The 114,017-nt window shown below is 73.0% G+C and carries 107 protein-coding genes, 4 tRNA genes and 1 pseudogene (1 of these 112 running past the window's edge); 53 read left to right on the top strand and 59 right to left on the bottom strand.

The annotated features are described in order from the left end of the window. Positions 1-225: 225 nt before the first annotated feature. The 4 genes from RM555_RS13740 (at position 226) to RM555_RS13755 (ending at position 3,914) form a co-directional block, all read left to right on the top strand. On the top strand, positions 226-1,158 hold the full coding sequence (locus tag RM555_RS13740) for a type IV toxin-antitoxin system AbiEi family antitoxin domain-containing protein (RefSeq protein WP_311412098.1): 933 nt from the start codon (positions 226-228) through the stop codon (positions 1,156-1,158). Between the two features lie 89 nt (positions 1,159-1,247). Next, the gene (gene purD, locus RM555_RS13745) at positions 1,248-2,495 is read left to right on the top strand and encodes a phosphoribosylamine--glycine ligase (protein WP_311412099.1); all 1,248 of its coding nucleotides are present in this window, start codon (positions 1,248-1,250) and stop codon (positions 2,493-2,495) included. A gap of 59 nt (positions 2,496-2,554) precedes the next feature. Further along, on the top strand, positions 2,555-3,073 hold the full coding sequence (locus RM555_RS13750; protein WP_311412100.1) for a SigE family RNA polymerase sigma factor: 519 nt from the start codon (positions 2,555-2,557) through the stop codon (positions 3,071-3,073). Next, the gene (locus RM555_RS13755) at positions 3,066-3,914 is read left to right on the top strand and encodes a hypothetical protein (RefSeq protein ID WP_311412101.1); all 849 of its coding nucleotides are present in this window, start codon (positions 3,066-3,068) and stop codon (positions 3,912-3,914) included. The genes RM555_RS13750 and RM555_RS13755 overlap by 8 nt, the downstream gene beginning before the upstream one ends. A 9-nt stretch (positions 3,915-3,923) precedes the next feature. Here the strand turns inward: RM555_RS13755 and RM555_RS13760 are convergent, their stop codons facing one another. From RM555_RS13760 to RM555_RS13775, 4 genes are all read right to left on the bottom strand, one after another. Then, positions 3,924-5,360 carry an MFS transporter gene (locus RM555_RS13760; RefSeq protein WP_311412102.1) on the bottom strand — a complete coding sequence of 479 codons (1,437 nt, stop codon included), beginning with the start codon at positions 5,358-5,360 and terminating at the stop codon, positions 3,924-3,926. 55 nt (positions 5,361-5,415) lie between these two features. Continuing rightward, entirely contained in the window at positions 5,416-6,978 is a 1,563-nt protein-coding gene (locus RM555_RS13765; protein WP_311412103.1) for an AMP-binding protein, read from the bottom strand. Positions 6,979-7,123: 145 nt separating this feature from the next. Then, complete coding sequence (locus tag RM555_RS13770) at positions 7,124-8,338, bottom strand: acyl-CoA dehydrogenase family protein (protein WP_311412104.1); 1,215 nt, start codon at positions 8,336-8,338, stop codon at positions 7,124-7,126. A gap of 1 nt (position 8,339) precedes the next feature. Further along, entirely contained in the window at positions 8,340-8,792 is a 453-nt protein-coding gene (locus RM555_RS13775; protein ID WP_132235180.1) for an SCP2 sterol-binding domain-containing protein, read from the bottom strand. Between the two features lie 67 nt (positions 8,793-8,859). On the opposite strand from RM555_RS13775, the gene RM555_RS13780 reads away from it, so the two are divergent. Continuing rightward, positions 8,860-9,504, top strand: a complete 645-nt coding sequence (locus tag RM555_RS13780; RefSeq protein WP_151455556.1) for a TetR/AcrR family transcriptional regulator — start codon at positions 8,860-8,862, stop codon at positions 9,502-9,504. Positions 9,505-9,530: 26 nt separating this feature from the next. Here RM555_RS13780 and RM555_RS13785 read toward each other — a convergent pair whose 3' ends face one another. The 7 genes from RM555_RS13785 to RM555_RS13815 all read right to left on the bottom strand — a co-directional run bounded on the left by RM555_RS13785 (position 9,531) and on the right by RM555_RS13815 (position 16,826). After that, positions 9,531-10,145, bottom strand: a complete 615-nt coding sequence (locus tag RM555_RS13785) for a DedA family protein (RefSeq protein WP_311412105.1) — start codon at positions 10,143-10,145, stop codon at positions 9,531-9,533. Positions 10,146-10,227: 82 nt separating this feature from the next. Next, complete coding sequence (locus RM555_RS13790; RefSeq protein ID WP_311412106.1) at positions 10,228-11,517, bottom strand: adenylosuccinate synthetase; 1,290 nt, start codon at positions 11,515-11,517, stop codon at positions 10,228-10,230. Positions 11,518-11,599: 82 nt separating this feature from the next. Then, positions 11,600-12,559, bottom strand: a complete 960-nt coding sequence (locus RM555_RS13795; RefSeq protein WP_311412107.1) for a hypothetical protein — start codon at positions 12,557-12,559, stop codon at positions 11,600-11,602. Between the two features lie 9 nt (positions 12,560-12,568). Continuing rightward, positions 12,569-13,543, bottom strand: coding sequence for a J domain-containing protein (locus RM555_RS13800; protein ID WP_311412108.1), 975 nt, complete (start codon positions 13,541-13,543; stop codon positions 12,569-12,571). Further along, the gene (locus RM555_RS13805) at positions 13,540-14,295 is read right to left on the bottom strand and encodes an NUDIX hydrolase (RefSeq protein ID WP_311412109.1); all 756 of its coding nucleotides are present in this window, start codon (positions 14,293-14,295) and stop codon (positions 13,540-13,542) included. Before RM555_RS13805 ends, RM555_RS13800 begins: the two co-directional genes overlap by 4 nt. Before the next feature lie 105 nt (positions 14,296-14,400). Further along, positions 14,401-15,225 carry a MaoC/PaaZ C-terminal domain-containing protein gene (locus tag RM555_RS13810; RefSeq protein ID WP_311412232.1) on the bottom strand — a complete coding sequence of 275 codons (825 nt, stop codon included), beginning with the start codon at positions 15,223-15,225 and terminating at the stop codon, positions 14,401-14,403. A 245-nt stretch (positions 15,226-15,470) separates the two neighbouring features. Further along, a complete protein-coding gene (locus tag RM555_RS13815) occupies positions 15,471-16,826 on the bottom strand; it encodes a 3-oxoacyl-ACP reductase (protein WP_311412110.1) in 1,356 nt (451 codons plus the stop codon). 55 nt (positions 16,827-16,881) lie between these two features. Here RM555_RS13815 and RM555_RS13820 point away from each other — a divergent pair, with 55 nt between their 5' ends. Then, positions 16,882-18,174, top strand: a complete 1,293-nt coding sequence (locus RM555_RS13820) for an acetyl-CoA C-acetyltransferase (RefSeq protein WP_311412111.1) — start codon at positions 16,882-16,884, stop codon at positions 18,172-18,174. Between the two features lie 67 nt (positions 18,175-18,241). Here the strand turns inward: RM555_RS13820 and RM555_RS13825 are convergent, their stop codons facing one another. After that, positions 18,242-18,982 carry an SDR family NAD(P)-dependent oxidoreductase gene (locus tag RM555_RS13825; RefSeq protein ID WP_311412112.1) on the bottom strand — a complete coding sequence of 247 codons (741 nt, stop codon included), beginning with the start codon at positions 18,980-18,982 and terminating at the stop codon, positions 18,242-18,244. Positions 18,983-19,080: 98 nt separating this feature from the next. Here RM555_RS13825 and purB point away from each other — a divergent pair, with 98 nt between their 5' ends. Continuing rightward, positions 19,081-20,505, top strand: a complete 1,425-nt coding sequence (gene purB / locus RM555_RS13830; RefSeq protein ID WP_311412113.1) for an adenylosuccinate lyase — start codon at positions 19,081-19,083, stop codon at positions 20,503-20,505. Between the two features lie 145 nt (positions 20,506-20,650). Here purB and RM555_RS13835 read toward each other — a convergent pair whose 3' ends face one another. Continuing rightward, complete coding sequence (locus RM555_RS13835) at positions 20,651-21,214, bottom strand: YbjQ family protein (RefSeq protein WP_311412114.1); 564 nt, start codon at positions 21,212-21,214, stop codon at positions 20,651-20,653. A gap of 24 nt (positions 21,215-21,238) precedes the next feature. Next, on the bottom strand, positions 21,239-21,922 hold the full coding sequence (locus tag RM555_RS13840) for a S1 family peptidase (RefSeq protein WP_311412115.1): 684 nt from the start codon (positions 21,920-21,922) through the stop codon (positions 21,239-21,241). Positions 21,923-22,324: 402 nt separating this feature from the next. Between RM555_RS13840 and purS the strand changes: the two genes are divergently transcribed. The 4 genes from purS (at position 22,325) to RM555_RS13860 (ending at position 26,843) form a co-directional block, all read left to right on the top strand. Continuing rightward, positions 22,325-22,588 (top strand): phosphoribosylformylglycinamidine synthase subunit PurS, encoded by a 264-nt coding sequence (gene purS, locus RM555_RS13845; protein WP_121397234.1) that lies wholly within the window; start codon positions 22,325-22,327, stop codon positions 22,586-22,588. Next, the gene (purQ, locus tag RM555_RS13850; RefSeq protein WP_311412116.1) at positions 22,585-23,268 is read left to right on the top strand and encodes a phosphoribosylformylglycinamidine synthase subunit PurQ; all 684 of its coding nucleotides are present in this window, start codon (positions 22,585-22,587) and stop codon (positions 23,266-23,268) included. The genes purS and purQ overlap by 4 nt, the downstream gene beginning before the upstream one ends. A gap of 67 nt (positions 23,269-23,335) precedes the next feature. Next, positions 23,336-26,083, top strand: coding sequence for a phosphoribosylformylglycinamidine synthase subunit PurL (purL, locus tag RM555_RS13855; protein WP_311412117.1), 2,748 nt, complete (start codon positions 23,336-23,338; stop codon positions 26,081-26,083). A 4-nt stretch (positions 26,084-26,087) separates the two neighbouring features. Further along, positions 26,088-26,843 (top strand): 2-phosphosulfolactate phosphatase, encoded by a 756-nt coding sequence (locus RM555_RS13860; RefSeq protein WP_311412118.1) that lies wholly within the window; start codon positions 26,088-26,090, stop codon positions 26,841-26,843. A gap of 119 nt (positions 26,844-26,962) precedes the next feature. On the opposite strand, the gene RM555_RS13865 is transcribed toward RM555_RS13860, so the two are convergent. Beyond that, positions 26,963-28,918, bottom strand: a complete 1,956-nt coding sequence (locus RM555_RS13865) for a hypothetical protein (protein ID WP_311412119.1) — start codon at positions 28,916-28,918, stop codon at positions 26,963-26,965. A gap of 160 nt (positions 28,919-29,078) precedes the next feature. Here RM555_RS13865 and RM555_RS13870 point away from each other — a divergent pair, with 160 nt between their 5' ends. The 5 genes from RM555_RS13870 (at position 29,079) to amcA (ending at position 33,830) form a co-directional block, all read left to right on the top strand. Then, a complete protein-coding gene (locus RM555_RS13870) occupies positions 29,079-29,432 on the top strand; it encodes a sterol carrier family protein (RefSeq protein WP_311412120.1) in 354 nt (117 codons plus the stop codon). Positions 29,433-29,602: 170 nt separating this feature from the next. Further along, on the top strand, positions 29,603-31,141 hold the full coding sequence (purF, locus tag RM555_RS13875; RefSeq protein WP_132235148.1) for an amidophosphoribosyltransferase: 1,539 nt from the start codon (positions 29,603-29,605) through the stop codon (positions 31,139-31,141). Between the two features lie 58 nt (positions 31,142-31,199). Continuing rightward, the gene (purM, locus tag RM555_RS13880) at positions 31,200-32,354 is read left to right on the top strand and encodes a phosphoribosylformylglycinamidine cyclo-ligase (protein ID WP_132235146.1); all 1,155 of its coding nucleotides are present in this window, start codon (positions 31,200-31,202) and stop codon (positions 32,352-32,354) included. Between the two features lie 170 nt (positions 32,355-32,524). After that, positions 32,525-33,628: a cyclophane-forming radical SAM peptide maturase AmcB gene (amcB, locus tag RM555_RS13885; RefSeq protein WP_311412233.1), complete on the top strand. Its 1,104-nt coding sequence runs from the start codon at positions 32,525-32,527 to the stop codon at positions 33,626-33,628. Further along, the gene (amcA, locus tag RM555_RS13890; RefSeq protein ID WP_151455707.1) at positions 33,597-33,830 is read left to right on the top strand and encodes a multiple cyclophane-containing RiPP AmcA; all 234 of its coding nucleotides are present in this window, start codon (positions 33,597-33,599) and stop codon (positions 33,828-33,830) included. Before amcB ends, amcA begins: the two co-directional genes overlap by 32 nt. A 143-nt stretch (positions 33,831-33,973) precedes the next feature. Here the strand turns inward: amcA and RM555_RS13895 are convergent, their stop codons facing one another. Both RM555_RS13895 and RM555_RS13900 read right to left on the bottom strand, forming a co-directional pair. Further along, the gene (locus RM555_RS13895; RefSeq protein ID WP_089002617.1) at positions 33,974-34,189 is read right to left on the bottom strand and encodes a DUF3073 domain-containing protein; all 216 of its coding nucleotides are present in this window, start codon (positions 34,187-34,189) and stop codon (positions 33,974-33,976) included. Positions 34,190-34,474: 285 nt separating this feature from the next. After that, entirely contained in the window at positions 34,475-35,557 is a 1,083-nt protein-coding gene (locus RM555_RS13900) for a Glu/Leu/Phe/Val family dehydrogenase (RefSeq protein ID WP_132235140.1), read from the bottom strand. Between the two features lie 172 nt (positions 35,558-35,729). On the opposite strand from RM555_RS13900, the gene RM555_RS13905 reads away from it, so the two are divergent. Next, a complete protein-coding gene (locus RM555_RS13905) occupies positions 35,730-36,569 on the top strand; it encodes a CBS domain-containing protein (RefSeq protein WP_311412121.1) in 840 nt (279 codons plus the stop codon). Between the two features lie 251 nt (positions 36,570-36,820). Next, complete coding sequence (locus RM555_RS13910) at positions 36,821-37,030, top strand: BldC family transcriptional regulator (protein WP_007073996.1); 210 nt, start codon at positions 36,821-36,823, stop codon at positions 37,028-37,030. Positions 37,031-37,131: 101 nt separating this feature from the next. Here RM555_RS13910 and RM555_RS13915 read toward each other — a convergent pair whose 3' ends face one another. Continuing rightward, a complete protein-coding gene (locus RM555_RS13915) occupies positions 37,132-37,530 on the bottom strand; it encodes a PPOX class F420-dependent oxidoreductase (RefSeq protein WP_311412122.1) in 399 nt (132 codons plus the stop codon). 54 nt (positions 37,531-37,584) lie between these two features. Here RM555_RS13915 and RM555_RS13920 point away from each other — a divergent pair, with 54 nt between their 5' ends. Next, complete coding sequence (locus tag RM555_RS13920) at positions 37,585-38,364, top strand: class I SAM-dependent methyltransferase (protein WP_311412123.1); 780 nt, start codon at positions 37,585-37,587, stop codon at positions 38,362-38,364. A 136-nt stretch (positions 38,365-38,500) separates the two neighbouring features. On the opposite strand, the gene RM555_RS13925 is transcribed toward RM555_RS13920, so the two are convergent. After that, positions 38,501-38,797: a hypothetical protein gene (locus RM555_RS13925; protein WP_132235132.1), complete on the bottom strand. Its 297-nt coding sequence runs from the start codon at positions 38,795-38,797 to the stop codon at positions 38,501-38,503. Between the two features lie 162 nt (positions 38,798-38,959). On the opposite strand from RM555_RS13925, the gene RM555_RS13930 reads away from it, so the two are divergent. Together RM555_RS13930 and RM555_RS13935 are read left to right on the top strand one after the other, a co-directional pair. Next, a complete protein-coding gene (locus RM555_RS13930; protein WP_311412124.1) occupies positions 38,960-39,817 on the top strand; it encodes a 3-hydroxyacyl-CoA dehydrogenase family protein in 858 nt (285 codons plus the stop codon). Next, complete coding sequence (locus RM555_RS13935; protein ID WP_311412125.1) at positions 39,814-40,557, top strand: enoyl-CoA hydratase/isomerase family protein; 744 nt, start codon at positions 39,814-39,816, stop codon at positions 40,555-40,557. The genes RM555_RS13930 and RM555_RS13935 overlap by 4 nt, the downstream gene beginning before the upstream one ends. An 82-nt stretch (positions 40,558-40,639) precedes the next feature. Here the strand turns inward: RM555_RS13935 and RM555_RS13940 are convergent, their stop codons facing one another. Then, positions 40,640-41,989: an ABC transporter substrate-binding protein gene (locus RM555_RS13940; RefSeq protein WP_311412126.1), complete on the bottom strand. Its 1,350-nt coding sequence runs from the start codon at positions 41,987-41,989 to the stop codon at positions 40,640-40,642. A 155-nt stretch (positions 41,990-42,144) separates the two neighbouring features. On the opposite strand from RM555_RS13940, the gene RM555_RS13945 reads away from it, so the two are divergent. Beyond that, positions 42,145-42,534, top strand: coding sequence for a hypothetical protein (locus tag RM555_RS13945; RefSeq protein WP_311412127.1), 390 nt, complete (start codon positions 42,145-42,147; stop codon positions 42,532-42,534). Positions 42,535-42,691: 157 nt separating this feature from the next. Further along, positions 42,692-43,399, top strand: a complete 708-nt coding sequence (locus RM555_RS13950) for a DUF2786 domain-containing protein (RefSeq protein WP_311412128.1) — start codon at positions 42,692-42,694, stop codon at positions 43,397-43,399. Between the two features lie 127 nt (positions 43,400-43,526). Here the strand turns inward: RM555_RS13950 and RM555_RS13955 are convergent, their stop codons facing one another. Next, a complete protein-coding gene (locus RM555_RS13955) occupies positions 43,527-44,045 on the bottom strand; it encodes an SRPBCC family protein (RefSeq protein WP_311412129.1) in 519 nt (172 codons plus the stop codon). A gap of 202 nt (positions 44,046-44,247) precedes the next feature. Between RM555_RS13955 and RM555_RS13960 the strand changes: the two genes are divergently transcribed. Beyond that, positions 44,248-45,678 carry a hypothetical protein gene (locus RM555_RS13960; protein ID WP_311412130.1) on the top strand — a complete coding sequence of 477 codons (1,431 nt, stop codon included), beginning with the start codon at positions 44,248-44,250 and terminating at the stop codon, positions 45,676-45,678. 135 nt (positions 45,679-45,813) lie between these two features. On the opposite strand, the gene RM555_RS13965 is transcribed toward RM555_RS13960, so the two are convergent. The 3 genes from RM555_RS13965 to RM555_RS13975 form a co-directional block, all read right to left on the bottom strand. Continuing rightward, a complete protein-coding gene (locus tag RM555_RS13965; RefSeq protein WP_311412131.1) occupies positions 45,814-46,581 on the bottom strand; it encodes a Stf0 family sulfotransferase in 768 nt (255 codons plus the stop codon). 92 nt (positions 46,582-46,673) lie between these two features. Continuing rightward, positions 46,674-47,162: a hypothetical protein gene (locus tag RM555_RS13970; protein ID WP_311412132.1), complete on the bottom strand. Its 489-nt coding sequence runs from the start codon at positions 47,160-47,162 to the stop codon at positions 46,674-46,676. A gap of 136 nt (positions 47,163-47,298) precedes the next feature. Continuing rightward, a complete protein-coding gene (locus RM555_RS13975; RefSeq protein WP_311412133.1) occupies positions 47,299-47,733 on the bottom strand; it encodes a VOC family protein in 435 nt (144 codons plus the stop codon). Between the two features lie 102 nt (positions 47,734-47,835). On the opposite strand from RM555_RS13975, the gene RM555_RS13980 reads away from it, so the two are divergent. Continuing rightward, positions 47,836-48,162 (top strand): hypothetical protein, encoded by a 327-nt coding sequence (locus RM555_RS13980; RefSeq protein WP_311412134.1) that lies wholly within the window; start codon positions 47,836-47,838, stop codon positions 48,160-48,162. Positions 48,163-48,278: 116 nt separating this feature from the next. Here RM555_RS13980 and RM555_RS13985 read toward each other — a convergent pair whose 3' ends face one another. The 9 genes from RM555_RS13985 to RM555_RS14025 form a co-directional block, all read right to left on the bottom strand. After that, on the bottom strand, positions 48,279-48,857 hold the full coding sequence (locus tag RM555_RS13985; RefSeq protein WP_311412135.1) for a DUF4303 domain-containing protein: 579 nt from the start codon (positions 48,855-48,857) through the stop codon (positions 48,279-48,281). A 180-nt stretch (positions 48,858-49,037) separates the two neighbouring features. Then, a tRNA-Phe gene (locus RM555_RS13990) sits at positions 49,038-49,111 on the bottom strand. Between the two features lie 98 nt (positions 49,112-49,209). After that, positions 49,210-49,286, bottom strand: a tRNA-Asp gene (locus RM555_RS13995). 32 nt (positions 49,287-49,318) lie between these two features. Beyond that, positions 49,319-49,391, bottom strand: a tRNA-Glu gene (locus RM555_RS14000). Positions 49,392-49,544: 153 nt separating this feature from the next. Further along, the gene (locus RM555_RS14005) at positions 49,545-50,339 is read right to left on the bottom strand and encodes a polysaccharide deacetylase family protein (RefSeq protein WP_311412136.1); all 795 of its coding nucleotides are present in this window, start codon (positions 50,337-50,339) and stop codon (positions 49,545-49,547) included. A 76-nt stretch (positions 50,340-50,415) separates the two neighbouring features. Then, positions 50,416-51,366, bottom strand: a complete 951-nt coding sequence (locus RM555_RS14010; RefSeq protein WP_311412137.1) for a MerR family transcriptional regulator — start codon at positions 51,364-51,366, stop codon at positions 50,416-50,418. Further along, positions 51,356-51,976, bottom strand: coding sequence for an isopentenyl-diphosphate Delta-isomerase (gene idi, locus RM555_RS14015; RefSeq protein WP_311412138.1), 621 nt, complete (start codon positions 51,974-51,976; stop codon positions 51,356-51,358). The genes RM555_RS14010 and idi overlap by 11 nt, the downstream gene beginning before the upstream one ends. 34 nt (positions 51,977-52,010) lie before the next feature. Further along, positions 52,011-53,519: a phytoene desaturase family protein gene (crtI, locus tag RM555_RS14020; protein WP_311412139.1), complete on the bottom strand. Its 1,509-nt coding sequence runs from the start codon at positions 53,517-53,519 to the stop codon at positions 52,011-52,013. Then, the gene (locus tag RM555_RS14025; protein WP_311412140.1) at positions 53,519-54,673 is read right to left on the bottom strand and encodes a polyprenyl synthetase family protein; all 1,155 of its coding nucleotides are present in this window, start codon (positions 54,671-54,673) and stop codon (positions 53,519-53,521) included. Before RM555_RS14025 ends, crtI begins: the two co-directional genes overlap by 1 nt. A gap of 65 nt (positions 54,674-54,738) precedes the next feature. Here RM555_RS14025 and RM555_RS14030 point away from each other — a divergent pair, with 65 nt between their 5' ends. Further along, a complete protein-coding gene (locus RM555_RS14030) occupies positions 54,739-55,677 on the top strand; it encodes a phytoene/squalene synthase family protein (RefSeq protein WP_311412141.1) in 939 nt (312 codons plus the stop codon). A 147-nt stretch (positions 55,678-55,824) separates the two neighbouring features. On the opposite strand, the gene RM555_RS14035 is transcribed toward RM555_RS14030, so the two are convergent. Further along, a complete protein-coding gene (locus RM555_RS14035) occupies positions 55,825-56,889 on the bottom strand; it encodes a serine hydrolase domain-containing protein (RefSeq protein ID WP_311412142.1) in 1,065 nt (354 codons plus the stop codon). A gap of 92 nt (positions 56,890-56,981) precedes the next feature. On the opposite strand from RM555_RS14035, the gene RM555_RS14040 reads away from it, so the two are divergent. The 8 genes from RM555_RS14040 (at position 56,982) to RM555_RS14075 (ending at position 71,871) form a co-directional block, all read left to right on the top strand. Continuing rightward, complete coding sequence (locus tag RM555_RS14040; protein ID WP_311412143.1) at positions 56,982-58,439, top strand: dihydrolipoyl dehydrogenase family protein; 1,458 nt, start codon at positions 56,982-56,984, stop codon at positions 58,437-58,439. A 112-nt stretch (positions 58,440-58,551) separates the two neighbouring features. Continuing rightward, complete coding sequence (locus tag RM555_RS14045; RefSeq protein ID WP_311412144.1) at positions 58,552-59,553, top strand: LacI family DNA-binding transcriptional regulator; 1,002 nt, start codon at positions 58,552-58,554, stop codon at positions 59,551-59,553. Positions 59,554-59,926: 373 nt separating this feature from the next. Beyond that, complete coding sequence (locus RM555_RS14050) at positions 59,927-61,306, top strand: ABC transporter substrate-binding protein (RefSeq protein WP_311412145.1); 1,380 nt, start codon at positions 59,927-59,929, stop codon at positions 61,304-61,306. A 78-nt stretch (positions 61,307-61,384) separates the two neighbouring features. Next, a complete protein-coding gene (locus tag RM555_RS14055; RefSeq protein WP_311412146.1) occupies positions 61,385-62,341 on the top strand; it encodes a carbohydrate ABC transporter permease in 957 nt (318 codons plus the stop codon). Between the two features lie 12 nt (positions 62,342-62,353). Then, positions 62,354-63,241, top strand: a complete 888-nt coding sequence (locus RM555_RS14060; RefSeq protein ID WP_311412147.1) for a carbohydrate ABC transporter permease — start codon at positions 62,354-62,356, stop codon at positions 63,239-63,241. Between the two features lie 138 nt (positions 63,242-63,379). Continuing rightward, positions 63,380-64,963 carry a glycoside hydrolase family 13 protein gene (locus tag RM555_RS14065; protein WP_311412148.1) on the top strand — a complete coding sequence of 528 codons (1,584 nt, stop codon included), beginning with the start codon at positions 63,380-63,382 and terminating at the stop codon, positions 64,961-64,963. A gap of 149 nt (positions 64,964-65,112) precedes the next feature. After that, complete coding sequence (locus RM555_RS14070; RefSeq protein WP_311412149.1) at positions 65,113-68,001, top strand: galactose-binding domain-containing protein; 2,889 nt, start codon at positions 65,113-65,115, stop codon at positions 67,999-68,001. Positions 68,002-68,178: 177 nt separating this feature from the next. Next, positions 68,179-71,871, top strand: a complete 3,693-nt coding sequence (locus RM555_RS14075) for a discoidin domain-containing protein (protein WP_311412150.1) — start codon at positions 68,179-68,181, stop codon at positions 71,869-71,871. 60 nt (positions 71,872-71,931) lie between these two features. Here RM555_RS14075 and RM555_RS14080 read toward each other — a convergent pair whose 3' ends face one another. Both RM555_RS14080 and RM555_RS14085 read right to left on the bottom strand, forming a co-directional pair. Continuing rightward, complete coding sequence (locus RM555_RS14080) at positions 71,932-72,675, bottom strand: crotonase/enoyl-CoA hydratase family protein (protein ID WP_311412151.1); 744 nt, start codon at positions 72,673-72,675, stop codon at positions 71,932-71,934. A 40-nt stretch (positions 72,676-72,715) separates the two neighbouring features. Further along, positions 72,716-73,636: an EamA family transporter gene (locus tag RM555_RS14085; protein ID WP_311412152.1), complete on the bottom strand. Its 921-nt coding sequence runs from the start codon at positions 73,634-73,636 to the stop codon at positions 72,716-72,718. Between the two features lie 167 nt (positions 73,637-73,803). Between RM555_RS14085 and RM555_RS14090 the strand changes: the two genes are divergently transcribed. Continuing rightward, entirely contained in the window at positions 73,804-74,655 is an 852-nt protein-coding gene (locus RM555_RS14090) for a Rieske 2Fe-2S domain-containing protein (RefSeq protein ID WP_311412153.1), read from the top strand. Positions 74,656-74,686: 31 nt separating this feature from the next. Here RM555_RS14090 and RM555_RS14095 read toward each other — a convergent pair whose 3' ends face one another. The 12 genes and pseudogenes from RM555_RS14095 to RM555_RS14150 form a co-directional block, all read right to left on the bottom strand. Further along, positions 74,687-75,991 (bottom strand): LysM peptidoglycan-binding domain-containing protein, encoded by a 1,305-nt coding sequence (locus RM555_RS14095; RefSeq protein ID WP_311412154.1) that lies wholly within the window; start codon positions 75,989-75,991, stop codon positions 74,687-74,689. Positions 75,992-76,006: 15 nt separating this feature from the next. Then, positions 76,007-76,438 carry a pilus assembly protein TadG-related protein gene (locus RM555_RS14100; protein ID WP_311412155.1) on the bottom strand — a complete coding sequence of 144 codons (432 nt, stop codon included), beginning with the start codon at positions 76,436-76,438 and terminating at the stop codon, positions 76,007-76,009. After that, positions 76,435-76,914: a TadE/TadG family type IV pilus assembly protein gene (locus RM555_RS14105; RefSeq protein WP_311412156.1), complete on the bottom strand. Its 480-nt coding sequence runs from the start codon at positions 76,912-76,914 to the stop codon at positions 76,435-76,437. Before RM555_RS14105 ends, RM555_RS14100 begins: the two co-directional genes overlap by 4 nt. Further along, positions 76,899-77,363, bottom strand: coding sequence for a TadE/TadG family type IV pilus assembly protein (locus tag RM555_RS14110; RefSeq protein WP_396888770.1), 465 nt, complete (start codon positions 77,361-77,363; stop codon positions 76,899-76,901). The genes RM555_RS14105 and RM555_RS14110 overlap by 16 nt, the downstream gene beginning before the upstream one ends. Positions 77,364-77,372: 9 nt before the next feature. After that, a complete protein-coding gene (locus RM555_RS14115; protein WP_151456965.1) occupies positions 77,373-77,582 on the bottom strand; it encodes a hypothetical protein in 210 nt (69 codons plus the stop codon). A 26-nt stretch (positions 77,583-77,608) separates the two neighbouring features. Beyond that, positions 77,609-78,490 carry a type II secretion system F family protein gene (locus tag RM555_RS14120; protein WP_311412157.1) on the bottom strand — a complete coding sequence of 294 codons (882 nt, stop codon included), beginning with the start codon at positions 78,488-78,490 and terminating at the stop codon, positions 77,609-77,611. 108 nt (positions 78,491-78,598) lie between these two features. Continuing rightward, a pseudogene (locus RM555_RS14125) lies at positions 78,599-79,544 on the bottom strand (type II secretion system F family protein). Further along, complete coding sequence (locus tag RM555_RS14130) at positions 79,505-81,031, bottom strand: CpaF family protein (protein WP_311412159.1); 1,527 nt, start codon at positions 81,029-81,031, stop codon at positions 79,505-79,507. Before RM555_RS14130 ends, RM555_RS14125 begins: the two are co-directional and overlap by 40 nt. Then, positions 81,021-81,821, bottom strand: a complete 801-nt coding sequence (locus RM555_RS14135; RefSeq protein ID WP_311412160.1) for a ParA family protein — start codon at positions 81,819-81,821, stop codon at positions 81,021-81,023. The genes RM555_RS14130 and RM555_RS14135 overlap by 11 nt, the downstream gene beginning before the upstream one ends. Before the next feature lie 2 nt (positions 81,822-81,823). Next, on the bottom strand, positions 81,824-82,483 hold the full coding sequence (locus RM555_RS14140; protein ID WP_311412161.1) for an SAF domain-containing protein: 660 nt from the start codon (positions 82,481-82,483) through the stop codon (positions 81,824-81,826). 55 nt (positions 82,484-82,538) lie between these two features. Beyond that, a complete protein-coding gene (locus RM555_RS14145) occupies positions 82,539-83,423 on the bottom strand; it encodes a hypothetical protein (RefSeq protein ID WP_396888778.1) in 885 nt (294 codons plus the stop codon). Positions 83,424-83,542: 119 nt separating this feature from the next. Further along, positions 83,543-84,109 carry a hypothetical protein gene (locus RM555_RS14150; protein ID WP_396888772.1) on the bottom strand — a complete coding sequence of 189 codons (567 nt, stop codon included), beginning with the start codon at positions 84,107-84,109 and terminating at the stop codon, positions 83,543-83,545. A 602-nt stretch (positions 84,110-84,711) separates the two neighbouring features. Between RM555_RS14150 and RM555_RS14155 the strand changes: the two genes are divergently transcribed. After that, entirely contained in the window at positions 84,712-85,464 is a 753-nt protein-coding gene (locus RM555_RS14155) for an A24 family peptidase (protein ID WP_311412237.1), read from the top strand. Between the two features lie 133 nt (positions 85,465-85,597). Here the strand turns inward: RM555_RS14155 and RM555_RS14160 are convergent, their stop codons facing one another. Then, the gene (locus RM555_RS14160; RefSeq protein WP_311412162.1) at positions 85,598-86,236 is read right to left on the bottom strand and encodes a phosphatase PAP2 family protein; all 639 of its coding nucleotides are present in this window, start codon (positions 86,234-86,236) and stop codon (positions 85,598-85,600) included. Between the two features lie 262 nt (positions 86,237-86,498). Between RM555_RS14160 and RM555_RS14165 the strand changes: the two genes are divergently transcribed. Beyond that, positions 86,499-88,799: a glycoside hydrolase family 65 protein gene (locus RM555_RS14165; RefSeq protein ID WP_311412238.1), complete on the top strand. Its 2,301-nt coding sequence runs from the start codon at positions 86,499-86,501 to the stop codon at positions 88,797-88,799. Positions 88,800-88,875: 76 nt separating this feature from the next. Continuing rightward, positions 88,876-89,367: a GNAT family N-acetyltransferase gene (locus tag RM555_RS14170; protein ID WP_311412163.1), complete on the top strand. Its 492-nt coding sequence runs from the start codon at positions 88,876-88,878 to the stop codon at positions 89,365-89,367. On the opposite strand, the gene RM555_RS14175 is transcribed toward RM555_RS14170, so the two are convergent. Both RM555_RS14175 and RM555_RS14180 read right to left on the bottom strand, forming a co-directional pair. After that, entirely contained in the window at positions 89,311-89,817 is a 507-nt protein-coding gene (locus RM555_RS14175; RefSeq protein WP_132232336.1) for a hypothetical protein, read from the bottom strand. The genes RM555_RS14170 and RM555_RS14175 overlap by 57 nt on opposite strands. 111 nt (positions 89,818-89,928) lie before the next feature. After that, on the bottom strand, positions 89,929-90,546 hold the full coding sequence (locus RM555_RS14180; RefSeq protein WP_311412164.1) for a TetR/AcrR family transcriptional regulator: 618 nt from the start codon (positions 90,544-90,546) through the stop codon (positions 89,929-89,931). A 119-nt stretch (positions 90,547-90,665) separates the two neighbouring features. On the opposite strand from RM555_RS14180, the gene RM555_RS14185 reads away from it, so the two are divergent. The 4 genes from RM555_RS14185 to RM555_RS14200 all read left to right on the top strand — a co-directional run bounded on the left by RM555_RS14185 (position 90,666) and on the right by RM555_RS14200 (position 94,596). Continuing rightward, entirely contained in the window at positions 90,666-91,532 is an 867-nt protein-coding gene (locus RM555_RS14185; protein WP_311412165.1) for an SDR family oxidoreductase, read from the top strand. 223 nt (positions 91,533-91,755) lie between these two features. Beyond that, positions 91,756-93,255 (top strand): SulP family inorganic anion transporter, encoded by a 1,500-nt coding sequence (locus RM555_RS14190; RefSeq protein WP_311412166.1) that lies wholly within the window; start codon positions 91,756-91,758, stop codon positions 93,253-93,255. Continuing rightward, a complete protein-coding gene (locus tag RM555_RS14195; protein WP_396888773.1) occupies positions 93,255-93,752 on the top strand; it encodes a MerR family transcriptional regulator in 498 nt (165 codons plus the stop codon). Before RM555_RS14190 ends, RM555_RS14195 begins: the two co-directional genes overlap by 1 nt. Before the next feature lie 166 nt (positions 93,753-93,918). Then, the gene (locus tag RM555_RS14200) at positions 93,919-94,596 is read left to right on the top strand and encodes a hypothetical protein (RefSeq protein ID WP_311412168.1); all 678 of its coding nucleotides are present in this window, start codon (positions 93,919-93,921) and stop codon (positions 94,594-94,596) included. 58 nt (positions 94,597-94,654) lie between these two features. Here the strand turns inward: RM555_RS14200 and RM555_RS14205 are convergent, their stop codons facing one another. Together RM555_RS14205 and RM555_RS14210 are read right to left on the bottom strand one after the other, a co-directional pair. Then, on the bottom strand, positions 94,655-95,677 hold the full coding sequence (locus RM555_RS14205) for a zinc-dependent alcohol dehydrogenase family protein (RefSeq protein ID WP_311412169.1): 1,023 nt from the start codon (positions 95,675-95,677) through the stop codon (positions 94,655-94,657). 119 nt (positions 95,678-95,796) lie between these two features. Beyond that, entirely contained in the window at positions 95,797-96,516 is a 720-nt protein-coding gene (locus RM555_RS14210) for a TetR/AcrR family transcriptional regulator (protein ID WP_311412170.1), read from the bottom strand. Positions 96,517-96,620: 104 nt separating this feature from the next. Between RM555_RS14210 and RM555_RS14215 the strand changes: the two genes are divergently transcribed. Beyond that, complete coding sequence (locus tag RM555_RS14215) at positions 96,621-97,604, top strand: NAD(P)-dependent alcohol dehydrogenase (RefSeq protein WP_311412171.1); 984 nt, start codon at positions 96,621-96,623, stop codon at positions 97,602-97,604. A gap of 172 nt (positions 97,605-97,776) precedes the next feature. Beyond that, positions 97,777-99,042 (top strand): hypothetical protein, encoded by a 1,266-nt coding sequence (locus tag RM555_RS14220; RefSeq protein ID WP_311412172.1) that lies wholly within the window; start codon positions 97,777-97,779, stop codon positions 99,040-99,042. Between the two features lie 66 nt (positions 99,043-99,108). On the opposite strand, the gene argS is transcribed toward RM555_RS14220, so the two are convergent. From argS to RM555_RS14245, 5 genes are all read right to left on the bottom strand, one after another. Continuing rightward, positions 99,109-100,827, bottom strand: a complete 1,719-nt coding sequence (argS, locus tag RM555_RS14225) for an arginine--tRNA ligase (RefSeq protein WP_311412173.1) — start codon at positions 100,825-100,827, stop codon at positions 99,109-99,111. A gap of 887 nt (positions 100,828-101,714) precedes the next feature. Beyond that, positions 101,715-102,131 (bottom strand): type II toxin-antitoxin system VapC family toxin, encoded by a 417-nt coding sequence (locus tag RM555_RS14230; protein ID WP_311412174.1) that lies wholly within the window; start codon positions 102,129-102,131, stop codon positions 101,715-101,717. Continuing rightward, entirely contained in the window at positions 102,113-102,367 is a 255-nt protein-coding gene (locus RM555_RS14235; protein WP_088644445.1) for a FitA-like ribbon-helix-helix domain-containing protein, read from the bottom strand. Before RM555_RS14235 ends, RM555_RS14230 begins: the two co-directional genes overlap by 19 nt. A gap of 262 nt (positions 102,368-102,629) precedes the next feature. Beyond that, on the bottom strand, positions 102,630-102,803 hold the full coding sequence (locus tag RM555_RS14240; RefSeq protein WP_311412175.1) for a hypothetical protein: 174 nt from the start codon (positions 102,801-102,803) through the stop codon (positions 102,630-102,632). Continuing rightward, positions 102,800-103,018 (bottom strand): flavin reductase, encoded by a 219-nt coding sequence (locus tag RM555_RS14245; protein ID WP_311412176.1) that lies wholly within the window; start codon positions 103,016-103,018, stop codon positions 102,800-102,802. Before RM555_RS14245 ends, RM555_RS14240 begins: the two co-directional genes overlap by 4 nt. Positions 103,019-103,394: 376 nt before the next feature. Between RM555_RS14245 and RM555_RS14250 the strand changes: the two genes are divergently transcribed. The 4 genes from RM555_RS14250 to RM555_RS14265 all read left to right on the top strand — a co-directional run bounded on the left by RM555_RS14250 (position 103,395) and on the right by RM555_RS14265 (position 107,054). Continuing rightward, positions 103,395-103,796: a GntR family transcriptional regulator gene (locus tag RM555_RS14250; RefSeq protein WP_069088172.1), complete on the top strand. Its 402-nt coding sequence runs from the start codon at positions 103,395-103,397 to the stop codon at positions 103,794-103,796. Positions 103,797-104,292: 496 nt separating this feature from the next. Next, on the top strand, positions 104,293-104,640 hold the full coding sequence (locus RM555_RS14255; protein WP_311412177.1) for a hypothetical protein: 348 nt from the start codon (positions 104,293-104,295) through the stop codon (positions 104,638-104,640). Positions 104,641-105,636: 996 nt separating this feature from the next. After that, a complete protein-coding gene (locus RM555_RS14260) occupies positions 105,637-105,834 on the top strand; it encodes an excisionase family DNA-binding protein (RefSeq protein ID WP_113973362.1) in 198 nt (65 codons plus the stop codon). Continuing rightward, positions 105,834-107,054: a tyrosine-type recombinase/integrase gene (locus tag RM555_RS14265; protein WP_311412178.1), complete on the top strand. Its 1,221-nt coding sequence runs from the start codon at positions 105,834-105,836 to the stop codon at positions 107,052-107,054. Before RM555_RS14260 ends, RM555_RS14265 begins: the two co-directional genes overlap by 1 nt. Positions 107,055-107,140: 86 nt before the next feature. On the opposite strand, the gene RM555_RS14270 is transcribed toward RM555_RS14265, so the two are convergent. Next, a tRNA-Lys gene (locus tag RM555_RS14270) sits at positions 107,141-107,212 on the bottom strand. 520 nt (positions 107,213-107,732) lie between these two features. On the opposite strand from RM555_RS14270, the gene RM555_RS14275 reads away from it, so the two are divergent. From RM555_RS14275 to RM555_RS14295, 5 genes are all read left to right on the top strand, one after another. Continuing rightward, positions 107,733-108,878 (top strand): ROK family transcriptional regulator, encoded by a 1,146-nt coding sequence (locus RM555_RS14275; RefSeq protein ID WP_311412179.1) that lies wholly within the window; start codon positions 107,733-107,735, stop codon positions 108,876-108,878. Positions 108,879-108,951: 73 nt separating this feature from the next. Continuing rightward, entirely contained in the window at positions 108,952-110,472 is a 1,521-nt protein-coding gene (locus RM555_RS14280; RefSeq protein WP_311412180.1) for an ABC transporter substrate-binding protein, read from the top strand. Positions 110,473-110,553: 81 nt separating this feature from the next. Further along, positions 110,554-111,495 (top strand): ABC transporter permease, encoded by a 942-nt coding sequence (locus RM555_RS14285; RefSeq protein ID WP_151452571.1) that lies wholly within the window; start codon positions 110,554-110,556, stop codon positions 111,493-111,495. Beyond that, complete coding sequence (locus tag RM555_RS14290; RefSeq protein WP_311412181.1) at positions 111,492-113,273, top strand: dipeptide/oligopeptide/nickel ABC transporter permease/ATP-binding protein; 1,782 nt, start codon at positions 111,492-111,494, stop codon at positions 113,271-113,273. The genes RM555_RS14285 and RM555_RS14290 overlap by 4 nt, the downstream gene beginning before the upstream one ends. Next, positions 113,270-114,017 carry the 5' portion of an ATP-binding cassette domain-containing protein gene (locus tag RM555_RS14295; RefSeq protein WP_311412182.1) on the top strand. Its footprint extends 95 nt past the window's final position, so only the first 748 of its 843 coding nucleotides appear in the window; it begins with the start codon at positions 113,270-113,272; its stop codon lies beyond the right edge, outside the window. The genes RM555_RS14290 and RM555_RS14295 overlap by 4 nt, the downstream gene beginning before the upstream one ends.

The raw sequence follows: 114,017 nt of genomic DNA on the forward strand, positions 1-114,017 counted from the left end.
CACCCGGGCCCTGCCCGCCCGCCCCCGCCCCGTTGATCATGAAGTTGTTGTCTTCGGCACCGGCGTGTCGCACCAATAACTTCATGATCAACGGGGTTGTAGGCCTGGGCGGAGGCTGGGCTGGGCGGGGCGGGGTGGGGGAGGGCGTGGGGTTGTCCACAGGGAGTGGGTGGGTTATCCACAGGGGGTTTCGTCGGTCTTCGGCTGGCGGGACAGTCGTTCGGTGTGGAGACGAGTCCGCTGGCGGTCGTACGGTCGATGGCTGGTGCGCGCGACGGCATCGTGACGTTGGCGCAGGCACGTGCGGCCGGGCTCACCGTGCACGACGTACACCGGCTCTGTCGATCCGGTCGCTGGCGTGCGGTGATCCGGGGCGGCTACCTCGTCGATGCCGACCGCTATGACGGCATCCCGCGGCGGGCGCGGATCAGGGCGGCTGTCGCATCCTTCGGTACGCGTGCCGCCGCCGTCCTGACAACGGCCGCCGAACTGCACGGCATCGCAGGCCCTCGGGCGACGGAGGTGATCCACCTGTCGATGCCTGGTCCGGCCGCGAAGCCCGCCCGGCTGGCCAATCCCGAGGTGGTGGTGCACCAGTTGACGGTCGCGCCGGGGCAACTGGTCCGGGTCGACGGCATCGCCGTCACCTCACCGTTGCGGACCGTCGCCGACCTGGTCCTCCGGGAGGACCGCTACGCGGCGGTCTGCGTGCTGGACTCCGCGCTGAACCGTGGGCTCGTCACCGACGATGATCTGCTTGCCGTACCGCGTCTGATCAGGCGCCGGCGCGGCGCGGTGGCGGCGCGCTCCCACCTGGCGGAGGCGGACGGTCGGGCGCAGTCCCCGCTGGAGACCCGGACGAGGCTGCGTTGCGTCGACGGCCGGGTGCCACCGGACGCCCTCCAACTCGAGGTGCGCGACGACGACGGGTACCTGCTCGGGATCGGGGATCTCGGGTGGCGGGGCCCGAGGGTGATCGCCGAAGCCGACGGACGGGGCCCGCACGGCACCCCCGAGGCCGTCCACGCCGACCGCCGCCGGCAGAACCGTCTGGTCAACGCCGGCTGGACCGTGCTCCGCTTCACCTGGGCCGACACCCTGAACCCCGCCTACATCCCCCACACGGTCCGCCAGGCCATCGCCGCCCGGTCCCGTTGATCATGAAGTTGTTGCCGTCCGCGTCGGTGTGTCGCGACAACAACTTCATGATCAACGGGGTGGGGGGTGGGGGTCAGTAGGATGCCGGTGTGCGGGTTCTTCTTCTTGGTGGTGGGGGGCGGGAGCATGCGCTCGCGCTCGGGTTGGCCGCGGATCCGTCCGTCGAGCAGCTGATTGCGGCGCCGGGCAACCCTGGCATCGCTTCGCTCGCCGAGGTGCGGGCGGTGGATCCGTGTGATCCGGCGGGCGTCGCCGCGCTGGCGGTGGAGACCGGGGTCGACCTGGTGGTGATCGGGCCGGAGGCGCCGCTGGTGGCCGGGGTCGCCGATGCCGTCCGCGCCAAGGGGATCGCCGCCTTCGGGCCGTCCGCCGAGGCCGCCCGGCTGGAGGGCTCGAAGACGTTCGCCAAGGACGTGATGACCGCCGCAGGCGTACCGACCGCCCGCGCGTACACCTGCACGGACGCGGAGAGCACCGGCAGGGCGCTGGACGAGTTCGGCGCGCCGTACGTGGTGAAGAACGACGGGCTCGCCGCCGGCAAGGGTGTCGTGGTGACCGACGACCGCGCCGCCGCGCTGCGGCACGCCGAGGAGTGCGGCCGGGTCGTCGTCGAGGAATACCTCGCCGGCCCGGAGGTCTCCCTCTTCGTGGTCACCGACGGCGAGGCGGCGGTGCCGCTGCTGCCGGCGCAGGACTTCAAGCGGGTCGGCGACGGCGACACCGGTCCGAACACCGGCGGCATGGGGGCGTACGCGCCGCTGCCCTGGGCGCCGTCCGGCCTGGTCGACGAGGTCATGCGCGACGTCGTCCACCCGACCCTGGCCGAGATGGCCCGGCGGGGCACCCCGTTCGCGGGCCTGCTCTACGTCGGGCTGGCGATCACCGCCGACGGCCCCCGGGTGATCGAGTTCAACGCCCGCTTCGGCGACCCGGAGACGCAGGTGGTGCTGGCGCTGCTGGAGACGCCGCTGGCCGGGCTGCTGCACGCCGCGGCGACCGGCACGCTGGCCGGGCACCCGCCGCTGCGCTGGCGCGACGGCGCCGCCGTCACGGTCGTGGTGGCCGCCGAGGGCTACCCGGCCGCCCCGCGCACCGGCGACGTGATCACCGGGGCCGAGTCGCCGGGGATCATCCACGCCGGCACCCGGCAGGGCGCCGACGGGGCGCTGCTCTCCTCCGGCGGCCGGGTGCTCTGCGCCACCGCCACCGGCGCCGACCTGCCCGCCGCCCGGGACGCCGCGTACGCGCTGGTCGCCGGGGTGGAGCTGGCCGGCTCGCACCACCGCACCGACATCGCCTCCGCCGCCGTCGAGGGTCGGATCAGCATTCCGGGCTGACCGGGCAACCCACTCCCTCCCCGCCTCCGTTTGAGCGGTGAGGCGAGGAGGTGGCGGGATTGCCTGCCGACATCGAGGGCTACCGCGAGTACGTCGGGGCACGGCTGGAGCCGCTGCGCCGTACGGCGTACCTGCTCTGCGGCGACTGGCACACGGCCGACGACCTGGTGTCGACGGCGCTGGTCAAGTTGCTGCGGCACTGGCGGCGGGTGTCGAGGATGGAGAGCCCCGATGCCTACGTCCGGCGTACCCTGCTGCGGGTCTGGCTCGACGAGCGCCGCCGGCCGTGGCGGCGCGAGGCCTCCTGGGCGGAGGTTCCCGACGCCGCCGTCCCTTCGGCCAGCGACGGTTCCGCGGACCGGCTGACCATCCTCGCCCTGCTCGCCGAGCTGCCGCCGCGCCGCCGCGCGGTCCTGGTGCTGCGCTACTTCTGCGACCTGTCCGTGGAGGAGACCGCCCGGGAACTCGGCTGCACCACCGGCACCGTCAAGAGCCAGTCGGCGCGCGCGATCGAGGCGCTGCGGAGCCGCCTCGTGGGTGTGCCGGCCCGAGCCGAGGAGGCACGCACCGATGGATGAACTCGCCCGGCAGATGCGCACCGTGGTGGCGTCGCCGCCGCCCACCCGGATCGACGTGGACCGGCTGATCGCCGACGACCGGCGGCGCCGCCGCCATCGGGCGTGGGCGGTGGCGGGCACCGGGGTGGCCGCGGCGGTCACCGCGGTCGCGGTGACACCGGCGCTGCTCGTCGGCCCGGCCGCCGGACCGGGCGGGCCGGCCCTGCCGACCGGCGACGGCGCACCGTCCGCCGACACGTCGCTCTGCCCGGTGGCGGAACCGGAGCCCGGCGGACCACCGGCACCCCAGCAGTCGTACGACACGGTGCGCGCCCGGCCGACCGAGCGCCCGGACGCCGGGGTGGCCCGGCTGACCCTCGCGCTGCGCCCCGTGCTGTCGGCCGTGGTGCCGGCGGGGCTGTCGGTCGACGGCACGATCCCGGGCTGCGACCTGGTGCAGTTCACCTACGAGAAGAGCCACTGGCACTACTACGCCCACGCCCGGCTGCGCGGGAACGGCCAGGCCGACAACGTGACGGTGACGCTGATCCCGACGGCCGCCGACGCACCCGCAGGATGCGCTGCCGCCCCCAACCCCCGTACCTGCACCAGCAGCCGCCTGCCGGCCGGCGGCACCCTCGCCACCAGCACCGCCGCTCCGGGCGACGAGGGCCACGAGCAGCGCTGGGCACAGGTGCGACGGGCGGACGGTACGACCGTGACGGTGACGACGGACAACTACCACATCGTCCGCGGGGAGAACGGTGCGACGCCGACGGTCCGGTTCGGTCGGCCGCCAGTGCTCACCGTGGCGCAGTTGACGGCCATCGCCACCACGCCCGGGCTGACGCTGCATCCCTGACCGGGGCCGTCACCCCCGCACGGGCGCGTCCCGGTGCGTGGCGGGCGTCCACAGTCCCTCGACCCGGACGCGCCCCTGTACCCGGGGCGTGTCCCGGCGCGTCGCGGAGGCGTACTGGCCGTTGAGCGGCACGAGCTCCTCCACCCTTTCGCCCGGGCCGCCGGGCGGGGCGGGTGGGTAGCGGGGCGGCTCGTCCAGCGCACGCAGCGCCGGCAGCGGCGCGGCGGCCAGCGTCGCCACCAGCAGCGCCCCGGCCAGCACCAGGAAGGCGGTACGCAGCCCGACCCATCCGACCAGCGGCCCGGCGAGCAGGTAGCCCGCCGGGCCGGCGGCGTACGCGAACGAGGTCATCACCCCGACCACGCGCCCGCGCAACCGTTCGGGCGTGCGGGTCTGCATGGCGTAGTTGGACAGCGGGTTGACCGGCCCGTACGCGAGCCCGATCGCGACGGCGAAGCCGATCATGGCGGGGAACGGCGGCAGGGTGGCCAGCCCCACGAGGGCCATGCCGATGACGACGAGGGAGATCACCATCAGGGTGTGGCGCCGGATCAGCCGGCCCGCCATGCCGGAGGCGAGCGCCCCGACGACTCCGCCGGCGCTCATCGCCATGAGCAGCGCGCCGAGCCGGGCCGGCTCTCCCCGGCCGACGAACCACGCCGGCAGCAGCACGCCCTCGACCGGCAGGTAGAGCGCCGCCAGCACCATCGTGAGCAGCGCGATGGTCCGCAGCAGCTTGTCCCGCCAGACGAACCGCAGCCCTTCGGCGGTGCCGCGCCAGAGCCCGGACGGGGGACGTTCGGGGCGGCCGGCCCCGGGCAGCCGGACGGCGGCGATCATCGCGACGGCCAGCGCGAACCCGGCGGCGGTGACCCAGAGGGTCGAGCCGGGGCCGATCGCGGCGATGAGGATGCCGCCGACGCCGGGCCCGATCAGGAAGGCGAGCCCCCAAACCGCCTCGTGCACCCCGTTGGCGCGTTCGATCCGCCAGCCGGCGGCCTGCGCGGCGGCCGGCAGCAGCGTCTCCCGGGCGGTCAGGCCGGCCGGGTCGAACACCGCGCCGAGCACGGCCAGCGCCACGATCCAGCCGAGGTTCAGCCCGAGCAGCGCGTCGACCACCGGGATCGCGGCGACCGAGACGGCGGAGAGCGTGTCGGAGACCAGCGCCGTACGCCGCCGGCCGAGCAGGTCCACGACGGTGCCGGAGACGAGGCCGGACAGCAGCAGCGGCAGGGCGGTGGCCGCCGCGACCACCCCGGCGGCGGTGGGGCTGCCGGTGCGTTCCAGCACCAGCCAGGGCAGGGCCACGTTCGCCACGCCGTTGCCGGTGTTGGAGAGCAGGGTCGCCGCTTCGACCAGCAGCAGCGGTGCCCTCCGTGGTGTCGGCTGGCGGTGACGGGGATGGTGGCGGTGACGGGCACGGCCGCGGGGTCCGGAGCCGATCATGGTGCCGTCAGCCTAGGGGCGGCCGGGCATCCGGGCAGTAACGGCCGGGGAACGGTCAGCCGTAGTAGCGGCGCAGCTCGCGGGCCAGCACCTTGCCCGTGGCGTTGCGGGGCAGGTACTTCACGAAGACCACGTCCCGGGGTACGGAGAACCGGGCCAGGTAGTGCCGGACGTATTCGCGGACCGCCTCCGGGTCGAGCGTCTCGCCGGGGTGCAGGGCGAGGAACGCGGCGAGACGCTGGCCGTACTCCTGGTCCGGTACGCCGATCACGGCGGCCTCGCGTACCTGCGGCAGCCGGGCGATCAGGTCCTCCACCTCGGCCGGGAAGACGTTCTCCCCGCCGGAGACGATCATGTCGTCGGCCCGGCCGTCGACGAAGAGCAGCCCACCGGCGTCGAGCCGCCCCAGGTCGCCGGTGTCGAGCAGGCCGCCGCGGTGCTCCCGGGCGGCCCCGGAGGTGTAGCCCTCGAAGAGCATCTCGTTGCCGACGAAGATCCGGCCGACCTGCCCGGCCGGCACCGGCTCGCCGGCCGCGTCGAGGATCGCCAGCCGGGTGCCGTGCGGCGCGCGGCCGGCGGTGGTCGGAGCCGCGCGCAGGTCGGCGGGGCCGGCGATGGACGCCCACGAGACCTCGGTGGAGCCGTAGAGGTTGTGCAGCACGTCGCCGTAGACGTCCATGAACCGCAGGGCGAGGCCGCCCGGCAGCGCGGAACCGCTGACCGCGACCACCTTCAGCGGGGGACGGGGGTCCGGCGGCGGCACCTCCAGCAGCCGTTGCAGCATCACCGGCACGGCGAAGAGCGCGTCGCAGCGCTGCGCCACCAGGGCGGCCAGCGTGGCGGCCGGGTCGAACCGGCGGTGCAGCACGACCGTGGCCCGCAGGGCGAAGCAGACCTGGAGGGCCGCGTACCCCCAGGTGTGGAAGAGCGGTGCGGCGATCATGACGGTGTCCCGGGCGTGCAGCGGGATCCGGTCGATGATGGAGACCAGCGGGCCGAACCCGTTCGGGGTGGGGCGCCGGGCACCCTTGGGGGCACCGGTGGTGCCGGAGGTCAGCACGATGATCCGGCCGTCGCGCTCGGGGGGACGCAGCTCGCCGGGGACCGCGCCGACGACGAGCGCCTCCCGGGCGCGCTCGTCGAGCCGCTGCACCTCGGCGGGGAGGTTGGCGACCCGGTCGGCGAACTCGGCGTCGTGCGCCAGCACCCGCAGCCGCTGCTCCTGCGCGACGGTGGCGAGCTGCCCGGCGGAGAGCCCGGTGTTGACCAGCACCGCGTCCGCGCCGAGCAAGGTGGCGGCCACGATCGTCTCGACCGGGCCGTGGTGGTTGCGGCAGAGCACGCCGACCCGGTCCCCGGGTCGCACCCCGAGCGCCGTCCGCATCCCCCGGGCCAGCCGCTCCGACCGGTCGAGCAGCTCGGCGTACGTCAGGCGGGTGCCCTGCTCGTCGACGACGGCCGCCCGGTCGGGGTCGCGGGCGGCGGCCTGGCGCAGCTCGCCAGCGATGTTCCAACCCCACCTGCGCAGCGCCTGGAGCTGCGAGGCGACGCGGATCGGTCGGCCGGGGGCGAGCAGCCCGCGTCGGGTCAGGGTGGCGACGACGAACGGCAGGTCCATGACGCGGCCTCCTCGTGCGGTGCGCGTGGGGGCCCCGGGCCGGGGACCCCACGCGGGCGATCTGGAGATCGAACGCGCAGCGGTACGGGCGCGGCGGACGTCCGGGCCGGTGCGGCCCCTGGACGGCGACCGCGCCGGCGGTCGGTCAGCGGATCTGGACGCCGGAGATGGCCCGGGAGATGACCAGCCGCTGGATCTCGGAGGTGCCCTCGAAGATGGTGTAGATCTTGGCGTCCCGGTACCAGCGCTCGACCGGGTGGTCCCGCAGGAAGCCGGCCCCGCCGAGCAGTTGCACGGCCTTGTCGGTGACGGAGACGGCCACCTCACCGGCCTTCAGCTTGGACATCGAGCCCTCGCCGGCCGTGAAGGGCCGGTTGTTGCGGCCCATCCAGGAGGCCCGCCAGACCAGCAGCCGGGCGGCGTCGATCTCCATCTTCATGTCGGCCAGCGCGAACGCGACCGCCTGGTTCTCGATGATCGGGCGGCCGAACTGGATCCGCTCCTTCGCGTAGTCCAGGGCGTACTCGTAGGCGGCCCGGGCCACGCCCAGCGCCTGCGCGCCGACGGTGGGTCGGGAGAGCTCGAAGGTGCGCATCGCGGCCTGGCCCGAGACGCGCTTGCCGGAGCGGGCCCGGTCGAGCCGTTCGAGCAGGGCGTCCCGGCCGCCGAGCAGGCAGCGCGCCGGCACGCGTACGTCGTCGAGGAAGACGTCGGCGGTGTGCGACGCGCGCAGGCCCAGCTTGCGCAGCTTGCGGGTCGCGGCCAGGCCGGCGGTGCCCGGCGGTACGACGAACGCCGCCTGCCCGCGGGAGCCGAGCGTCGGGTCGACCGAGGCGGTGACCACGTGCACCCCGGCGATCCCGCCGTTGGTGGCGTACGCCTTCTGGCCGCTGAGCATCCACTCGTCGGTCGCCTCGTCGTAGACGGCCCGGGTGCGCATCGCGCCGACGTCGGAGCCGGCCTCGGGCTCGGTGGTGCAGAACGCGGCGACGGCCGGTTCGTCGACGGTGCCGAAGCACTGCGGCACCCATTCGACCATCTGGTCGGGGGTGCCGGCGCCGTAGATCGCGGCCACCGCGAGGGAGGTGCCGAAGATGCCCAGCCCGATGCCGGCGTCACCCCAGAAGAGTTCCTCGCTGGCGATCGGGAGGGAGAGGCCGGTGGGGTCGGCCCAGCAGGTGGCGAGGAACTCGAAGCCGTAGAGGCCGACCTTCGCCGCCTCCTGGATGATCGGCCAGGGGGTCTCCTCGCGGGCGTCCCACTCGGCCGCGGCCGGGCGCACGACCTCGGCGGCGAAGCCGTGCACCCAGTCGCGCAGATCCCGCTGTTCCTCGTTCAGGTCGAGCGAGAACTCGGCCATGTCAGGCCTTGGGGATGTCGAACAGGTTGGCGATGTTGGCGGCCAGGCCCAGGTCGCCCTTGGCCTTGAGCTTGCCGGTCATGAACATCATGACGGGGTTCGCGCCACCGGAGACGATCTTCAGGAACTCGACCGGGCCCATCGTGAGGCTGAGCTTCGGGTCGTGCTGCGGGGTCTCGTTGACGGTGCACGTGCCGTCGGCGACGACCACCTCGTAGGTGTCGGTGCCCCCGTCGGGACGGCCGGTGATGTTCCAGTGGATGACCGCGTTGGTCGAGCCGGCCCGGTCGGCGCGGAAGAGCTGCGGCATCCGGCCGAAGACCTCACCGAGGATCTTGCCGCGCAGGTCGCCGGACATCACCTCGGCGATCTTGTCGTCCGGGGTGGACTTGACCAGCTGGGCGAACTCCTTGGGGCCGACGTTCGCGAAGTTGGCCGGGTCGAAGTCAGTCATGGGGCTGCACCTTCCGGTTATTGGCTACTCGTGCGTAACCTTACGGGCGAGTAGGTATGCTCGCAAGGTGTCCACCCCACCCACCTTCAAGCGCCTCCCCCGCGCCGTACGCGAGCAACAGATGCTCGACGCGGCCGTGAAAGTGTTCTCACGCAGGGGCTTCCACGCGGCCAGCATGGACGAGATCGCCGAGGACGCCGGCATCTCCAAGCCCATGGTCTACGCGTACCTCGGCACGAAGGAAGAACTCTTCGTCGCCTGCCTGCACCGGGAGGGCACCCGGATGATGCAGGCCATCGCGGGGGCGGCCGCCCCCGAGCTGCCGGCCGACGAGCGGCTCTGGCGGGGGCTGCGCGCCTTCTTCGGCTTCGTCGGGGCGCACCGCGACGGATGGGCGGTGCTCTACCGGCAGGCCCGGGGCGAGCAGCCCTTCGCCGGCGAGCTGGCCGGCATGCGGGCCCGGCTGGTCGAGGTGGTCGCCGGGATGCTCGACCACGCGCTGCGCGCCGAGGGCCGCGAGGTGGGCGAGACCGACCTGGAGGTCGTCGCGTACGCCCTCGTGGGGGCGACCGAGTCGCTGGCGGACTGGCTCGCCGACCACCCGGAGGCCGACCCGGAGAAGACCGCCACCCGGATGATGAACGTCGCCTGGCTCGGTGCCGGTCAACTCCTCCACGGCGTCACCTGGCACCCCCGGGTCACCCCCGGCTGAGCGGCGGCGGCTCCACGGTCGGACGTTCAGCGGCGAGATGTGGCGTGGCGCCTGCGGTGGCGCAGCCAGCGGGCGGACTCCAGCAGCAGGGTGACCGCCAGCGAGAGGCCCACACCGGCGAGGATGCCCTTGACGGGGTCGCGTTCGAAGGCCAGCCCGCCGAAGTAGCCGAGCAGGGTGCAGTAGAGCGCCCAGCTCACCGCCGCGATGGCGTCGAAGAGCAGGAACGACCGGAGCGGGTAGCGGACCGCGCCCATGGTGAGGGTGACCGCCGTCCGGCCACCGGGGACGTACCGGGCGGTGGTCAGGATCAGCCCGCCGCGTTCGTGCAGCGCCCGGCGGGCCCATTCCGAGCTGGCCCGGCGCCGGCTGTCCGCCGGGAAGCGGGCGAGCCGGGTCGCGCCGCCGCCGCGCCCGATGGCGTACGAGACATGGTCGCCCGCGCCCGCGCCCAGCGCGGCGGCGACGATCACCCCCACCAGGTCGGGGTTGCCGCCGGTGGCGAGCACCGCGGCGGTGATCACGGCCGCCTCGCCCGGTACGGCGGGGAAGAACGCGTCGACCGCGGTGAGCCCGAAGATCAGCAGGTACACCCACGGTGAGGCGACCAGCTGCCGGAGCAGGTCGAGCACGGACTCCATGCCTCCCATGCTCGCCGGGTGCGACCCGCCCGGTGGCCGAGTCGCCGGATCGCCCCGCCCGGGACTCCGGCGCGGCCCGGCGTCACGCCGACGCCTCGGCGGGCGTTCCGGCCGGCGCGAGGGGGCGCGGGGCGAGCAGCGGGCCGTGCGGGGTCTTGTCGTCGGCGGTGGGGCCCCGGGAGGTCAGCACCACGGGCGCGCCCAGCTCCGCCTGCACCGCCGCCGTCCAGTCGGGCGGCGGGGCGTCGTCGTACACGGGGCGGGAGCGCAGCAGGCGGGCGGTGAGCGCGGCCTGCCGGTCCAGGTCGCCGGGCGGGCCCGGGGTGAGCCGGTCGGTGGTGTCGTAGCGGCGGCAGATCCGCAGCCCGGGGCCGGCGAGGTCGAGGTGGGTGAGCGCCAGGCCGTCGACCCCGCCGGCCGCGGCGAGGGCGTACCGGTGGGCGACCGCGTCGAAGTGGCCGAACCGGAACCGGCCCTGCCACGGGTTCGTCGGGTTGTGCGGGTCGGCCAGCGGCAGGGCCGGGTCCTCGGTCACCAGCGGGCCGGGCCCGTGCCGGGTGGTGACCACGCGCAGCACCCCGATCCGGGTGACGTCGCCGGGCCGGCCCGCCTCGGCGAGCAGGCTGTCGACGTTGGCGAAGGTGGTGGTGCTCCACGTCGTGTACGGGTGGAAGCCGTGCCACTCGTCGAGCAGCACCCCCTGCGCGCCCTCGAAGACGCAGGTGCCCGCCCGCAGCGCCCCGGCCAGCCAACTCCGGTCGACGATCGCGACCCGCCCGGCGAAGCCGGTGAACGCGGGCAGGCAGTCCTCGACGGGCGGCGCGTCCAGCCGGCCCAGCTCGGCGGTCAGCCGGTCCCGCAGGGCGGTCAGCCGCCGCCGGAGCAGCCCCGGGTCGCCGCAGTCGGCCACCCGGGGCGCCTCGTCGGGGTGGGCGAGCGCGTACGCCATGGTCTCGCCCACCCCGAGCCCGCAGGAGCCGTGCCGGTCGGCTCCCCTGGCGATCTCCCGGGCCCGGTTCGCGGCCCGGTGGTACGGGGTGGCGAGCAGCGCCTCCCCGTCGACGGTCAGCCGGTCGAGCGCGTCGGGCACCCCGACCGAGGCGAGGTGGTCGGCCTCGGCCGCCAGCGCCAGCGGGTCCACCACCACGTGCCGCGCCAGGTGCGTACGGACGCCGGGGTGGAACGTGCCGGCGCCGAACTGCGCGAACGTGTGGTGCCGGCCGTCGCGCAGCACGACGTTGTGCGCCGCCTGCGCGCCCCCGTTGAAGCGGACCACCGTGTGCACGGGCCGGGTGGCGCAGAGCCAGTCCACGACCGTGCCCTTGCCGGCGTCGCCGTAGCCGAGGTCCACCACGGCGACGTGCCTGCTCACCGGACCTCCCCATAGCCGCCGCCGGAGCCCTGCCCGCCGCCGCAGCGGCGGCCGGAGCCACCGCCGCGGACCGCCACGTGGTTCACAGCCGGGTCACCTCGCCGCCGGTGTCGCGGAACGCGGGCAGCGTCGACACCTCGGCGCGCCGCCCCCCGCGCAGGCGGGCCAGCGCCTTCGAGACGGTGCCGGTGGCGCCCGAGCCGGCCCGGTCGAGGTCGCGCAGGCCCTCGTCCAGGTCGATGGCCTGCTCGCCGAGCCCGACGGTGAGCGCGATCGTCTCGCAGACCGCGTCGAGGTCGTCCAGCACGACGGCGTTCTGCCCGAGCAGGTCCCGCCAGAAGTCGAGCACCTTGGCGTTGCCGGAGTAGTGGCTGCCGGCGGGGAGCAGGTAGTAGGTGTCCCAGCGGCGGGTCAGCTCGTCGACGGCCTGCCGCAGCGGCACGTCCTCGCGCAGGTCGTCGCCGACGACGCGGGCCACCTCCCGGGCCTTCACCTGCGGGTACGCCAGCTCGTCGCCGATGATGAACAGGTAGCCGCGCCGGCCGCGCTTCTCCCAGGAGTCGGTCACGGTGTGCCGGGCCATGAAGTACATGGCCAGCTCGTACGACTCGGTCATCTGTCCGCCGCCGCCGCCCTCCAGGACGATCCGGCCGAGGTCGTCGTCCATCCGGTTGTCCGACTCGAACTGGCCGACCTGCAACGGCACCCGGTCGCAGGTGGCGTCGCCGATCGCGCCGAACATGATCTGCGGGTCGCTGGCGTAGCCCTGCCGTTGCAGCAGCCCGAGCAGCTGCGGCAGCTTGGTCTGCAGGACGCGCGGCACGTTGCGCATCGAGCCGGTGACGTCGAAGAGCACCGCGATGGGTGTCGACCGGGGGTGCTCGTCGGAGTCGCGGCTCTCGCGCGTCGCGTCGCGCGGGTCGAGGGCGGGGTGCACCTTGCGCGCCCCGCTGTCGCTGTACGAGAACGCGCTCTTGCCGGTCTTCCGGCGGTAGCGGTCGGCGGCGTCGTACACGTCGGTGGACCACATTCCACTGCCCATGACAGCTCCTTAGGGATTGAGGGTGAAGGGTCGGAAGGTGCGTGGCCCGTAGAGCCGGTCCAGCACCTCGTCCAGTTCGCGCAGCAGCCGCCACGCGTCGTCGGGCCGGGCGTCCAGCGCCCGCTGGCGGCAGCCCCGCGCGAAGGCGTCCAGCTCGCGGGGCGCGCGCGGCCCCATCAGCCAGCTCATGCATCCGCTGGCCATCGCGATGTCGGTGCCCGGCCCGCAGGGCCGCTTGCGGGGGATCTCGTCGGGGTACCAGTTCGCGTCGTAGCCGGGCACCAGCGCGGGGATCGTGCCGCCGACGGGGGCGGAGAAGCACCAGTCGACCAGCACCACGCCGTGCCCGTCCGGCTCGATCAGCACGTGCGGCGGCAGGACCGCGCCGTGCACGACGCCCGCCTGGTGGGCCAGGCCGAGCGCCACCAGCAGCCGGCGCCACATCCAGGCCACGTCGCGGCCGTCCAGCCCGTCCGGGTACGCGCGCCGGACCTCGTCGAGGTCGTGCAGGCCGGGCGCGGTGGCGAGCACGTTGATCCGCCGTTCGGCGCCGGTCGCGGCGTCGAGGTGCCGGAACTCCTCGACCAGCCGGGGCACGTACGGCAGGTAGCGCGGGTCGCCGCGCTCGGCGATGGTGCGCAGGGCGTGCGCCTCGCGGGCCATCAGGTCGTTGTCGGTGGGTCGTCGGGGCAGCTTGAGCAGCCGGTCGGCCCCGACGTCGTAGAGGTCGGCCAGGTCGCCCGAGTAGGCCGGCGTGCCGAGTCGGTAGTCGCCGAGGACGGTGACCTGCCGGGCCCGCCAGCGGGTGGTGACCTGGACGAACGCGTCGGTGGCCTCGGCGCGTACCGCCGGGTCGGCCGGCAGGCGGTCGGGGTGCAGGGCCGCGACCAGCTCGCGGTAGCGCCGGGCCGGCTGGTCCGTGCCGAACAGGTCGGCGTCGGTGCGGGCCGCCGCGACCAGGCGGATGGCTTCGGCGGTCCTCATCGGACCGTCTCCTCCCGGGCGGGGCGCAGCAGCGCCGGGTGCAGCAGCCGGGCGTCGCCGGCCCGGTAGAGCTTGGCGCGGGGGCCGCCCCGGGCGCCGCCGCGCTCGGTGCTGGTGCCGGTGCTTTCCACGAAGCCCGGCACCGAGAGCACCTTGCGGTGGAAGTTGCCGGCGTGCAGCGGGTGGCCCCAGACCGTCTCGTAGACGGCGCGCAGCTCGCTGATCGTGAACTCGCCGGCGAGGAAGCGCGTGGCGAGCGGGGTGTATTCCAGCTTGGACCGGGCCCGCTCCAGCGCGTCGTCGATGATCCGGCCGTGGTCGAAGGCGAGCTGCCGGTTGGCCAGCGCGGTCACCGGCAACCAGCCGGCCTCGTCGGCGTCGGTGCCGGCGGCCGGGTCGGGCAGGTCGGGGGCGAACGCGAGGTGGGCGACCGAGACGACGCGCATGCGCGGGTCGCGGTCGGGGGTGCCGTAGCTGCCCAACTGCTCCAGGTGTACGCGGCGCAGTCCCTCGCCGCCGAGCCCGGTCTCCTCGGCCAGCTCCCGTCGGGCGCCGGCGGTGAGGTCCTCGTCGGGGCGGACGAAGCCGCCGGGCAGCGCCCACCGCCCCTCGAAGGGCGGCTGGCCGCGCCGGATCAGCAGCAGGTGCAGCGCGCCGTCCCGGATGGTCAGCGCCACCACGTCGACGGTCACGGCGACCGACGGGTAGGCCCCGGGGTCGTACGCGGCCAGGAAGTCCTGCTCGTCAACCATGTCTCTCTCATTCTGAGAACATCTCGATATGAGAAGAACTTAGCGCACGAGAACGCCCCTGCCAAGTCCGGGACGGGGATCCGGCAGGGGCGTATTCGGGGTGCCTCAGCGCACGAGACCCGCCAGGTGCGGTCGGCCGCGCGAGTCGTGCAGGGCGAACCCGCCGTCCGGCAGCAGGCCGAAGCTCACCGTGCTCGGCAGCGGCACGGGCAGCTTGAAGGCCACCTCGACCGTGTAGGCGTCCGGCAGCCGGTTCTCCAACGCGGCCAGGCAGCGGGCCTTGCTCCACATCCCGTGCGCGATCGGCCGGGGAAAGCCGAACAGCCGGGCGCCGAGGCGGGAGGTGTGGATCGGGTTGTGGTCGCCGGAGACCCGCGCGTAGTCCGTACCGACGCGGGGATCGACCCGCCAGCGGGCAGAGCCGGCCGGCGTCGTGGGCCGCCCGGCCTGCTCGCGCCGCCCGCCGCCGCCCCGCTTGCCCTCCCTGCCGAGGTACGTCGAGACGCCGCGCCAGACCTCCGTCCCGTCGACCGAGCCGACCAGCACCACGTCGACCTGCCGCCCCCGGTCGTGCGGGCGCAGGTTCTCGGCGTACGCGCGGAAGTCGAGGGTCTCGTCGGCGGTGACCGGGCGGTGCACGGTGATCCGGTTGCCGACGTGCACCACGCCGGTCAGCGGGATGGGGAACTCCGGCGCGGTCATCAGCCGCAGCGCCAGCGGGAAGCCCATGACGTGCGGGAACGTCGCGGGCAGCCGGTCGGTGAGCCGGAACCCGCAGACCCGGTCGTAGTCGGCGAGGTGCGTCCGGTCGACGGCGATCCCGGCGACGGCCAGCTCGACCGCCGGGACGCCCGCCGACCGCCGCCCACCGCCGAGGCCGGGCAGCGCGCCGAGCAGCGCCCGCCGGTAGAGCGCCCCGGCCGCCGGCATCCGGGGCAACTCGACGCGCTCCCGGGCACCCGTGCCGGCCGGGCCCTCGCCCGAGAGGTCCCGCGTCGCCTCGTCGGCGGAGGCGGAGAGGTCGTGCGTCTCTTCGAGGCTCAGGTCGTGGCCGGACGCCGCCGGCCCGCGGATCGCGTCCAGGGTGTCCTGCGACAGGATCTCGGTCGGGCCGTCGATCAGCTCGTGCACCGACAGGTCGTCCGGGTCCGGCGTCGGTTGTCCTCTCCTCGCCATCACGCCCCCAGCAGGCTCTGGCCGCAGACCCGGACGACGTTGCCGCTGACCGCGCCGGAGGCCGGCCACGCCAGCCAGCCGATGGTCTCGGCGACGTCCACCGGCAGCCCGCCCTGGGACATGCTGTTCATCCGCCGGCCCGCCTCGCGGATCACCAGCGGGATGCGCGCGGTCAGCCGGGTCTCGATGAAACCGGGGGCGACCGCGTTGACGCTGATCTGCCGTTCGCGCAGCGCCGGGGCGAGCGACTCGACCAGCCCGATCACGCCCGCCTTGCTGGTGGCGTAGTTGGTCTGGCCCCGGTTGCCGGCGATGCCGGCGATCGAGGAGACCGAGACGATCCGGCCGCCGGCCGGGATCAGCTCCCGCTCCAGCAGCACGTCGTTGATCCGCTCCTGGCTGGAGAGGTTGACGTCGAGCACCGAGTCCCACCGGTCGGCGTCCATCCGGCCGAGGGTCTTGTCGCGGGTGATCCCGGCGTTGTGCACGACCACGTCGACCCGCCCGTGCCGCTCGGCCAGGTGCTCGGCGAGCCGCTGCGGGGCGTCGGGGGCGGTCAGGTCGAGCTGGACGGCGGAGCCGCCGATCTCGTTGGCGACCGCCGCCAGCTCGTCCCCGGCCGCCGGGATGTCCAGCGCGACGACCCGGGCGCCGTCGCGGGCCAGCACCCGGGCCAGCGCCGCACCGATGCCCCGGGCCGCCCCGGTGACCAGGACGACCTGCCCGTCCAGCGGGCGGTCCCAGTCGGCCGGCGCGACGGCCGTGCCGGCGCCGACCCGGACGACCTGCCCCGAGACGTACGCGGACCGGCCGGAGAGCAGGAACCGCAGGGTCGCCTCCAGGCTCGTCCAGGTGCCGGCGTCCGGGTCCTTCGTCACGTGGACGAGCTGGGCGGTGACGCCCCGGCCGAACTCCTTGCCGATGCTGCGGGTCAGCCCCTCCAGGGCCCGCTGGGCGGTGGCCTCCCGAGGCGAGCCGCACTCGTCGGGCGGGGTGCCGAGCACGACGACCCGGCCGCTGGGCAGCACCGACCGGGCGCGCGGGTGGAAGAAGTCGTAGAGCTGGCGCAGCCCGGTGGAGTCGGTGATGCCGGTGGCGTCGTACACCAGGGCGGCGAAGCGCTCGGTGGACTCCCCGGCGCCGGGATCGGGCAGCTCGACCCCGGCGGCGGCCAGGATCTTGCCGGCCCGCTCGGCGAGCCGGCCGCCGGTCGCGGCGCCCAGCAGGACGGGGCCGGGCACGATGGGATCGCCGGGGGTGTGCCGGCGCAGTCGCGGCGGGTCGGGCAGCCCGAGGCGCTTGACCAGCGTGCGGCCGGCCCCCGATCGGACGAAGCTCGCGTACCTGTCGGTCATAGGCGTAGCCTACTGGCGAGTAGGTTGAGGGCAAGTCTTTCGAGGAGGCGGGATCGTGCAGAGCATCCGGCGGGTCGCGGTCATCGGCGGCAACCGCATCCCCTTCGCGCGGTCCAACTCGCGGTACGCCAGCGCGTCGAACGCCGACATGCTGGGCGCCGCGTTGGACGGGCTCGTCGCCCGGTTCGGCCTGGCCGGCCAGCGCGTCGGCGAGGTGGTGGCCGGCGCGGTGCTCAAGCACGCGAAGGACTTCAACCTGACCCGCGAGGTCGTGCTCGGCTCGAAGCTCGACCCGCACACCCCCGCGTACGACATCCAGCAGGCCTGCGGCACCGGGCTGGAGGCGGCCATCCTGGTCGCCAACAAGATCGCCCTCGGGCAGATCGACGTCGGCATCGCCGGCGGCGTGGACACCACCTCCGACGCGCCGCTCGCCGTCAACGAGGAGATGCGCCGCACGCTGCTCCGGCTCAACAGCGCCCGCACCCTCGGCGAGCGGCTGAAGATCGCCGCGAAGCTGCGCCCCACCCAGCCGTTCAAGCCCGAGATCCCGCGCAACGCGGAGCCGCGTACCGGGCTGTCGATGGGGGAGCACGCCGCCCGCACCGCGCTGCGCTGGCAGGTCGACCGGCAGGCCCAGGACGAGCTGGCGCTGCGCTCGCACCAGCGGCTCGCCGCCGCGTACGACCGGGGGTTCTTCGACGACCTGCTGACGCCGTACCTCGGGCTGACCCGCGATGCGAACCTGCGCCCCGACACCAGCCTGGAGAAGCTCGGCTCGCTGAAGCCGGTCTTCGGCGCGAAGGGGCCCGACGCCGAGGCGGCGACCATGACGGCCGGCAACTCGTCGCCGCTGACCGACGGCGCCTCGACGGTGCTGCTGGCCAGCGAGGAGTGGGCCCGCGCGCACAGCCTGCCCGTGCTGGCGTGGTTCTCCTGGTCGGAGACCGCCGCCGTCGACTTCGTGCACGGCGACGAGGGGCTGCTGATGGCCCCCGCGTACGCGGTGCCCCGGATGCTGACCCGGGCCGGGCTGACCCTCCAGGACTTCGACTTCTACGAGATCCACGAGGCCTTTGCCTCGCAGGTGCTGGCGACCCTGGCCGCCTGGGAGTCCCCGGAGTTCTGCAAGGACCGGCTGGGACTGGACGCCCCGCTCGGCGCCATCGACCGGGAGAGGCTGAACGTCAACGGCTCGTCGCTGGCGGCGGGGCACCCGTTCGCGGCCACCGGCGGCCGGATCGTGGCGACCCTGGCGAAGCTGCTCGCCGACAAGGGCAGCGGCCGGGGCCTGATCTCCATCTGCGCCGCCGGCGGCCAGGGCGTGACCGCGATCCTGGAGCGCTGAGCCGGGCACCTGATCCGCAAACGCTGAGCCGGGCAACCTGCCCGGCCCCGCGCTTCCGCCCGCCGGGTCAGGCGGTGGCGCCGCCGTCGATGGCGATCGACGCACCGGTGATGTGCCGGCCGCCCTCGCCCACCAGGTGGCTGACCGTCGCCGCCACGTCCTCCGGCGTGCCGTAGCGGCCGAGGGCGATGTGTGACCGCTGGGCGTCGGCGCCGGCGCTGTCCGCGCGGTTCATGTCGGTGTCGGTGGAGCCGGGCAGGACCAGGTTGACGGTGATCCCGCGTGGGCCGAGTTCGCGGGCGAGCGCCCTGGTCAGGCCGTTGATGGCGGTCTTGGTCATGGCGTAGACGCTCACCCCGGGAGCCGGTACGCGGCTGGCGAAGCTGCTGCCGATGTTGACGATCCGCCCGCCGTCGCGCAGGTGGCGTACCGCCGCCTGGGTGGCCAGGAACGTCCCGCGCACGTGCACGGCGATGGCCCGGTCGAGATCGTCGAGGCCGACCTGCCCGATCGGCCCGGACGAGAACACCCCGGCGTTGTTGACCAGGATGTCCAGCCGGCCCAGCTCGGCGACGGTCCGCTCGACCGCGTCGACGATCGCCGTACCGTCGGTGCTGTCGGCGCGGATCGCCAGGCCCGTGCGGCCGTACGACGTGATGTCGACGACGACGGCCTTCGCGCTCTCCTCCGCGCTGCGGTAGGTGAACGCGACGTGGGCTCCGTCCTCGGCCAGCCGGCGTGCGACGGCGGCGCCGATACCGCGGCTACCACCGGTGACCAGGGCGACCCTGCCGGTAAGTCTGGACACTCTTCCTCATTCCCGTCAGTCGGCTCAGCAGGGTGATCACCATAGCCAGCCGGCAACCCTGCCGATGCGGTGCGGGCGGGTCCGGGAGAATGAGCGCCGTGACGACGATCCCGAACGTGCTCGCCAACCGGTACGCCTCGCCCGAACTGGTCGCCCTCTGGTCGCCGGAGGAGAAGATCCGGATGGAGCGGCGGCTCTGGCTCGCCGTGCTCCGGGCCCAGCGGGACCTCGGCATCGGAGTGCCCGACGGCGTGGTCGAGGCGTACGAGGGGGTGCTCGACCGGGTCGACCTGGCCTCGATCGCCGAGCGGGAGCGGGTCACCCGGCACGACGTGAAGGCCCGGATCGAGGAGTTCAGCGCGCTCGCCGGGCACGAGCACGTGCACAAGGGGATGACCTCCCGTGACCTCACCGAGAACGTCGAGCAGCTCCAGGTGCGCCGCTCGCTGGAGCTGATCCGGGACCGGGTGGTCGCCACCCTGGCCCGGCTGTCCCGGCTCGCCGTCGAGCACTCCAACCTGGTCATGACCGGCCGCTCGCACAACGTCGCGGCGCAGGCCACCACGCTGGGCAAGCGCTTCGCGTCAGCCGCGGAGGAGCTGCTCATCGCGTACGAGCGGCTGGACGACCTGATCAACTGGTACCCGCTGCGGGGCGTCAAGGGCCCCGTCGGCACCGCCGCCGACCAGCTCGACCTCTTCGACGGCGACGCCGAGAAGGTGGCGGAGCTGGAACGCCGGGTCGCGGGGCACCTCGGCTTCAGCCGCGTCCTCGACAGCGTCGGCCAGGTCTACCCGCGTTCGATCGACCTGGCGGTGCTCTCCGCGCTCGCCCAGATCGCCGCCGCCCCGTCGTCGCTGGCGACCACGATCCGGCTGATGGTCGGCCAGGAGTTGGCCACCGAGGGCTTCAAGCCGGGCCAGGTGGGCTCCAGCGCGATGCCGCACAAGATGAACACCCGCTCCAGCGAGCGGGTCAACGGCTTCGCCGTGATCATCCGGGGTTACCTGTCGATGGTCGGCGAGCTAGCCGGCGACCAGTGGAACGAGGGCGACGTCTCCTGCTCGGTCGTCCGCCGGGTCGCCCTGCCGGACGCGTTCTTCGCCGCCGACGGGCTGTTCCAGACCTTCCTCACCGTGCTGGACGAGTTCGGCGCGTACCCGGCGGTCGTCAACCGGGAGCTGGAGCGCTTCCTGCCGTTCCTGGCCACCACGAAGATCCTGGTGGCGGCGGTCCGGCGCGGCGTCGGCCGGGAAACCGCCCACGAGGTGATCAAGGAGCACGCGGTCGGGGTGGCCCTGGCCATGCGCGAGAAGGGCGCCGCCGAGAACGACCTCTTCGACCGCTTGGCGGAGGACGGCCGCCTGGGCCTGACCCGCGCCGAGATCGACGCCCTGGTCGCCGACCGCTCCGCCTTCGTCGGCGCCGCCCCGGCCCAGGTGGCGGCGGTCGCCCGCCGCATCGCCACGGTAGTGGAAGCCCACCCCCAGGCCGCCACCTACACCCCACCCCCCATCCTCTAACCCCCTCCCGGGCCGCCCCCGCCCCTCCCGGGCCGTTGATCATGAAGTTGTTGTCGCGACACGCCGATGAAACCGGCAACAACTTCATGATCAACCGCGTGGGGCGGCGACGCCGGGAGCGTCCCGGAGGGGGTGGGTGGGTGGGTCAGTCTCGGGTGGGGGTTTCCGCTGCGGAGCGGAGGTTGGGGGCGCTCGCCGGTTCGGCGATGCCACCCGGGGACTCGGCGAAGGCGGGGTCGTGCGCGGTCTCCGCGGCGACCAGCGGCTGGTCGGGCGGCATGACGTCGGGCATCTTGGGCGCCACGACCACGGCCGTGCCGTACGCGCAGATCTCCATCCACATCTCGCCGCAGTCGCGGCTGTCGAAGCGCATCCCCACCACGGCGTTCGCGCCGATGCGGCGGGCCTCCTCGCCGAGGCGGGCCACCGAGTCCGTACGCCACCGGGTGAGGTTGTCCGGGGCCATCGGGTCGTACGCGCCACCGCGCAGGTTCTTGACCCCCTCGCGGTACGGGTTCCGCGTCCTGGCCATCGATGACACCACTTCGCCGAGGATCTGGCGGATCTCGTACCCGGGTAGTTGCTCCGTCGTCACGACCAGCACGTTTCCGATGGTCTCAGGGTTGCGGGCACCCGATCGTGAGCCGTGTTCACCTGATCGGATGCTGCAAAACGGCGCGGCGCGGACGGCCGGCGCGCTGCCGACCATCCGCGCCTGGCGCGGTGCTAACCGTCAGACACCGGCAGTCTGGGTGATCCAGGCCCGGTTGTACGCGACGCTGCCGTAGTTCTGGATGCTCTGGCCGTCGGCGGTGGAGGCGACGCCGACCTGCGCGCCGTTGTAGAACTGCGGGCCGCCCGAGTCGCCCCGCCAGGCGTTGCCGTTGATCCGCGTGCTCCGGATCGCCTGCCCGCCGTACGCGTCGGTGGCGCTGTTGCTGGTCACCCGGACCGACGCGGTCTTCAGCTGGGTCGAGGCCGAGCAGCCGCTGTAGCAGGTCATGCCCCAGCCGTAGATCGAGTTGGTCGAGTTGAGCGGCGGGTTGCTGTTGGCGAGCGTGACGTACGAGGTGCTCACCGAGCTGGACAGGCGCAGCAGGGCAAGGTCGTACCGGCTGTAGCTGGCGCTGACGGTGCGGGTCTGGCCGCCGGAGGAGCGGTAGACGCTGCCGACCCGGACGGACATCGAGCCGCTCACGCAGTGCCGGGCGGTGAGCACCCACTGCGGCGCGATGATGGTGCCGGAGCAGGTGAACGAGCCGTTGCTGAGCACGGCGGCGGCCCACGGGGCCGACGAGACGGTGCTGCCGCCGATGATCGGCTGCGGGCCGGTCGGGGCGGCGAGGGCGCCGGAGCTGGCGCCGAGCAGGCCGGCCGCTGCGGTGGCCAGCACCGCGACCATGGATCGGATGCGCATGGGGGCTCCTTCGGGGTGGGGCCCGGGTTCACCGGGTCGAGCTGTCGGCCGGCGGGCGGGGTGGCCCGACGGCCGATCGACGTACGACGATGTACGGTAGGGCCCCTGAGATGTCGTTCACAAGAGATCCATCGGAAATGATGGATGAGACGGTATGGCGGGCGGGGCGGCGGACGGCCCTCCGGCGATCCGGCGGAGCGGGGCGAAACGGGTCGGTCGGCAACGGATGGGCATCGGGATCGCAACGAACCCGCATCGGTCCCGGGGCCCCGCGCCGGGAATGTCGATCACTGCCTGAACTGCGTCCGGCCGGTGCGTCCGGGGCGGTATCTGCCAGGTAGGCTGGCTGCGCTCGCCCGTTGTGGGTAGGCACCCAACTGCGTACACAGTCAGGAGTGCCCAGTGCCTCGCGTCGTCGTCGACGTCATGCTCAAGCCCGAGATCCTCGATCCCCAGGGCCAGGCCGTCGCAAACGCGCTGCCCCGGCTCGGCGTCAGCGACGTCGCCTCGGTTCGGATCGGCAGGCGGATCGAGATCGAATTCACCGGTGAACCGGACCTGGACCGGGCCCGGGAGATCGCCGACAAGCTGCTCGCCAACCCGGTCATCGAGGACTTCACGGTCCGCGTGGCCGAGGCCGACGAGACCGTGGACGCACGCTCGTGACCGCCCGGGTGGGTGTGGTCACCTTCCCCGGCTCGCTCGACGACGGGGACGCGGCCCGGGCCGTCCGGATCGCGGGCGCCGAACCGGTCCGCCTCTGGCACGGCGACCCGCAGCTGCACGGGGTGGACGCCGTCGTCCTGCCCGGCGGCTTCTCCTACGGCGACTACCTGCGCTGCGGCGCCATCGCCCGGTTCGCCCCGGTGATGGGGACGATCGTGGACGCGGCCCGGGGCGGCCTGCCCGTGCTCGGCATCTGCAACGGCTTCCAGATCCTCTGCGAGGCCCACCTGCTGCCCGGCGCGCTCACCCGCAACCAGCACCTGCACTTCCGCAACCGCGACCAGGTCCTGCGCATCGAGTCGGCCGGCACGGCGTGGACCAACGCGTTCCAGCCCGGCCAGGAGGTGCTGATCCCGGTCAAGAACGGCGAGGGCTGCTACGTCGCCGACACCGCGACGCTGGACCAGCTCGAAGCCGAGGGCCGGGTGGTCGCCCGCTACGTCGGCGGCAACCCCAACGGGTCGCAGCGCGACATCGCCGCGATCACGAACCCCGCCGGCAACGTGGTCGGCATCATGCCGCATCCCGAGCACGCGGTGGAGGCGCTCACGGGCCCCTCCCTGGACGGCCTCGGCTTCTTCACCTCGGTGCTCAAGCACCTGGTGGGGGCGCCGGCGTGACCGTGCGCGGCATCATCGGTCGGCTCACCCGCCCGTCGGGCGGACGCGAGCGCAGCGAGGAGAGGTCATGACCACCCATCCGGACGAGGTACGGGACAACCCGGAGGGCTTCCCGGCCGCCCCGGCGCAGCCGGTGGAGCCGCGTCCGGCCGGCGTCGTGCCGCCGGCCGGGCGTCCCGGGCCGGCGACCGCCGACTGGGCCGACGGCCTGGACACCGTGCCGCGCGCCGGGGACACCCCCGGTGAGCTCCAGCCGTACGCCGAGCTGGGTCTCCGCGACGACGAGTACGAGCGGATCCGGCACATCCTCGACCGGCGGCCCACCCAGGCCGAGCTGGCGATGTACTCGATCATGTGGAGCGAGCACTGCTCCTACAAGTCGAGCAAGGTGCACCTGCGGCAGTTCGGCGAGAAGGCCCCGCCGAGCGACCGGCTGCTCGCCGGCATCGGCGAGAACGCCGGCGTCGTGCAGGTCTCCGACGAGCTGGCGGTGACCTTCAAGGTCGAGTCGCACAACCACCCGAGCTTCGTCGAGCCCTACCAGGGCGCGGCCACCGGCGTCGGCGGCATCGTGCGGGACATCCTCGCCATGGGCGCCCGCCCGGTCGCGGTGATGGACCCGCTGCGCTTCGGCGCCGCCGACCACCCCGACACCGCCCGGGTACTGCCCGGCGTGGTCGCCGGCGTGGGCGGCTACGGCAACTGCCTGGGCCTGCCGAACATCGGCGGCGAGGTCGTCTTCGACCCCTGTTACCAGGGCAACCCGCTGGTCAACGCGCTCTGCCTCGGGGTGCTGCCGGTCGACCGGCTCCAGAACAAGGCCGCCGCCGGCCCGGGCAACGTCGTCGTGCTGATGGGCGCCAGGACCGGCCGGGACGGCATCGGCGGCGTGTCGGTGCTGGCCAGCGCCACCTTCGACGAGGGCAGCGAGAAGCGCCGCCCGTCGGTGCAGGTCGGCGACCCGTTCATGGAGAAGCTGCTCATCGAGGCGTGCCTGGAGCTCTACGACGCCCGGCTGGTCGTCGGCATCCAGGACCTCGGCGGCGCCGGCCTGACCTGCGCGCTGACCGAGACCGCCGCGGCGGCCGGCACCGGCATGCGGGTCTGGCTGGAGCGCGTGCCGCTGCGCGAGGCCTCGATGGAGCCGCACGAGATCCTGGCCAGCGAGTCGCAGGAGCGGATGCTGCTGGTCGTCGAGCCGGAGAAGCTCGAAGCGGTGCTCAAGACCGCCGAGAAGTGGGGCGTCTGGGCCACCGCCATCGGCGAGGTCACCCCGCCGGCGCCGGACGGCCAGCCGGGCCGGCTGCTGATCACCTGGCACGACCAGCTGGTGGTCGACGTGCCGCCCGGCTCGCTGGTCGACGACGGTCCCGTCTACGCCCGCCCGATGCGCGAGCCGGCCGACCTGATCCTGCTCCAGGCCGACCGCGCGGAGACGCTGCCCCGGCCGGCCGACCCGGAGGCGCTGCGCGAGACGGTGCTGCGCATGATCGCGTCGCCCAATCTGGCCGACAAGACCTGGGTCACCGAGCAGTACGACCGCTACGTGCTGGGCAACACCGTGCTCGCCCAGCCGGAGGACTCCGGCGTGATCCGGATCGACGAGCGGACCGGGCTGGGCGTGGCGCTGTCGGTGGACGGCAACGGCCGGTACGCGCGGCTCGACCCGTACCACGGCACGAAGCTCGCGCTGGCGGAGGCGTACCGGAACGTGGCCGTCACCGGCGCGAAGCCGATCGCCGTCACCAACTGCCTCAACTTCGGCTCGCCGGAGGACCCGGGCGTGATGTGGCAGTTCGCCGAGGCCGTCCGCGGCCTGGCGGACGGCTGCGCCGAGCTGGGCATCCCGGTCACCGGCGGCAACGTCAGCTTCTACAACCAGACCGGCGCGGCGCCGATCCACCCGACCCCGGTGGTCGGTGTGCTCGGCGTTCTCGACGACGTGGCCGACCGGGTGCCGATGGGCTTCGTGCCCCGGCCGAGCGGCGACCACGACCAGATCTTCCTGCTCGGCGAGACGCACGTGGAGCTCTCCGGCTCGGAGTGGGCCTGGGTCACTCACGAGCACCTCGGCGGCGTACCCCCGCAGGTCGACCTGGCCCGCGAGCGGCTCCTGGCCGACCTGCTGGCGGAGGCCGCGCGGGTCGGGCACCTGAGCGCCGCGCACGACCTCTCCGACGGCGGCCTCGCGCAGAGCCTGGTGGAGTCCTGCCTGCGGCGCGGCGTCGGCGCCCGGATCGCGGTGCCGGAGCGGTTCGACGGCGGCTCGATGCCGTTCGTCTACCTGTTCAGCGAGTCCGCCGGCCGGGCCCTGGTGTCGGTGCCGCGCGGCCACGAGAAGGCGTTCACCGCCCTCTGCGCCGAGCGCGGCGTGCCGTTCGAGCTGATCGGCGTCACCGACCCGACCGGCGGCGCGCTGGAGGTGCACGGCCAGTTCCGCATCGGCCTGGACGAGCTGCGGGCCGCGCACAGCGAGACGCTGCCGCGCCTCTTCGGGGGCGCGGGGGTCGTCGAGGTGCCCGCGCCGGCCGCCGGTGTGGCGGGTGCCGTCGAGGCCGTGCCGCTGCCCGTCGCCGAATCGGCCGGCGCGGAGCCGGTGGACCCGTCGGCCGTCGTGAGCGAGCCGATCGCGTCGGCCGGGCCGGTCCCGTCGACCGGTGCCGTCGAGCCGGTGGCCCCGGCCGAGGCGGCGGCCCCGGCGGAGCCCGTCGCGCCCGGCCCGGAGCAGCCGGCGGCCGAGGCCGCCGACCGGCCGGCCGAGGCCGGCGGGGCGGCGGCTCCCGAGCCCGGCGACACCGAGCCCGGTCAGCGCTGAGGCGGTGGCTGCGGCCGTCCACGTCCAACCCGGTTCCGGCGCCCGCTTCGACTGGGGGTTGACGGGGGCGGCCGAGCTGGGCCGGGTGTGCGCGGTGCTGGTGGTGGTGGACGTGCTGTCGTTCACCACCGCCGTGGACGTCGCGGTCGGGCGCGGCATGCGGGTGCACCCGTTCCCGTGGGGCGAGCAGGCCGCCGACTACGCGCGGCGGGTCGGCGCGGTCGCGGCGGTGGGCCGCCGCCAGACGACCCCGGAACATCCGTGGTCGCTCTCGTCGGCGGCGCTGACCACCGCACCGGTCGTCGCCGACCTCGTGCTGCCGTCGCCGAACGGCTCGGCGATCAGCGCGGCGGCCAGCGCCACCGGACTGCCGGTGGTCGCGGCCTGCCTGCGCAACGCGCAGGCCGTCGGCCGTTGGCTCGACCAGCAGGGGTACGGCTCGACGGACGCGCCGATCGGCGTGATCGCCTCGGGCGAGCGCTGGCCGGACGGTTCCCTGCGCCCCTGCGTGGAGGACCAGCTCGGGGCGGCCTGCGTGCTGGACGCCCTGTCGGGTGTGCCCGGCGGCCTCTCCGTGGAGGCGGCCATGGCCCTCGCCGCGCTCGCCAGCACCCCCGACGTGCCCGCCGCGGTCTGCGGCAGCGTGTCGGGTCGCGAGCTCATCGAGGGCGGATTCGCCGGGGACGTGGAGGTCGCCGTCCGGGTGGGCGTCTCGGACGTGGTCCCGCTGCTGCGGCAGGGCGTCTTCTCCGCCGCCTGACCTCCCCTCGACCGCGCGTCCGACCGGTGTCGGGGCGGGCCGGAACGGCGGCGAGGGCCGCCCGGAGATCCGGACGGCCCTCGCCGTGGTGCTGTCGTCGGGGACCAGCCCCGAGCGGGTCAGTCGTCCAGCCAGTCCAGCCGGCGGCCACTCCGGTCCTGCTGCGGTGGGCCGTCCGGGCGACCTCGACCGGTCTGCGGGTCGTCGTAGCCGCCCGGCTGGCCGTAGCCACCCTGGCCGTAGCCGTCGCGGTCCTCGTAGCCGCCGCGCTGCTGCGGGGGCTCCTGACCGTAGCCACCCTGACCGTAGCCGCCCTGGTTGTCGTACGAGGTGGGCTGGTCGTAGCCGCCCGACTGGCCGTAGCCGCCGCGTGGCGCCGTGGGCTCCTGGCTGCCGTAGCCGCCGGACTGGCCGTAGCCGCCCCGCTCGTAGCCGCCGCCCGGCTGGTCGTAACCGCCGGTCGACTCGCCGCCCCGGCCGTACGCGCCCGGGTCGGACTGGCCGTAGCCCTGACCCTGCTCCGGCTGGTAGACGCCGGTGGCGTACGGGTCGGCCGGGGCCGGGTACTGCGTGGCGTCGCCGGTGTAGCGGCCGGTCGGCTCGTCGTACCGCTCGCCGTGGCCCCGGCCGCCGCCCGCAGGCGGGTAGCCCGCGGCACCCGCCGTGCCGGCCGCACCTGCCGGAGCGCCGTAGTCGTTGCTGCCGTAGCCGCCGCCCGAGGCGGGTGCGTTGCCGTAGCCGCTCCCCGACGAGGGCGCGTTGCCGTAGCCGCCGCTGCCGTAGCCGCCGCCGGAGGCGGGTGCGTTGCCGTAGCCGGCACCGCCGTAGCCACCCGCGCCGGCCGGCTCGTCGCCGTAGCCGCTGCCGCCCCAGCCCTGCTGGTTGCCCGCCGCGCCGTAGGGCTGCGGGGGAGCGCCGTACGGGTCCGGCGGCACGTCGTCGACCACGGGGCGGTGCATCATCGTCGGGGCGTCGCTGAGCGCGGTGCCGCCCACCATCGTCGGATCCGGCGTGGTGCCGACCCGGTTGACCACCCGGGTCTGGTCGTCGGCGCCCCGGAACGCCCCGCGGGCCGCCGGGACCGCGCCGGCCGCGGCGCCCGCCGGGGCGTCGTCGTCGGCCTCGTCGCCGTTGTCCTTGCGCCGCATCAGGAGCAGCACGATGGTGCCGACACCGGCGGCGACGAGCAGGCCGCCGAGCAGGATGATGAGCCAGGAGCCCATGCCGCCGGAGTCCTCGTTGCTGGCGTTGGCCGCCGCGCCCGGGGTCGCCTCGGTGCTCTCCTCGGGCGTCTCCTCGACGGGCTCGTCGGAGGGCAGGGGCTCCTCGCTGGCAGACGGGGTGGGGCTCGGGGTCGTCTCGACCTTGATCGCCAGCGCGATGCGCTGGCCGGTGACGCTCTGCCCGGCGGACGCGTCGAAGCTCTTGGTGGCGTAGACCTCACCGACGCTGGCGCCGATGGCGAGCCGGCCGGGCGCGATCGGCTTCGTGCTGCTGCCGGTGAAGCGGAAGCTGCCGTCGTCGTCGCTGATCGTGTCGATCTTCTTGCCGGCGCCGTCCTGGAGCATGACCACGGCGTTCGGCACGGCCTTGCCGTTCGCCTGGGCGACCACCTTGCCGGAGACCGACTTGACGGTCTGCGTCTCGGTCGGCTGGGACGGCTGGGCCCGGCCCTTGACGCCGAGCTGGAAGGTGGCGGTGCCGGCGCCGGACTTGTCGCCCTCGGCCGCCACCGTCACGGTGACGTTGGCGTCGCCGGCGTTGTCGCTGGCCCTGATCCGCAGCAGCTGGGACCTCGGCCGGTCGTTGTTGACGTCGATCTCTCCGCAGCCGCCCGCGCAGCTCACGCCGCCCGGCAGGCCGGCGAGGCTGATCTTGACCTTCTCGTCGCCTTCGCGGGGGGTCACCTGCACGGTGACGGCGGCGTCGCTGCCGGCGTTGACGGTGACCGAGCCGGGCGACACGGTGACGTCCGCGGCCAGGGCTGGTGTGGCGGGGGCGGCGAGCAGAGCGCCGACAACCAGCGCCACGACCACACCGGCCCGCTGCTTCCAGGCACGTCGGTGTGTTGACACGTCCACCGCCCTTCCGGACTGACTTCCCTCGGCGGCGGGGCGCCGGGCCGGGGATCATCACGGTACGAATACGCCGTCGGCAACTATGCCTTGTCTGACGGGATCGGCGCGACCCAGGGCCAGCGTCAGGCGCGGCGCGTTGAAGCCGTATCGTCCCGTCGTGTCCTCTCCGCACACTAAGTCCGCCGCGGTCGCGGCGGCGTTGTCGGCGCTCGACGAGGGGCGTACGCCCGAACGACCGGTCCTCCGGGAGGCGGTCCGTGCCCTGTTGACCGTCCTCGCGGAGCGCGCCCCCGGCCGATCGGTGGAGGTGCGTGTCCCACCTTACGGCGCAGTTCAGTGCGTTCCCGGTCCCCGACACACCCGTGGCACCCCTGCCAACGTGGTCGAGATGGAGCCCGAGACCTGGCTGGCGGTGGCCACCGGACGGCTCGGCTGGGCCGACGCGATCACCCAGGGTCGCGTACGGGTGAGCGGAATCCGGGCGGATCTCTCCGCGCACCTGCCGCTCTAGCTGGGGCGATACGCATCGACCGGTCACACCTCGGAGCCGGATCGTGACTTTCTGTATCGACACGGATTCGCGTACACTGTCAGGCGACGACAGTGGTCCCGGCCGAGGAGTGCGGATCCGCCCCCGCGTGATTCCGCAAGGCCGGTCCAGATCAGCATGAGGGAGCGCAGGTGCCCCGAGGCGACGGCCGGCTGAGCCACGACCTTGATCCCCAACGACCAGGCCCCCAGGACGCGTGCGGCGTCTTCGGCGTCTGGGCGCCCGGGGAGGAGGTCGCCAACCTGACCTACTTCGGGCTCTACGCCCTCCAGCACCGTGGTCAGGAGGCCGCGGGCATCGCGGTCAGCGACGGCTCGGGCGTCGTGGTCTACAAGGACCTCGGCCTGGTCGCCCAGGTCTTCGACGAGCCGACCCTGGCCAGCCTGCGCGGGCACGTGGCGATTGGGCACGCCCGCTACTCCACCACCGGCGGCTCGACGTGGGAGAACGCCCAGCCGACCATCCGGTCCACCACCTCCGGCACCACCATCGCGCTGGCCCACAACGGCAACCTGGTCAACACCGCGGAGCTCCAGCGCGAGGTCGCCGAGCGGGGCCTGGTCGCCGACGGCTCGACCAACGACACCTCCCTGGTGACGATGCTGCTGGCCAGCCGCCCGGACCTGTCGGTCGAGGCGGCGGCGCTGGAGGTGCTGCCGCGGCTGCGGGGCGCGTTCAGCTTCGTGTTCATGGACGAGTCGACCCTCTACGCGGCCCGCGACCCGCACGGCGTACGCCCGCTGGTGCTGGGCCGTCTGGAGCGCGGCTGGGTGGTGGCCAGCGAGACGGCCGCGCTGGACATCGTCGGCGCGAGCGTGGTCCGCGAGGTCGAGCCCGGCGAGCTGATCGCGATCGACGAGGACGGCCTGCGCTCCAGCAGGTTCGCCGCCCCGGAGCCCAAGGGCTGCCTCTTCGAATACGTCTACATCGCCCGCCCGGACGCCACCATCGCCGGCCGCAACGTGCACTCCGCCCGGGTGCAGATCGGCCGCCAGCTGGCCAAGGAGCACCCGGTCGAGGCCGACCTGGTCATCCCGGTGCCGGAGTCCGGCACCCCGGCCGCGATCGGCTACGCCGAGGAGTCGGGCATCACCTACGGCGCCGGCCTGATGAAGAACCCGTACGTCGGGCGCACCTTCATCCAGCCGTCGCAGACGCTGCGCCAGCTCGGCATCCGGCTCAAGCTCAACCCGCTGCGGGAGAACGTCCGGGGCAAGCGGCTGGTCGTGGTCGACGACTCGATCGTGCGCGGCAACACCCAGCGGGCGATCGTGCGGATGCTGCGCGAGGCCGGCGCGCTGGAGGTGCACGTGCGCATCTCCTCGCCGCCGGTCAACTGGCCGTGCTTCTACGGCATCGACTTCGCCACCCGCGCCGAGCTGCTGGCCAACGGGCTGGACAACGACGGCATCCGGCGGTCGATCGGGGCGGACACGCTCGGCTACGTGTCGCTCCCGGGCCTGATCGCCGCCACCGAGCAGCCGAAGACCCGGCTGTGCCGTGCGTGCTTCGACGGGGAATACCCGATCGAGCTGCCCGCCGGCAACCTGATCGGCAAGCACGTGCTCGAAGGGGTGGGCCGGCGGGTCGCCGCGCAGGCGGCCGACACCCCGGAGCACACCGCCCCGCTCGTCGCCACTCCGGGCGGCGTGACCACACACCGCCCGTAGCACCACCCGGCGCGGCCCGGCCACCGCCGGCGCGGCGCCAGAACCAAGGGGGAGAACCGTGACGCACGTGTCCGAGCGCAGCGGCGCAGGAAGCAGCCCGTCCGGCGCCGGCGGCGACCGCCAGCCCTGGACGGCCGGCACCGGCCGCCAGGCGCGCAAACGCTCGGTCTCGTACGCGGACGCCGGAGTCTCGATCGAGGCGGGCGACCGCGCGGTCGAGCTGCTCAAGTCGAAGGTGAAGCAGACGCGACGCCCCGAGGTGATGGGCGACCTGGGCGGCTTCGCCGGCCTGTTCCGGCTGGACACGAAGAAGTACAAGAACCCGATCCTGGCCTCGTCCACGGACGGCGTGGGCACCAAGCTGGTGATCGCGCAGCAGATGGACATCCACGACACGGTCGGCATCGACCTGGTCGCGATGGTCGTCGACGACCTGGTGGCCTGCGGCGCCGAGCCGCTCTTCCTGCTCGACTACATCGCCACCGGCGAGGTCGTGCCGGACAAGGTCGCCGAGATCGGCGCCGGCATCGCCGACGGCTGCCGCTACGCTGGCTGCGCCCTGCTGGGCGGCGAGACCGCCGAGCACCCGGGCGTGCTCCGCCCGGACGAGTACGACATCTCCGCCACCGGCGTCGGTGTGGTGGAGGAGAGCGACATCCTCAGCCCGGACCGGGTCGAGGTGGGCGACGTGGTCATCGCGATGCGCTCCTCCGGCCTGCACTCCAACGGCTACTCGCTGGTGCGCCACGTGCTGCTGGGCGCCGGCCGGATGCGGCTCGACGTGGTGATCGACGACTTCGGCCGGCAGCGCACCCTCGGCGAGGAGCTGCTCACCCCGACGAAGATCTACGCACAGGACTGCCTCAAGCTCATCGCCGAGGCCGAGGTGCGCTCCATCGCCCACGTCACCGGCGGCGGCATCCCCGGCAACCTGGTCCGGGTGCTCCCCGAGCACGTCGACGCGGTCGTCAACCGGTCCACCTGGAAGCCGCAGCCGATCTTCGACCTGATCCAGTCCAAGGGACGGATCGAGGACCCGGAGATGGAGGCGACCTTCAACATGGGCGTCGGCATGTTCGCGATCGTCTCCGCCGAGGACGCGGACCGCGCGCTGGCCACCCTGACCGGCCGGGGCGTCGACGCGTGGCAGGCCGGCGAGATCATCGAGGGCTCCGGCAACGTGCAGATGGTCGGCCAGCACACCCGGGGCTGATCGACTCCCGGTGACCGTACGGGCACCTGATCAGGGCTTCACCCGAGTGGCCGTCGCCGCCTAGCCTGAAGGGCACCCTCAGAGCTGTCGGGGCCGCCCGCCCGGTTTCCCCGACAGCCCTTCAGGCGCGGAGGAGGGCAATGGCTGCTCGGGGACTGTCGTTCAGCGGGATGCGCGGCCTGGCCGCCGTCCCCTCGTACGTGGTCATGCAGCCCACCACCCTGTGCAACCTCGACTGCGCCTACTGCTACCTGCCGTTCCGCGCGGCCGACCGGCGGATGCCGGTGCCGGTGGCCGAGGCGGTGGCCGCGTCGGTCAACCCGTGGGCGGCGGCGGGCCGGTTCTCGGTGGTGTGGCACGGCGGCGAGCCGCTGGCCGCCGGCCGGGAGCACCTGGCCGCGCTGATCGCGCCCTTCGGGCCCGGGGTCGAGCACCACGTGCAGACCAACGCCACGCTGATCGACGACGCCTGGTGCGCGTTCTTCGTCGAGCACGGGGTGCGGGTGAGCGTGAGCGTGGACGGCCCGCGGGAACGCAACGGCGACCGGGTCACCCGGGGCGGTGGTCCCGCGTACGACCGGATCCTGCGTGGGGTGGCGGCGCTGCGCCGGCACGGCCTGCCGTTCTCGGCGCTGGCGGTGGTGGGTCGCCCCGGGCCGGGCCTGGCCACGGAGCTGTACGACTACTTCCTCGACCTGGGCTGTGACGTGCTGGGCGTCAACATCGAGGAGACCGAGGGGGTCAACCTCCGCGACAACTCCCACGACGCGCGGCAGGTGACCGCCTTCTGGGCCGAGTTGGTGGCGGCCTGGCGCCGGGAGCCCCGGATCCACCTGCGCGAGGTCGAGTGGTCGCTGCGGTACGCCGCGGCGGTGCTGGACGGCAGCGCCGACGACCTGCTTCCCCGGCGGTTGGACCCGATCCCGACCGTCGGCCACGACGGCTCGGTGACCGTGCTCTCGCCGGAGCTGGCCGGCTTCACCGATGTCCGGTACGGCGACTTCAGCAGCGGAAACGTGCTGGCCACCCCGCTGGTCGAGATCCTCGCCCACGCGGACCGGACGCCCTGGGTCGGCGAGTTCCTCGCCGGCGTCGAGGCGTGCCGTGCGTCCTGCCCCTACTTCGGCTTCTGCGGCGGCGGCCACGCGGCCAACCGCTACTTCGAACAGGGGCGTTTCGACGGTACGCAGACCGCGCACTGCCGCAACAGCAAGATCCACTTACTGGAGGGAGTGTTGGAGCATGCCCGAGACCACCAGTCACCGGCATCCTGACCGGAGGACGGACACCCCGGACGAGGTCGCCGACCGGGTGCGGGAAGCCGCGCCGGGACTCACCGCACTCCTGCACGAGGCCGAGGCCGCGCGGCGACTACGGGCCGAGGTGGCGGGCGGCGACGGCGCGAGCGCCGTGTGCGCCTGGAACCACTTCGAGAACATCCCGACGTTCTACAACTGGAACAACCGCCCCCGCTGAGACAGACCGTGATCAGGGACCTGCCGATCGTCCGGAGGGTTGTCCGGGCGGGGCAGGTCCCTGATCGTCGGTCTTGGCGCCGCTTCGATGGGCACATGCGTGAGCACGCGGGCGATCACCGCGTGCTCAGCTGCTACCGGAGGTCAGCGGGGCGGACGTACCCAGGGATCCGGGTCTTCGTCCGCGTGATCCTCATCATCGTCGTCGACATACTCTTTGTAGTCGTCGTCGAAGTTGTGCTCAGACTTACCAGCACCCGCCAGTTCGCGCTGCAAGGCGGTGAGGTCGGTGTTCGGGGAGTGGTACTTCAACTCCCGGGCCACCTTCGTCTGCTTGGCCTTAGCACGGCCGCGCCCCATGGCTCGACCCCCTCGCACAGAATGCGGGGCAGCCCGAAGGCGGGCCCCGATGACGTCAGGCATCTCTCGTGGCTCTTACGGTACATGGGGATGCCACCGTTCGGCACCTCGGGTTACCGTCGACCGACACCGCGCGTCGCGGTCATCCGGCCGTCACCGATTGTACCCGGTAAGGAGCGGCGTCGAGAGCGCCCATGACACCGGGCAAAGCCATGCGAAACCACACTAACGGGACGGGCCGCCCGCCGGGGCCGGGGGCGGAACGACGCTCCGCCCCCGAGGCGCTCAGCGCAGGTGGATCGTGCGCAGCCGGCCGACGTCGGCCATCCGCCGCTCCGCCAGCCGGTCCGCCGCCACCGCCGGCGGCACGCCCTCGGCGTCGGCCAGTCGCAGGATCTCCCGGGTGGTGTCGTAGATCCGGGTCGCGCGCAGCTTGGCCCGGTCGAAGTTGAAGCCCTCGATCTCGTCCGCCACCTGGATCACGCCGCCGGCGTTCACGACGTAGTCCGGGGCGTAGAGGATGCCGCGGTCGGCGAGGAGCTTCTCGATGCCGGAGTGGGCGAGCTGGTTGTTGGCCGCGCCGGCGACCACCTTGGCGCGCAGCGCCGGCACCGTGTCGTCGTTGAGCGCACCGCCCAGCGCGCACGGGGCGTACACGTCGATGTCGGCGGCGACCAGCGCGGCGGCGTCGTCGACCAGCGTGACCTGTGGGTGGGTGGCCCGCGCCCACTCCAGGGCCCTGGGGTTGACGTCGGTCGCCACCACCTCGGCGCCGTCGTCGATCAGGTGGCCGACGAGGTACTTGCCGACCTTGCCCAGGCCCGCCACGCCGACCCGCCGGCCGGCGAGGGTCGGGGCACCCCAGACGTGCTCGGCCGCGGCCCGCATGCCCTGGAACACGCCCCAGGCGGTGAGGATCGAGGAGTCGCCGGCACCACCGTGCTCGACGCTGCGGCCCGTGACGTACGAGGTCTCGCGGGCGATCACGTCCATGTCGGCGACGTAGGTGCCGACGTCGCAGGCGGTGTAGTAGCGCCCAGCCAGGGACTCCACGAAGCGGCCGTACGCGCGCAGCAGCGCCTCGCTCTTGATCCGCTCGGGGTCGCCCCAGATGACCGCCTTGCCGCCGCCCAGGTCCAGCCCGGCGAGGGCGTTCTTGTAGGCCATGCCCCGGGAGAGGTCGAGCACGTCGGCGAGGGCGTCGGACTCGCTGGCGTACGGGTAGAACCGGGTCCCACCGAGCGCGGGGCCGAGCGCGGTGGAGTAGATGCCGATGATCGCCTTGAGGCCGGTCTGCTTGTCCTGGCAGAACACGACCTGTTCGTGACCGCTGGACCCCGGGTCTTCGGTGGTGGCGAATACGCCCATGACTCGCTCCTGGTGTGGGGTGCGCCCTTGTGGGACGCGGACCGGTGGACCGCCGGCGGGATGCTGCCGGTGCCGCTGAGCCTAGTATCGGCCGACGCCGTCCGGCCGCCCACGGCACGCGTGATCGCGCTGCCGACGACGGCCGAGTTCCAATTCGTGGGAGGATCGCGCCGTGCCGTCGCTCTTCGCTTCATACCTGCGCGTGTACGAGCCGCTGACCGCCTTCGACCGGGACCGCCAGGCGTACTGGCGGCGCTACGTCGAGCAGGGGCGGGCGGTGGCACCGGTGGAGGGACCGGGCCGGCAACGGACGTCGGTGCTGGAGGCGCTCGGCGCCGGCTGGACCCGGCTGCCCGACCTGCCGGACGAGGCGTACGTCCTGGAGACCGACGAGGCCCTGCTGGTCTGCCCCTGGAACCTGCGCATCCGGGTGGCCGAGGCGGCGTTGAACGCGCGCGACGGGGTGCCGCCGGTGCTGGCCGACGCGTTCGTGCCGCCGGTGCTCGCCGGTCAGGCGAAGGCCGTGGTGGAGGACTGGCGCAGCGGGGCGCGGGTGCTGGAGCACGGCGTGCCGCGCGTGCACGAGCAGATCGCCACGTGGGGCGTACCGCTGCGCTGGTTCGTGCTCTTCGGCCCGGAGGAACGGCACCACGTGACCCACCCCGGGCGGCGGGCGCTGCGCTACCGGACGGAGATCTCCAAGGCGCGGCGGCGTTCGTCGCGGGCCCTGTCCGTGCTGCGCAAGTCGATCGGCGACGCGCCGATCACGGAGGCGGTCGAGGAGGCCGCCCGCTGGCTGGAGGAGTTCCACCCCCGTTCGATGGTGGAAGTGGACTACGGCGGCCTGGTCGAGCTGCTGTCGGACGAGACGCTGGCCGACGACGACTCGCCCCAGCTGGTGGCGAGCGGGCTCGCCGGGCTGTCCCGGGGCGAGGCGGAGGAGGCCTCGGCGGCGTACGACAAGCTGGTCGCGCGCTGGCGGGCGATCCAGTTGCTGGAACGGTGCAACTGAGGCGAAATCGCCCAGGGAGCGCTCCCAAGTCGAGGCGAGTTCGTAGTCGACGCATCACGAACCGTGATCATGAGTCCGAATAAGGTACTTTCTGCCGTGTAAAAGTCGCATAAATCGGGCATGGTTCATCCGTCCGTCTAGGGACGTTCGGCCGTTCGGCCCATGTCGGACATCGGGGACTAGCCGGACCATGGGAGACGCGTCGACCGGCGGGACCCCGGCCGATGTCTATACATGTGGAGGAGTGACCGATGGCATCGCGAACGCACGAACCAGAGCCGCTACTCACACCGGCCGAGGTGGCGTCGATGTTCCGTGTCGACCCGAAGACGGTGACCCGGTGGGCAAAGGCGGGCAAGCTCAGCGCCATCCGCACGCTGGGTGGACACCGTCGGTACCGGGAGTCGGAGGTCAGGGCCCTGTTGCAGGGACAGATCCCCCAGCAGCGCCAGGGGGACTGACCGACCGGGATACAAACAGGTGTGAACGGAGGGCGGCGGACATGGTCCGCCGCCCTCCGTCGCGTCCTTGACCCCGCCCGCGTACGGCGGCGGGCGCGGTATCAGCCGCCGGCCGGCGGCCGGTCCGCGAGGACGACCCGGATGCCGACCGTGCCGCTCCCGCCGCGACGCAGGCGGCTGCCGAGCAGGCTGAGCCGGCCGATCATCCGGTACTTCTGCTTGATCAGCTCACGTACCCGCCGGGTGCCGGCCGCGTCGCACAGGGTCGCGTGGGCGGTGACCGCCTCGCCGTGCGGGCGGCCCCGGACGTCGCACGGCGCCACCGTGACGTCGCCGCTGCGCCGGATCCGCTTCACCTTGCCGGCGTCCGCCGCCGACCACACCCAGAGCGCGTCGCCGTCGCGCACCGCCCAGACCGGGGTCGGCACCGCCCGACCGTCCTTGCGGAACGTCGTGAGCAGGATGTACTTCTCCGCGCCGAGGCGGTCCAGGGTGGTCACCCCGCCAGGATACGACCGGTGCGGCTGACTGACCGGCCGGATAGCGTGAAGCCCGTGACGGGACAGCCACGGATCGGTGACGTGTTCGGGGAGATGCTGCGCGACGCGTACGCCGTGGCCACCGGGGTCGGCCCCCGCCCGCTGGCCGGCGGGCGGCTGCCGCGACCGGTCATCGAGATCATCGAGCGGGACGACGGGCTCATCAACGGCGCCCCCGCCGCGCACTACCTGGACGGGCCGGCCGACTGGCAGCCGTACGACCACCGGGCCGTGGACCGGGTCCGGGGCGCGACCCTGGACGTCGGTGTCGGGGCGGGCCGGATCGCGCTGCTGCTCCAGGAACGGGGCGTGCCCGTCACCGGGCTGGACACCTCGGCCGGGGCGCTGACCGTCTGCCGCCGCCGGGGCGTACGCGACCTGGTGCACGGCACTGTCGACGCCCACGTCGCGGACGGCCGCCGCTACGACACGTTCCTGCTGCTGGGCAACAACGTGGGCCTGCTGGAGGGCCGGGAACGCGGGCCGGCGCTGCTGGCCGCGTTGGCGGCGCTGGCCCGCCCGGGAGCACAGGTCATCGCCCACGGCACCGACCCGTACGGCACCCGGGATCCGGTGCACACCGGCTACCACGAGCGCAACCGGCGTCGGGGCCGGTTCGGTGGGCAGCTCCGGCTCCGGCTGCGCTACCGGGAACTGGGCACCGAGTGGTTCGACTACCTGGTCTGCTCCCCGGACGAGCTGGCCGAGCTGGTCCGGGGCACCGGCTGGCGACTGACCGACGTGGACGACCGGGACGCGCCGTACTACCTGGCGACCCTGCGCCTCGCCGGCTGACGACCGGGCGGAGGGTGCAAGGAAGGGCACCTTCTTAACGCCTACGGTAGAGGAAGGGCCCCTTCCTAACATCTGGGTAGACACCGCGCCGGGCTCCCGCCGGGGCGTGGGAACCCGGCGGGAACCGGCGTCGGGCTCAGACCTGGACGGTCGGGGGGAGCTGCTCGGGCGGCAGGCCGCCGTCGCCGTCGACCACCTCGTCCGGGGTGCCGTCCTCGTCGAGGTCGACCATCGTGATGTCCACCTTGCCGTCCCCGTCGGTGTCGAACTGGAACAGGTCGGGCTTGCCGTCCCCGTCGGTGTCGGCCACCCAGACGTCGGTGCGGCCGTCGTTGTTGGTGTCGGCGCGCAGCAGGTCGACCCGCTCGTCCCCGCGGGTCTCCACGGTCTCCGCCGCGTCCGCGGCGTGCACGGTCTCCGGTGCCTGGCTCATCTGGGCCGTCCTTCCCTCGGTTGGGTGCCGTGGTACCCGATCCGGCGCGCCCCCACGCATGCCGGGGAGATCGCCGCTGCATAGGGTCGGGCCCATGAGCGAGTGGAGCGGGCGGCGGGGCGCGGGTCGACCCCGTCCCGCCACCGGAGACAGGGAGGCGTCATGAGCGACCGCTTTGTCGTCGTCGGGGCCGGCACGATGGGGCTCGGCATCGCGTACGTGGCGGCCGGGGCCGGGCACGCCGTCGAGCTGGTCGAAGTGGACCGGGCCCGGGGCGCGGCGGCCGTCGAGCGGCTCGGGGAGCTGTGGGACAGGGCGGTGGAGCGCGGCAAGCTGGACGCCGACCGGGCCGCGACGAACCGGCAGCGGGTGACGCTGCGCGCGGGGCTCGCCGAGGTCGCCGAGGAGCCGGCCGTGGTGGTGGAGGCCGTACCGGAGCGGCCGGACCTCAAGCGGGCGGTCCTGCGCGAGGCCGAGGCGCTGCGGCCGGCGCTGCTGGGCAGCAACACCTCCAGCATTCCGATCGCTGCGCTGGCCGAGGGGCTGGCCCGGCCCGAGCGTTTCCTCGGGCTGCACTTCTTCAACCCGGTCTGGGCGATGGCCCTGCTGGAGGTCGTGGTCGGCCCGGCCACCGCGGACGAGACCACCGCCGCGGCGGTCGCGCTCGCCGGCCGGCTGGGCAAGGACCCCGTCGTCGTACGCGACATGCCCGGCTTCGCCACCTCCCGGCTCGGGGTCACCCTCGGGCTGGAGGCCATCCGCATGGTCGCCGACGGGGTGGCCAGCCCGGCCGACATCGACAAGGCGATGGTGCTCGGCTACCGGCACCCGGTCGGCCCGCTGGAGTTGACCGACATCGTCGGGCTGGACGTGCGGCTCGACATCGCGCGCACCCTCCAGGCCGCGTACGGGGACCGGTTCGCCCCGCCGCCGCTGCTCGAGGAGATGGTGGCCGCCGGCCGCCTGGGCAAGAAGTCCGGCCAGGGCTTCTACCGCTGGGAAGGCGGGACCCGCTCATGAGTGGGCTGCGGATCGAGGAGCAGCCGGACCGGCTGGTGGTGACGCTAGACCGGCCGGAGAAGCGCAACGCCATCGACGCCGACCTGATCGCCGAGCTGCACCAGGTCTGCGCGGAGCTGGAGGCGCGGCCCCGCCTGCTGCTGCTTACCGGCGGCACCGAGGGGATCTTCGCCGGTGGGGCGGACATCGGGCAGCTTCGCGAGCGGGGCCGGCTGGACGCCCTCGCGGCGATCAACTCGGCGGCCTTCGCCCGCATCCGGGCGCTGCCGATGCCGACCGTGGCGGCCGTGGACGGGCCCGCGCTGGGCGGGGGCGCCGAGCTGGCGTACGCCTGCGATCTGCGGGTCTGCACGGCGCGGGCGGTGTTCGGCCAGCCGGAGGTCCGGCTGGGGATCCTGGCCGGCGCAGGTGCGACCCACCGGCTGCCGGCGCTGGTCGGGGAGGCCCGGGCCAAGGAGTTGCTCTTCACCGGCCGGCGGGTGGACGCCGAGGAGGCGCTGCGGATCGGGCTGGTCAACCGGGTGGTGGCCGAGCCCGGCGAGCTGCTGCCCACGGCGCACGGGCTGCTCGACGAGATGGCGAAGGGATCCGCGCTGGCGCTGCGGCTGACCAAGCTGGCGGTCGACGCGCCGGCCGCCGCGCACCCGCACCTCGACCTGGTCAGCCAGGCGGTGCTCTTCGAGGACGAGGAGAAGCACCGGCGGATGACGGAGTTCCTCGAGCGGCGACGCCCCCGCTGAGCCCCGGGGTGTAAGGAAGGGCCCCTTCCTATCGCCTAGGCGATAGGAAGGGGCCCTTCCTTACACACGGACGGGTGGTGACTCAGTGCCGGATCTGCACGCCGGCGTCCGCGAGGGCCCGGATCACCTGCGCGGACTCGGCGAAGCCGATGACCAGCACTGCCTCCGCGCCGAAGTCCTTGATCTCCTTCGCGCCCGCGCCGAAGTCGACCGGGTTCGCCTTGGCGTCCGCCGGCGGGTCGTAGGTCAGCAGCTTGAGCCGGTCGCCGCCGATGCCGGCCCGCTCCAGTTCGGCCCGGACGGTGCCCTGGAGGCCCTCGCCGTAGGAGTCCTTACGGGCGACGATGGCGATCTTCTGCGGGCCGTCGCGGAGGATCACGTCGGCCAACGCCCGGCCCTGGAGGCTGTCCGGCGGGGCGGTGCGGAAGTAGAGGCCGTCGTCGTCCAGCTCGGTGAGGCTGGCGTCGGTGTTCGACGGGGAGAACAGCACCTTCCCGGCCCGTACCACGTCGGGCAGCACCGCGCGGGAGATGCCGGAGGCGCTGGCGCCGATGATGACGTGGACCTTCTGCGCGACGTGCCTCGCCACGGTCGCCTTGGCGACCGCCGGGTTGGTGCCGTCGTCGCCGTCGATCCAGACCACCGGCTCGCCGAGCACCCCGCCCGCCGCGTTGATCTCCCTGATCGCCAGCTTGGTGCCGGCGGAGATCGGCGGGTACGCGAGGGCCAGGTCACCGGTCTGCGACAGCAGGCCGCCCAGGACCAGCGGCGAGCCGTCGCTGCGGTCGTTCTGGTCACCGCGCTGCTTCTTCGCCTTCGGCGGGGCCTTGGTGCTCGCCGCCGACTCGTCGCCGGCCCCGACGAACTCCGTCTTGCCGTCGTTGAGCCGCTGGCCGTCGAAGTGCAGCGTGCCGTAGCTCGCGGTGGACGGCTCGCCGGCGTCGGTGAAGCCGGCCCGGGTCAGCGAGACGCTGCGGTACTCCACGTCCCGGCCCGCGCGGGCCAGGGTCAGGCACTCCGCCACCCGTTCGCAGCGCTGCCCGTCGTTGGTGACCCCGACGATCTGCTTCGCGATGGCGGCCGGATCCGTCGAGCCCGCGAGCTGGGCGGCGATCGCGCTGATCACCACCGCGTCGTACGCCTCGGCGGAGTAGAGGAAGTCGCCCAGCTTCGGGTCGACGGACCGGAGCCGGTTCTTGAAGTCCTCGGGCAGGGGCGTGAGCGGCGTGGTGCCCTTCATGCCGTCGACCAGGCCGGCGCGGTCCTTCAGCTCGGCAGGGTACGAGTTCAGCATGTTGCCGTCGGTGCCGTAGAGGCGCACCTGTTGGGTGGCGGCCTCCTCGGGCTCTTCGGTCCCGCAGGCGCTCGTGGCGAGCAGGAACGTCGCGCAGGCAGCCAGGGTGGCCGCCCGCGAGGCGCGTGACTTGAACATGGTCGTCCTTCCTCCGGCGAAGGTCCGCTGCGCACATTAGCGTGCTGGGCCGTGCGGCGGGACCACGGATGCGGCTCAATCCGCAGGTCGCCCGCCCTGACTACGGAAAGTGACCGCCAGTGGATGGCTTGACCCTCCCCTCTACCGTGCTGTGGGTGACGGACTCACCACAGCAGACGCTTGACGACGCGACCGCCGTGCTCCGCTCGGCGCTGGCCGGGGACGGCGACGCGGTGGCGGGGGCGTTCGACGCGGTCGTCGACCGGTCCGGCCTGGCCGGCGCGTACGGGGTGGCCTGGTGTCTTGCCGCCACCATGGTCGGCGATCCGGTGCCGCCGGGCACGTGCGCGCTGGACTTCCCCGGCATCGAGGAGGCGGGCTACGACACCCGCTGGGTGGCGCGCTTCGTGAGCGCGTACGCCAACGCCGACGACGACACCGGCGAGGCGCTGTTCGGGGCGGCGGCGGCCGACGGGCTGCTGCCGGAGTGCCTGCTCACGCTCGCCGGCTCGACCGTGGCGACGCTGCGTAGTCGGACCGCCTGACCGTTCGTGCCGCCCGACGGCACGGACCGGGACGACGGCGCTCGCCGGCCGGACCGCTGGGCGCCCGCCGGCCGGACGGTCGGGCGCCCGCCGGACCGTTGGGCGCCCCGGCCGGACGTGGCGCGGCGGGGCCGGACCGCCGTGACAGGCTGAGGGCATGTCCGACGCCATGCTCAGCAAGGTGCGCAAGCTGCTGGCGCAGGCCGAGGACCCGGCCTGCACCCCCGCCGAGTCGGCCGCGTTCATGGCCAAGGCGACCGAGCTGATCGCCCGCTACGGCGTGGACCGGGCGGTGCTGGCAGCCCGGGACCCGGCCACGGACCCGGTGGGCGACCGGGTGGTCGAGGTCGTCGCCCCGTACGCGCGGGACAAGGCCGGCCTGCTCGCCGCGGTCGCCGATCCGCTGCGCTGCCGCTGCGTCCGTCGTCGGGAGGGCGCCGGCTTCGCCATGCACCTGTTCGGCTTCGCCAGCGACCTGGAACGGGTCGAGCTGCTCTTCACGTCGCTGCTGGTGCAGGCCGCCCACGGGCTGGCCGGCGCCGAGGTGCCGCCAGGCGCGCACGTCGCCGCCTTCCGGCGCTCGTGGCTGGCCGGGTTCGCCCAGGTGATCGGCGTGCGGCTGCGGGCGGCGGAGGCCGGCGCGGTCGCCGAGGCGGGCGCGCCCTCGGTGGCACTGGTCCTGGCCGACCGGTCGGACCGGGTCCAGCACCGCGTCGCCGAGGTGTACCCACGGCTGCGTACCGCCGCGCCGCGCCGGCTGGCCGGCGGCGGGTTCGGCTCGGGCGCCGAGGCGGGCCGCCGCGCCGACCTCGGCGGCCGGGGCGTCGCCACCGCGCCGGGCGCGCGTCCCGGCCTCGGCCGCTGACCCGCCGCAGCCTTTGGCGGTACGTGGCGGCAGTTGGCCTCGCTGGCGCGTGGGCCGGGTGGTGCGTGACGGCGGTGGCGCGTGGCCCGGGCGATCGGGCCCTGGTCGCTGTCCGGCTGGAAGCCGGTCAGTCGGCGCTACGGTCGGCCACTCTGGCGGCGTAGCGGGTGAGCAGCTCGTGCCAGCCGGCGGTCAGCGCCTGCCGGTAGCCCTCCGCGGCCTCGCCGTGCCGGTCGAAGTGCCGGTGCTCGACCGTCACCCGCGTCCGCTCCGGCCCGTCCGCGTGGAAGAGCACCTCCACCTCGCTCGCCTTCGCCGGGTCCGGCACCGGTGCCCGGTCGGCCCCGATCTGCCAGGTGAAGAGCAGCCGCTCGGGCGGATCCCAGGTCAGCACCCGGCCCCAGTCGCAGCGGAAGCCGTGCGGACCGATCTCGTAGAGCATCCCGCCACCGCGCGGCTCCATGCCCAGGTCGGCGAGCTGCTCCGGCCCGGACCAGGTGTATTCCACCACCCACCACTGCGCCAGGGCGCCGGTGAACACCTCGAACGCCCGCTGCGCGGGAGCGGGGACCAGGAGGGCGCTGCGCAACGCGAATCGTTCGGACTCCTGCCGGATGCCGGCCGGGTCAGCCATCTCCTGTCCCATAGGCCCGGACCATACCGGCTCATGCCTGGGTGCGCAGCTTCGTGATTGCTGTCTTCGGGCCGCCCATCCGTACGCCGGAAGACGCCCGCGCGCCGACCCGTGACCGGTCGTGTCGCCGGGCCGGCGGGATGTTCGGCCGGATAGCGGGTACCCGCGCCGAACGGTCCCGGCCGGCCCGGCCGGAGAATGCGGAGCGGGGAGCATGAGCGAGAACGCGCAGCAGCGGGACGACGACCGGTCCGGCGGCCGATCGGGGCGACGCGACGGGGAAGCGGAACCCGCCCGCCGGGGTGGGGAGAACGAGCCGGACGTCCTGCTGGACATCCCGGAGGTGTCGGTCGACTCGATCCGGCTCGCCGTGGACGGGCTGGACGCCGACGTCTCCCTGCGGGCCCGGCTGGCCAACCTCCTCCAGCTCGACGCCGGGGTACGGGTACACCTGGAGGGCGTAGAGCTGGACATCACCGGGGTGCACGCCGAGGCGTTGCTCAAGGTGCGGCTGGAGAAGCTGGTGCAGATCCTCGACCGGGCGCTGACCACCATCGACCGCAACCCGCAGGTCATCCAGACGCTGTCGGGTACGGCGACGGCCTCGATGGACGACGTGAACCGGGCCAGCCAGCAGTTGGCCAACCTGAGTGGGCAGCTCGCCGGGCCGGGGGAGCGGGGCGGCGGGGCTGAGCAGCCCATTGGCCCCGGGGAGCAGCGCCCGCTGGAGCGGGCCGGCGGCGCGACCGACGATCTCGGTCAGCAGGTGGGCGCGATCGGCGCGGTCGCCGACCAGTCACTGCGGGAGCCGGGCGGCCGGGGAGGCAAGCCCGGAGCCGGCCAGGGCGGTGAGCCGGGCGGCCGAGGGCAGGGCGGGGAGCCGGGCGCCGAGCAGGCCCAGCGGGGTGGTGGCCTCGCCAGCGGGTCGGGCGGCGGCGGCGAGCAGGGCCAGGCGCAGCGCGCCCGCGAGCAGGAGGGCGACGAGGCGGCCCGTCGGGAGCCGGGCGGACCCGAGGAACGGGAGCACGGCCAGGGCACTCCGGAGCAGGGCGGGCAGCGGCCGGGTGGTTCGCAAGAGGGCGGCGCGGAGCAGGGCGGTTCGCAACCGGGCGCGGAGCGCGGCGGACAGCGGCCGGGTGGTTCGCAAGAGGGCGAGCAGGGTGGCAGGCAGCGGCCAGGTGGCGAGCAGGGCGGCGGACAGCGGCCGGGCGGCGCGGAGCAGGGCGGCGCGGAGCAGGGCGGCGCGGAGCAGGGCGGGCGGCGGCCGGGGCGCGCGGAACAGGGCGCTCAGCAGCCGGGCGGTGAGAGGGTCGGCGGGCCCGGGGGCGGTACGGCCGGAGCGGGCGGCGGGGATCGGGGTGCCGGCGGGTCCGGTGGCGGGCCCGAGGCCGGGCAGCGTGAGCCGTCGGGCGGCCCGTCCGAGGGCGGGCAGGGCCGGCAGCAGCCCGAGGGCGGGCAGGGCCGGCAGCAGCCCGAGGGCGGGCAGGGCCGGCAGCAGCCCGAGACCTCAGGCGGTGGCGGTGGTGGCGCACCGAGTGCCGCCCAGATCGCCGAGCAGGCGGGGGAGACGCTGAGGCAGGCCGGCCGGAGCGTCTGGGAGGCGATCCAGGGCGGGATTGCCCAGCACCGCCAACAGCGGCGCTGACCCAGCGGGCGGGCCTGCCTGCGGCCCCGTGGTGGGCGTCCACGGGCCGAGGGCCGGGCCGGTGTGACGGCGGCCCGGTCGCCCTGACGCATCCGTGGTTCGAGGAGCCGGCGGAGAGCCGCGCCGGCCGACGGATCAGGCGTCGGTCACCGCCGCCCGGTACCGGGCGATCCACTGCCGGTTGAGTTCGTCGGCCTGGCGATGGTGACGCGCGATGACGGCACAGCCGCCCTCGGGCACGTCGAGCCCCAGGAAGTCGAGGACGCCGCGCGTGGTGGCGGCCATGTCCTCGGCCAGGTCCTCGTAGCGCACGACGTGCGGTCGGATCCCCCACGAGGCGAACCACGCCTCCCAGGCCGCGTTGTGCTCCCGGATCTCCTCGATGTAGTGCCTGATCCCGTTCGCATCGAAGCGGGGCGTCCGCCCGTTGCCCACGTCGCCGCTGATCTCCCCACTGCCGCCGACGAACCACGTGCCGGTCTGCTCGGCGCGCAGCCGCGACACCGCCTGTGCCAGTACGTCGTCGCGTCGCAGGAAGACGAAGCCGGTGCGGCCGAACGCCCGGTTCAGCAGCGCGACGTCGTCGCCGTCGAGGTCGGGATGGACCGCCGCGAGCTTCGCGACCACCTCCTCGAGCGTTCCCCACATGAGCTTCGCGCCGAACACTCCGTTGCCGGTCCGGCCCGTGGCGAGCGCGGCCCGTACGAAGTCGGCGTAGTCGAAGCCGCCGTCCGCCCCGCGGGGAAGTTGCCACCGGTCGGCCCACAGCGGCTCGTCCGGGGAGCGGAAGTAGGCCTGGGGGCGACCGGCAAGACCGGTGGACTCCAGCAACCCGAGCAGGAGCGAACTGCCCGTGCGCGGGGTGCCGCAGACGAAGTACGAGTCGACACGGTCCGTAGGCATGACCGCACACAACCGCAGCGCGGGCACCCGTCGCAACCGAATTCGTCGATCCCCTCCGGCCCCAGGTGTCCGGGCCCGGGTGCCCGGGATGATCAGTCGAGGACTCGCAGTGCGACCGTGACCACGACGAAGAGTGCGATGGTGGCGGCGGAGGCGATCCGTGCCTGTCGCGACCGGGTGGACAGGCCCACCACCATTGCCACGCCCAGGCCCAGCAACCAGTGACCGACCTCGGGGTGCCGGTCGGGATCGAAACCGAGGTGGCCGAGGGCGGCACGCCCGTAGCCGACGAGTGCGGCACCGCCGACCCAGACGAGCAGGGTCCAGCCGCACCGGCGGCCGGGGCTCTCGGTCAGCAGCGATCCGTGGCGGGTGATCGTGCCGAGGAGGTAGGTCAGCGTCAGCAGCGTCGCCACGCCGGCGAGCAGCACGGCGTGCACCCCCACGAAGAAGGCGAACAGCAGCCACGGGCCGCCGTCGGTCCTGCGCAGGAACAGGGCGGCCGCCACGCCGACCACGACCATCTGCCCCACCGCCAGGCGTCCTGAGTTCACCACCAGCGGTGCCGACTGCTCGGCCACGCTCCGTCCCCCCGTCGCGCCGGCCCGCCGCAGACGAACCAGGGCGGGTCGGTGAACAGCCTGGCAGAGCCGGGCGGCCTGCCGCTGTCCCGGATCCGTCCGTCGACAGGAGCCGGGGCGGACGGCCGACGCGCCGTCAGGCCGAGGTCGCGGCGACGCAGAACTCGTTGCCCTCCGGATCGGCCATGACGATGTGGTGCCCGGTGAACTCCCCCAGGACGCTCCCGCCCGCCTTCACCAGTCGCTCGGACTCGGCCCTGATCCGCGCCCACCGCTCGTCCGGGGTGCCGTGGCCCGGCACCCGGACATCGATGTGCAGTCGGTTCTTGGCCGTCTTCGGCTCGGGGACCCTGAGGATGGAGAGCGCGGGCCCGACGCCGTCGGGATCGCACAGCCACGCCACGTCGTCCACCGGGTCGTCCTCCGGCAGGTCGAAACTCGCGTGCCATTCCGCACGGGTCCGGTAGGGCGGGGGCGGCGGCTCGTCCACGTAGCCCAGCGCCGTCTTCCAGAACTCGCCGAGGAGTTTCGCGTCCGCGCAGTCGAGGGTCAGGCTGATTCTGGCTGCCATGGCGGGACCGTACTGCGTACCCCCGACAGCCGCGGCCGAGCCGAGGGGACGGGCCCTGCCGGTACGGGCTGGGACCTTGACGTTCCTTGCAGGATGGACCGCATGAGCCTGAGTGATCCGGACCCGGTGTGGATCGCCGTACGCCTCGTGATCGTGGTCCTCAGCCTGGCCATGATCGCTCTCGGCGTGCGTGTCGCCGTGTCGGGACGGTTTCCCTCGGCGTGGGTGCGGGTCGCCCGCCTCACGGCGAGCCAGCGGTCCCAACCCGCCCGCATCGGCGGCAGCCAGGCGCTGCTCGGCGCGTGCCTCCTGGTCCAGCAGGCGCCGTTCCTCGTTCCCATGCCCTTCCTGGCCGGGCGCACCCTGTTCGTGGTGGCACTCCTCCTTGCCGTCACCGGGGCGGGATGGTTCGCCCTGCTCCGGCGCTAGAGCACCAACTCCGTGCCGTGCTGCCGGCAGATCCTGCCCAGGCCGGGCAGGAGGCGGTCACTCCGGTCGCGTAGCGGCGATAGGCGTCGCCAAGAAGGGGTTACGGCAAACGACCGTCAGCCACCGTCCGTCTCGTCGAAGAAGTCGCGGGCGGAAGCGACGAGGTCGGGGTTCGGGTGGCCCTCGTTGAGGAGGTCGATGCTGCGTACCGTGAGATGCGCGTTGCCGTCCGTGTCCGTGACGAACAGCACGGGATGCCAGGCGGCGTTGATCTCGGCGATGCTCGCCCGGACGCGGTGGTCGCCCAGGGCGTCCTCCAGCGTCGCGCGGGCCCGGAGGCACCATTGGCCGTGAGCCTCGTCGTCGTCGCCGAGGGAGTCGTGGGTGTCGAACATGTCCCGGCTGATCTGCACCATCGACTCGACGTCGGGCCCGGCAGCCTTGTGGTCGTCCGTGACAGCCCACTCGTCGGGCCACCAGCGGTAGCCGTCGGCGTACGCGTCGTCGGCCTCGACGAGCGCCTGGAGAGCCTCTTCGGTGTGCGCCAACAGGGTCACCGTGACGACGTCACTGTCCGTGGTGAGCGCCACCGCGTACAGCTCCTCCGATGCGCGTCCCTCCAGCATCGGGCCGATCGTCGCGCAGATGCTCGCGACTATCCGCTCGCGCAGTGCGGGCATGTCGACGGTGGGCACGCGCTCCTCCCCCGGGGCTCGTCCTCGTCCTGGTCACCCGGGACGTCGGCCGCTCCGGAAGACGCAAGGTAGCAGGGACGCCGCCACGTCGAGGGCCGCCGGAGCCGCCCGCCCTGTACGCAGAAGCGCCGACCGGCGTTTCCGCTGGTCGGCGCTTCAGTAGCCCGGCGAAAGGCTATGTGGCCAGGGGCGGGGTCGAACCGCCGACCTTCCGATTTTCAGTCGGACGCTCGTACCAACTGAGCTACCTGGCCGTGTTGCTCGGTTCATGCTACCCGCACGGCGGGTTCTCCGCCGGAAGGGTCACATGCCCCGATACGCAGAACGCCGCGCAGGGCGCGGCGTTCTCCGCTGGCGGTCCTGACGGGACTTGAACCCGCGACCTCCGCCTTGACAGGGCGGCGAGCACTCCAACTGCTCCACAGGACCTAGCTTTGTTGCCTCCGGCCGAAGCCGGACCGTGCCCCCAACGGGATTCGAACCCGTGCTACCGCCTTGAAAGGGCGGCGTCCTGGGCCGCTAGACGATGAGGGCGGCCCCGCCATCATTGCACACTCGCAACTTCAAGCGGACTTGCTCCCATCCGGCCCCGCCGGAGGCTTGGATAGCTTACGTGATGATCGGTCCGTCGACCAAACCGGTATGGCCCTGGCCACAACGCCCCGCAAAACCGCAGGTCAGCGGGCTCTAGCGGAGCCGGGCGATCCCGTAGCGGCGCTTCAGGTCGGCGATCAGGCGTGGGCTGGCGGCCAGCGTGGCGGCCCGATCGCCGCCGCCGTCGTGCAGCAGCACGATCGAGCCGGGGCGGGCCGCGGCGCGTACCCGCTTGGCGATCGTCGCGGCGGTCGGCTTGCCCCAGTCCTGCGGGTCGACGTGCCAGTGCAGCGACCGCATGCCGAGCTGCCCGGCGACCGTCACCACCTCGGCCGTCCACCGGCCGCCCGGCTGCCGGTAGAACGGCACCTTGACGCCCGGCACCGCCGCCCGGATGGCCGCGTTGGTGCGCAGGAGGTCCCGTCGGATCTCGGCGGCCGGACGCCGGGCGAGATCCAGATCGTGGTTCCAGCTGTGGTTGCAGAGCTGGTGGCCCTCCCGCACGATCCGCCGGACCAGGTCGGGATGGCGCCGGGCCTGCCTGCCCACCACGCAGAAGGTGGCGGTGACCTTGGCCGCCCGGAGGCGGTCGAGGACCTTCGGCGTCCAGGTCGGGTCCGGCCCGTCGTCGAAGGTCAACGCCACCGTCCGTGCGCCGGTCGTGCGACGCAGCCCCGCCGGCAGCTTCGGCGGCAGCGGCCGGACCAGACGTCTGGGCGGGGTGCCGCGGGTCGGTTGCGGGGCGGCCGACGGAGTCGGCTCGGCCGGCAGCGGGGCCGAGGCGACGGGGTCGGGGCCGGCGGCCCGCCGATCCGTCGCGGTGCCGTCGCCGCAGCCGCCGAGGAGGATCAGGGCCAGGCCGATGGCCAGCACGGCGCGTAGGCGCATCGTTCGCTCCCGGAGGGGGTCGGGGTCGGCGGACCTCCCGACGCTAGTGGACGGCGTCCCGCCCTCGGCACCCCCGTCAGTCCGCCGTCGCCTGGTCCAGGGAGTCGCGTAGGGCGAGCGCGAGCGAGACCGCCTCGGTGAGGTCGACCGGCCGCACCACCCCGGCGGGCAGCGAGTCCGCCAGCCAGCCCGGCCCTGCGGCGAGCACCAGCAGTGGCCGGCGGGGCGCGGCGAGCAGGGCGTTGAGCTGGGTGGGGTCGGCGGTGGCCCGGGTGTGCGACCAGATCACCACGGCGGCCGGCCCGGTCCGGTTGACGGCCTCGAGCAGCGCGGGCAGCGGCATCCGGGCGCCGAGCATCCGGTAGCCGACCCCGGCCTCGGCGAGCGCGGCGGCGAGCGCCTCCAACGGCAGGGTGTGCTGCTCCTCGTCGGCGCAGGTGAGCACGATGCGCGGTGGGCCGGCGGGCGCGCCGGCCCGGGCGGCCACCGCGAACGCCTCCGATACGCAGCGCGACATCAGGTGCTCGACCTCGACCAGTCCACCGGTGGCGGCGTGCCGCTCCCCGATGCCGAAGAGCACGGGGCGCAGCAAGCCGTCCCAGGTGGCGATCACGCCGTCCGCCTGGACGGCCCGGGCGATCGTCTCGCCGATCGCGACCGCGTCCAGCCGCATGGCGGCGCGGGCCAGCCCCCGGGCCGCCGGCCCGGCCCGGCCGACCGGGATCGTCGAACCGCCGCCGTCCCGGCCGGCGACGGCGCGCACCCGTGGGGGTACGGCGGCGTCGGCGGGCACGGCGTCCGGTGCCCGGCGGGCCCAGCGGGCGGCCTCCGCCGGGGTGACCCCCTGGGCGGTGAGCCGTCGCATGATCTCCAGGCGCGCGAGGTCGGCCGGCGTGTAGCGCCGGTGGTGCCCGGGGACGTGCTCGCTGGGCCCGAGGCCGTAGCGCTGGTGCCAGGTGCGCAGGGTGGTCACGGCGACGCCCAGCCGTCGGGCGACGGCTCCCGCGCTCAGCGCCTCATCGGCCACCCGACCGCTCCGAGGCGTCGTTCGCCGGCGGGCCGGGCGGGCTGCCGGCCGGACCCGGGGGGCCGACGGCCGGCCCCGAGGGGGCCAACAGCCGGTTCACCACCCCGCCCAGCCATGGTGCGTACGCGCGGGGGTCGGCGTCGAGGTCGGCCGTCAGCGAGAGGGGGTCCACCCAGCGCAGCTCGGCCACCTCGTCGGGGTCGGGCAGCAGCGGGTCGCCCGGCCGGAACTCGCCCCGCAGGACGTGGTCGTACTCGAACTCGACCCGACCGGTGACCGGGTCCTCGGCGTAGTAGACGTACACCCCGACCTCGGTCAGCTCGACCGGGCCGGCGCCGAGCTCCTCGCGCAGCCGGCGGTTGGCGGCCTCGACGAGGGACTCGCCCGGCGTCGGGTGGCCGCAGCACGAGTTGGCCCAGCGCAGCGGGAAGCGGGTCTTCACCGGCGCCCGCCGTTGCAGCAGCACCCGGCCGTCGGGGTCGACGAGCAGCACCGAGAAGGCGCGGTGGAGCTGGCCCGGGGGCTGGTGGGCGGCGGCCACGGTGGTCTCGCCCTGCGGCCGCCCGGCGTCGTCGACCAGCTCGACGAGATGCTTCTCGCGGGTGGTCACGGCAGGTGTCTCCAGGGTCCGAGGGGGAGGGCCATCAGGCTGCCCCGGTGATCCGGCCGGCGGCCAGCTTGCCGGAGATGAGCACCATGGGCACGCCGACGCCGGGCTGGGTGCCCGAGCCGACGAAGACGACGTTCGGCAGCGTCCGGTGCAGGTTCGACGGGCGGAACGGGCCGGTCTGGAAGAGGCTGTGGGCGGCGGCGAACGGGGTGCCGGCCGCCATGCCCTGCTCCGCCCACTCGGCCGGGGTCACGGCCCGCAGCACCTCGACGCCGGCCCCGAAGCCGACGTAGCCGCGCTCCTCCAGGGTCCCGACGAGCTGGTCGGCGTAGCGCTCGGTGAGGTCGCCCCGCCAGTCGAAGGGCGCCCGGTCGAGGTTGGGCACCGGGGCGAGCACGTAGTAGGTGTGCCGCCCGGTGGGCGCCACCGACGGGTCGGTCCGGCTCGGGTTGGTGACCAGCAGGGACGGGTCGCTCATCAGCTCGCCCCGCCGGATGACCTCATCGAAGGTGCCCTTCCACGACCGTCCGAAGTGGATGTTGTGGTGGGCGATCTTCCCATACCCCTGGGTCGACCCGACGTGCAGGACCACGCAGGAAGGGGAGTAGGTGAGCCGGCGCGGACGGCTCGGCGGCAGCAGGTCGCGGTAGGCGACCGGCAGGTCGGGATTGAGCACGACCACGTCGGCCGGGATCAGCTCGCCGTCTGCGGTCACCACGCCGGTGGCCCGGCCGTGCGCGGTCTCCACCCGGGCCACCGTGGTGTCGTAGCGGATCTCGACGCCGTGCTTCTCGGCGGCGCCGGCCATGCCGCGGGAGACCGCGTGGATGCCGCCGCGCGGGAAGTAGACGCCGGCCACCGAGTCGAGGTACGCGATGACCGCGTAGATGGCCAGCGCGTCGTGCGGGGCGAGGCCGGCGTACATCGCCTGGAAGGAGAAGATCCGCTGGGTGCGCGGGTCCCGGAAGAACTGGTTGATCTTCGTCTGGAGCCGGCGGAACGCGCCGCCCGCCAGCAGCTTGACAAGGTTGCCGGTGAGCAGGTCGGTGGGCGCGTCCAGGTTGCGCTCGATGAAGTCGGCGCGTTCCCACTGCCAGAGCCTGCGCGCGTAGTCGACGAAGCGCAGGTAGCCGTCGGCCTCGCGCGGGCCGCAGACCCGGGCGATCTCGGCGGCCATCCGCGTGGTGTCGGTGATGACGTCCAGCGTCGACCCGTCCGGGTAGTACGCCCGGTAGGCCGGATCGAGCGGGGTGAGGTCGAGCCAGTCGTCCAGCTCCTCGCCGACCGCGCCGAGCGCCTCGGCGATCAGGTCGGGCATGGTGAGCACGGTGGGTCCGGTGTCGAACTCGTAGCCGTCCACGCCGAGCCGGCCGGCCCGGCCGCCCGGCACCGGCTCGCGCTCCAGCACGGTCACCTGCCGACCGCTGCCCGCCAGGTGCAGCGCGCAGGCCAGCCCGCCCAGCCCGGCGCCGACGACGACCACCCGGTCCGTACGCCCGTCGACGGTGCGCACGCGACCACCTCCTTGTGCGAAGTTGCCCATCATGCCCGCCGGTTGGTGGCGGCGGTGGCGAGGCCGGTGAGCGCGGTGCGCGCGGTCTCGTCGATCGACGCGGTGCCGAGGGCGGTCAGCGCCTCGTCGACCCGGTCGGAGATCATGCGTTCGACCCGGTCGACCGCCCCGGTGTCGGCGACCACCTCGGCGAGGCGGGCGACCTCCGCGTCCCCCGCGTCGGCGCCGAGGCCGTCCAGCGCGTGCCGCTGGGTCGGGGTGGCGAGCTGCCGGGCCAGCATGAGCAGCACGGTCGGCTTGCCGGTGCGCAGGTCGTCGCCGGCCGGCTTGCCGGTGGTCGCCGGGTCGCCGTAGACGCCGAGCAGGTCGTCGCAGAGCTGGAACGCCTCGCCGACGGCCAGCCCGTAGCGGGTGTACGCGGCGGTCAGCGGGGCGTCGCCGCCGACGCCGGCCAGGCAGGCGCCGAAGAGCAGCGGACGCTGCACCGTGTAGCTCGCGGTCTTGTAGCGGGCGACCCGCAGCGCCCGGTCGACGGACCAGTTCGCCGCGTCGCTCTCGCCGAGCACGTCGAGGTACTGCCCGGCGATCGTCTCCACGCGCATCTGGTCGTAGCAGCGCCGCACGTCGAGCAGGCGGGCCGGCGGCAGCGTCGCGTGCGCGAGGAGCCGGTCGGCCCAGACCATGCAGAGGTCGCCGATCAGCACGGCGACCGCCTCGCCGAACCGACGCGGGTCGCCCCGGTGGCCGGCGGCGGCGTGCCGGGTGGCCAGCGCCACGTGCGCGGTGGGCCGGCCACGGCGGGTCGCGGAGGCGTCCATCACGTCGTCCTGGACGAGGGCGAAGGTGTGCAGCAGTTCCAGTGCGGCGAAGGCCGGCAGCACCGTCGGCAGCGGACCCGTGCCGCCCGGCGCGCCGCGCCACCCCCAGTAGGCGAACGTGGGGCGGACGCGCTTGCCGCCGGCCAGCACGCAGTCGCGCGCCGTCGCGGCGAATCCGCCCATCGCCGCGTCGATCTCGCGCAACGCGTCGACCTCGGTGGCCAGGAAGGCGGCGAGGGCGTCCTGCACCGCCGTGACCAGGTCATTCGTGTACGCGGCCAGGACCGCCCGGACCGGGTCGTCCCCGTCGCTCGGGCCGGCGGGGGCCACGCGGAGCGAGTTACCCGCAACTGCGTCGTTGGCCATGTGACCGAGCGTACCCTAGGCTTACGAGTTGCGTCGATTTGTGCGTCGATAAATGAGGAGGGCCGGTGGACACCGATCTCACCGCTGCCTATGACCGCTGCCGTGAGCTGCACAAACGGCACGGCCGCACCTACTATCTCGCCACCCGGCTGCTGCCCGCTTGGAAACGGCGGCATGTGCACGCCTTGTACGGATTCACGCGCTACGCCGACGAGATCGTCGACCGCACCGAGGAACTCCCGCCGGCCGAGCGCGCCGCCCGACTCGACGACTGGGCCGGCCGCTTCGTCGCCGGACTGCACGGCGAACCGGTGGACGACCCGCTGCTCCCCGCCGTGCTGCACACGATCGCCGTCTTCGATCTCGACCGGGACGACTTCGCGTCGTTTCTCAAGAGCATGGCGATGGACCTGACGGTCACCTCGTACCGCACCTACGACCACCTGCTCGACTACATGGAGGGCTCGGCGGCGGTGATCGGCACCATGATGCTGCCGATCCTGGGCAGCTCCGACCCGGCGGCGGCCCGGGAGCCGGCCCGCCAGCTCGGCTTCGCCTTCCAGCTCACCAACTTCATCCGGGACGTGGCCGAGGACCTCGACCGGGGGCGGACCTACCTGCCCGACGACGACCTGGCCCTGTTCGGCGTCACCCGGGAGGACCTGGCCGAGGCGCGCGCCCGGGGCCGCGCCACGTCCCGGATCCGGGAGCTGATCGCGTACGAGGTGACCCGCGCCCAGGCGCACTACGTCGCCGCGGCTCCCGGGATCACCCTGCTCGCACCCGCCTCGCAGGCCTGCATGCGCACCGCGTACGCGCTCTACGGTGGGATCCTGGACGAGGTGGCCGCGCGGGACTACGACGTCTTCGTCGACCGGGCGCTGGTGCCGCAGCGCCGCCGGCTGGCGGTGGCCGCTCGCGCCCTGCTCACCCCCGCCGGTACGCCGGTGGTGATCCCCGGCCCCGCCCGGGTGCCCGGCCCGCTGGCCGTGCCGACCCCGTGACGGCCGCCCGCCGCTGACCGTCAGCCCGTCAGCCGGAGGTCGGCGGCAGTCGCGGCCAGTCGGCGGCGCTCGTCGGATCGGGCCAGGGGTGGTGGTCGGAGATGACGAGCTGGTCGAAGCGTCCGGCGACGGTCGCCGGCCGTGCGGTCAGAGGCAGGAGTGCAGGGCGTCCGCCAGGGCGTCGACCCGGTCGTGGTCGGCCAGGTGCGCCGTGGCGTACGCGAAGGTGTAGCCGCGTCCGGGATCGGCCCAGGCGGAGCTGCCGCCGATCCCGCCCATGCCCCAGCTGCCGTCCTCCTCCCACTGCATGCCCAGCGTCCAGCGGGTCCGCCGGCCGAGCAGCAGGTCGTCGCCGTCGTACTGGACCCGGGTCGCCTCGGCCACCAGTTCCCGGCTGAACAGCCGTACGCCGTCGAGGACGCCGCCGGCGAGCAGCCCCGCGTAGAGGCGGGCCAGGGCGCCGGCGGTCGAGTGCAGGTTGACGGCCGGCACCTCGGCGCCGCGCCAGAGCGGGCTGTTCACCACCGCCAGGTCCCGGCCGCCGGGCGGGTTGTCCAGCGCCCGCGCCCAGAGCGATCCCGGCTCGCCCGCCACCCGGTCCGGCCACCCCGGATCGCCGTGGCGCAGGTCGGCGCAGCGGCGCTGGTCCGCCTCGCCCAGGCCGAAGCCGAGGTCCAGCCGCCACGGGCCGGCGATCTCCTCGGCCAGGAAGCGGCCCACCGACCGCCCGTCGACCCGCCGCACCAGCTCGCCCACCAGGTGCCCGTACGTCCAGGCGTGCTCGCCCGCGACGGACCCGGGCGGCCACTCCGGCTCGGCGGCGGCGAGGTCGGCGCAGAGCAGGTCCCAGTCGGCGACGGCGGCGGCCGGCCGGGGCACCGGGAAAGCCGGCAGCCCGGCGGTGTGCGTCAACACCTGGCGGACGGTGGCCGGGGCGCGGAAGCCGGGCCAGTGGTCGACGACGGGGTCGTCCAGGTCGAGCCGGCCCCGGTCGACCAGCGCCAGCAGGCAGAGTGCGGCGACCGGCTTGGCGACGGAGTAGACGTTCACCAGCGTGTCCGGCAGCCACGGCCGCCCCGGTGACCGCTGGCCGCCGACGATGTCGACCACCGGCTCGCCGTCGTACCAGACCGCCAGGCCGGCCCCGGTCTCCCGGCCCTCGGCGAGCAGTTCGGCGAAGCAGTCGTGGACGGCGGAGAAGCGGGTGCGCATCCGGCCACGGTAGGAGGCCGGGACGCCGGCGGGCAGCGGAATTCCGGCTCGACCCGCTGGCCGGCCGCCGGGCGGTGCGCGATGCTGGCGGGATGGCGGATCCGGAACTGGTGGACGTGGTCGTGGTCGGGCTCGGGGTCGGCGGCGAGGAGGTGGCCGGGCGGCTCGCCGAGGCGGGGCTGAGCGTCGTCGGCGTCGAGCGTGACCTGGTCGGCGGGGAGTGCCCGTACTGGGGGTGCGTGCCGAGCAAGATGATGATCCGGGCGGCCAACGCGATCGCCGAGGCCCGCCGGGTGGACGGGCTCGCGGGCACCGCCGAGGTCCGGCCCGACTGGGCGCCGGTGGCGAAGCGGATCCGCGAGGAGGCCACCGACACCTGGGACGACACGGTCGCGGTGCAGCGCTTCACCGGCAAGGGCGGGCGGTTCGTCCGGGGCACCGCCCGGCTCGACGGCCCCGGCCGGGTCCGGGTCGGCGAGCGGGTCTTCCAGGCCCGGCACGGGATCGTGCTGGGCACCGGCACCAGGCCGTCCGTGCCGCCGGTCGACGGGCTGGCGGACACGCCGTACTGGACCAACCGGCAGGCGATCGAGGTCGAGGAGCTGCCGGAGTCGCTGCTGGTGCTGGGCGGCGGGGCGATCGGGCTGGAACTGGCGCAGGTCTTCGCCCGGTTCGGGGTCCGGGTCACCGTGGTCGAGGCCCTGGACCGGGTGCTCGCCGTCGAGGAGCTCGAGGCGTCCGAGGTGGCCGCCGCCGCGCTGCGCGCCGACGGGGTGGAGATCCACACCGGGGTACGGGCGGAGCGGGTCGGCCACGACGGGCACGGCTTCACCCTGCACACGGCCGGCGGGGCGGAGTTCACCGCCGAGCGGCTGCTCGTGGTGACCGGTCGCCGGGCCCACCTGGACGAGCTGGGCCTGGACACCGTCGGGGTGGACGCCGGCCGGCGCTACCTGGCCGTGGACGACCGGCTGCACGTGACGGAGGGGATCTGGGCGGTCGGCGACGTCACCGGCGAGGGGGCGTTCACGCACGTCGCGATGTACCAGGCGGGGATCGTCGTCGCCGACGTGCTCGACCACGCCCGGCGCGCCGCAGGCGGGGCCGACCCCAGCGGCACCGCGAGCGCGACGGGTGGCGCGTCGGGCACCACCGGCGTGCGCGGCTCCGCCGGCGCGGTGCCGCGCGCCGACTACCGGGCGCTGCCCCGGGTGACCTTCACCGACCCCGAGGTCGGCGCGGTCGGCCTCACCGAGTCGCAGGCCCGCGAGCGGGGCGTCAACGTGCAGGTCGGCCTCGCCCGGTTGCCGTCGTCGGCCCGGGGCTGGATCCACAAGGCCGGCAACGAGGGCTTCGTCAAGCTGGTCGCGGACGCCGACCAGGGCGTGCTGATCGGCGCGACCTCGGTGGGACCGGCCGGCGGCGAGGTGCTCTCCGGTCTGGCGGTGGCGGTGCACGCGGCCGTGCCGCTCGCCCGGCTCCGGCAGATGATCTACGCGTACCCGACCTTCCACCGGACGGTCGAGGACGCGTTGCGGAACATGTCCTGACGACCGGGCCGCATGCCGGATGCCGGATGGCGGGCAGCGCGCGGCAGCGGAAGGCAATCGCCCGGCAGATGGCTGCTCAATTCTTTCATCGGGATGACGTACGATTGCGGCCGTGACGAAGCGGTTGACCGAAGTTGCCAAGAAGGCGGGCGTCAGCGAGGCCACCGTCAGCCGGGTGCTCAACGGCCGGGACGGGGTCTCCGAGGCGACCCGGACGGCGGTGCTGACCGCGCTGGACGTGCTCGGCTACGAGCGGCCCACCAAGCTGCGCGGCGAGCGGGCCCGACTGGTCGGGCTGGTGCTGCCCGAGTTGCAGAACCCGATCTTCCCGGCGCTCGCCGAGGTGGTCACCGGATCCCTCGCCCAGCGCGGGTTCACCCCGGCGCTCTGCGCCCGCACCATCGGTGGCGTCTCCGAGATGGACTACGTGGAGATGCTCCTCGACCACCAGGTCTCCGGGGTGATCTTCGCCGGTGGGTCGTACGCGCTCGCCGACGCCCGGCACGACCACTACCGCCGGCTGACCGACCGGGGCCTGCCGGTGGTGCTGGTCAACGCGGGGGTGGACGAGTTGGGCTTCCCCCGGGTCTCCACGGACGACGCGGTGGCGGTGGAGCAGGCGTACGGGCACCTGCGCTCGCTCGGGCACGACCGGATCGGGATGGTGCTCGGCCCGGAGGGGCACGTGCCGTCCCGGCGCAAGCTGGACGCGATGGCCCAGGCGGCGGGCTGGGGTGACGACAGGGCGTACGTGGAGCGCTCCAGCTTCTCCATGGAGGGAGCGCGGGTCGCCGCGACCAAGCTGGTCGAGCGCGGCGTGACCGGCATCGTCTGCGCCAGCGACGTGCTGGCCCTCGGCGCCATCCGGGCCGCCCGGCGGCTGGGCCGGGTGGTGCCGACCGACGTGTCGGTGGTGGGCTTCGACGACTCCGCGTTCATGACCTGCACCGACCCGCCGTTGACCACCGTGCGGCAGCCGATCGAGACCATGGGGCAGGCCGCCGTGGACCTGCTGGTCACCCAGATCGAGGGCGCCGGCGTGCTGCACGACGAGCTGCTGTTCGAGCCCGAGCTGGTCGTCCGCGGCTCCACCGCGCCCGCCCCCGGTCGCTGACCCGGGTCCGCCCTCCCGCCCTCCCGCCCACCTGAACGACGGAACGGCCGTCGACCGCTGCCCGCGGTCGGCGGCCGTTCCGTTCTGCCTGCCCGCTGGCAGGAACCAATCGGGGTCAAAGCCGCAACTCGGCTGCCTTCCAAGATCTTGTCAAAATCTGTCGTCTCGAAGTCTCGTCTTTTCAGCATGAGATCGATACCTTGCTGGGGCAAGTTCGCTTGGCTACAGTGACCCCACTCACACCTGGCCCCGGCGCAGCTACCCGGGGTCAGGTCACTCGGCAGATGCAGATCAGTGCCGGCGCATCGGCGCGGTGACGACCACCGGGCATCAGCGCAGGTCATGGAGACACCGTTCCCGAAGGGATGGACAGATGTCCGTACCGCAGTACCGGAAGACTGCGGCGTTGGCGCTCGTGGCCGGCCTGGGGCTCAGCCTTGCGGCCTGTTCCACGAAGAGCGACGACGCGACAGGCAGCGCAGGCGGCAAGGTCACCGTCACCGTCGACTGCCAGCCGGTCGGCTCCCAGAAAGAGCTGTTGAAGAACTGGAACGACGACGTCGCCGAATTCCAGCGGCAGAACCCCGACATCGTCATCAAGAGCGTGAGCGTCGGCGAGCAGTGCAACAACCCGCCGGACTTCACCGCCCGCCTGGCCGGTGGCACCGTGACCGACCTGTTCTACGGGTACATGACCGATCTCCAGCAGGTGCTGGACTCCGGCCAGGCGATGGACATCAGCGAGTACGCCGACAAGGACACGATCCCCACCTGGGACAGCGTCGACCCGGCGCTCAAGGAGGCCTTCAGCCACGACGGGAAGCTCTACGCCGTCCCGGCGAAGAACTACTCGATGGGCCTGGTCTACAACAAGGTGCTGTTCCAGCAGGCGGGGCTCGACGTCAACAACCCGCCCAGGACGTGGCCCGAGGTCCGGGCGGCCGCCAAGAAGATCTCCGCGCTCGGCAACGGGATCGCCGGCTACTCGGAGTACAGCGCCGGCAACACCGGCGGCTGGCACTTCACCTCCCTGCTCTACTCGCAGGGCGGCCGGATGCTGACCGAGGACGGCAAGAAGGCCGACTTCAACAACGCCATGGGCAAGCAGGTCCTGCAGAACCTCAAGGACATGCGGTACGGCGACAACAGCATGGGCAGCCGCCAACTGCTCCAGTGGGGTGACCTGCTGACCAACGCCGCCGCCGGCAAGGTGGGCATGTTCATCGGCGCGCCGGACGCCACCCAGGCGATCGTCAGCCAGTTCCAGGGCAAATTCCAGGACTGGGCGATGGCCCCGCTGCCCGGCCAGGACGGCCCGGCGAAGGGCACGCTCGGCGGTGGCGAGGGCTACTTCTTCAAGAAGGGCCTCTCCCCGGAGCAGGTCGAGGCCGGTCTGAAGTGGATCGCCTACCAGAAGCTGACGCCGGGCAAGGGCCAGTTCGACTACGTGCGGGCCAAGCCGCAGAACTACCCGGTCGGCCTGCCCCAGCCGCTGCTCTTCTCGGGCGGCAGTGACGCGCAGAAGCAGGAGCTCGAACTGCGCAAGGCGAACGCGAACGTCGACACCGCCAACTTCGCGCTCTTCGAGGCCACCCCGGTGCAGATCAAGGGCGAACCGCGCAACGCGCAGGCGATCTACGCGGTGCTCGACGCGGCGATGTCCGGGGTGCTGACCAACCCGAACGCGAACATCGACGCGCTGCTCAAGACGGCCGAGGACAAGGTCAACCAGCTCCTCGCCGCACAGAGCTGACCCGACGGTGGGGGCCGGTGCGCCGGCCCCCACCCCGCCCGCACCGCCCGTCCGGTCACCGACTCACCAGGAGTTGCCTTGGCGATCCTCTCCGCCCCGGGGACCACCAGAGACACGGGTCGTCCCGCGTCGCCGTCCCCGGTCGGGCCGCAGCGTACGAGCCTCGGCCGCAAGGTGCGGGACAACCTCACCGGCCACGCGTTCCTGATCGGTGCGGTGCTCTGCTTCGCGGTCTTCTCCTGGTACCCGATGATCCGCGGCATCGTGATGAGCTTCCAGCGCAGCCGGCGCGGCGAGACCACGTGGGTGGGCTGGGACAACTACACGCGCATCCTCGACGACCCGAGCTTCTGGACCGCCTGGAAGAACACCTTCTACTTCACGGTCCTCGCGCTCGTCCTCGGCTACGTGGTGCCGTTCTTCGTGGCGATCCTGCTCAACGAGTTCCGCCACGCCAAGGGCTACCTGCGGATCCTGGTCTACCTGCCGGTGATGCTGCCCCCGGCCTCGGCGCTCTTCCTGTTCAAGTTCTACGCGTACGACCCCAGCGACGCGGGACTCCTCAACGCGCTCCTCAAGGCGCTGCACCTGCCGACGTCGCAGTGGATGCAGTCCCCCGACATGACGATGCCCGCGATGGTGCTGGCATCGACCTGGATGAACATGGGCAGTGCGGTGCTGATCTACCTGGCGGCGTTGCAGAACATCCCCGGCGAGCTCTACGAGGCGGCCGAGCTGGACGGCGCCGGGATCTGGCGGCGGATCCTGCACGTGACCATCCCGCAGACCCGGCTGATCCTCGCGCTCCTGGCGATGCTCCAGATCGTCGCCACCATGCAGCTCTTCATCGAGCCGCTGATCCTCGCCAACGGCGCGGGCGCGGAGGACTCGGCGACCTCGGTCGCGTACCTCATCTACCAGCACGGCTTCTTCCAGAACGACCTGAACGGCGCCGCCGCGCTCGGCGTGATCATGCTCGTGGTGCTGGCCGGGTTCTCCGCCGTCTACGTGCGGCTGACTGCGAAACAGGACTAGGACGGACGCGGAATGGCACAGGACTCCGGGACCCGGACACTCGTCTCGCCCGCCCAGCTCAGGCGGGGACGCGGCAGGGTGATCTACTGGGCGCTGCTCGCCGTCGTCGTGACGGGCTTCACGCTGGTCTTTCTCGGGCCCCTCTACTGGATGGTCACCGGCGCGCTCAAGTCCGGCCAGGAGATCGCGCAGACCCCGCCGTCGCTGTTCCCGCAGGATCCCCAGTGGCAGAACTACGTCGACGCGTGGCACAACCTCGACCTCGCCAAGCTGCTGTTCAACACCTTCTACTACGCGGCCGGCGCGGTCCTGTTCCAGCTCGTCTTCGACACCGCCGCGGCGTACTCCCTGTCGAAGCTCCGGCCGGTCTTCGGCAACGTGATCCTCGGCCTGATGCTGGCGACGCTGATGATCCCCGCGATGGTCCTCATCGTCCCGCAGTACGTGACCGTGATCGACCTGCCGATCCTGCACGTCAACCTGCTCGACTCGCCGTTCGCGATCTGGCTGCCCCTGGTCGCGAACGCGTTCAACATCTTCCTCCTGAAGCGGTTCTTCGACTCGATCCCGGAGGAGCTGATGGCGGCGGCCCTCATGGACGGGGCGACCCCGCTGCGCACGCTCTGGTCGATCGTCCTGCCGATGTCCCGCCCCATCCTCGGCGTGGTCTCGATCTTCGCCGTGACCGCGGTCTGGAAGGACTTCCTCTGGCCGAAGCTGGTCATGCCGTCGCCCGAGACCCGGACGGTCAGCGTCGGCATCTACGCCTTCTCGGGCGGTACGCCCATGAACGTGGTGGTCGCCGCCTCGGTCATCGCCGCGATCCCGACCGTCATCGTCTTCCTGATCTTCCAGCGGAACATCATGTCCGGCCTCACCACGGGCAGCCTCAAGGGATAGCCCTCGGCGCAACCTTCCGCGGCGAACAACGACTGTTTGCCCGGGACACATCAAGGTCCGGCGAACCCGCCGACGCACTGACGCAGAAAGCAGGTGCTCGTGTCCAGAGCAGACAAAGGTCCGTGGTGGCGTGGAGCGGTGATCTACCAGGTGTACCCGCGTAGCTTCGCCGACGGCGACGGCGACGGCATCGGCGACATCGCCGGCATCCGGTCGCGGCTGGACTACCTGTCCGCGCTCGGCGTCGACGCGATCTGGTTCAGCCCCTGGTACCCCTCCCCGATGGCCGACGCCGGTTACGACGTGGCCGACCACCGCGACATCGACCCGGTCTTCGGCACCCTGGCCGAGGCGGAGGCGCTGATCGCGGAGGCACACGCGCTCGGCATCAGGAGCATCGTCGACGTGGTGCCGAACCACTGCTCCGACGCGCATCCCTGGTTCCAGGCGGCGCTCGCCGGCGGCCCGGACGCCCCCGAGCGGGAGCTGTTCTGGTTCCGCCCCGGCCGGGGCCCGAACGGCGACCAGCGGCCCACCGACTGGGTCGGCGAGTTCGGCGGCGAGACCTGGACCCGGACCACCAACCCGGACGGCACCCCCGGCGACTGGTACCTGCACCTGTTCGCCCCGGAGCAGCCGGACTTCAACTGGGACCACCCCAGGGTGCGCGCCGAGTTCGAGGACATCCTCCGGTTCTGGTTCGACCGCGGGGTGGACGGCATCCGGATCGACTCGGCCGGCCTGCTGGTCAAGGACGGGACGCTGCCCGAGACGCTGCCGGGCCGGCCGCACCCGTTCCGCGACCTCGACGGGGTGCACGAGATCTACCGCGACTGGCGGCGGATCGCCGACGAGTACCCCGGCGACCGGGCACTGATCGGTGAGGTGTGGATGCCGGACCGGCAGCGGTTCGCCAACTACCTGCGCCCGGACGAGCTGCACACGGCGTTCAACTTCGACTTCCTCGGCTGTGCCTGGGACGCCTCGGCGCTGCGCGAGAGCATCGACGGGACGCTGAGCGTGCACGCGCTGGTCGGCGCCCCGGCCACCTGGGTGCTCTCCAACCACGACGTCACCCGGCACGTCACCCGCTACGGCCGGGCGGACACCACGTTCAGCTTCGCCGCCAAACGCGAGGGAACCCCCACCGACCTGGAACTGGGCACCCGCCGGGCCCGGGCCGCCGCGCTGCTGTCGCTGTCGCTGCCCGGCGCCGCCTACGTCTACCAGGGCGAGGAACTGGGCCTCTGGGAGGTCGAGGACATCCCGCGGGAGCTGCGGCAGGACCCCATGCACTTCCGCTCCGGCGGGGTCGACCCCGGCCGGGACGGCTGCCGCGTACCGATCCCCTGGTCCGGCGAGACGCCGCCGTTCGGCTTCAGCCCCGACGACGCGACGGCGGCGCCCTGGCTGCCCCAACCGGCCGACTGGAAGGACCGCACCGCCCGCGCCCAGGGCGGCGACGTCCACTCGATGCTGGAGCTGTACCGGGCCGCCCTCGCCGTCCGGCGCGCCGAGGCGGCCCTCGGCGACGGGGAGCTGAGCTGGCTGCCCGCCCCCGAGGGGGTGCTCGCGTTCCGGCGGGAACCCGGCTTCGCCTGTCTGGTCAACCTCTCGGACACGGCGGTGCCGCTGCCGCCCCACGCCGAGCGGCTGCTGGCCAGCGGCCCGCTCGACGACGACCGGTTGCCGCCGGACACCGCCGTCTGGCTACGGGTGTAAGGAAGGGCCCCTTCCTATCGCGTTCTGTATAGGAAGGGGCCCTTCCTTACACCCGCAGGCCTCGCGCCGGCCGAGGCCGACAGGGAGGTACGCGCACCGCACCGCACGACACGGGGGACCTGGCCACCTGAGGAAAGGAAGCGCCGCTCATGGCCGACCACACCACCCCGCACCACCAGCGAAGACACCGAATCCGCGCGGGACTCGCCGCCCTCGCGGCAACCGCCCTCGCGGCGGCCTCGATCTCCGTCGTCGCGCTGACCACCACCGCGACCCCGGCCCGCGCCGCGGGACTCTCGCCGTTCGACATCCCGGGGCGGGGCGCCACCGTCCCGTTCGTCGAGCAGGAGGCGGAGGAGGTCGCGCACACCGGCACGAGGATCGGCCCGGACCGCCGCTACGGCACGCTGCCGTCCGAGGCGTCCGGCCGGGAGGCGGTCACCCTCGACGCCGTCGGCGAGTACGTCGAGTTCACCCTGACCGCGCCCGCCAACGCGGTGACCTTCCGCTACAGCCTGCCGGACAACGCCGCCGGCACCGGCCGGGACGCCAGCATCGACCTGCGGGCCAACGGCACCCTGGTCAAGGCGGTGCCGGTCACCTCGCGGTACGGCTGGTACTACGGCGGATACCCGTTCAACAACAACCCGGGCGACACCAACCCGCACCACTTCTACGACGAGACCCGGGCCATGTTCGGGACCACGTACCCGGCCGGCACGAAGATCCGCCTCCAGGTCTCCTCGACCGCCCAGTCGCCGACCTTCACCATCGACCTGGCCGACTTCGAGCTGGTGGGTGCCCCGATCGCCAAGCCGGCCGGCGTGCTCGACGTGGTCACCGACTTCGGCGCCGACCCGACCGGGGCGACCGACTCCACCGCCAAGTTCCAGGCGGCGGTGGACGCCGGCAGGGCCCAGGGCCGGGCCGTCTGGATCCCGACCGGCACGTTCACCCTCTGGGACCACGTCGTCGTGGACGGGGTGACCCTGCGCGGGTCGGGGCCGTGGTACTCGGTGCTCGGCGGGCGGCACCCGACCGACCGCAAGCGGGCCGCCGGCATCTACGGCAAGTACGTCCCCGGCGGCGGCTACAGCGGCGAGATCCGGCCGCACGAGGCCGGCGGTCCCAGCCGCAACGTCACGCTGCGCGACTTCGCCATCATCGGCGACATCCGCGAGCGGGTGGACGAGGACCAGGTCAACGCCATCGGCGGGGCGATGTCGAACTCGGTCGTCGACAACGTCTGGATGCAGCACACCAAGGTCGGGGCCTGGATGGACGGCCCGATGGACAACTTCACCATCCGCAACAGCCGGATCCTCGACCAGACCGCCGACGGGGTGAACTTCCACTGGGGCGTCACCAACTCCACGGTGACCAACACGTTCGTACGCAACACGGGTGACGACGCCCTCGCCATGTGGGCGCAGAGCGTGCCGAACGTGAACAACTCCTTCACCCGCAACACGATCGGCGTGACGATCCTCGCCAACCACCTGGTGACCTACGGCGGGCGGGACATCAAGATCACCGACAACGTCACCGCCGACTCGGTCACCAACGGCGGCGGCATCCACGTCGCCAACCGCTACCCGGGCGTGACCGGCCCGACCGCCGTCTCCGGGACGATCACCGTCGCCCGGAACACGCTGATCCGCAACGGCAACTCGGACTACAACTGGCAGTTCGGCGTCGGCGCCATCTGGTTCTCCGCGCTCAACGAGCCCATCCAGGGCGCGGCGGTCAACGTCACCGACACCGACATCCTGGACAGCTCGTACGCGGCGCTGCACTGGATCGAGGGGCAGTCGAGCGGGATCAGCTTCAACAACGTACGGATCGACGGCGCGGGCACGTACGCCCTCCAGGTGCAGGCGCCCAGCCAGGTGTCCTTCACGAACGTGCGGGCCACCGGGATCGCCCAGGCCAACCCGATGCACAACTGCGTCGGCAGCGGCTTCCAGATCACCCAGGGCACCGGCAACTCCGGCTGGTACACGTCGACGCCGTACTGCGGGCCGTGGCCCGAGCCGCAGTGGGGTGGCGGCCCCACCAGCCCGCCCCCGACGACGCCCCCGACGACGCCGCCGACCACCGCGCCCCCGACCACCCCGCCGCCCACCACGCCCCCGCCGACCACCCCGCCCCCGACCGGCGGCAACCTGGCGCAGGGGCGGCCGGTGACCGCGACGAGCACCAACCAGAACTACGTCGCGACGAACGCGGTGGACGGCAACGCGGCCAGCTACTGGGAGAGCGCGAACAACGCGTTCCCGCAGTCGCTGACCGTCGACCTGGGCGCGGCGCGCACCGTCGACCGGGTGGTGCTGAAGCTGCCCGCCGGCTGGGAGCGCCGGACCCAGATGCTGTCGGTGCTCGGCTCGACCGACGGCTCCTCGTGGGCCACCCTCGCCGGGTCGGCCGGGCGCACGTTCGACCCGGCCGGCGGCAACACGGTGTCGATCAGCGTGCCGGCCGGCGAGCGCCGGTTCGTCCGGCTGGCCGTCACCGGCAACACGGGCTGGCCGGCGGCGCAGCTCTCCGAGTTCGAGGTGTACGGCGGCGGTCCCACCACCCCGCCCCCGACGACCCCGCCGCCGACCACCCCGCCGCCGACCGGGAACCTGGCGCTCGGTCGACCGGCCGCGGCGACCAGCCACGCCGACGTGTACGTGGCGGCCAACGCGGTCGACGGCAACCCGAACACCTACTGGGAGAGCGCCAACAACGCGTTCCCGCAGTCGCTGACGGTGGACCTGGGCGCCAACCGGACGGTGTCCCGGGTGGTGCTGAAGCTCCCGCCGTCCTCGGCGTGGCAGACCCGTACCCAGACGCTGTCGGTGCTCGGCTCCACCAACGGCTCGTCGTTCACCACCCTGAAGGCGTCCGCCGGCCACACCTTCGACCCGGCCACCGGCAACACGGTCACCGTGACCTTCGCGGCGACCAGCCAGCGGTACCTGCGGCTGACGTTCACCGGCAACAGCAGCTGGCCCGCCGGCCAGCTCAGCGAGTTCGAGGCCCACTCCAGCTAGCCCGATGGCCCCCGCCCGTCCCGGCGGGGGCCGTCCCGGTCCGGGCGGCCCGGCGCAGCGCCGCCCCGACATCGCCCCGCACCGTCCCCCACCTGTCGCGGCACGACGGGCGTACCCCTGCGCCCGTCCCCGGGCAACGCACCCGCACCCCCACCCCCGAAAGAGGTGTAGCGACCCATGTCCAGAAACGGCACCAGACCCGGGACCGCGCCGGCCGGCGCGCCCCGTCCCGTCCCCCGGTCGGCCCGCCCGGCCAACCGGCGGCTGCTCGCCGGCGTACTCGCCGGGCTGCTCCTCACCGCCGTCCCGGCCGTCACCCCGGCGGCCGCCGCGCCACCGGCGGACCCGGCGGCGACCGCCGCCCGCGCGGCCCTGCTCGCCGGGCTCTCCGCCACCATGAGCGCCAGCAGCCACAACCAGAACTACGTGGCGAGCAACGCCAACGACGGCAACGCCGACACCTACTGGGAGAGCGCCAACAACGCGTTCCCGCAGTGGATCCAGGCGGACCTCGGCGCCACCGTCAGCGTCGACCGGGTGGTGCTCAAGTTGCCGCCGTCGTCGGCGTGGCAGACCCGTACCCAGACGCTGTCGGTGCTCGGCTCCACCAACGGCTCGTCGTTCACCACCCTGAAGGCGTCCGGCGGCCACACCTTCAACCCGGCCACCGGCAACACCGTCACCGTCAGCTTCACCGCGACCAGCACCCGGTACGTGCGGGTGCAGGTCACCGGCAACACCGGCTGGCCGGCCGCCCAACTCTCCGAGGTCGAGGTCTACGGCGCCGCCGGGAACCCCGACACCCAGGCGCCCAGCGTCCCGGGCAACCTCGCGTACACCCAGCCCGCCAGCGGGCAGATCCGGCTCACCTGGTCCGCGTCCACGGACAACGTCGGGGTCACCGGCTACGACGTGTACGCCAACGGCGCGCTGCGCGGCAGCGTCAACGGCTCCACGCTGACGTACACCGACAGCCAGCCGGACAGCGCCACGGTCTCGTACCAGGTCCGGGCCAGGGACGCGGCCGGCAACCAGTCGGCGAACAGCAACACCGTGACCCGGACCGGCACCGGCAATCCGCCCGTCGGCAGCAACCTGGCGGTCGGCAAGCCGATCACCGCCTCCGGGCACGTGCACACGTTCGTGGCGACCAACGCCAACGACAACAACGTGGCCACCTACTGGGAGGGCAACGGCAACCCGAGCACGCTGACCGTGCAGCTCGGCGCCAACGCCAGCCTCAGCCAGGTCGTGCTGAAGCTGAACCCCGACTCCGCCTGGGGGGCGCGTACGCAGAACATCACCGTGCTCGGCCGGGACCAGGGCTCCTCGACCTTCACCACCCTGGTCGGCGCGGCGAACTACGGCTTCAGCCCGGCCAGCGGCAACACGGTGACCATCCCGGTCTCCGGCGCGGCGGCCGACGTGCGGCTCTCGATCGCCTCGAACACGGGCGCCCCGGCCGGGCAGGTCGCCGAGTTCCAGGTCATCGGCACCCCCGCGCCGAACCCGGACCTGACCGTGACCGGCATGTCGTTCAGCCCGTCCGCGCCCGTGGAGACGAGCACCGTCACGCTCTCGGCCACCGTCCGCAACGCCGGCTCGGCGGCCTCCGGCGCCACCAACGTCAACTTCTACCTCGGCACCAACCGGGTGGGCACCGCGCCGGTCGGCGGCCTGGCGGCCGGCGCCTCGGCCACGGTCACCGCCAACATCGGCAACCGGGACGCGGGCAGCTACCCGCTGAGCGCGAAGGTCGACGAGTCGAACACCGTCGTCGAGCAGGACGACACGAACAACAGCTACACCAACCCGAGCCCGCTGGTGGTCAGCCCGGTCGCCAGCTCCGACCTGGTCGCCGCCGCGGTCGCCTGGTCGCCGGGCACCCCGGCGGCCGGCAACACGGTCACCTTCTCGGTGTCGATCCGCAACGCCGGCAGCGTGGCCTCCGCGTCGGGCGCGCACGGCATCACGCTCACCGTGCTCAACGAGGCGGGCACGGTCGTGCGTACGCTGACCGGCTCGTACTCCGGGGTGATCAACGCCGGGGCCACCGTCGGCCCGGTCAACCTGGGCACCTGGACGGCCGCGAACGGCAAGTACACCGTCCGGGTGGTGCTCGCCGCCGACGGCAACGAGCTGCCGGTCAAGCAGGGCAACAACACCAGCGACCGGGCGCTCTTCGTGGGGCGCGGCGCCAACATGCCGTACGACATGTACGAGGCCGAGGACGGCGTGGTCGGCGGCGGCGCCAGCGTCGTCGGGCCGAACCGGACCGTCGGCGACCTCGCCGGTGAGGCGTCCGGCCGGCGGGCGGTGACCCTCAACTCGACCGGCAGCTACGTCGAGTGGACCACCCGGGCCAGCACCAACACCCTGGTCACCCGCTTCTCCATCCCGGACGCGCCGGGCGGCGGCGGGATCAACTCGACGCTGAACGTCTACGTCAACGGCACGTTCCACAAGGCCATCGACCTGACGTCCCGGTACGCCTGGCTCTACGGCAACGAGGCCAGCCCGGGCAACTCGCCGAGCGCGGGCGGACCGCGGCACATCTACGACGAGGCCAACGTCATGCTCAACTCCACGGTGCCGGCGGGCAGCAGGATCCGCCTCCAGAAGGACCCGGCCAACACCACCACGTACGCGATCGACTTCATCAACACCGAGCAGGTGGCGCCGATCGCGAACCCGGACCCGGCGCGCTACGCCACGCCGACCGGCTTCACGCACTCCGACGTGCAGAACGCCCTGGACCGGGTGCGGATGGACACCACCGGCAACCTGGTCGGGGTGTACCTGCCGGCGGGCAGCTACTCCACGGCGTCGAAGTTCCAGGTGTACGGCAAGGCGGTCAAGGTGACCGGCGCCGGCCCCTGGTACACCCGGTTCAACGCCCCGTCCGGCCAGGACAACACCGACATCGGCTTCCGGGCCGAGAACTCGGCGGCCGGATCGTCCTTCGCGAACTTCGCCTACTTCGGCAACTACACCTCGCGGATCGACGGGCCGGGCAAGGTGTTCGACTTCTCCAACGTGTCGAACATCGTGATCGACAACATCTGGAACGAGCACATGGTGTGCCTCTACTGGGGCGCGAACACCGACCACATGACGATCAAGAACTCCCGGATCCGGAACATGTTCGCCGACGGCATCAACATGACCAACGGGAGCACCAACAACCTGGTCAGCAACAACGACGCCCGGGCCACCGGTGACGACAGCTTCGCGCTGTTCTCGGCGATCGACGCGGGCGGCGCGGACATGAAGGACAACGTCTACGAGAACCTGACCTCGACCCTGACCTGGCGGGCCGCCGGCGTGGCCGTCTACGGCGGGTACGGCAACACGTTCCGCAACATCTACATCGCGGACACGCTGGTCTACTCCGGCATCACCATCAGCTCGCTCGACTTCGGCTACCCGATGAACGGCTTCGGCGCCAGCCCGCCCACGCGGTTCGAGAACATCTCGATCGTGCGGGCCGGCGGGCACTTCTGGGGCGCGCAGACCTTCCCGGCGATCTGGGTCTTCTCCGCCTCGAAGGTGTTCCAGGGCATCCGGGTCAGCGACGTCGACATCGTCGACCCGACCTACAGCGGCATCATGTTCCAGACCAACTACGTCGGTGGGCAGCCGCAGTTCCCGATCACCGACACGGTCTTCACCAACGTCTCCATCAGCGGCGCCCGCAAGAGCGGTGACGCCTACGACGCGAAGTCGGGCTTCGGCATCTGGGCCAACCCGATGCCGGAGACGGGGCAGGGGCCGGCCGTCGGGTCGGTCACCTTCAACAACCTGCGGCTGAGCAACAACGCGGTGGACATCCAGAACCCCACCTCGACGTTCACCATCAACCGCAACTGACCCACCCGGGTGTAAGGAAGGGCCCCTTCCTAACGCTATGCGTTAGGAAGGGGCCCTTCCTTACCTCTCGCCGGCGGCGAAGCGGGCCGCACCGGCCGCCGCGTCGGCGGCCAGCGACTCCATCCCGTACGCCAGCTCCACCTCCAGCGCCGCCGGCTCCGGCAGGGCGGCCCCGGCGAGCACGGCGGCCCGGTCGTTGCGCAGGCAGGTCTGCGGGTGCCGGGCGATCTCGGCCGCCAGCCGCTCGGCCGCCGCCCGGGACTCACCCGGGGCGACCAGCCGGTTGACCAGCCCTATCGCGTACGCCTCCTCGGCCGGCACCGGCCGCCCCGTGAGGATCAGGTCCATCGCCCGGCTCTCGCCGATCAGCCGGGGCAGCCGGACCGTGCCCCCGTCGATCAGCGGCACCCCCCAGCGGCGGCAGAACACCCCGAGCACCGCGTCGGACTCGGCGACCCGCAGGTCGCACCAGAGCGCCAGCTCCAGCCCGCCGGCCACCGCGTGACCGGAGATCGCGGCGATCACCGGCTTGCTGAGCGTCATCCGGGTCGGACCCATCGGGCCGTCCCCCTGCGCCTCGACCCGGTTGCCGCTCGGTGTGCCGATGGCCTTCAGGTCGGCCCCGGCGCAGAACGTGCCGCCGGCACCCCAGAGCACGGCCACGGAGGCGTCGGGGTCGGCCTCGAAGGCGCGGAACGCGTCGGCCAGCGCCCGTGCCGTCGGCCCGTCGACCGCGTTGCGGGCCGCCGGACGGTCCAGGATCACCGTGGTCACCGCCGCGGCGCGTTCGACGCGTACGCCCATGCCGACAGCATGCCCCCGGCGGTGCCGGCGGCGCCAGGCGTCAGTGCGGGGCGGACGACCGGTCCGGGCGGACCAGGGTGGCGCCCAGCGCGGCGCCGACCACGCAGGCCACCCCCGCCGCCTGCGGCCAGGCCAGCAGCTCGCCGAGCAGGACCAGCCCGACCAGCGCCCCGATCGCCGGCTCCAGGCTGAGCAGGACCGCGAAGACCCGGGCCGGCATCCGGCGCAGCGCCGCCATCTCCGCCGAGTACGGCAGCACCGACGACAGCAGCGCCACCGCCGCGCCCAGCGCGAGGGTCCACGGGTCGAGCAGCGCCGTACCGCTGCCGGCGACCCCGAACGGCAGCACGGCCAGCGCGGCGACGGCCATCCCTAGCGCGAGGCCCCGGCTGCCCGGCACCCGGGCGCTGACCGCCTTGCCGAGCAGCACGTAGCCGGCCCAGCCGACCGCGACGGCCACGCAGCACAGCAGCCCCAGCCGGTCCACCCCCGTTCCGCCGAGCCCGCTGATCAGCAGCACGCCGCCGCCGGCCAGCGCCGCCCACGCCACGTCGGCGAGCCGGCGGCTGCCGGCGAGCGACACCAGCAGCGGCCCGGCGAAGCCGATGGTGACCGCGACGCCCAGCGGTACCCGGTGCAGGGCCGCGTAGAAGGCGAGGTTCATGACCGCCAGGGCCAGCCCGAACGCCCCGACCAGACCGGCGGTACGCCAGCCCAGGCGCAGCCCCGGCCGGACCAGGACCAGCAGGATGAGCGCGGCGAAGCCGAGCCGCAGCGTGGTGGTGCCGCCGGCGCTGGTGCTGCCGAAGAGCTGCTTGGCGACGGCCGCCCCGACCTGGGTGGAGAGCATGCCCAGCAGCATCAGCAGCGGGGGCGGCACGGCCCGGGGTTGCCCCAGCGCGACGCTCAGTCGGGTCGCCGGTCGACCGGCCGGCAGCGGGCGGGAGGAGAGTGCGTACACCCGGACCACAGTGGTCGTGGACGGTGCGGCCCGCGACCGGATTTCCACGCCCGCCGACCTCGGTGGGGGCGTCCCGTTACGGGTCGGTGGGGGGCGCGACCACGTACCGCTGCGGATCCGTCACCGCCGACCGGTTTGCGGGGGCTCCTGCCGGGAAGTCGGTACGGGTGCGAGCACTCTTGATGAAGATCGAGCAGGCATCCGGCCTGGACCGGGTCGGCGACCGGTTGCAGCGCGTCGTCCAGGCCACCCTCCGACCGCAGCGGGTACGTGATCTGCTGCACGGCGTCTGGCTGGGCCATCCGCTGCACCCGGCGATGGTGCAGGTGCCGGTGGGCGCGTGGATCAGCACGGCGGTGCTGGACCTGATGCCGGGGCAGCGCCGGGCCGCCGCCACGCTGTGCGCGGTGGGCACCGTCAGCGCCCTCCCGGCCGCGGTCGCCGGCCTCAACGACTGGGCGGCACTGGCGCGCGACCAGCGCCGGGTCGGCCTGGTGCACGCCGCGTCCAACAGCGTCGGCCTGGCGTTCTACGCCGGCTCGGTGGCCGCCCGGATGACCGGCCGGCACAACCTCGGCCGTACGCTCGGCTTCCTCGGGCTCGGCGCGGCCAGCATGGGGGCGTACCTCGGCGGGCACCTGGCGTACAAACAGGGCGCGCAGGTCAACCAGAGCATCTCCGAGCTGCACCGGATGAGCGACGGCTGGCACTCGATCGCGGACATGGCTGCCCTGCCGGAGCGCAGGCTGATCACCCGGGAGGTCGACGACGTCTCGGTGATCCTCTACCGGCACGGCGACGAGGTCACCGTGATGCTGGAGCGCTGCCCGCACCAGAGCGGCCCGCTGGGCGAGGGCGAGGTACGCGAGATCGACGGGCACGACTGCGTGGTCTGCCCGTGGCACGGCAGCGCGTTCCGCCTCAACGGCGGCGAGGTCGTGCACGGCCCCTCCGGAAACGACCAGCAGATCCTGCCGACCCGCGTCGTCGACGGCGTCCTGGAGACCCGCCTGCCCTGACCGGCGCCCGGCGGCCTCCCGGCCCCGGGAGTCAGGGGCGGCGGTGGCGGCCGATCGCCGTGTCGTGGGGCGAACCCGCACGGGTCCGGCCGTGGCCGGTCGGAACGTCGTCGTGGGTACCGGTCTCCGTGCCCCGGTCGACTCCGGTCGCGCCGCCGCGTGGGGTGGTGCGGATGTCCCGGTGACCCGTGCCGCGCCTGGCCGTGGTGGTGCCGCGCGCGGTGCTGCCCCGGCGGGCGGCGGCCGTGCTCCGGGCCGCGCCTGCCGGTACGTGGGCCGGGCGGCGGCGCAGGCCCAGGACCGCGCCGATCTGCGCGCCGACGATGCTCGCCACCGCCAGGACGGCGGAGACCGCGAGGGGCCGGTTCACCCGGTCGGGCTCGCCGGCGCGGGCGGCGCCCACCGTCACCGTCGGGGCCTGACCGGCGTCCCTCTCCGCCGGGGGCGGCACCGGGGCCTCGGCAGCCGGCGGGGGCGGCGTGGCCCGCTCGGGAGCGATCTTCCCGGGCGCCGGCTGCGGGGCCGGCCGGGCGGGCGCGGGCGGGGTCGGGCGGGCGACGAGGCGGCCGTTGGCGTGCCGGCGGGCACCCCGGTCGTCGGCGTCCCCGGGCAGCCTCAGCAGCTGGCCGGGGTGGATCCGGTCGGGGTCGCCGAGCCGGTTCAGCTCGGCCAACTCCCGGTAGTCGCCGAACTCGTCCAGGTAGCGCTGGGCGACGGCGCCCAGGTGGTCGCCCCGGGCCACCCGGTAGACCGCCGCACCGTCGTCCGGGTCGCCCGAGGCGGACGAGGTCACCGGAGCGGACGAGGTCACCGGAGCGGACGAGGCGACCGGGGTGGACCAGGTGTGCGCGGCCGGACCCGGCCAGGTGGCCTCCGCAACCGCCGCCCGCGCGGTCGCGGGCGGTGCCGCCGGCAGGGCGTACGGGCCGGCGACCGTCGCCGCCGCGCTCGCCGCCGGGCTGGCCGCGAGGATCAGCGCGACCGAACCGACCAGCGCGGCGGCGGCCCGTTGCTGGCGGCTCATCCCCGGCAGCCGGGGCGCCGGCCGGCGCAGCGCCTGGGCGCAGAGCTCGACCAGGACGGAGAAGGCGAACGTGGCCCAGCCGAACCAGCCGGCCAGCGCCAGCGCCCGCAGGAAGAGCCGCCCGTCGTCGCGGCTGGTCAGCGTCGCACCGATCTCCGCGACGCTGGGCAGGTGGTCGGGCAGCGGGTTGCCGGCGAGGGCGAGCAGCGCCACCGGCGCGCCGACCAGCACCGCGCAGAGCACGACGAGCGCGCCGAATCCGGTCAGGATGCGTCCGGTCCGCCGTACGACGGAACGCCCCGATGCGGCCATGGCTGCCTTCCCTTCCTACGGTGCCCCGGTGAGCGGCCGCGCGGTCGCCTCACCGGAGACGGTGACGGTCTCGTCGAAGCCGAGCAGGCCGAGCATGGATCGGTGGTGCGTGACGGTGACGCGTACCCGGACCCGGGTCTCCCCGTCGACGACCGGGAAGCTGACGGTGTGGCCGGCGGCGCCGGCGGCGGCGAGGTAACCGGCGACGGCCCGGCGGGCCTGGGGGCGGTCGATCCGGGTCGGCCCGCCCTCGATGGCGGCCGCCCGGTCGATGGCCTGGCCGCCGGCGCGGGCGGCCTCGGCCGCGAGGTTGTCGGCCCGCTGCAACGTGCGCAGCTGACCCGCGCCGTCGAAGGCCAGGCCGATGACGGAGAGGACGCCGACCATCGCCACCGCGAGGAAGATGCTGACCCGGCCCTCGTCGTGCCGGCCGGCCACGGCGGTCATCCCCGGCTCCGGTAGCGGTCCAGCGGCGACGTGAAGTTCGCCGACACGCGCTTGCCGGCGGGCATCCCCGGCAGGACGGAGAGGTGCAGGTCCCCGTAGGAGACGGTGCAGGCGACCCGGACGGTGACCGAGGCGTCCTGCCCGGCCGGGCTGCGGAACGCCGCGTCGAAGTTGGTGGGGGCGCCGCGTACCGCCCCGCTGAACGTCACCTCGGGAGCGCCGGCGCAGTTCAGCCCGCGCCAGTCGAGCTGCCGGCGGGCCGCGTCCCGGGCCTCGGCGCGGGCGGTGCGGGCGTCCCGGGAGATCGAGGCGGCGCGGGCGGCGTCGTGGGCGGCGGCGTCGATCGCCTCGGCCGCCACGGCGGTACGCCCGGCGACGCCGGCCAGCACGATCAGCGCGATGAACGCCGGGGCGAGCACCGCCACCTCGATCGAGACCGAGCCCCGCTCGGCGGTACGGCTCACGGCACTGTCCACCGTTCCACGGTCCCGTGCGCGGTCTGGTGCACCGGGAAGGTGACCCCGGGTACGACCGACAGGGACCGCCCGCGCACCGTGCAGGTCACCTCGGTCGCGGTGGTCTCGCAGCTCGGCGCGGGATCCTTCCAGCCGACCAGCCAGCCGCCCGAGGCTTTCAGGAACCGGACGGCCCGCGCCTCACCGGCCCCGGGCGGCGCCTGGTGCAGCCGCTGCGCGTTGACCGCGCTCTGCGCGGCGTTGAGCGCGGTGGAGCGGGCGACGAACCAGGCCGCTGCCTGGATCGAGGCGAAGAGCAGCAGCAGGACCACCGGCATCACCACCGCCAACTCGACCGGGTTGGCCCCCCGGTCGACCCCGCCGGCCACGAGCCGCCGGGCGGCAGCCGCGACGGGGCGCCGGGCGGCGGTGGCCGCCCGGCGCCCCGGGACGGAGTCTGTCCGGCGCACGGCCCGGTGTTACTTCGGGTCCGGAGCCTGGTGGGTGGGGATGTTGGTCATCCAGTCGTTGGCGGCACCGAGGGCGGCGGCGGTGACCGCCATCGCGACGGCGACCAGACCGAAGATGATCACTGCGGTCGGTACGGGGCTGTCGCCCCGCTCGCCGTCCTCGCGCAGCTCGGCCAGGCGTGTCGACACGACGACGTGCAGTCGGGTGATGACGGACATGACGTGCTCCTTCTCTCGGGGGCGGATCACAGGCGGGCGATGAACGGATAGACGGCGAAGCCGAGCAGGACGAAGACGAGCAGCGCCCCGGGGATGTCGAGCCGGCTGGTCACCCCCTCGGCCCGGGCCAGGTTGTCGGTGCGGATCTGGTCGCGCAGCGAGTCGGCGCGGCTGCGCAGGGTCTCGTGCACCTGCGCGCCCTCGCTGCCGGAGGAGCGCATGATCGCCCCGACGTCGCCCAGTTCCGGGATGCCGATGCGCTCGGCGAGGTCGCGAAGCTCGTCCCACGGCGAGTGCATCTGCATCTGCGCGATCCGCAGCGACTCGGAGATGCGGTCGAAGACCCAGCCGTCGCAGACCGCCGCCGCCCGCTCCAGCGACTGCACCGGCCCGTGCGCGGCGGCGAGTTGCAGGGCGACCAGGTCGAGGTAGGTGCAGACCGCCTGGCGGAACTCGTCGCGCGCCTTGTCCGCCCGGTCCAGCACCGACCGGTGCGCGATCAGGGCGCAGAGCAGCGCCAGCCCGAGGCTGCCGAGGACGGGTACGACCACCGGCAGCCGGATGCCGACGGCGAACAGGGTGACGCCGAGCAGCGTCGGCGCGGCGAGCCCGATCAGCGCGGAGAGCAGCATCGACAGGGCGTACTGCTCGGGCGTCCGGTCGATCAGGGCGAGCTGCCGGTGTGGTGGCCGCAGCCAGCGGGACAGCCCGGTGAGCCACTCCAGCCGCCGGTCGGCGGGCGTGGCGAGCTGCCCGGCGCCCGCCGGTTGGTGCAGCCGGCGCAGCGCGGGCCCGAGCGCGGGGGTCGCCGGCACCAGCTCGCGGACCACCAGGAAGGCGCCCAGCCCGACCGCCGCCCCACCGCACACGGCGACGGCGAGCTGCCAGTTGAGGACGACGCCGCTCACGGGGCTTGCCTTTCGTTCGCGACTGCGGGGCTCGCAAGCTCACTCCTCGCGCTCACGGGGCCCGCCTTTCGTTCGCGACTGCGGGGCTCGCAAGCTCACTCCTCGCGCTCACGGGGCCACCTCCTCCGGATCCGGGGACGGCAGGAAGCGGGCCGGCCGGCGGGGCTGGCTCATCGACCGCACCCAGGCCAGCAGGCCGACGAAGGCCGCGCCGAGCGTCGCCATCACGAGCTGCCCGAAGGGCGTGCCGTACGGGCTGACGTACTCGGTGTTGAGCAGCCCGTACGCGACAGTGGCCAGGGTCATCCCGGTGAGGAAGCGGACCGCGAACCGGGGCTGGGTGCGCTTCGCCTCGATCTCCCGGCGGGTGGCCACCTCGGCCGCCGCCGCCCCGGCGATCGAGCCGAGCACGTCGCCGAGGCGTTCGCCCCGGTCGGTCACGTGCAGGATCAGCGCCGCCACCACCTGGTCGCAGACCGGATCGCCGATCTCGTCGGCGAAGGCGAGCAGCGCGGAGCGGGCCAGCCAACCGGCCTGGAGGCGGGCGGCGAGCAGCCGTACCTCCTCCTGGATCTCCTCGGGCGCGGTGGCGACCGTCCCGATGATCGTCTGCTGGAGTCCCTGGCCGGTGGCGGAGACGTCCTTGAGTCGGCGGGTCCACTCGCCGACCGCCTCGATGCGGGCGATGGCCCGCTGCTCGGCCTTGCCGACGGAGAACAGCCACGGGGTGCCCGGGACGGCCACCGCGACCAGCAGGCCGACGACCGGCAGGCCGGTGACCAGGAAGGCCAGCGCACCCGCGACCAGGGCGGCGACCAGCAGCGCCTGGTGGGCCCGCTGCTCGCGCGGGGTGGCGCCCGGGCCCTTCCAGAGCCGGTCGAGCCCACGGCCGGCGCCCGGGCCACCGGGCGGCCGGCGGGTGCCGACCAGCGCGACGACCGCCAGCAGCAGCCCGGCCACGCAGGCGGCACCGGAGGCCACCGCGACGAGTTCGACGTTGTCGAGCACCTCCGGTCACCGCCGCCCGAGCCGGGTCTGCCGGGGCCGCCGCCACGCGCCCGTGCCGGCCTCGATCCACCGGGTGAGCAGCCGGGCGTCGTAGCCGACCCGGAGGAGCTGGGCGCGCACCCGCTCGGGCAGGTGCCGGGGCACGGCCCGCCCGTCCGGCCCGGGCCCGAACACCTGGGTGGTGGTGATCCGGTTGCCGTCGCCGACGCCGATGACCTCCTCGACGTGCGAGACGAAGCGGTGCTTGCGCCCGCCGATCGCGGTCTCGTCCTCGACGGTGACGTAGACGATCAGGTCGAGCGCGTTGCCGGCCATCCGGCGGGCCTGGTCGACGGTCATCTCCCGGCCGTGCGCGAGCGCCAGCTCGATGATCCGCTCGCTGACCCCGGCGGGCGTACGGGCGTGGATGGTGCACATCGAGCCGCGGCTGGTCGTCATGGCCTGGAGCATCGGGACGATCTCCCGGGACCGGACCTCGCCGACGATGATCCGCAGCACGCCCATCCGCAGGGAGACCGGGATCAGGTCGGCGATGCTCACCTCGCCGGCCGGGCGGCCGTCCGCCCCGCGTTCGCCGTGCCCCTCCCGGGCCTCGAAGCTCATCACCGCCCGGTGCTTGAGCCGGCGGCGGGCCGGCAGCAGCTCGCGGCTCTCCTCCAGCAGCACGTACGGCTCGTCGGCCGGGATCTCGTCCATGAGCGCCCGGATCACGGTCGTTTTCCCGGCGCCCGCGAGGCCGGCCACCATGATGTTCAGCCCGGCGCGCATGGACGCGCGGAGGAAGTCGCGCACCAGCGGGTCGATCATCTCGTCCAGGTCGCCCCTGGCCCCGGCGAGGTCGTCGAGGCTCACGTCGAGGGTGTTGTGCTTGCGGATCACCGCGTACGGGCGGTGGCTGACCAGGAACACCGCCGCGAGCCGGCTGCCGTCGGGCAGTTGCAGGTCGAGCGTCGGCTTGGACGTCGACAGCGAGCGTTCGGTGGCCCCGGCCCGGCGGGCCGCCGCCTGGAGGATCTCCACCAGCTCGTCGTCGCTGTCGGCGATCGGCTCCACCCAGTCGACCCCGCCGCCGTGGCGGGTGACGCGCACCTGGTCGCAGCCGAGGATGTGCACCTCCTCGATGGTGTCGTCGACCAGCAGCGTCTGGAGGCGGCCGAGCCCGGCCAGTTCGGCGGTCACCTGGTCGAGCAGGAGCCGCTCCTCGCCGGCCGCCATCGGGGTGCCGGCCCGGCGCACCGCGTCCGCGTACTCGGCCACCACCGTCACCGCGAGCCGGGCGCGCTCGGTGTCCTCCTCGTCGACGGTGAACTCCCGGCCGCGCTGCCACAGGGCCAGCCGCTCGCTGAGTTCCCGGCGCAGCTCGCGGACCACCTGGAAGTCGACCCGGGGCCGGGGCGGCGGCTCGGGCCGCGGCGCGGTGACCGGCACCGGGAGGGGATGGTGGCGCCCGTTGGGCGGGGCCAGCGGCGGGGCGGTCGAGGTGGCGCCGGGGGGCTGCCGGCGCGGGTCGCCGGAGACCGGTTCAAACCGCATCCGGCACCCCCTGCGGCACGGGCCAGGTCAGCCGGGCGCGCCGGCGTTCCAGCAGCGCCCCGACCGGCACCTCCAGGGCCCCGGCCGCGCGCATCAGGGGCCGACCGGCCCGCACGGTGCCGCCCAGGCCGAGCACCTCGGCCGTACGCGGATCGTGCGGCATCCGGGCGATCACCGGCAGCCGCAGCGCCTTGCTGACCTCGCCGTTGCCGTGGCCGTCGCCGACCAGCAGCAGCCGCAGGGTGCCCGGCGGCACCCGGTGCTCGGCGAAGTCCCGCTCGATCGTCCTGGCCATGGCACGGGTGCCGGAGAGGTCGGGGAGCCGGGCGCCGCTGACCAGCAGCACCACCGAGGCGGCGCGCAGGATCGGCCACGGTGGACCGACGACGTGCAGCCGCCCGCAGTCCACCACCACGTCGTACGGCGGGTCGCCGGACTCCAGGCTGCCGAAGAAGTCGGCGAACCGCTGCCAGAGCGGGATGACGCTGCCGGCCTGGGCGGGATCGACGACGCCGGGCAGCAGCAGCCGCTCCCGCTTCGGCGCGTCCAGGTCGACCAGTTGCGACCAGAACGCCGACTCCAGGTTGCCGTCGCGCAACTCGCCGACCGCCAGCTCGCCGATGCCCCGGGGGCCGTCGAGCGCGCCGCCCAGGTAGCCGGCGAGAATCGACCCGCCGGCCGGGTCGCACTCGGCGAGCACCAGCCGCCGGTGCCAGGTCAGGGCGCAGGCCAGGGCGGCGGTGGTGACGCCCGGGGAGCCCTTCGCCGACACCAGCGCGATGATCGCCATCCTCAGGCCGCCTCGATCAGTACGAGGGCGATCCGCTCCTGACTGGACAGCGCGACGACGGCCGGCACGTCCCGGACGGCGAGCGCCAGGTAGACCACCACCTCGTCGTCGTCGTCCGAGGTGACGGCGTCGATGACCGTCGCCTCGAACCGGGTGGCGGCGCCCGCGGGGCGGTCGTCGTTCCCGTCCGGCGTGCTCACCAGCAGGATCCTGTCGCCGGGGTGGAGCCTGCGGGCGGGCACCTCGGCGGGGTTCAGGCCCAGTGCGAGCTGCTGCTGGCCGGGCCCGAGCAGCGGGTCGTCGGTGAGCTGCGCCATGGTCAGCAGCGTGCCGGGGGTCAGCGACACGGCGGCCCGCTTGCCGACCACCTCGTCGAGCCGGCCGGCGGGCACCGGCGACAGCCCTTGGCCGCCGGCCACCTGCACCGGGACCAGGTCGTCGGCGCTGACCTGCCGGCCGACCTCGACCGGCCGGGCCACCGCCAGGTAGCTGCCGGTGGCGCGTACGGAGGTGACCGCGAACGCCGCCCCCAGGCCGCCGAGGGCGATCAGCAGCACGGCCAGGCCGAGCAGCCCGGGCCGCATCCGGCGCTGCCGCACCACCCGGGGCGGGGCGACCGGCGCGTCCACCGGCCCGGTTCCGTTCCGGGTCGCCACACTCACCGGACCATCTCCGTTCGCGACTGCGGGGCTCGCAGGATCGGCTCACTCCTCGCGCTCACTGGGCCACCACCTGTAGTTCGTTGATTCGGACCGGGACCGTTCCCGTGGTCCGGTTGACCGGGATGACGCCGCTCTGGCCGCCGCCCTCCCAGGTCACCGTCCAGTAGGTCGTGGCCCGCACCCGGTAGTCGCCGGCCTTCGGGTAGCCCTGGTAGCCGCAGTCGGGGGAGGGGCGGCCGGCGAGCGGGCCGTCGGCCCGGTACGGCGTACCGGCGCCGGAGCAGGTGACCTTGCGGCCGTTGCCCATGTTCCAGACGATCCGGTCGAACTTCGCCGTGATCCGTACGGTCAGGCCCCGCTCGCTCTCCGAGGCCCGCTGGGTCGGCCCGAAGTACTTCCGGTCGTCGTTGCGGCCCCACATCCAGACCGGCAGCCCGACCAGGCCGGGACCGTTGCTGCGGCGGGGGGCGACCGCGATCCGGGGCGCCGCGATGGTGATCTTGGCCAGGGCCCGCCGGGCGAGTTCCTCCGGGTCGGGCGGCGCGCCGAAGCCGGGCGGCGGGGCGTCGCGCAGGACCGTGGTCTGGGAGCCGAGGTCGCCGCCGTTGCAGGTGCGCACGTACCACTGCTGGCCCTCGGGGGCCTCGGGCTGCGGTTCGGCGAGCTTGTAGTAGCAGCCGTCGCCGTTGTTGAACCAGCCGAGCACGCTGTCGTAGCACTTGACGGTGCGGCCGTTCCACTGGCACTTGGCGGCGCCGCCCCCGCCGCCCGAGTCGCCGCCCCCGCCGTCGTCCCCACCGCCGCCGGGGCCGCCCGGGGTGCCGGGATCGTCGTCCCAGACGCTGCAGTCGCTCTGCCCCGGCGGGCACTCCGCGCCGGGGTCCGCGCGTCCTGCGGCGATCGCGGGCACGGCCGCCCCGAGCGCCAGCAGCAGGGCCAGGCCGGCGCCCGCGAGCGACCGGCGGGCCGTCCCAGCCCGGCCACCACCGTCGGCGGTACGGACGCGAGCGGCCCCGGCGGTACGGACGCAGGCCGCCCCGGCGTCCCGTCCCGCCCGCGTCAGCACGGCAGGTCCTCGTGGGCGGCGCCGGCGCTGATCAGCCAGCGGCCGTCCGGGTAGCGGGTGGCGGTGGCGGTGGCCAGGTGCCGCGTTCCGCCGGTGCCGGGCACGACCCGCTTGTCCCTGGCGTAGACCAGCCGGTAGCCGGTGGCGTCCAGGCAGTCCTGGATCTCCACGGTGGGCGGGCTCGAATCCAGGCTCACCGAGGTCACGGTCGGGTCGGAGACCAACGTGCCGGTACGCATCGCGCCGTGCTCCTTCGCCTTGCGGATGGTCAGCCGGACCCGGGTCAGCAGCGGGTCGGCGAGGAACCGGGACAGCTCCGGGTCGTGGGGGTCGCCGCGCCCGCTCGCCTTGCGGGAGGCGGCGAGATATCCGGCATACGCGGCCAGCGCCGCCTTTCTCGCCGCCTGCTCGTCGGCGGCCCGGTGGGTGGGGGCGGGGGCGTCCCCTGCGGTCGCCGCCCGGGGGGTCGGTCCGGGCTCGGCGCCGCAGGCCGGGGCCACCCCGAGCGCCGCGATGGCGAGCAGGCAGGTTGCCCACCGGCCGAACCGCCGTCCGCGCACGTCGTGCCTCCTCGGTGGCGACCCGGGGCCGGTCTCGGCGGCCTCCGGGCATGCGGCGGCGTGACCGGACGGGGTCGTCCGGACCTGTCGGAAAGCGCCGACGCATTTGCCGTTACGGATCTCTACAAAAGCGTTGTCCCGCGTCGTCCTGTCTTTTCGCTGTGGGTTGCACCGCACCCAAGGGGCGAGCATAGGCTGACGCTCGCCAATGCAACAGAGGCAATTCGTGTGAACACCGTGAGTGATGACAGGTGGTGGCGGCGGGTGGTCGGAACCGGTGCGGGCGGGTCAGCCGGCGGGAATCGGTGGGGCGGCGGGGTGGGAAGCGCGCGCGGTGGGCGGGGCATGGTCGAGGCGGGCGGTGCGTGTCCCGGACGTGGCATCTGGTCCGATCCGTCCCCCGGGCCGGGGCATCACTATTCCGACAGGATGGGATTCCCGTCTATATGGATGCGCCATTTCCCCGCCCGACGCCGCGCATTTCGGGGTGGGGGTGCGGGCTGTTCCGCCCGTTACCGGCAGGCGTTCATGGCGCTACCCTCCGTGGTTGCCGCCGGTGCCGGCCTCCGGAGGCGATCGTGGCGCTGACCGGGCCGCCGGCGGTGGCGGAGCCGACCGCACCGAAGGTCGCCGCGCGCGGGGCGCGGCTGCTCGCCGTGCTCGCGCTCGCCCCGGCGCTCCGGCTCGCCGTGATCCGGCACGCCGTACCGCCGGGGGTGGCGACCCGGACCGGGTGCGACGCGTGCGGCGCCCCGGTCGGGCTGGCCCGGCCCTGGCCGGCGCTGGGCCCGACGGCGCGGTGCGGGCGGTGCGGGGCGCGCGTCGGCCCGCCGCCCGGCACGGTGGAACTCGCCCTCGCGGCGGCCGTCGGAGTGCTGGTGCTGCTCGGGCCGCCCGCCGCCGTGCTGGTCGCCACGGCCTGGTGGCTGGGCTGGGCGATCCCGCTGGTCCTCGTCGACGCGGCCGTGTGCCGGCTGCCGGACCGGCTCACCTGGCCCGCCGCGGCCGGGACCTGGCTGCTGCTGGGGCTGGCCGCCCTCGCCGGGGCCGGCCCGGCCCCGTGGCTGCGCGCCACCGTGGCCGGCGTCGCGCTGGCGCTCTTCTTCGCCACCACCACGCTGCTGCTCGGCCGGCGCGGCTTCGGCCTCGGCGACGCCAAGCTGGCGCTCGGCGTCGGCGCGTTGCTGGGCTGGTACGGCTGGGCGGTTCCCGTGGCCGGGCTGGTGCTCGCCCTGCTGCTCTCCGGGGCGGTCGGCGTCGCGCTGCTGGCCGCCCGCCGCGTCGGCTGGCGCAGCCACCTCCCCTTCGGCCCGTTCCTCGTCCTCGGCGCCCTCGCCGCCCTCGTCCTGCTCTGATCCGTGCGCGCGCAGGCCGCCCGCGCTCCTCTCCGGGTCGGGCGGGCCTCCCGTCCGCGCAGGCCCTCCGTGCGGGCGGGCCTCCCGTCCGCGCAGGCCCTCCGTCCGGGCCGGTTCCGCGTCCCGTGAGCGGTCAGCGGCGGGACGTCGGGGTGGCCGGATCGCGGACAGGGCGCTCGGCCTGGCGGGCGCGGCGGTGCAGCAGCCCGGCGGCGGGGCGGGCGAACAGCGGGGTGAGCAGCGCGGCGAACAGGGCGCCGAGCAGGACACCGGCGACCACGTCGTGCGGGTAGTGCACGCCGACGAAGGTGCGGGAGAACGCGGCCAGCGCCGCCAGCGGCAGCGCCACCAGGCCGACCCGGCGGGACAGCAGCAGCGTCGCCACCGCCAGGCCGCCCGCGATCGTGGCGTGGTTGCTGGGGAACGACCAGTCGCCCGTCGGCGGGCACTCGCCGGCGATGATGGCGAGTTCGGTGGCGATCGCCCGGCAGGGGCGTTCCTGGTCCACCACCGTCTTCAGCAGCTCGCTGAACCCGTACGCGAGCACCACCGGCGCCGGCGACACCAGGGCGTACGCGCGGTCGCGCGGCCCGCCCCCGAGCCGGGACACGGCCGCGATCAGCCACAGCGCGCCGAGCAGCAGGATCGCGCCCTCGGTGAAGTGCTCGGCGAACCACTGCACCGGTTGCGGGGTGTCGGCGGCGAAGTCGACGATGTCCTGGTACCACTCGACACTGACCTTCGGAACATCCGGCGTGTCCGTATCAACCATGATTCACCTCACGGATCGTTCATACCTCGTTTAGCTCCCAGACAACCCTGGAATACCTGGAAGTCGGGCGCAGTGTGCATTGGTCGGGTGGTGGCCCCGACTTTCGTCTCAGCGACCTCTCAGCCCCATCTGCTTCGATTGACCCGGTACGTCGGACTTTCCTGGAGGCGCTGTGCACGAAACCCCCATCACCGATCGGCCGCCGACCGGGCAGGTCGCAGGGGGCGACGAGGCCTGGCGGATCCGGCGTACGCAGGCGGACATGGACCGCCTCGCCGAGACCGAGTCGATCTTCGCGTTGGGCAACGGCTGGGTCGGCTGGCGCGGCACCCTGGACGAGGGCACGCCATACGGCATGCCCGGCACCTACCTCAACGGCTTCCACGAGCGGCGCGAGCTCGACTACCCCGAGGACGGGTACGCCTTCCCGCAGTTCAGCGACACGGTGATCAGCGCGCCGAACGCCGCCCTGATCCGCCTCTGGGTCGACGGCGAACCGCTGGACGTGCGCACCGGCACCCTGCGCACCCACGAGCGGGTGCTCGACCTGCGCGCTGGCGTGGTCGAGCGGCACACCGAGTGGATCTCGCCGGCCGGGCACGGCGTACGCGTCCGCAGCGTCCGGCTGGTCTCCCTGCCCCGGCGTCCGGTGGCCGCCGTCCGGTGGTCCGTCGAGCCGTTGGACGGCACCGTCGAGGTGCGGGTCTGCGCCGACCTGCTCGCCAACGAGCGGGTGCCCGAGCGCGCCGACGACCCCCGCGCCGCCTCCGTGATCACCGACCCGCTGACCGCCGAGTACCGGCACTCCGACGGGCACGACGGCGTCCTCGTCCACCGCACCGGGCACAGCGGCCAGCGGGTCGCCGTCGCCGTCGCGCACGACGTGCACGCCCCGGACGGCTTCGCCCCCGGCGTCGACTGCACCCCCGACCGGCTACGCCTCACGCTGACCGGGACGCTGCGCGCCGGCGAGCGGCTGCGACTGACCAAGTTCGCCGCGTACGAGTGCACCCCGGTGGACGGCCTGCCCCCGCAGGAGCTGGCCCGCCTGGTCGTCGCGGAGGCCGACGCGGCCCGCGCGGAGGGCTTCGAGGCCCTGCTGACCGGCCAACGCGCGGCGCTGGACGCCGCCTGGCAGACCGCCGACGTGCAGCTCGACGGCGACGACGAACTCCAGCAGGCCATCCGGTTCTCGGTGTTCCACCTGCTCCAGGCGGGCCGGGCGGACGGCGACCGGACCATTCCCGCCAAGGGCCTGACCGGCAACGGCTACGACGGGCACGTGCTCTGGGACACGGAGGGCTACGTCCTGCCCGTGCTGACCTACCTCGACCCGCCGCTGGCCCGCTCGGCGCTGCGCTGGCGGCACGCCCACCTGCCGGAGGCCCGCGAGCGCGCGGCGGAGCTGCGGCTGACCGGGGCGACCTTCCCGTGGCGGACCCTCGGCGGGCAGGAGTGCTCCGGCTACTGGCCGGCCGGCACGGCCGGGCTGCACCTCAACGCCGACATCGCCGACGCGGTGCTGCGCTACGCCGCCGCCGCCGGCGACGAGGAGTTCCTCGCCGGGCCCGGGCTGGAACTGCTGGTCGAGACGGCCCGGCTCTGGCACGGCTTCGGCCACTGGTCCGACACCGGCACCTTCCACCTGCACGGCGTGACCGGCCCCGACGAGTACAGCGCCCTGGTCAACGACAACGTCTTCACCAACCTGATGGCCCGGCGCAACCTGCGCGGGGCCGCCGACGCCGCCGAGCGGCACCCCGAGGCGGCGGCCCGGCTCGGGGTCGAGGCGGCCGAGGTGTCGGCCTGGCGCGCCGCGGCCGACGCGGTATTCGTCCCGTACGACCGCAAGCGGGGGGTGCACCAGCAGTCGGCCGGCTTCACCGAGCAGCCGGAGTGGGACTTCGCGGACACCTCCGAGGACGACTACCCGCTGCTGCTGCACTTTCCCTACCTGGAGCTGTACCGCAGGCAGGTGGTCAAGCAGGCCGACCTGGTGCTCGCCATGCAGCGCTGCCCGGGGGAGTTCACGGCCGACGAGAAGGCCCGCAACTTCGCCTACTACGAGGCGCGGACCGTGCGGGACTCGTCGCTGTCGGCCTCCCCGCAGGCCGTGCTCGCCGCCGAGGTCGGGCACCTCGACCTGGCGTACGACCTGTTCGCCGAGTCGGTGCTCCAGGACCTGGCGGACCTCGGCGACAAGACCGGCGACGGGCTGCACCTGGCGTCGCTGGGTGGGGCGTGGCTGGCCCTCGTGCAGGGCTTCGGCGGGATGCGCGACGACCGGGGGGTGCTCTCCTTCGACCCCCGGCTGCCGGCGGCGATCGACCGGCTCGCGTTCCACCTGCGCTGGCACGGTCACCGGCTGCGGGTCACCCTCACCGCCGACGAGGCCCGCTACGAGCTGCCGGACGCCGACCCGGAAACCGGTATCGAGGTGTGGCACCACGGCGAGCCGCTCCGGGTCACCGGAGCCGGGCCGGTCACCCGCCCGATGCCCGAGGTGCCCGACCCGGGGCCGGAGCCGCCCTCCCCGCCCGGCCGCCGCCCCACCCGCCGCTGAGGTGTAAGGAAGGGCCCCTTCCTATCGCGTACGCGATAGGAAGGGGCCCTTCCTTACACCTGGGTAGGGTGGCGCGGTGTCCGAACTCGAGCGGCTCGCCGCCCACCACGCCGACGCGCTGCTGCGCTTCGAACGGGAGAACCGGGAGTGGTTCGCGCGGTCGGTGCCGGACCGGGGCGACGCGTACTTCGCCGACTTCGCCGCGCGGCACGCGGGGCTACTCGCCGAGCAGGAGGGCGGCACCTGCCACTTCCACGTCCTGGTGGAGCCGGACGGGACGGTGCTGGGCCGGTTCAACCTGGTCGACGTCGCCGACGGCGAGGCCGAGCTGGGCTACCGGGTGGCCGAGCGGGCCGCCGGGCGCGGGGTGGCGACCGACGGCGTCCGCCGCGTCGTGGCACTGGCCCGCCGGGCGTACGGGCTGCGCCGGCTGACCGCCGGGACCACGCTGGACAACGCGGGCTCGCTCGCGGTGCTCCGGCGTACCGGGTTCACGCAGGTGGGCGAGGTGTCACTCGACGGGCGCCCCGGGCTGCGGTTCGCCCGCGGGCTGACGGCCGACGACTGACGCGCCCGACATCCGCTGCCGGACGGTCTCCAGCGCCTCGAAGGCGTACGCCCAGTTGTGGCACTTGAAGCTGCGCAGCCCCTCGATCGCGGTGCGGCAGTCGGTGCAGCGCACCCCGGCGATCGCGTCCGGGACCTCGGTGTTGACGTACCTGCGGTCGCCGAGGATGACCGTCGCGATCATCATCCGGTCGTGCACGCCGGAGAGGGCGGAGGAGACGATGTCGTACCAGTTCACCCGGCGGCCGCACTTCGGGCAGTCCGGCTCGTCGCCGCTGACCCAGAGCGGGGCGCCGATGCTGCGCAGCGGCATGCCGAGCAGCTTCTCGATCCGCCGTACGTCCGACTCCGGGGTCGTCCACCGGTGCCTGCCGGGCAGCGAGGCGGGCGAGTCGTAGACGGCACGGAACAGGACCGGGTCGACCTCCACGGTCTCGCGCTGACTGGTCATCGGCGTGCCTCCTCCACGGTCGGTGCCCGCACCGTCGTCGCGGCGGGGCGCGTACGACCGGATCAACGACGACCGGGGGCCCGGTGTTGTGTCCGCCCGGCGAGGCGAGGGCTACGCCTCGTGGGGCCGCAGGCCGCGCAACGCCGTGTCCACCACCTGGTCGGCGTACCCGTGCGTCAGCGGGCCGGTGCGCTGGAGCCACCGGTTGAGGATCGGCCCGAAGATCAGGTCGACGGCCACGTCGAGGTCGACGTCCTCGGCGAGCTGCCCCGCACGCCGGGCGGCGCGCAGGCGTTCCTTCTTCAGCTCCCGCATGGGCCCGTCCAGCCGCTTCGCGTAGTCGGCGGCCAGGGCGGGGTCGTGGACGATCTCGGTGTGCAGGGCGCGCATGGGCAGGTCGTAGCGCGGGTCGTTCAGCTCGTCGACGACGGCCCGCAGGACCAGCTTCAGGTCGGCGGCCAGGTCGCCGGTGTCCGGTAGGGCGCCGCCCTGGCCGTCCTGCCCGCCGTCGGTCGTGAGCGCGAGGAAGGCGTCGAACAGCAGGGCGCCCTTCGAGGGCCACCAGCGGTAGATCGTCTGCTTGCCGACGCCGGCGGCGGCGGCGATGCCCTCGATGCTGAGTTTCGCGTAGCCCACGTCGCCGACGAGGTCGAAGGCGGCAGTGAGGATGGCACGGCGTGCCGTCTCGCTGCGACGGCTGGAGTCGGGGGCGACCTTCTGCGTGGGCACGGGCCCAATCTAGCAAGAGGATGAGACGAGACGGTCCGTCTTGACAGTGGGGCCCGATCGGGTAGGGTCACTCTCGTCAACAAGACGAGACGGTCCGTCTCGTTAGGGAGGGAGTCCCCATGGAAGCCTCAGCCACCGCCGCACCGCGGGTCTGGTTCGTCACCGGGGCCAGCCGTGGCCTCGGCCGCGCCTTCACCGAGGCCGCGCTCGCCGCCGGCGACCGGGTCGTCGGCGCGGCCCGGGACGTCTCGCCGCTCGACGACCTGGCCGCCCGGCACTCCGACCGCCTGCTGGCGCTGCGCCTCGACGTCACGGACCGCGCGGCGGTCCTCGACGTCGTCGAGGAGGCGGTACGGCACTTCGGCCGGCTCGACGTCGTCGTGAACAACGCCGGGGCGCTCTACATGGGCATGGTCGAGGAGTTCACCGAGGCCGAGGCCCGCGCCCAGCTGGACCTCAACTTCTTCGGCGCGCTCTGGGTCAGCCAGGCCGTCCTGCCGCACCTGCGCGCCCAGGGCGGCGGGCACGTCGTGCAGGTCTCCAGCATCGGTGCCCTAGGCGGCTTCCCCAGCACGGGGCTCTACAGCGCGAGCAAGTTCGCGCTGGAGGGCATGAGCGAGGCGCTGGCCGCCGAGGCCGCCGGCTTCGGCGTCAAGGTCACCATCGTCCAGCCGGGCGGCTACTGGACCGACCTCTACACCAGCAGCACGGCGGCCGCCCCGAACCCCGCCTACGACCCGCTGCGGGAGGAGTTGGCGCGACAGTGGGCGGAAGGGTCGATCGACAGCGAACCCCGGCTGGCCGCCGAGGCGCTGATGAAGCTCGTCGCCAGCGACGACCCGCCGCTGCGGCTGCTGCTGGGCAGCATGGTCTACGACCTCGCCTTCGACATCTCCAAGCGACGCATGGACGTGTGGGCCGGTTGGGAAGAGGTGAGCCGCGCCGCCGAGCAGGCGGTCCCGGCCCCGGGCGCCGGGCCGACCTGACCGCCGCCGGGCGCGGGAGGGCAGGGCGCGCGGTGGCCCACCGGTCGTGACGCTCGCCACGCGAATGGGAACTCTTCCGTGACGGAAGAGTAGGGTTCGCCACGCCGTGCGACCCCGGTGACCGGGCGACGACGGCGCTTCTGCGTCCGTACGCGATGCGACCCCGACCCACCCGTCTCCGCCGGGTGGGCGTGGTGCGCGCCCCCCGAGTGGAAATGGCTGTATGTCCTCTGTGTCGTCCCTGGTCTCCCGCCCGCGCCTGCCCCGGCCGTCCTGGCTGTCGCCGAGGGTGTTCCGCACCGAGGTCCTCGCCGGCCTGGTCGTCGCCCTGGCGTTGATCCCGGAGGCGATCTCCTTCTCGATCCTGGCCGGGGTCGATCCCCGGGTGGGCCTCTTCGCCTCGTTCACGATGGCCGTGACCATCGCGATCTGCGGCGGGCGGCCGGCGATGATCTCCGCCGCCACCGGGGCGGTCGCCCTGGTCGTGGCGCCCCTCGCCAAGGAGCACGGCCTCGACCACCTGATCGCCGCGGTGATCCTCGGCGGCGCGATCCAGATCCTGCTGGCGGTGCTCGGGGTGGCGAAGCTGATGCGGTTCATCCCGCGCAGCGTGATGGTCGGCTTCGTCAACGCCCTGGCCATCCTGATCTTCGTCGCCCAGGTGCCGCACCTGATCGGGGTGCCGTGGTTGGTGTACCCGCTCGCGGCGGTCGCGCTGGCGATCATGGTGGGGCTGCCCCGCCTCACCCGGGCCGTCCCGGCGCCGCTGGTCGCCATCGTGGTGCTGACCGTGGTCACCGTGGCCACCCACGCGACGGTGCCGACCGTGGGCGACGAGGGGGCGTTGCCGGACAGCCTGCCCACGCTCGGCCTGCCGCAGGTCCCCTGGACCATGGACACCCTGACCCTGATCGCCCCGTACGCCCTGGGCATCGCGCTGGTCGGGCTGATGGAGTCGTTGATGACCGCGAAGCTGGTCGACGACATCACCGACACCCCCTCCAGCAAGACCCGGGAGTCGTGGGGGCAGGGCGTGGCGAACATCGTCACCGGGTTCTTCGGCGGCATGGGCGGCTGCGCGATGATCGGTCAGACGATGATCAACGTGAAGGCGTCCGGCGCCCGTACGCGGCTGTCGACCTTCCTGGCCGGTGTCTTCCTGCTGATCCTGGTTGTCGCGCTCGGCGACGTGGTCGCGGTGATCCCGATGGCCGCCCTGGTCGCCGTGATGGTCATCGTCGCGGTGTCGACGTTCGACTGGCACTCGGTCGCCCCGGCCACGCTCAGGCGGATGCCGTACGGCGAGACGATCGTCATGGTGACCACCGTCGTCACCACGCTGGCCACCCACAACCTCGCCGTCGGCGTCGTCGCCGGCGTGCTCACCGCGATGGTCGTCTTCGCCCGGCGGGTCGCCCACCTGGTGGAGGTGACCAGCGTCCTCGACCCCGAGGGGACCACCCGGATCTACTCGGTGCACGGCGAGCTGTTCTTCGCCTCCAGCAACGACCTGGTCGGGCAGTTCGACTATGCCAACGACCCCGACAGCGTGGTCATCGACATGACGCACGCCCACGTCTGGGACGCCTCCTCCGTGGCCGCCCTCGACGCCGTCACCACCAGGTACGCCGCCCGCGGCAAGACCGTGGAGATCGTCGAGCTGAACCGCCCCAGCGCGGACATCCACGGCACCCTCGCCGGCCGGCTCGGCGTCGGCCACTGATGGCCCCCGACCACCGCACGGCCGGGCCGACACCCGCCCCCGGGCCGGCTTCGGCGTCCGCCCCCGGCCCGGCTTCGGCGTCCGCCCCCGGCCCGGTCGGAGGGCGGCTGATGCAGATCGGCGAGGTTGCCGAGCGGGTCGGGCTGAGCATCCGCACCATCCGGCACTACGAGGACGTCGGCCTGATCGTCCCGTCGGCCCGCAGCGACGGGGGTTTCCGCCTCTACACGGCACCCGACCTCGACCGGCTCGCCGTGGTCAAGCGGATGAAGCCGCTCGGCTTCACCCTCGACGAGATGCGCGACCTGCTCGGCGTCCTCGACGCCCTCGACACGGCCGAGGGCGCCAACCGGGCGGCCCTGCTCGACCGGCTCGGCATGTTCCACACCGCCGCCACCGCACGCGTCAGCGCGCTGCGCGACCAGCTCGCCACAGCCGAGGGCTTCGCCGGCACGCTCCGCGACAGGCTCGACCAGCACGGCGGTCCGTCCACCTGAGCCGGTTGCCGGCCCCGGGGGGCGGGAGTGGCGACGACGGGCGGCTTTCCTTGCTCCTCTTCCCGGTGGCCCTCTTTGCTCCACTGTGGACCATCTGCCGACCGCCGGCTGCCGGCCGTGGCGGAGGCGCACTACGCTCCGGGCCACACAAGGAGAGGGAAGATCAATGCGGAGGACCCTGCTGCCCGTCGCGGCACTCGCCCTGGTGGCGGCGCTGAGCGGATGCGTCACGATCAACACGCCGGCGGACGACCCGGACCCGGCTGCCTCGGCGCAGCCGACAGGCAGCACCGTCAGCGTGGACGACGGGACAGCGGACCCGGCCAACCCGGCGCCCTCGGCCGTACCCGACACGTCCGGAGCGCCCGCCACGCTCCGGGCCCTCACCTGCGCGCAGCTCAAGACCGCCGTGCTCGGTAACGGATCCGAGCGGTACAACGGCTACCCGGATCCGATCCCGCTGGTCGACGGCATGTGGTCCGGCGAGGACGGCACCGTCGTCCACATGCAACAGCCGTGCGCCATCGGGGACCTGACCGGCGATGACGCGGCCGACGCGGTGGTCCCGGTGCTGATGGACGGCGGCGGGACCGGCAAGTTCTGGCAGATCGTGATGTACGGCAACATCGACGGTAAGCCCGTCTACGTCACCATGGTCGACATCGGCGACCGTACGCCCGTCGATTCGGTCTCGATCACGTCGCGCCGGGCGACGGTGGTCTACCTGACCCGCCCCGAGGACGCGTCCTCGGCGGAGGTCGCCGTGCGGCGTACGGCCGTCTACGAACTCAGCGGCAGCCGGCTCGTCGAGATCAGCCACACGGACGCGCCGTACACCCCCTGAGCGGTCGGCCCCACGCGGTGGGCCGTTCCGGCGCGGAACGGCCCACCGGTCCGGTCGCTCAGGGATTGAGCAGTACCTTGATGGCCCGGCGCTCGTCCATGGCCCGGTACCCCTCGGCGGCCTGGTCGAGGGGGAGGGTGAGGTCGAAGACCCGGCCGGGGTCGATCTCGCGCTGGTAGATCAGGTCGATCAGCTCGGGCAGGAAGCGACGCACCGGGGCGGGGCCGCCGTGCAGGTGCACGTGGGAGAAGAACAGCTCCTCGCCGGGCAGTTCGACGTCGTGGGCGACGCCGACGTAGCCGACGTGCCCTCCCGCCCGGGTGGAGCGGATGGCCTGCAACATCGACTCCTGGGTGCCGACCGCCTCGATGACCGAGTGCGCGCCGAGGCCGTCGGTCAGGTCCTTGATCCGGGCCACGCCGTCGTCGCCGCGCTCGGTGACGATGTCGGTGGCGCCGTAGTGGGTCGCCAGCTTCTGGCGGGGCTCGTGCCGGCTGACCGCGATGACGCGTTCCGCGCCGAGCCGCCGGGCCGCCAGCACGGCGAGCAGACCCACCGCGCCGTCGCCGACGACCGCGACGGTCTTGCCCGGGCCCACCTCGGCGGCCACCGCGCCGAACCAGCCGGTGCCGAGCACGTCGGAGGCCGCGAGCAGGGCCGGGACCAGGTCGTCGGGAGGGAGGTCGGGCGTGGCGACCAGGGTGCCGTCGGCCAGCGGTACGCGCAGGTATTCCGCCTGGGCACCCAGCCCGCCCACCGGCTCCCGATGGACGCACGAGGACTGGTAGCCCGCGCGGCAGATGGGGCAGGTGTTGTCGGAGGCGAAGAAGGAGCCGACGACGAACTGGCCGGGCTTGATCTCCCTGACCTCGTCGCCGACCTCCTGGACGACGCCGACGTACTCGTGGCCCATGGGGGACGGCCCGTGGACCGTCTCGATGCCGCGATACGGCCACAGGTCCGAACCGCAGACGCAGGTGGCGGACAGGCGGATGATCGCGTCGGTCGGGAGGAGGATCCGCGGATCCTCGCGCTCCTCCACCCGTACGTCGCGGGGGGCGTGCAGGACGACACCACGCATCAGGCTCTTCCCTTCGGTCCGGTCCGGCTGCGACGAGACGGCTCACCTCTCGGCTTACCCAGTCCGGGCGTGGGATTGCCGCCGTGGGGCGAGCAACACCGGGTGCCGCTACGGCGTGGTCATCGGATAGCCGATCGCGACGACGTCCAGTTCTGCTGTCGCAGCCGTTCGATGCCGTCCAGCAGCAGGTCCAGCGCGAACTCGAACTCGAACTGGTCGTCGCAGCCCTGTCCCACGACCGACGCGTCGTCGTGGGACGCGGCCGTGGAGATCTCCGCGAGGTGCGGGAACCGGGCCGCGACCTCCGGCGGGAAGGCCTGCGGTGGGTCTGAGCTGGCCGTGCCGGAGCGGCCGGCGCGCCGGGAGGCGTCGAACAGCTCCTGACTGAAGCCCAGGATCCGGCTGCCCATCGCGTGCATCACGTGGTGGGCGAGGTCGGCGGAGAACCCGCCGGCCCGGAGGGTCCCGACCACCGAGTCGAGGTACGCGAGGACGGCCGGCGTCGCCATGTTCCGCGACTCGATCGCGAGCGGCGCCCAGGGGTGGCGCCGCAGCGCCTGCCGTGCCGAGAGGATGCGGCTGCGGACCGCGTGCTTCCAGTCGGCGTCGGGCACCGGCGGGTCGATCTCGCCGACGACGACGTCGATCATGCCGTCGAGCAGTTCGTCCTTGTTGGCCACGTGCTTGTAGAGGGCCATCGGCACGACGCCCAGATCCTGGGCGAGGTTGCGCATGCTGAGGGACTCGATCCCGGCCTCGTCGGCGAGCGCGACGGCGGCGTGCAGGATCCGGTCCCTGCTCAGCGGCGTCCGGCGCAGCGTCTCAGCCTGCTCAGCCATCTCGGTCCTCGTCTTCTGGCGGCGGTGGAAACCTTAACCGCCTTGACCGGTGTACGCCGTACACCTACATTCGGTGTACGGCGTACACCTAGCGGGAGGTAGAGATGAAGGCGATAGTCCAGGACCGGTACGGCCCGCCGGAGACGCTCACGCTCGCGGACGTCGACGCGCCGGTGCCCGCCGCCGACGAAGTGCTCGTGCGGGTCGAGGCCGCGGCGCTCAACGCGTACGACTGGCATGCCATGCGTGGCGATCCGCGGATGGCGCGGTTGGCGATGGGGCGGACGCGGCCCCGCGCGCGCATCCGCGGCCGCGACTTCGCCGGCCGGGTCGAGGCCGTCGGCAGCCACGTCCGACAGGTGCGCCCGGGTGACGCCGTCTTCGGCGACCTCGGCGACGCCAACGGCGCGTTCGCCGAGTACGTGTGCGTGCCCGCGACCCTGGTCGCGCCGAAGCCGGCGAACCTGACCCCGCAGCAGGCGGCCGCCCTGCCGCTGGCCGGTGTCACCGCGCTCATGGGGCTGCGCGACGTCGGGCGGGTCGAGCCCGGCCACCGCGTCCTCGTCAACGGCGCCTCCGGCGGCGTCGGCACCCTGGCCGTCCAACTGGCCAAGGCGCTCGGCGCGGCCGTGACCGCAGTGTGCAGCACCCGCAACGTCGACCTGGTCCGCTCCCTCGGCGCCGACCACGTCGTCGACTACACCCGCGACGACTTCACCCGCGGCGACCGTCGCCACGACGTCGTGTTCGACCTGGTCGGCAACCGCTCGCTCTCGGCGCTCCGGCGGGCGCTGACCCCGACCGGGACGCTGGTGCTCTCCGGCGGCGGCGTGTACGGCGGCGGCAGCCTCGTCGGGCCGGTCTGGCTCCTCGCGCGCGGGCGGCTGCTGGCGCCCCTCGTCCGCCAGCGCATCGTCACCCTCACCGCGGCGCCCAGCCGGCAGCACCTCGACACGCTCCGCGCCCACGCCGAGGCCGGCCGCCTCACCCCGGTCATCGACCGGACCTACCCGCTGCGCGAGGTGCCCCGGGCCATCCGGTACCTCGAAGGTGAACACGCGCGGGCGAAGGTGGTCATCACCCTGTGACCTGCGGTGCCGCTGCCGGCGTCGATCTCTTGGGCGCGGCAGGTCACCTCTACCCGTGTCAGAGAGGTAACGGATAGCGATCTCGCGGCGCTCAGCAGACGGACAACAGGAACGAACCTGTCGTCCCGGCCGGGCTGTCGGCCCGGAGTCATCCCTCCGACGGAAGGATCCGATGTCTGCAAACCCTGGACACCGCCTCGTCCGGCTCAGTGTGCTCGCGGGGAGTGCACTGGCACTGACCATGGTGGGTCTGCTCGCCACGGCCCCCGCCAGCGCTGCACCTGCCCGAGCCGACCTGGTCGTCACCGCTAGCGTCGACCCGACCGAGGTCCCTGACACCGGAGGCTCTTCGACCCTGACGGTCGGCCTCCACAACGCGGGCACCAACGCCAGCGGGAACGTCACCCTGGTCGTGTCCCTCGCCGCCGGCAGCTGGTTCGGCGACGGGGTCTCCGTCCCACCCAGCTGGCAGTGCGCCCTCGTGACTCCCGCCGCCACCTGCACCCACGCGCCGCTCGCGGCTGGTGCGACGGCGGTACCACTGCGCATCCCGTTCGGCGTGGGCGCCGGCACGGTTGGCGACCAGGTCGTGGTGAGCGCGACAGCCACCGGCGGTCGCGAGTCGTCCACCGCCAACAACACCGGTCAGGCCAGCCTGCGCTACATCCCCGGCACCGTGGACGTCAGGTTCACGAGCGAGCCGCGCGACCACGAGTTGATCGACGGTGAGGTGTTCGGCCTGCATTCGGTCGTGTCGAACGACGGCACCTCTCCCTCCGGCGACCTGACCGTCACCGTGCCGCTGCCCGCCGGCACGGTCCGGCACGGCGAGAGCCACGAGGGCTGGGCCTGTGGTTACGGCGACGACCTCGCCGGAGGCCAGCCGGGCTGGCGCTGCACCCACGCGCCGCTGCGCCCAGGAGAGAACAGCTCCCTGCTCGGCATCACGGCCACCATCTCGGGCGCAGACCCCGGCGACGTCCTCGACCTGACCGCCACCCTGTCGACCACCTCGACCGAGACGACCCTGGACAACAACACCCTGCGCACCCGGGCCACCGTCCTGCAGTCGGCGACCGTCCGGGGCATCGTCTGGGTCGACAGCGACCGGGACAACGTCCGGGACGCCGGCGAGCCCGGTGCACCCCCCGGCGACGAGGGCATCTACCAGATCGTGGTGGGTGGCCAGGGATTCACCGCGGTGGCCACCGTGAACCCGGACGGCACGTACACCGCCCAGGTGCGGCCGGGCACCTACCGCAGCGAGTTCTACGTCCGCGACCCGTACAGCTTCATCACCTCGCCCGATTCCGACCTGGTCTACTACCTGAACGAGACCGGCGGCCGCAACAAGTACGGCTACAGCGGCTCGGTCACTCTCGCCGGCGGCGAGGAGGCGGTCATCGACGCCGGGGTGGTGTCCAAGTACCTGTCGTGATCGGCTGACGGCGACAGCGAGGGCCCGGGTGGCTGCGGCGATCACGCCGCAGCTACCCAGTTCCGATCACATGCGTTCGGGAGTCCTGATGCCGAGCAGGTACAACCCCTGCCGGAGCACCCGGGCGGTCACGTCGCAGAGCGCCAGCCGGCTCTCCCGGACCGGCCCGTCGGCGCGCAGCACCGGGCAGCGCTCGTAGAACGCGCTGAACGCGACGGCCAGCCGGTACAGGTATCCGGTTAGGTGGTGGAACTCCAGGCTGTCCGCCACCTCGCCGACCACCGTCCCGAAGCCGACCAGCTCGAAGGCGAGCGCCCGTTCGGCCGGATCGGCCAGCGAGATCGCCGCCTCCGGCCGGGCCGCCATCCCGGCCCGCCGGAAGATCGACCGGATCCGCGAGTACGCGTACTGGAGATAGGGCGCGGTGTTGCCGTCCAGCGACAGCATCCGCTCCCAGTCGAGCACGTAGTCCTTGTGCCGGTCGCTGGACAGGTCGGCGTACTTGATCGCGCCGATGCCGACCGTCCGGCCCACCTCGGCCGCCTCCACCTCGCCCAGGTCCGGGTTCCGGTCCCGGGCCAGCGCCGTGGCTCGGACGATCGCCTCCTCCAGCAGCCCGACCAGCTTCACCGAGCCGCCGGCCCTGCTGCGCAGCATCCGCCCGTCCGGCCCGAGGATCGACCCGAACCCGACGTGCTCGGCCCGGGCCGGCGGGGCCAGCCAGCCGGCCTGCGTGGCGGCGGCGTACACCATCTCGAAGTGCCGCCGCTGCGGCAGGCCGACCACGTAGAGCAACCGGGTCGCGGCGAGCGTGCCGGTGCGGTGCCGGATCGCCGCCAGGTCGGTTGCCGGGTAGCCGTACCCGCCGTCGGACTTGCGGACGATCAGCGGCAGCGGCTCGCCGTCCCGGCCCACCGAGCCGGGCGGAAACACGCAGGCCGCACCCTCGCTCTCCCGCAGCAGCCCCAGGCGGTCCAGCTCCTCGGCCACCGGTTCGAGCAGGTCGTTGTAGCTGCTCTCACCGTGGAAGTCCCGCTCGGTGAGGGTCACGTCGAGCAGGTCGTAGACGGTCATGAAGTACCGCTCGGACTGCTCCACCAGCAGCCGCCACAGCCGCAGCGTCGCCGGATCGCCGCTCTGCAGGGCCACCACCCGCCGCCGGGACCGCTCCCGGAACGCCTCATCCGCGTCGAACGCGACCCGGGCCGCCTTGTAGAACGAGTCCAGGTCACCCATGGACAGCTCGCGCGCCGCCTCGGCCCCGCCCAGGTCGACCAGGTGCTCGATCAGCATGCCGAACGGCGTACCCCAGTCACCCAGGTGGTTGGCCCGCAGCACCCGGTGCCCCAGCCACTCCAGCAGCCGGGCCGCCGCGTCGCCGATCACCGTCGACCGCAGGTGCCCGACGTGCATCTCCTTCGCCACGTTCGGCGCCGAGTAGTCGACCACCACCGTCTCCGGCTCGGTGACCGGTGGCACCCCGAGCCGCGGGTCGGTGGCCAGCGCGGAGACCAGCCCGCCCAGGGCTTCGTCGGCGACGGTCAGGTTCAGGAAGCCCGGCCCGGAGACCTCCGCCGCGCTGCACAGATCGGCCAGCTCCGCGAGGTCCAGCACCTCGGCGGCGATCGCGCGCGGCGGCCGGCCGAGCCGCCGGGCCAGCGCCAGCGCCGCATCGGACTGGAAGTCCGCGCGCTGAGAGCGCCGCACGACCGGATCCACCGGCCCGCCGGCCACCGTCGCGAACGCCGGCGTCAGCCGGTCGGCCAGCAGTTTCTCAAGGTCCATGGGTACGCCGATCTCGCTCGGATCCGCCGCGCGGATCACCGGATGGGGATGCGGGCGGACCGAGGACGATCGACGATGACCGGCGGCTCGATCCGCCGGTCGCAGGAGAAGAAGAACTCAGCGCAGGCGGTCGCGGAACCGCCGGCGTCGCCGCGCGCCGATCTGGACGTCGGAGGACGTCATCGGGTACGCGGGCGAGCTGGTCATGGCCGCAGCCTAACCGCCCAGGCCGGGGGCTGCGCAACGCTGTTCCCTCGGCGGCCGGGCGCAACGACCCCAGCTCAGTCACCGGGCTGGCAGATCGCTCCGACTGAATCCTGCAGACTGGGCCTCGGCCTCCGTGCAAAAGAAATCTGTCACCAGAAAGTCCACGCCATAGTCGTCGCTGCCAGGTGCACGGTACGTGTGAGCCGCTGCGAAATCCGTCGCCACCACAGGGCGTCCGCCGCATTTGATGAAATAGATTGGATATCGTGCGAAAGGTGCAATGAGCGGGACGAAAAGGGCCGTCAAATATAGGGCGATCGGGATGGCGGCGATCAGCCATCCCTTGCGGATCTTTGGCGGGGACATTCTGGTCTCTCTCCGTTCTGCGGCTTACCAACCAGTAGCCTGCCCGCCACGTCAAGCGGATCTTGTGACACCCCGTTCGGACGCTGGCGGGTCGGGCGGTGCTCTGCTCGGCTTACCCGGGTCGATATCCACGGGTCCTGCTGTGCAAGCCAGGATCACGGCGCAAGCGGCCCCACGAAGGGGCCGGTGACCTGCGGAGGGGTGGGCCGGAGGTGCCACCATGCGAACCACAGTGCGACGATCGTCGGTGGGCCGCTTCCCCTCAAATGGCCGGCCCAAGGGCGTCAGGCCGATGATCCTCGGGCGGCCCGCCGTCAGGACGCTGCGAGAAGTCGGATCTCGCAGCGGATACCGCTGGCCTTGGCGAGCCGACCGTCACTGGTCACGAGTGGGCAGGCCATCAACTCCGCCGCCGCGACGTAAGCCGCGTCGTACGCCGTGACATTGCCCCGCAACTGCCACATCCGGTCAAGCAGCATAGGAACACCAACCTCATCGATGACCAGCGAGGGCAGGGTGTCGATCGCCTCCTCTGCCCGAGCGAGGCCGAGCTTCCCACCGAGGACCTTGCCTCTGACCACGGACATGACCTCGACCAGAAGATGACCCGGAGCGGCCCAGTGCGGATCTCCGGTCAGTTCCGCCCGCGCCGCGTCGCCGACCGGCCCGTCATCGACCAGAGCGTCGGCCAGAACCGACGCATCCACGACGATCACGCGGCGCTTCCCCACGGTCCGCGCTGCTCCCGCTGGTCGTTCAACTCGGCGGCGCTCTCCCCCGGCAGGGAGCGAGCACCGTCCGATCGGCCGGCGAAGCGATCAAGGACCGCCGTGTTACGCAGCCGGCGAGCCTGCGTCTCCACCAGTTCCAGCAGGTATGCCTGGAGGGACTGCCCGCGCGCCTTGGCCTGAGCCGCCAAGGCGTCTCGCACTTCCTCCGGCACGTCACGAATCTGGAGAGCAACCATGCATTCATTATGCATGCAGCATCGCTCACTTGCAGGGAAGGCTCGGCCCCCTCGGCCAGCTGGTTCGCATGACGACGGTGGTACAGCCAAGAGCCGCAGGTCAGAGAAGTGCGTGGGCCGCCAGGGACTCGAACCCTGAACCTATGGATTGCCGGCGAGCCGGCCTTCTGCGGTGCGGTTCGAGGTCATCCGGGCTGCTGGCGTGCTTCTCGGCCGGGTTCGGCTGGCACGGTTGCTGTACTTCGCTGCTGTACTGCTGGCGTCAGACGAGGCGCTGGATGCGGACCTTGGGCTGCTCGTTTCTGAGGTGGCCATCCTTGTGCTGGCGGACCTGTTCGTCCCAGACCTCCTGGTCGTAGTCGGGGTCTGGTGGGATCCACTTGTGGGAGCCGTCGCTGTAGTGGAACTTCTCGTCGCCGGGGCGCAGGATGCTCATCGGGTCCAGCCGAGGAATCGGTGGTGCAGGTGGTTGGCGGGGATGTGGGTCAGGTCCTGGGCGGCGTCGACGAGTTGGGCGGCGAGGTAGAGGGCCAACGACACCGAGGCGCTGTCGTACTCCGCTCGCAGTTCGCGCCGTCGGGGCTGGCAGGGCCAGTCGGCACCGCAGCCGCCGCACGTCCAAGCCGGTGTGACCGGGAGGTGCGTCGTCATTGCGGCGTCTCCCGCGTTGCCCGCCACTCCGATGCCGGGGCACCTCTTCGTTCGGGGTCTGACGGCCAGTGGCCTCTGTTGATCGGGATCCGATGCCTGGTACGGCAGGGCAGCTCGCCTCCGCATCGGCAGACCTTCCGCCATCGTCGCCATGACCAGACCGGCCGGTGCCGCCTGGCCAGGGTGAGCGCGGCGGCTACCAAGTACTCCTCGTACGAGACGCGAGGCACCAGGTCTCTCCTCGGGTGTCGGTCAACATCGCGGACAGCATGTCGGGGCGGGCCCTCGGTGCAACGCCGCAGCTCACGTCACCGTAACGACGTAGTACTGTAGATACAATAAGATGTAGGGCTGTTGGACACATAGCGTCAAGTTCGTGATCGACCCCAGTGCGGATCGTGCCGTGTTCCGGCAGCTCGCAGACCTCCTGCGAGACCGGATCACGTCTGGCGACCTCGCGCCCGGGGCATCGCTGCCCAGCGAGCTGCGGTTGGCTCAGGAGTACGGGCTGAGCCGCACGAGCGTCCGACAGGCGGTAGCGCTACTCCGGTCGGAAGGGCTCGTGATCGTGGAACCACCGCGCGGCACGTTCGTCCGCGCCGTCGAGCCGACCGAGACGGTGACCCTCCTCAAAGGCGACACCGCCACCGCCCGGATGCCCACACCCGTCGAGCGACGCGAGCTGGAGATGGGCGAGGGCATCCCGGTCATCGTGATCTTCCGCGCCGACGGCTCACGCGAGCTGTACGCCGCTGACCGCATCCGCGTAGGTCGCTGACCTCTCCGTGGCCGTTCAGCGACCCTCGCCGGGGGAGCGTAGTCGTGCGGTCCGCGGCTGGCCCCGTTAGTCGCCGGCTTGGCAGCCGCCAAGACACACGATTTAGGAATTCTCGGCTCTGCCGTTCGGGCGGCCCTGCCACCTGCCGTTGTGGCTGGACAGGCACCACGGCCGCCGTCAGACCTTGACCGTCGTTGTCCGTCCGCTACCCCAGGATCGGGCACGCAACGGGCACGGCTCAACCTCCGCCCTGACGGCTCGCTGACAGGTTATGGCTGCCCCCGACTGGCGGCTGACCACTTCATCGGGCACGGGTCGGGAACGGTGACGCGTGGACCTAAAGCCAACCCATGCCTTGCAAAGGCGGATGCGAATCAATATTTCCACTTTAAGGCCTTTGTCTCGCCGGGGTGGCGTCTAGCGAACTCTGGCCCTTAAGATTCGATTGCTGTCGAAGTGGCCACACTCGCCACCAATTTTGTCATCATAGAAAGGCATGACGATGAAAACTGTTAGCAAAATCGCGCTTACAGTCGCCCTGGCGCCTGGAATGACTCTCGCCGTTCAAGCGCCAGCCAATGCTGCATACTCGACACAATGCGCGACCGGAACCGTTGAGTCGCTGGCCAACAATTTGCCCATTCGAGCCAGTTATTCAACGTCCGCCAGCGTCCTTGAATGGGGGCAAATGGGTGACCGCTTCAGCTGCTACCGCAACCAATGGGCTCTCGGTAGCCGCTATACTGCTTGCGGCGTCAGTCAAGCCAACGGCTGGCTCCATGTAATTACCAACAACGGCATGAGCGACGGCTGGGCCTATATGACTTGCCTTGAGGACGTGTAGGTCTCCACCTCGCCTTAATCATCCCGGTGCTCCTATGGATGTCAAGCTCCGTCGGCCGTCTCGCTGGCGGAGTTTGACCACTTCGCTCCAAAGGAATGATCGGCCGTCGACGAACTGGGCGAGTAGCCCCCATTAGCTGCCTGACCAGTCCTTCATCGTCCGTGAGCGTTCGGCGTCGGCCGCCCCGGTAGTCACCCAGTTGGTCACCCAGCCCGAGGCTCAGACGTTGATGGAGTGATCAGCCGTCGATGAGTTGGGCGGGTAGCTGGCCGAACTGCCGGAACAGTCCACCATCGTCTGTGGGCGTCCCGCGCTGGCAGTCTCGGTCGTCACCCAGATACTCACCCAGTTCGGGTGTCCGACGTTGAAGCGGACCGTAGAGCCCCCGGCGCACCCAGCACCGGCGACAGCGGCCGGCACCTTCGCGACCAGGGTCAGGTCTGTTGGAGCCGCAACTGACTAGCCGAGAACCGGAACATGCCCCTGTCCAGTCAAGGTTGCAACCCGGGGTTATACATTTGGGAGGAGTCTGCGCTGCGCAAGAACGACCGAGGACTCTACGGCTTCCTCAACATCGAATACTCCGTAACACTCGAGGGTGACAAACGAACTCGCAGCGTCTACACCGAAGAGCCTGTCGGAATAGGCGAAACGGACCTGACCCGATCATTCACCCCAGCGGTCATCAGACAACTTCCGTCGAGGGAGGAGTAGCCCTAGCGCCTGCCCGCCGACCCGCCCTCCTGGGGCCCGACCCACCATGTCAAGCGGACCTTGACGTACGTACGGACACTGCCGGAACAGACTGAGTCGGCTCTCGTGTCACGGACCGCGCCCCCGGCGGACACCGCCACAGTGGCGCAGTTGACCCAACTCCGGGTGGCTCACCGAAGGCGATGCGCTCCTGGCCAACACCGCCGCCGCCCAGCGCCGGCAGGCCAGACGCATCGGTCGGGAAGAACTCGCCCACGAAGCCTGGCTCGTCGGGGCCGCCGCATGAGCAGAGACCTAACCCCCCGCTGGTACTCGCCCGCCGAGGTTGCCGTCCTGCTCGGCTTCGGCATCTCCAAGGTCAAGATGAAGATCGCCACCGGCGAGCTGCGCTCCATCAAGGACGGCAAGTACCGCCGGATCCTCCCGGAATGGGTCGACGACTACATCCGTGACCAGGTCGAGCGGCAGGAGGCGGCCTGATGCCCGGACGTGCCCGTGCCAACGGCGAAGGATCGATCTTTCCGTACCGGAACGGCTTCGCCGCGTACGTCTGGGTCGAGAAGCCCGACGGCAAGCGGGGCCGGAAGTGGGTCTACGGCAAGACCCGCGAGGAGGTCCACGACAAGTGGATCAAGCTGCACGGGCAGACCAAAGCTGGCCCGGTGGCGACGCGCTCTCCGACGGTGGGGGAGTACGCCGGCTACTGGCTGCGCGACATCGTCAAGCCGAACCTCGCCCCCGGCAGCTACGTCACCTACGAGGTGGTGGTCCGGCTCTACCTCGTGCCAGGGCTGGGCCGAAAGCGGCTCGACAAGCTCCGGGTCAGCGACGTGCAGACCTGGATCAACGAGGTGGGGCGGACCTGCCAGTGCTGCGCCCAGGGCAAGGACGAGCGGCGAAAGCCCGTTCAGCGTTGCTGCTGTGCCCTCGGGCGCTGCTGCCAGGATCTGCCGTCGGCAACGAGCGTCACGCATCTGCGGACCGTGCTCCGGACGCTGCTGTCCCGGGCGATCACCGAAGGGTTGATCACCCGCAACGTCGCGTCCCTGGTGAAGCTGCCCCCGGTGCGCAAGCGCAAGCGGAAGGCGTGGACGAGTGACGAGGCGCGGCGCTTCCTGGAGTCGGCCCGCGCCGACGACGACCCGCTCTACGCCGCGTACGTCCTGGTCCTAGTGCTCGGTCTGCGCAAGGGCGAGATGCTGGGGCTCACCTGGGCGGATGTCGACCTCGACGCGGGGGAGTTGACCATCGATCGGCAGCTCCAGCGGGTCGGTGCCGAACTGCTGCACCGGGAGACGAAGACGGCGGCCTCTGACGCCACCCTGCCGCTGCCGGACATCTGCACCGTGGCGCTTGACCGCCGCCGTGTCGCGCAGGCCGCCGCCCGGGACGCCGCCGGCCCGGCCTGGCAGCCGTCCGACCTGATCTTTACCACGCGCTACGGCCGGCCGGTCGAGCCACGCAACGTCAACCGCTTTTGGGACCGCCGCTGTGACGCGGCCGGCGTCCGGCGGATCACCGTCAGGGATGCCCGGCGGACCTGTGCCTCGCTCCTGGCCGATCTGGACGTGCACCCCCGGGTGGCGATGCAGATCCTCCGGCACGCCCAGTTCGCCATCACGATGGAGATCTACACGGTGGTGTCATCGGCGGCCACCCGCGACGCCCTCAAGCGGCTCGGCAGCGCGCTCGATCGGTGAAGGGGCCCACTGCTGTACTTCGCTGCTGTATCGGCCCGGAGCATGGCAAGAGCGACCCCCTAAAGGGCCGCTGACCTGCGGAGGAGTGGGCCGCCAGGGACTCGAACCCTGAACCTATGGATTAAAAGTCCACAGCTCTGCCATTGAGCTAGCGGCCCGCGCGCTCAGGTTACCGGAAGGCGGCCGGTTGCGACTCTCGGCTTTCGTGCCGTGGGCGGAACCGGCAGCCCGGGCGAGGAGCGTTCGGTCATGACGGCGCCTCCGGGCGTACGGGAGGAATCAGGCCGGGCGGCGCGGAGGGTGCCGGAGGGTCAACTGCCTGCCCACCGGGGGCCTTTGATCTTGGTAGGCCGGGGTCGTCGCGGTCCGACGGTCGATCCGAAGAAGGCCGGCGGGCCTCCGGTCGGACCCTATCGGAGAGCCGGCGCCCATGGTGTCCCTCCTCGTCGCCGTGCCGGCTCGCCGGCACGCTCCCGGGCCCGTTCGGCGCCGTGGTCGGCGGCTCTACCAGGGGAGTTAACTGGCTGAAGCCGCCGCAAAAAGCGGGCCATGGGAATGTAACAACTTGGGAACAACGCGAGCCGCGTTCTTGTCCGCAGTTTGTTAGCCGCCTGTACTAACCGGGTGACCTGCATTGATGAGACGGGAACCACACCGCCGGAGCCCCAGGACCGCGCGGTGGGGACCCTGCGGCGAGACCGGGTTCCGGCCCGGGTCCGCTCCGGCGAGAAGGTGCTCCCGGAGCAGGCCCGCGTGCACAACCGCGAGTTGCTGCTGCGCACGCTGTACCGGGAAGGGCCGCACAGCCGGGCGGATCTGGCGCGACGCACGGGGCTGACGAGGGTCTCGGTCTCGGACGTCGTGAGCGACCTCCTCGCGGACGACCTCGTGGTCGAGGTCGGTACGCGGGCGGGGACGCGGCCCGGGAAGCCGGCCATGATGCTCGAGTTCAACGAGCACGCCTACCAGGCGATCGCCGTCGACCTGAGCCACTCGACGCTCTACCGGGGGGCCGTGCTCGACCTCGGCGGATCGGTGGTGGCTCGTCAGCAGGTCGAGATCGAGGGCAGCACCGGAGCCGACGCGTTGGCGAAGGTCGTCGGTCTCGTCGGGGTGTTGCGCGAACAGGTGACGGCGCCGCTGCTCGGCATCGGCATCGGCACCCCGGGGATCGTGGACCTCGGCGGCGTCGTCCTCAGCGCACCCAACCTGGGATGGAAGGACCTCAACCTCCGGTCGGTGCTGACCGAGCAGTTCGGCTGCCCCGTGGTCGTGTCGAACGACGCCAACGCCACCGCGCTCGCCGAGCGCAGTTACGGCGAGAGCGCGGCCGACACCCTCCTCGTCCGGGTCGGTGTCGGCGTGGGGGCAGGTCTGCTGCTCGGCGGCACGCCCGTCCTGGGCAGCAGGTTCGCGGCCGGCGAGATCGGCCACGTGGTCGTGGACACCGGCAGTGAGCGGGCCTGTGTCTGTGGAAAGTTCGGCTGCCTCGAGACCTGGCTGTCGACCCGGCGCATCCAGGAAGACCTCTCGGAAGCCCGTACCGACGCGGAGCACACCCGGGTCCTCGCCGCCGCAGGCGAGGCGCTCGGTTCGGTGCTGGCCCCGATCGTGGCCGCCATCAACGTCTCGGAAATCGTCCTCAGCGGGCCGCACCGGGTGCTGGAGGGGCCGCTGGCCGCCGCGGCGATGGAAACCATCCGGCAGCGCGCCCTGACAGAGGTCCACGGCGACATCGTCCTGCGGCTGTCGGAACTCGGCGACGACATCGTCCTGCGCGGCGCGACCGCCATGGTCATGAGCCAACAACTCGGGATCGCCTGATCCGCTGATCCGATCCCCGTCACTTGGAGCGACGCCGACCGGCGCTGGCTTTGCAGCAATAGAAGGGAACACGGTGCAACTGACACGCACGCTGACGGCAGCGTTTGCCGTAGTCGCTCTCGCCCTCGCCGGTTGTAGCGGTGGCGGGCAGGCGAATGAAGCAGGCTCGTCCCAGCTCGTCCTGGGCAACAACGGCGACCTGCTGACCTGGGACCCCGCCGAGATGAAGGAAGGCGCGGTCATCCACTACGCGGAGGCCGTCTACGACCCGCTGCTCCGCAAGACGCCCGAGTCGAAGATCGAGGGCAACCTGGCCACCTCGTACGAGTACAACGCCGACCTCACCGAGCTCACTCTGAAGCTGCGCGACGGTGTCACCTTCAGTGACGGCGCCGCCTTCGACGCCGACGTGGTGAAGGTCAACCTCGAGGCGCGTAAGAAGGGGGCGGGCAGCGCCTCCGAGGGGGCCCGGGCGATCGAGCGCGTCGAGGTCGTGGACAAGGCCACGGCGCGCCTGCACCTCAGCGAGCCCAGCCCCGGCCTCCTGGCCGCCCTGGCGACGTACACGGGGTACATGGTGAGCCCCACGGCGCTCAGCGCGGGCAACATCGCCTCGAACCCGGTGGGCTCCGGGCCCTACACGTACGACGCGGGCGCTTCCGAGAAGGGCGTCAAGTACACGTTCAAGGCGCGCGACGGCTACTGGAACCGCGAGGCGTTCCCCTTCGAGAACGTCGTGATCCGCCCGTACGAGGAGTTCACCGCCCGGTACAACGCGCTCGCCACCGGCCAGATCCAGTTCATGTACGGCACCTCCGACATGGTGCCGAAGGCCAAGACCGACGGGCTCACCGTCAAGACGGTGCCCGGCGAGTGGCAGGGCATCATCCTCCAGGACCGCGCCGGCAAGGCGTCGGCGGCACTCGGCGACGTGCGGGTGCGGCAGGCGATCAACCACGCGCTCGACCGCAAGGCCATCCTCGACACCCACTACGGCGGCTTCGGCCAGGTCTCCACGCAGACCTTCAACCCGTCCAGCGAGGCGTGGGTGCCGGAGCTGAACGCGCGCTATCCGTACGACCCGGCGAAGGCGCGCGAGTTGCTTGCCTCGGCGGGCTACGGCAGCGGCTTCAAGATCAAGATTTCGTACAGCGAGGGCTTCATGTCCCCGCTGGTGCCGATCGTCACCCAGTACCTGGGCGACGTGGGCATCACGGTCGAGCAGGTGCCGGTCAACGGCTTCGCCAACGGCGGCCTGGAGACCCTGAAGGGCCAGCCGGCCTTCATGCTCTCGTTCTCCACGAACATCCCGGCGTGGACGGACGTGCTGAACAAGCTCACCCCGACGTCGCTGTGGAACAACTTCAAGTACACCGACGAGACCGTGACCCGGCTGCTCAAGGAGATCCCGGCCGCGCAGGGTGACAAGCAGGCCGCCCTCTACAAGGAGCTGAACACCCACCTCGTCGAGCAGGCCTGGTTCGCGCCGATCGTCACGCAGGAGAACGTCTACCTGTTCAAGTCGGACATCGACGTGACCATGCAGCAGGCGCAGCTCATGCCGAGCCTCCGCTTCTTCGCCCCGGCGAAGTAACCGTCGATCGACCCCGGATGGGCCGGACAACGGGCCGGCCCATCCGGTGGATCACTACAGCTCATCTAGGAGGTAGCAGGCATGCTGGGCTTCATCGGTCGGCGGTTGGCCACGGGCCTGCTGCTGGCGTTCTCCGTCGTGACGGGGATGTTCTTCTTCCTCATGCTCACCGGCTCCGATCCGGCCCGGGGCGCGCTCGGCCTCTACGCCACCGAGGAACAGGTCGCGGTCAAGCGGGAGCAGCTCGGCCTCGACCGGCCGCTCGTCGAGCAGTACCTGAGCTGGCTGGGCGGGGTCGTGCGCGGTGACCTGGGGGTCTCGTCCGCGCAGAACACCGACGTGAGCGACCTCATCGTGACGCGGCTGCCGGTCACCGTCTCCCTCGCGCTGGGCGCCGTCCTGGTGGCCGCCGTCCTCGGCGTCGTGCTCGGGCTGCTCGCGGCGACCCGGCCCGGGACGTTCGACCGCGTACTCCAGGTGTTCATGGTGTTCGGCTTCAGCCTCCCGAACTTCTGGGTCGCGATCATCCTGGCCCTGGTCTTCGCCGTGCAACTGGGCTGGTTCCCCGCCACGGGCTACGTGCACCTGAACGACTCACCCGGCGGTTGGCTCTGGTCCATCACCCTGCCGATCGTCGCGCTGTCGATCGGTTCGATCGCCGCCATCGCCCAGCAGCTGCGGAACTCGGTGATCACCGTGAACAGCCAGGACTACGTCCGTACGCTGCGCAGCCGGGGTCTCTCGCAGCGCGAGATCCTGCTCACCCACGTCCTGCGCAACGCGGCTCCGCCGGCGCTGACGATGCTCTCCCTCCAGTTCATCGCGGCGATGAGCGGCGCCGCCATCATCGAGCGGGTGTTCGGCCTCCAGGGCATCGGCGCCGTCGCCATCAACGCCTCGGGCAACAGCGACATCCCCGTGATCATGGGCGTCCTGCTCTTCACCGTGCTCGTCGTCGTGCTCGTCAATCTCGCGGTCGACATCCTCTACGCCGCCCTGAACCCGAAGGTACGGAACGCATGAGCGCCGACGTGACGCCCCGCGCGGGCCTGACAGCCAGGAGATTCCGCTCCTTCCTGCGTAACCCGATGGGCGTGGTGGCGGGCGGCGTCCTGCTGGCCATCGTCGCGGCGAGCCTGCTCGCGCCGCTGCTCGCCCCGCAGGACCCGAACCTGGTGGTGCTCTCGGAGGCGCTCCGACCGCCGAGCGGCGACCACCCGCTCGGCACGGACGGCAACGGGCGGGACATCCTCAGCCGCCTGCTGTGGGGCGGCCGGGTGAGCCTCCAGGCGGGCGCGATCATGGTCGCCGTCGCCCTCCTGTGCGGGATTCCCGCAGGTCTGCTCGCCGGCTACCGCGCGAAGCGGTTCGACGGGGTGTCGAGCTGGATCTTCAACATGCTGATGTCGCTGCCGGAGATCCTCATCATCATCGTGGTGATCGCCTCCCTCGGCAGCGGCCTCGCCCCGACGATGATCACCCTTGGCGTGCTGGCGTCGCCGGACATCTTCCGGCTCACCCGGAGCGCCGTGATCGCGGTGCGCGAGGAGCTGTACCTCGACGCCGCCCGCGTCGCGGGGCTGTCCGACCTGCGCATCATCTTCCGCCACGTGCTCTCCGTGGTGCTGGGCCCGGTCCTCGTGCGGTCCTCGTTCATCTTCGGCATGGCGATCATCGTCCAGTCCGGCCTGGAGTTCCTCGGCTTCGGCGACCCGCAGCGCCCCAGCTGGGGTGGCGAGCTCAGCAACGCCTTCCAGAACTTCCACCGCGCGCCCGAGCTGGTCATCGCGCCCGGCGTCGCCATCGGCCTCACGGTCATGGCACTCGTGCTCTTCGGCACGGCCCTGGCGGATTCACTGGGGGTCAGTCGCAAACCCAAGGCCAAGCGGGCCGCGCGGTCCGCCGGCCGGGACGACACGACGGTCGTCCAGGGCGAAGCCGACCGTACGCCCGCGACCGCCCTCCCCGCGGACACCCTGCTCCGCGTCGAGGACCTGTCGGTGCGGTACGTGGCCGAGGACGGAGCCGCCAAGGACGTGGTGCGGGGCGTGTCGCTGCACGTCGCGCGGGGAGAGGTGCTCGGCCTGGTCGGGGAGTCCGGCTCCGGAAAGTCCCAGACGTCCTTCGCGATCCTCGGACTCCTGCCACCCGACGCCTCCGTGTCCGCCCGGCACCTCTCCCTCGACGGGCGGTCCCTGATCGGGCTGCGCGAGGGCGAGTTGCAGAAGCTGCGCGGGCCGCAGATGGCCTACGTGCCGCAGGAGCCGATGTCCAACCTGGACCCGTCCTTCACCGTCGGCGCCCAGCTGACGAAGCCGATGCGGCGCAAGCTCAACCTGTCGAAAAAGGCCGCGCACGAGCGGGCCCTGCACCTGCTCGAACGCGTCGGCATTCCCGACCCCGCCCGCACGCTCGCCGCCTACCCCCACCAGCTCAGCGGGGGAATGGCACAGCGGGTGCTCATCGCGGGCGCCGTCTCCTGCGATCCCGAGCTGCTCATCGCGGACGAGCCGACCACCGCCCTCGACGTCACGGTCCAGGTGGAGGTGCTCGAACTCCTCCGCGACCTGCAACGCGAGCGCAACATGGGCCTCATCCTCGTCACCCACAACCTGGGTGTGGTCGCCGACCTCTGCGACCGGGTCGCGGTGATGCGGGACGGCCTCGTCGTCGAGCAGCAACCCGTCGCCGAACTCTTCGCCAACCCGCAGCACGAGTACACCCGAATGCTCTTGGACGCGACCCTGGAGGACGCCCCTCCCCGGCGGTCGCGCGACGACCTTCAGGAGGTGCAGTCATGAGCACCCGCAACGATTCCGACGCCCCACTGCTCGACGTCCGCGACGTCAACGTCGTCTATCCCGGGTCCCGGTGGCGCAGTCCGTCCTTCCACGCTCTGCACGACGTCTCGATGCAGATCCGGGCGGGAGAGACGGTGGGCCTGGTCGGCGAGTCCGGCTCGGGAAAGACGACCCTGGGCCGCGCGCTTTTGGGGCTCGCCCCGATCAGCGCCGGCACGGTCACGTTCGACGGCGCCGACATCACCCACGCGAACCGGCGCGCCCGCCGGGCCCTGAGCCGGGACATCCAGGTCGTCTTCCAGGATCCGTACTCGTCGCTCAACCCGGCGATGTCCGTGGAGAGCATCCTCGCCGAGCCGCTCAGGGCGCAGGGGGTGCCCGGGGCCGAAGCCTCCGCGCGGATCGGTCAGCTGCTGGGCCAGATCGGCCTCGAAGCCGACGCCGGGCGCCGGTACCCGCGCGAGTTCTCCGGCGGGCAACGGCAGCGGATCGCCATCGCCCGCGCCCTCGCGCTGAAGCCCCGACTCATCGTCTGCGACGAACCGGTCAGCGCCCTCGACCTCTCCACCCAGGCACGCATCCTCGACCTGCTCATCGACATCCAGGAGCAGACCGGCGTCGCGTACCTCTTCATCTCCCACGACCTGTCGGTGGTCCGCTACATCTGCCACCGGGTCGCGGTCATGCTCAAGGGCCGCATCGTGGAGACCGGTGACGGTGACACCGTCACGTCACGACCGCGCC

It is taken from the genome of Micromonospora reichwaldensis (assembly GCF_031845925.1).
Lineage (GTDB): Bacteria > Actinomycetota > Actinomycetes > Mycobacteriales > Micromonosporaceae > Micromonospora > Micromonospora reichwaldensis.

Coding starts and splice junctions, on each gene's coding strand:
- RM555_RS13755 (WP_311412101.1), top strand. CDS start 3,066: ATGGATGAACTCGCCCGGCAGATGCGCACCGTGGTGGCGTCGCCGCCG.
- RM555_RS13760 (WP_311412102.1), bottom strand. CDS start 5,360: ATGATCGGCTCCGGACCCCGCGGCCGTGCCCGTCACCGCCACCATCCC.
- RM555_RS13765 (WP_311412103.1), bottom strand. CDS start 6,978: ATGGACCTGCCGTTCGTCGTCGCCACCCTGACCCGACGCGGGCTGCTC.
- RM555_RS13770 (WP_311412104.1), bottom strand. CDS start 8,338: ATGGCCGAGTTCTCGCTCGACCTGAACGAGGAACAGCGGGATCTGCGC.
- RM555_RS13775 (WP_132235180.1), bottom strand. CDS start 8,792: ATGACTGACTTCGACCCGGCCAACTTCGCGAACGTCGGCCCCAAGGAG.
- RM555_RS13785 (WP_311412105.1), bottom strand. CDS start 10,145: ATGGAGTCCGTGCTCGACCTGCTCCGGCAGCTGGTCGCCTCACCGTGG.
- RM555_RS13795 (WP_311412107.1), bottom strand. CDS start 12,559: ATGGGCAGTGGAATGTGGTCCACCGACGTGTACGACGCCGCCGACCGC.
- RM555_RS13800 (WP_311412108.1), bottom strand. CDS start 13,543: ATGAGGACCGCCGAAGCCATCCGCCTGGTCGCGGCGGCCCGCACCGAC.
- RM555_RS13805 (WP_311412109.1), bottom strand. CDS start 14,295: ATGGTTGACGAGCAGGACTTCCTGGCCGCGTACGACCCCGGGGCCTAC.
- RM555_RS13810 (WP_311412232.1), bottom strand. CDS start 15,225: ATGCCGGCGGCCGGGGCGCTCTACCGGCGGGCGCTGCTCGGCGCGCTG.
- RM555_RS13815 (WP_311412110.1), bottom strand. CDS start 16,826: ATGACCGACAGGTACGCGAGCTTCGTCCGATCGGGGGCCGGCCGCACG.
- RM555_RS13835 (WP_311412114.1), bottom strand. CDS start 21,214: ATGGTCGGCAGCGCGCCGGCCGTCCGCGCCGCGCCGTTTTGCAGCATC.
- RM555_RS13840 (WP_311412115.1), bottom strand. CDS start 21,922: ATGCGCATCCGATCCATGGTCGCGGTGCTGGCCACCGCAGCGGCCGGC.
- purL (WP_311412117.1), top strand. CDS start 23,336: ATGACCACCCATCCGGACGAGGTACGGGACAACCCGGAGGGCTTCCCG.
- amcB (WP_311412233.1), top strand. CDS start 32,525: ATGCGCGGCCTGGCCGCCGTCCCCTCGTACGTGGTCATGCAGCCCACC.
- amcA (WP_151455707.1), top strand. CDS start 33,597: ATGCCCGAGACCACCAGTCACCGGCATCCTGACCGGAGGACGGACACC.
- RM555_RS13895 (WP_089002617.1), bottom strand. CDS start 34,189: ATGGGGCGCGGCCGTGCTAAGGCCAAGCAGACGAAGGTGGCCCGGGAG.
- RM555_RS13900 (WP_132235140.1), bottom strand. CDS start 35,557: ATGGGCGTATTCGCCACCACCGAAGACCCGGGGTCCAGCGGTCACGAA.
- RM555_RS13910 (WP_007073996.1), top strand. CDS start 36,821: ATGGCATCGCGAACGCACGAACCAGAGCCGCTACTCACACCGGCCGAG.
- RM555_RS13925 (WP_132235132.1), bottom strand. CDS start 38,797: ATGAGCCAGGCACCGGAGACCGTGCACGCCGCGGACGCGGCGGAGACC.
- RM555_RS13930 (WP_311412124.1), top strand. CDS start 38,960: ATGAGCGACCGCTTTGTCGTCGTCGGGGCCGGCACGATGGGGCTCGGC.
- RM555_RS13935 (WP_311412125.1), top strand. CDS start 39,814: ATGAGTGGGCTGCGGATCGAGGAGCAGCCGGACCGGCTGGTGGTGACG.
- RM555_RS13940 (WP_311412126.1), bottom strand. CDS start 41,989: ATGTTCAAGTCACGCGCCTCGCGGGCGGCCACCCTGGCTGCCTGCGCG.
- RM555_RS13950 (WP_311412128.1), top strand. CDS start 42,692: ATGTCCGACGCCATGCTCAGCAAGGTGCGCAAGCTGCTGGCGCAGGCC.
- RM555_RS13955 (WP_311412129.1), bottom strand. CDS start 44,045: ATGGGACAGGAGATGGCTGACCCGGCCGGCATCCGGCAGGAGTCCGAA.
- RM555_RS13960 (WP_311412130.1), top strand. CDS start 44,248: ATGAGCGAGAACGCGCAGCAGCGGGACGACGACCGGTCCGGCGGCCGA.
- RM555_RS13965 (WP_311412131.1), bottom strand. CDS start 46,581: ATGCCTACGGACCGTGTCGACTCGTACTTCGTCTGCGGCACCCCGCGC.
- RM555_RS13975 (WP_311412133.1), bottom strand. CDS start 47,733: ATGGCAGCCAGAATCAGCCTGACCCTCGACTGCGCGGACGCGAAACTC.
- RM555_RS13980 (WP_311412134.1), top strand. CDS start 47,836: ATGAGCCTGAGTGATCCGGACCCGGTGTGGATCGCCGTACGCCTCGTG.
- RM555_RS14005 (WP_311412136.1), bottom strand. CDS start 50,339: ATGCGCCTACGCGCCGTGCTGGCCATCGGCCTGGCCCTGATCCTCCTC.
- crtI (WP_311412139.1), bottom strand. CDS start 53,519: ATGGGCAACTTCGCACAAGGAGGTGGTCGCGTGCGCACCGTCGACGGG.
- RM555_RS14025 (WP_311412140.1), bottom strand. CDS start 54,673: ATGGCCAACGACGCAGTTGCGGGTAACTCGCTCCGCGTGGCCCCCGCC.
- RM555_RS14035 (WP_311412142.1), bottom strand. CDS start 56,889: ATGCGCACCCGCTTCTCCGCCGTCCACGACTGCTTCGCCGAACTGCTC.
- RM555_RS14040 (WP_311412143.1), top strand. CDS start 56,982: ATGGCGGATCCGGAACTGGTGGACGTGGTCGTGGTCGGGCTCGGGGTC.
- RM555_RS14050 (WP_311412145.1), top strand. CDS start 59,927: ATGTCCGTACCGCAGTACCGGAAGACTGCGGCGTTGGCGCTCGTGGCC.
- RM555_RS14060 (WP_311412147.1), top strand. CDS start 62,354: ATGGCACAGGACTCCGGGACCCGGACACTCGTCTCGCCCGCCCAGCTC.
- RM555_RS14070 (WP_311412149.1), top strand. CDS start 65,113: ATGGCCGACCACACCACCCCGCACCACCAGCGAAGACACCGAATCCGC.
- RM555_RS14075 (WP_311412150.1), top strand. CDS start 68,179: ATGTCCAGAAACGGCACCAGACCCGGGACCGCGCCGGCCGGCGCGCCC.
- RM555_RS14080 (WP_311412151.1), bottom strand. CDS start 72,675: ATGGGCGTACGCGTCGAACGCGCCGCGGCGGTGACCACGGTGATCCTG.
- RM555_RS14095 (WP_311412154.1), bottom strand. CDS start 75,991: ATGGCCGCATCGGGGCGTTCCGTCGTACGGCGGACCGGACGCATCCTG.
- RM555_RS14100 (WP_311412155.1), bottom strand. CDS start 76,438: ATGACCGCCGTGGCCGGCCGGCACGACGAGGGCCGGGTCAGCATCTTC.
- RM555_RS14115 (WP_151456965.1), bottom strand. CDS start 77,582: ATGTCCGTCATCACCCGACTGCACGTCGTCGTGTCGACACGCCTGGCC.
- RM555_RS14130 (WP_311412159.1), bottom strand. CDS start 81,031: ATGCGGTTTGAACCGGTCTCCGGCGACCCGCGCCGGCAGCCCCCCGGC.
- RM555_RS14135 (WP_311412160.1), bottom strand. CDS start 81,821: ATGGCGATCATCGCGCTGGTGTCGGCGAAGGGCTCCCCGGGCGTCACC.
- RM555_RS14160 (WP_311412162.1), bottom strand. CDS start 86,236: ATGGTTGATACGGACACGCCGGATGTTCCGAAGGTCAGTGTCGAGTGG.
- RM555_RS14165 (WP_311412238.1), top strand. CDS start 86,499: ATGGACCGCCTCGCCGAGACCGAGTCGATCTTCGCGTTGGGCAACGGC.
- RM555_RS14175 (WP_132232336.1), bottom strand. CDS start 89,817: ATGACCAGTCAGCGCGAGACCGTGGAGGTCGACCCGGTCCTGTTCCGT.
- RM555_RS14185 (WP_311412165.1), top strand. CDS start 90,666: ATGGAAGCCTCAGCCACCGCCGCACCGCGGGTCTGGTTCGTCACCGGG.
- RM555_RS14190 (WP_311412166.1), top strand. CDS start 91,756: ATGTCCTCTGTGTCGTCCCTGGTCTCCCGCCCGCGCCTGCCCCGGCCG.
- RM555_RS14195 (WP_396888773.1), top strand. CDS start 93,255: ATGGCCCCCGACCACCGCACGGCCGGGCCGACACCCGCCCCCGGGCCG.
- RM555_RS14200 (WP_311412168.1), top strand. CDS start 93,919: ATGCGGAGGACCCTGCTGCCCGTCGCGGCACTCGCCCTGGTGGCGGCG.
- RM555_RS14205 (WP_311412169.1), bottom strand. CDS start 95,677: ATGCGTGGTGTCGTCCTGCACGCCCCCCGCGACGTACGGGTGGAGGAG.
- RM555_RS14210 (WP_311412170.1), bottom strand. CDS start 96,516: ATGGCTGAGCAGGCTGAGACGCTGCGCCGGACGCCGCTGAGCAGGGAC.
- RM555_RS14215 (WP_311412171.1), top strand. CDS start 96,621: ATGAAGGCGATAGTCCAGGACCGGTACGGCCCGCCGGAGACGCTCACG.
- RM555_RS14220 (WP_311412172.1), top strand. CDS start 97,777: ATGTCTGCAAACCCTGGACACCGCCTCGTCCGGCTCAGTGTGCTCGCG.
- argS (WP_311412173.1), bottom strand. CDS start 100,827: ATGGACCTTGAGAAACTGCTGGCCGACCGGCTGACGCCGGCGTTCGCG.
- RM555_RS14235 (WP_088644445.1), bottom strand. CDS start 102,367: ATGGTTGCTCTCCAGATTCGTGACGTGCCGGAGGAAGTGCGAGACGCC.
- RM555_RS14240 (WP_311412175.1), bottom strand. CDS start 102,803: ATGAGCATCCTGCGCCCCGGCGACGAGAAGTTCCACTACAGCGACGGC.
- RM555_RS14245 (WP_311412176.1), bottom strand. CDS start 103,018: ATGACGACGCACCTCCCGGTCACACCGGCTTGGACGTGCGGCGGCTGC.
- RM555_RS14255 (WP_311412177.1), top strand. CDS start 104,293: ATGACGATGAAAACTGTTAGCAAAATCGCGCTTACAGTCGCCCTGGCG.
- RM555_RS14260 (WP_113973362.1), top strand. CDS start 105,637: ATGAGCAGAGACCTAACCCCCCGCTGGTACTCGCCCGCCGAGGTTGCC.
- RM555_RS14265 (WP_311412178.1), top strand. CDS start 105,834: ATGCCCGGACGTGCCCGTGCCAACGGCGAAGGATCGATCTTTCCGTAC.
- RM555_RS14285 (WP_151452571.1), top strand. CDS start 110,554: ATGCTGGGCTTCATCGGTCGGCGGTTGGCCACGGGCCTGCTGCTGGCG.
- RM555_RS14290 (WP_311412181.1), top strand. CDS start 111,492: ATGAGCGCCGACGTGACGCCCCGCGCGGGCCTGACAGCCAGGAGATTC.